The sequence below is a fragment of the Rhizobium sp. BT03 genome, assembly GCF_030053155.1.
Lineage (GTDB): Bacteria > Pseudomonadota > Alphaproteobacteria > Rhizobiales > Rhizobiaceae > Rhizobium.
Window position 1 is genome coordinate 57,672 of the sequence record NZ_CP125644.1, and the last position, 114,945, is coordinate 172,616.

General features: G+C 62.1%; 106 protein-coding genes and 2 pseudogenes (2 of these 108 running past the window's edge). 48 read left to right on the forward strand and 60 right to left on the reverse strand.

Annotated features, from left to right (window positions below):
- The 8 genes from QMO80_RS29805 to QMO80_RS29840 form a co-directional block, all read left to right on the forward strand.
- Positions 1-440 carry the 3' portion of a TadE/TadG family type IV pilus assembly protein gene (locus QMO80_RS29805; RefSeq protein WP_283201443.1) on the forward strand. The gene continues 187 nt to the left of window position 1, outside the view, so only the last 440 of its 627 coding nucleotides appear in the window; its start codon lies off the left edge, out of view; it ends in the stop codon at positions 438-440.
- A gap of 25 nt (positions 441-465) precedes the next feature.
- Positions 466-1,608 (forward strand): pilus assembly protein, encoded by a 1,143-nt coding sequence (locus QMO80_RS29810; RefSeq protein WP_283201444.1) that lies wholly within the window; start codon positions 466-468, stop codon positions 1,606-1,608.
- A complete protein-coding gene (locus QMO80_RS29815) occupies positions 1,605-2,177 on the forward strand; it encodes a L,D-transpeptidase (RefSeq protein WP_283201445.1) in 573 nt (190 codons plus the stop codon). The genes QMO80_RS29810 and QMO80_RS29815 overlap by 4 nt, the downstream gene beginning before the upstream one ends.
- Before the next feature lie 16 nt (positions 2,178-2,193).
- Complete coding sequence (locus QMO80_RS29820; RefSeq protein ID WP_283201446.1) at positions 2,194-3,642, forward strand: CpaF family protein; 1,449 nt, start codon at positions 2,194-2,196, stop codon at positions 3,640-3,642.
- Positions 3,639-4,592, forward strand: a complete 954-nt coding sequence (locus tag QMO80_RS29825; protein ID WP_283201447.1) for a type II secretion system F family protein — start codon at positions 3,639-3,641, stop codon at positions 4,590-4,592. The genes QMO80_RS29820 and QMO80_RS29825 overlap by 4 nt, the downstream gene beginning before the upstream one ends.
- A 7-nt stretch (positions 4,593-4,599) precedes the next feature.
- A complete protein-coding gene (locus tag QMO80_RS29830; RefSeq protein WP_283201448.1) occupies positions 4,600-5,544 on the forward strand; it encodes a type II secretion system F family protein in 945 nt (314 codons plus the stop codon).
- Between the two features lie 15 nt (positions 5,545-5,559).
- Positions 5,560-6,864 (forward strand): AAA family ATPase, encoded by a 1,305-nt coding sequence (locus QMO80_RS29835; RefSeq protein ID WP_283201449.1) that lies wholly within the window; start codon positions 5,560-5,562, stop codon positions 6,862-6,864.
- Between the two features lie 62 nt (positions 6,865-6,926).
- Positions 6,927-7,496, forward strand: coding sequence for a hypothetical protein (locus QMO80_RS29840; RefSeq protein ID WP_283201450.1), 570 nt, complete (start codon positions 6,927-6,929; stop codon positions 7,494-7,496).
- A gap of 109 nt (positions 7,497-7,605) precedes the next feature.
- Here QMO80_RS29840 and QMO80_RS29845 read toward each other — a convergent pair whose 3' ends face one another.
- A complete protein-coding gene (locus QMO80_RS29845; protein ID WP_283201451.1) occupies positions 7,606-8,127 on the reverse strand; it encodes a tetratricopeptide repeat protein in 522 nt (173 codons plus the stop codon).
- Positions 8,128-8,648: 521 nt separating this feature from the next.
- Here QMO80_RS29845 and QMO80_RS29850 point away from each other — a divergent pair.
- Positions 8,649-10,052 (forward strand): nodulation protein NfeD, encoded by a 1,404-nt coding sequence (locus tag QMO80_RS29850; RefSeq protein ID WP_283201452.1) that lies wholly within the window; start codon positions 8,649-8,651, stop codon positions 10,050-10,052.
- Between the two features lie 28 nt (positions 10,053-10,080).
- A complete protein-coding gene (locus QMO80_RS29855) occupies positions 10,081-10,842 on the forward strand; it encodes a slipin family protein (protein ID WP_283201453.1) in 762 nt (253 codons plus the stop codon).
- A gap of 49 nt (positions 10,843-10,891) precedes the next feature.
- Here the strand turns inward: QMO80_RS29855 and lpdA are convergent, their stop codons facing one another.
- The 7 genes from lpdA to QMO80_RS29890 form a co-directional block, all read right to left on the reverse strand.
- Complete coding sequence (lpdA, locus tag QMO80_RS29860) at positions 10,892-12,289, reverse strand: dihydrolipoyl dehydrogenase (RefSeq protein WP_283201454.1); 1,398 nt, start codon at positions 12,287-12,289, stop codon at positions 10,892-10,894.
- A gap of 3 nt (positions 12,290-12,292) precedes the next feature.
- Complete coding sequence (locus tag QMO80_RS29865) at positions 12,293-13,522, reverse strand: dihydrolipoamide acetyltransferase family protein (protein WP_283201455.1); 1,230 nt, start codon at positions 13,520-13,522, stop codon at positions 12,293-12,295.
- Between the two features lie 3 nt (positions 13,523-13,525).
- Positions 13,526-14,539 carry an alpha-ketoacid dehydrogenase subunit beta gene (locus QMO80_RS29870; RefSeq protein WP_283201456.1) on the reverse strand — a complete coding sequence of 338 codons (1,014 nt, stop codon included), beginning with the start codon at positions 14,537-14,539 and terminating at the stop codon, positions 13,526-13,528.
- Between the two features lies 1 nt (position 14,540).
- A complete protein-coding gene (locus QMO80_RS29875) occupies positions 14,541-15,773 on the reverse strand; it encodes a 3-methyl-2-oxobutanoate dehydrogenase (2-methylpropanoyl-transferring) subunit alpha (protein WP_283201457.1) in 1,233 nt (410 codons plus the stop codon).
- A gap of 63 nt (positions 15,774-15,836) precedes the next feature.
- Positions 15,837-16,964 (reverse strand): acyl-CoA dehydrogenase family protein, encoded by a 1,128-nt coding sequence (locus QMO80_RS29880; RefSeq protein WP_283201458.1) that lies wholly within the window; start codon positions 16,962-16,964, stop codon positions 15,837-15,839.
- Between the two features lie 14 nt (positions 16,965-16,978).
- Positions 16,979-18,166 carry an acetyl-CoA C-acyltransferase gene (locus QMO80_RS29885; protein ID WP_283201459.1) on the reverse strand — a complete coding sequence of 396 codons (1,188 nt, stop codon included), beginning with the start codon at positions 18,164-18,166 and terminating at the stop codon, positions 16,979-16,981.
- A gap of 20 nt (positions 18,167-18,186) precedes the next feature.
- Positions 18,187-18,954 (reverse strand): 3-hydroxyacyl-CoA dehydrogenase, encoded by a 768-nt coding sequence (locus QMO80_RS29890; protein ID WP_283201460.1) that lies wholly within the window; start codon positions 18,952-18,954, stop codon positions 18,187-18,189.
- A 135-nt stretch (positions 18,955-19,089) separates the two neighbouring features.
- Between QMO80_RS29890 and QMO80_RS29895 the strand changes: the two genes are divergently transcribed.
- The 3 genes from QMO80_RS29895 (at position 19,090) to QMO80_RS29905 (ending at position 20,894) form a co-directional block, all read left to right on the forward strand.
- Positions 19,090-20,115: an AraC family transcriptional regulator gene (locus QMO80_RS29895; RefSeq protein ID WP_283201461.1), complete on the forward strand. Its 1,026-nt coding sequence runs from the start codon at positions 19,090-19,092 to the stop codon at positions 20,113-20,115.
- A gap of 198 nt (positions 20,116-20,313) precedes the next feature.
- Positions 20,314-20,601, forward strand: coding sequence for a type II toxin-antitoxin system ParD family antitoxin (locus QMO80_RS29900; protein ID WP_283201462.1), 288 nt, complete (start codon positions 20,314-20,316; stop codon positions 20,599-20,601).
- On the forward strand, positions 20,598-20,894 hold the full coding sequence (locus tag QMO80_RS29905) for a type II toxin-antitoxin system RelE/ParE family toxin (RefSeq protein ID WP_283201463.1): 297 nt from the start codon (positions 20,598-20,600) through the stop codon (positions 20,892-20,894). Before QMO80_RS29900 ends, QMO80_RS29905 begins: the two co-directional genes overlap by 4 nt.
- Before the next feature lie 69 nt (positions 20,895-20,963).
- Here the strand turns inward: QMO80_RS29905 and QMO80_RS29910 are convergent, their stop codons facing one another.
- Complete coding sequence (locus QMO80_RS29910) at positions 20,964-21,224, reverse strand: type II toxin-antitoxin system Phd/YefM family antitoxin (RefSeq protein WP_283201464.1); 261 nt, start codon at positions 21,222-21,224, stop codon at positions 20,964-20,966.
- 145 nt (positions 21,225-21,369) lie between these two features.
- On the opposite strand from QMO80_RS29910, the gene QMO80_RS29915 reads away from it, so the two are divergent.
- Genes QMO80_RS29915 through QMO80_RS29935 form a run of 5 tightly spaced genes read left to right on the forward strand, consistent with a single transcriptional unit; the run spans position 21,370 to position 27,281 of the window.
- Positions 21,370-22,515: an isovaleryl-CoA dehydrogenase gene (locus QMO80_RS29915; protein ID WP_283201465.1), complete on the forward strand. Its 1,146-nt coding sequence runs from the start codon at positions 21,370-21,372 to the stop codon at positions 22,513-22,515.
- Positions 22,512-24,122 carry a carboxyl transferase domain-containing protein gene (locus tag QMO80_RS29920; protein ID WP_283201466.1) on the forward strand — a complete coding sequence of 537 codons (1,611 nt, stop codon included), beginning with the start codon at positions 22,512-22,514 and terminating at the stop codon, positions 24,120-24,122. The genes QMO80_RS29915 and QMO80_RS29920 overlap by 4 nt, the downstream gene beginning before the upstream one ends.
- An 8-nt stretch (positions 24,123-24,130) precedes the next feature.
- The gene (locus tag QMO80_RS29925; protein WP_283201467.1) at positions 24,131-25,996 is read left to right on the forward strand and encodes an acetyl/propionyl/methylcrotonyl-CoA carboxylase subunit alpha; all 1,866 of its coding nucleotides are present in this window, start codon (positions 24,131-24,133) and stop codon (positions 25,994-25,996) included.
- Positions 25,996-26,448 (forward strand): MaoC family dehydratase, encoded by a 453-nt coding sequence (locus QMO80_RS29930; protein WP_283201468.1) that lies wholly within the window; start codon positions 25,996-25,998, stop codon positions 26,446-26,448. Before QMO80_RS29925 ends, QMO80_RS29930 begins: the two co-directional genes overlap by 1 nt.
- A complete protein-coding gene (locus QMO80_RS29935; protein ID WP_283201469.1) occupies positions 26,445-27,281 on the forward strand; it encodes a CoA ester lyase in 837 nt (278 codons plus the stop codon). Before QMO80_RS29930 ends, QMO80_RS29935 begins: the two co-directional genes overlap by 4 nt.
- A gap of 18 nt (positions 27,282-27,299) precedes the next feature.
- Here the strand turns inward: QMO80_RS29935 and QMO80_RS29940 are convergent, their stop codons facing one another.
- The 3 genes from QMO80_RS29940 to QMO80_RS29950 form a co-directional block, all read right to left on the reverse strand.
- The gene (locus QMO80_RS29940) at positions 27,300-28,751 is read right to left on the reverse strand and encodes an efflux transporter outer membrane subunit (RefSeq protein WP_283201470.1); all 1,452 of its coding nucleotides are present in this window, start codon (positions 28,749-28,751) and stop codon (positions 27,300-27,302) included.
- A gap of 116 nt (positions 28,752-28,867) precedes the next feature.
- Entirely contained in the window at positions 28,868-30,157 is a 1,290-nt protein-coding gene (locus QMO80_RS29945; RefSeq protein WP_283201471.1) for an ATP-binding protein, read from the reverse strand.
- Positions 30,158-30,159: 2 nt separating this feature from the next.
- Positions 30,160-30,846 carry a response regulator gene (locus tag QMO80_RS29950; protein WP_283201472.1) on the reverse strand — a complete coding sequence of 229 codons (687 nt, stop codon included), beginning with the start codon at positions 30,844-30,846 and terminating at the stop codon, positions 30,160-30,162.
- Positions 30,847-31,162: 316 nt separating this feature from the next.
- On the opposite strand from QMO80_RS29950, the gene QMO80_RS29955 reads away from it, so the two are divergent.
- Both QMO80_RS29955 and QMO80_RS29960 read left to right on the forward strand, forming a co-directional pair.
- The gene (locus QMO80_RS29955) at positions 31,163-32,263 is read left to right on the forward strand and encodes an efflux RND transporter periplasmic adaptor subunit (RefSeq protein ID WP_283201473.1); all 1,101 of its coding nucleotides are present in this window, start codon (positions 31,163-31,165) and stop codon (positions 32,261-32,263) included.
- Entirely contained in the window at positions 32,263-35,415 is a 3,153-nt protein-coding gene (locus QMO80_RS29960; RefSeq protein ID WP_283201474.1) for an efflux RND transporter permease subunit, read from the forward strand. Before QMO80_RS29955 ends, QMO80_RS29960 begins: the two co-directional genes overlap by 1 nt.
- 286 nt (positions 35,416-35,701) lie before the next feature.
- Here the strand turns inward: QMO80_RS29960 and QMO80_RS29965 are convergent, their stop codons facing one another.
- The 10 genes from QMO80_RS29965 to QMO80_RS30010 all read right to left on the reverse strand — a co-directional run bounded on the left by QMO80_RS29965 (position 35,702) and on the right by QMO80_RS30010 (position 47,998).
- Positions 35,702-37,123, reverse strand: coding sequence for a mandelate racemase (locus tag QMO80_RS29965; protein WP_283201475.1), 1,422 nt, complete (start codon positions 37,121-37,123; stop codon positions 35,702-35,704).
- Positions 37,120-38,136: a hydroxyacid dehydrogenase gene (locus QMO80_RS29970; RefSeq protein WP_283201476.1), complete on the reverse strand. Its 1,017-nt coding sequence runs from the start codon at positions 38,134-38,136 to the stop codon at positions 37,120-37,122. Before QMO80_RS29970 ends, QMO80_RS29965 begins: the two co-directional genes overlap by 4 nt.
- 4 nt (positions 38,137-38,140) lie before the next feature.
- Positions 38,141-38,959 (reverse strand): sugar phosphate isomerase/epimerase, encoded by an 819-nt coding sequence (locus tag QMO80_RS29975; RefSeq protein WP_283201477.1) that lies wholly within the window; start codon positions 38,957-38,959, stop codon positions 38,141-38,143.
- 11 nt (positions 38,960-38,970) lie between these two features.
- Positions 38,971-40,839, reverse strand: a complete 1,869-nt coding sequence (locus QMO80_RS29980; RefSeq protein ID WP_283201478.1) for a glycosyl hydrolase — start codon at positions 40,837-40,839, stop codon at positions 38,971-38,973.
- A 69-nt stretch (positions 40,840-40,908) separates the two neighbouring features.
- Positions 40,909-41,742 carry a 5-deoxy-glucuronate isomerase gene (locus QMO80_RS29985; protein WP_283201479.1) on the reverse strand — a complete coding sequence of 278 codons (834 nt, stop codon included), beginning with the start codon at positions 41,740-41,742 and terminating at the stop codon, positions 40,909-40,911.
- Positions 41,742-42,800 carry an ABC transporter ATP-binding protein gene (locus QMO80_RS29990; RefSeq protein ID WP_283201480.1) on the reverse strand — a complete coding sequence of 353 codons (1,059 nt, stop codon included), beginning with the start codon at positions 42,798-42,800 and terminating at the stop codon, positions 41,742-41,744. The genes QMO80_RS29985 and QMO80_RS29990 overlap by 1 nt, the downstream gene beginning before the upstream one ends.
- Positions 42,800-43,849 (reverse strand): ABC transporter ATP-binding protein, encoded by a 1,050-nt coding sequence (locus tag QMO80_RS29995; protein ID WP_283201481.1) that lies wholly within the window; start codon positions 43,847-43,849, stop codon positions 42,800-42,802. The genes QMO80_RS29990 and QMO80_RS29995 overlap by 1 nt, the downstream gene beginning before the upstream one ends.
- Positions 43,839-44,972, reverse strand: coding sequence for an ABC transporter permease (locus QMO80_RS30000; RefSeq protein ID WP_283201482.1), 1,134 nt, complete (start codon positions 44,970-44,972; stop codon positions 43,839-43,841). The genes QMO80_RS29995 and QMO80_RS30000 overlap by 11 nt, the downstream gene beginning before the upstream one ends.
- Before the next feature lie 12 nt (positions 44,973-44,984).
- Entirely contained in the window at positions 44,985-45,971 is a 987-nt protein-coding gene (locus QMO80_RS30005; RefSeq protein WP_283201483.1) for an ABC transporter permease, read from the reverse strand.
- A 101-nt stretch (positions 45,972-46,072) separates the two neighbouring features.
- On the reverse strand, positions 46,073-47,998 hold the full coding sequence (locus QMO80_RS30010) for an ABC transporter substrate-binding protein (protein WP_283201484.1): 1,926 nt from the start codon (positions 47,996-47,998) through the stop codon (positions 46,073-46,075).
- Positions 47,999-48,258: 260 nt separating this feature from the next.
- Here QMO80_RS30010 and QMO80_RS30015 point away from each other — a divergent pair, with 260 nt between their 5' ends.
- Complete coding sequence (locus tag QMO80_RS30015; RefSeq protein WP_283201536.1) at positions 48,259-49,194, forward strand: LacI family DNA-binding transcriptional regulator; 936 nt, start codon at positions 48,259-48,261, stop codon at positions 49,192-49,194.
- Between the two features lie 26 nt (positions 49,195-49,220).
- Entirely contained in the window at positions 49,221-50,558 is a 1,338-nt protein-coding gene (locus QMO80_RS30020) for an alpha-L-fucosidase (RefSeq protein WP_283201485.1), read from the forward strand.
- 60 nt (positions 50,559-50,618) lie between these two features.
- On the opposite strand, the gene QMO80_RS30025 is transcribed toward QMO80_RS30020, so the two are convergent.
- Positions 50,619-51,677 (reverse strand): LacI family DNA-binding transcriptional regulator, encoded by a 1,059-nt coding sequence (locus QMO80_RS30025; protein ID WP_283201486.1) that lies wholly within the window; start codon positions 51,675-51,677, stop codon positions 50,619-50,621.
- Between the two features lie 144 nt (positions 51,678-51,821).
- On the opposite strand from QMO80_RS30025, the gene QMO80_RS30030 reads away from it, so the two are divergent.
- From QMO80_RS30030 to QMO80_RS30050, 5 genes are read left to right on the forward strand one after another with little or no spacing between them, the layout of a single operon-like run.
- Positions 51,822-54,143, forward strand: coding sequence for an alpha-L-rhamnosidase (locus QMO80_RS30030; protein ID WP_283201487.1), 2,322 nt, complete (start codon positions 51,822-51,824; stop codon positions 54,141-54,143).
- Positions 54,144-54,180: 37 nt separating this feature from the next.
- On the forward strand, positions 54,181-55,464 hold the full coding sequence (locus QMO80_RS30035; RefSeq protein WP_283201488.1) for an ABC transporter substrate-binding protein: 1,284 nt from the start codon (positions 54,181-54,183) through the stop codon (positions 55,462-55,464).
- 59 nt (positions 55,465-55,523) lie between these two features.
- Complete coding sequence (locus QMO80_RS30040; protein WP_283201489.1) at positions 55,524-56,402, forward strand: carbohydrate ABC transporter permease; 879 nt, start codon at positions 55,524-55,526, stop codon at positions 56,400-56,402.
- Complete coding sequence (locus QMO80_RS30045; RefSeq protein WP_283201490.1) at positions 56,399-57,226, forward strand: carbohydrate ABC transporter permease; 828 nt, start codon at positions 56,399-56,401, stop codon at positions 57,224-57,226. The genes QMO80_RS30040 and QMO80_RS30045 overlap by 4 nt, the downstream gene beginning before the upstream one ends.
- A 3-nt stretch (positions 57,227-57,229) precedes the next feature.
- A complete protein-coding gene (locus QMO80_RS30050) occupies positions 57,230-58,222 on the forward strand; it encodes an ABC transporter ATP-binding protein (RefSeq protein ID WP_283201491.1) in 993 nt (330 codons plus the stop codon).
- A gap of 9 nt (positions 58,223-58,231) precedes the next feature.
- Here the strand turns inward: QMO80_RS30050 and QMO80_RS30055 are convergent, their stop codons facing one another.
- Together QMO80_RS30055 and QMO80_RS30060 are read right to left on the reverse strand one after the other, a co-directional pair.
- Positions 58,232-58,582: a type II toxin-antitoxin system RelE/ParE family toxin gene (locus QMO80_RS30055; RefSeq protein WP_283201492.1), complete on the reverse strand. Its 351-nt coding sequence runs from the start codon at positions 58,580-58,582 to the stop codon at positions 58,232-58,234.
- A gap of 2 nt (positions 58,583-58,584) precedes the next feature.
- The gene (locus tag QMO80_RS30060; RefSeq protein ID WP_283201537.1) at positions 58,585-58,836 is read right to left on the reverse strand and encodes a transcriptional regulator; all 252 of its coding nucleotides are present in this window, start codon (positions 58,834-58,836) and stop codon (positions 58,585-58,587) included.
- Positions 58,837-59,093: 257 nt separating this feature from the next.
- Here QMO80_RS30060 and QMO80_RS30065 point away from each other — a divergent pair, with 257 nt between their 5' ends.
- The 9 genes from QMO80_RS30065 to QMO80_RS30105 are packed head-to-tail and all read left to right on the forward strand — an operon-like array spanning position 59,094 to position 70,565.
- Entirely contained in the window at positions 59,094-59,720 is a 627-nt protein-coding gene (locus QMO80_RS30065; RefSeq protein WP_283201493.1) for an SIS domain-containing protein, read from the forward strand.
- 16 nt (positions 59,721-59,736) lie between these two features.
- A complete protein-coding gene (locus QMO80_RS30070) occupies positions 59,737-60,975 on the forward strand; it encodes a glycosyltransferase family 2 protein (protein ID WP_283201494.1) in 1,239 nt (412 codons plus the stop codon).
- A 20-nt stretch (positions 60,976-60,995) separates the two neighbouring features.
- Positions 60,996-62,966 (forward strand): hypothetical protein, encoded by a 1,971-nt coding sequence (locus tag QMO80_RS30075; RefSeq protein ID WP_283201495.1) that lies wholly within the window; start codon positions 60,996-60,998, stop codon positions 62,964-62,966.
- A complete protein-coding gene (locus QMO80_RS30080; RefSeq protein ID WP_283201496.1) occupies positions 62,963-63,922 on the forward strand; it encodes a lysylphosphatidylglycerol synthase transmembrane domain-containing protein in 960 nt (319 codons plus the stop codon). Before QMO80_RS30075 ends, QMO80_RS30080 begins: the two co-directional genes overlap by 4 nt.
- Before the next feature lie 32 nt (positions 63,923-63,954).
- Positions 63,955-64,896, forward strand: a complete 942-nt coding sequence (locus QMO80_RS30085) for an NAD-dependent epimerase/dehydratase family protein (RefSeq protein WP_283201497.1) — start codon at positions 63,955-63,957, stop codon at positions 64,894-64,896.
- Positions 64,886-66,835: an HAD-IIIA family hydrolase gene (locus QMO80_RS30090; RefSeq protein WP_283201498.1), complete on the forward strand. Its 1,950-nt coding sequence runs from the start codon at positions 64,886-64,888 to the stop codon at positions 66,833-66,835. The genes QMO80_RS30085 and QMO80_RS30090 overlap by 11 nt, the downstream gene beginning before the upstream one ends.
- The gene (locus tag QMO80_RS30095; protein ID WP_283201499.1) at positions 66,832-67,812 is read left to right on the forward strand and encodes a GHMP kinase; all 981 of its coding nucleotides are present in this window, start codon (positions 66,832-66,834) and stop codon (positions 67,810-67,812) included. Before QMO80_RS30090 ends, QMO80_RS30095 begins: the two co-directional genes overlap by 4 nt.
- A gap of 9 nt (positions 67,813-67,821) precedes the next feature.
- The gene (locus QMO80_RS30100; protein WP_283201500.1) at positions 67,822-69,039 is read left to right on the forward strand and encodes an NAD(P)-dependent oxidoreductase; all 1,218 of its coding nucleotides are present in this window, start codon (positions 67,822-67,824) and stop codon (positions 69,037-69,039) included.
- Positions 69,036-70,565 (forward strand): FAD-dependent oxidoreductase, encoded by a 1,530-nt coding sequence (locus tag QMO80_RS30105; RefSeq protein ID WP_283201501.1) that lies wholly within the window; start codon positions 69,036-69,038, stop codon positions 70,563-70,565. The genes QMO80_RS30100 and QMO80_RS30105 overlap by 4 nt, the downstream gene beginning before the upstream one ends.
- Before the next feature lie 14 nt (positions 70,566-70,579).
- Here the strand turns inward: QMO80_RS30105 and QMO80_RS30110 are convergent, their stop codons facing one another.
- From QMO80_RS30110 to QMO80_RS30175, 14 genes are all read right to left on the reverse strand, one after another.
- Entirely contained in the window at positions 70,580-71,380 is an 801-nt protein-coding gene (locus tag QMO80_RS30110; RefSeq protein WP_283201502.1) for a phosphate/phosphite/phosphonate ABC transporter substrate-binding protein, read from the reverse strand.
- A 40-nt stretch (positions 71,381-71,420) separates the two neighbouring features.
- Positions 71,421-72,875 carry an NAD-dependent succinate-semialdehyde dehydrogenase gene (locus QMO80_RS30115; protein WP_283201503.1) on the reverse strand — a complete coding sequence of 485 codons (1,455 nt, stop codon included), beginning with the start codon at positions 72,873-72,875 and terminating at the stop codon, positions 71,421-71,423.
- A gap of 10 nt (positions 72,876-72,885) precedes the next feature.
- Positions 72,886-73,962 (reverse strand): ABC transporter ATP-binding protein, encoded by a 1,077-nt coding sequence (locus QMO80_RS30120; protein ID WP_283201504.1) that lies wholly within the window; start codon positions 73,960-73,962, stop codon positions 72,886-72,888.
- Positions 73,959-74,759 (reverse strand): ABC transporter permease, encoded by an 801-nt coding sequence (locus tag QMO80_RS30125; RefSeq protein ID WP_283201505.1) that lies wholly within the window; start codon positions 74,757-74,759, stop codon positions 73,959-73,961. Before QMO80_RS30125 ends, QMO80_RS30120 begins: the two co-directional genes overlap by 4 nt.
- A gap of 1 nt (position 74,760) precedes the next feature.
- Positions 74,761-75,633 (reverse strand): ABC transporter permease, encoded by an 873-nt coding sequence (locus QMO80_RS30130; protein WP_283201506.1) that lies wholly within the window; start codon positions 75,631-75,633, stop codon positions 74,761-74,763.
- 112 nt (positions 75,634-75,745) lie between these two features.
- Complete coding sequence (locus QMO80_RS30135; protein WP_283201507.1) at positions 75,746-76,756, reverse strand: ABC transporter substrate-binding protein; 1,011 nt, start codon at positions 76,754-76,756, stop codon at positions 75,746-75,748.
- Positions 76,757-76,804: 48 nt separating this feature from the next.
- Entirely contained in the window at positions 76,805-77,128 is a 324-nt protein-coding gene (locus QMO80_RS30140) for an NIPSNAP family protein (RefSeq protein ID WP_283201508.1), read from the reverse strand.
- A gap of 5 nt (positions 77,129-77,133) precedes the next feature.
- The gene (locus QMO80_RS30145; protein ID WP_283201509.1) at positions 77,134-78,597 is read right to left on the reverse strand and encodes an aldehyde dehydrogenase; all 1,464 of its coding nucleotides are present in this window, start codon (positions 78,595-78,597) and stop codon (positions 77,134-77,136) included.
- A gap of 4 nt (positions 78,598-78,601) precedes the next feature.
- On the reverse strand, positions 78,602-79,642 hold the full coding sequence (locus QMO80_RS30150) for an LLM class flavin-dependent oxidoreductase (RefSeq protein WP_283201510.1): 1,041 nt from the start codon (positions 79,640-79,642) through the stop codon (positions 78,602-78,604).
- Complete coding sequence (locus tag QMO80_RS30155; RefSeq protein WP_283201511.1) at positions 79,639-80,574, reverse strand: flavin reductase family protein; 936 nt, start codon at positions 80,572-80,574, stop codon at positions 79,639-79,641. Before QMO80_RS30155 ends, QMO80_RS30150 begins: the two co-directional genes overlap by 4 nt.
- Complete coding sequence (locus QMO80_RS30160; RefSeq protein ID WP_283201512.1) at positions 80,571-81,416, reverse strand: alpha/beta fold hydrolase; 846 nt, start codon at positions 81,414-81,416, stop codon at positions 80,571-80,573. The genes QMO80_RS30155 and QMO80_RS30160 overlap by 4 nt, the downstream gene beginning before the upstream one ends.
- A 16-nt stretch (positions 81,417-81,432) precedes the next feature.
- Positions 81,433-82,035: an amino acid synthesis family protein gene (locus QMO80_RS30165; protein ID WP_097666523.1), complete on the reverse strand. Its 603-nt coding sequence runs from the start codon at positions 82,033-82,035 to the stop codon at positions 81,433-81,435.
- A gap of 667 nt (positions 82,036-82,702) precedes the next feature.
- On the reverse strand, positions 82,703-83,398 hold the full coding sequence (locus tag QMO80_RS30170) for a GntR family transcriptional regulator (RefSeq protein WP_283201513.1): 696 nt from the start codon (positions 83,396-83,398) through the stop codon (positions 82,703-82,705).
- Between the two features lie 143 nt (positions 83,399-83,541).
- Positions 83,542-84,912: an FAD/NAD(P)-binding protein gene (locus QMO80_RS30175; RefSeq protein WP_283201514.1), complete on the reverse strand. Its 1,371-nt coding sequence runs from the start codon at positions 84,910-84,912 to the stop codon at positions 83,542-83,544.
- A 202-nt stretch (positions 84,913-85,114) separates the two neighbouring features.
- On the opposite strand from QMO80_RS30175, the gene tauA reads away from it, so the two are divergent.
- From tauA to QMO80_RS30190, 3 genes are read left to right on the forward strand one after another with little or no spacing between them, the layout of a single operon-like run.
- Positions 85,115-86,128, forward strand: a complete 1,014-nt coding sequence (gene tauA / locus QMO80_RS30180) for a taurine ABC transporter substrate-binding protein (RefSeq protein WP_283201515.1) — start codon at positions 85,115-85,117, stop codon at positions 86,126-86,128.
- Positions 86,129-86,185: 57 nt separating this feature from the next.
- Positions 86,186-86,974, forward strand: a complete 789-nt coding sequence (locus QMO80_RS30185) for a taurine ABC transporter ATP-binding protein (RefSeq protein WP_283201516.1) — start codon at positions 86,186-86,188, stop codon at positions 86,972-86,974.
- On the forward strand, positions 86,971-87,825 hold the full coding sequence (locus tag QMO80_RS30190) for an ABC transporter permease subunit (protein ID WP_283201517.1): 855 nt from the start codon (positions 86,971-86,973) through the stop codon (positions 87,823-87,825). Before QMO80_RS30185 ends, QMO80_RS30190 begins: the two co-directional genes overlap by 4 nt.
- A gap of 169 nt (positions 87,826-87,994) precedes the next feature.
- Here QMO80_RS30190 and QMO80_RS30195 read toward each other — a convergent pair whose 3' ends face one another.
- From QMO80_RS30195 to QMO80_RS30275, 17 genes and pseudogenes are all read right to left on the reverse strand, one after another.
- A complete protein-coding gene (locus QMO80_RS30195) occupies positions 87,995-88,303 on the reverse strand; it encodes a hypothetical protein (protein ID WP_283201518.1) in 309 nt (102 codons plus the stop codon).
- Positions 88,304-88,314: 11 nt separating this feature from the next.
- Positions 88,315-88,896: an alpha/beta hydrolase gene (locus tag QMO80_RS30200; RefSeq protein WP_283201519.1), complete on the reverse strand. Its 582-nt coding sequence runs from the start codon at positions 88,894-88,896 to the stop codon at positions 88,315-88,317.
- A complete protein-coding gene (locus QMO80_RS30205; protein ID WP_283201520.1) occupies positions 88,893-89,045 on the reverse strand; it encodes a hypothetical protein in 153 nt (50 codons plus the stop codon). Before QMO80_RS30205 ends, QMO80_RS30200 begins: the two co-directional genes overlap by 4 nt.
- Positions 89,046-89,058: 13 nt before the next feature.
- On the reverse strand, positions 89,059-89,235 hold the full coding sequence (locus QMO80_RS30210) for a hypothetical protein (protein ID WP_283201521.1): 177 nt from the start codon (positions 89,233-89,235) through the stop codon (positions 89,059-89,061).
- 26 nt (positions 89,236-89,261) lie between these two features.
- Positions 89,262-89,459: a hypothetical protein gene (locus QMO80_RS30215; protein WP_283201522.1), complete on the reverse strand. Its 198-nt coding sequence runs from the start codon at positions 89,457-89,459 to the stop codon at positions 89,262-89,264.
- A gap of 10 nt (positions 89,460-89,469) precedes the next feature.
- Positions 89,470-90,030 carry an FMN reductase gene (gene msuE, locus QMO80_RS30220; RefSeq protein WP_283201523.1) on the reverse strand — a complete coding sequence of 187 codons (561 nt, stop codon included), beginning with the start codon at positions 90,028-90,030 and terminating at the stop codon, positions 89,470-89,472.
- 115 nt (positions 90,031-90,145) lie between these two features.
- Positions 90,146-90,742, reverse strand: coding sequence for a 2-hydroxychromene-2-carboxylate isomerase (locus QMO80_RS30225; RefSeq protein ID WP_283201524.1), 597 nt, complete (start codon positions 90,740-90,742; stop codon positions 90,146-90,148).
- A gap of 65 nt (positions 90,743-90,807) precedes the next feature.
- The gene (locus tag QMO80_RS30230) at positions 90,808-91,842 is read right to left on the reverse strand and encodes an LLM class flavin-dependent oxidoreductase (RefSeq protein ID WP_283201538.1); all 1,035 of its coding nucleotides are present in this window, start codon (positions 91,840-91,842) and stop codon (positions 90,808-90,810) included.
- 30 nt (positions 91,843-91,872) lie between these two features.
- The gene (locus QMO80_RS30235) at positions 91,873-92,811 is read right to left on the reverse strand and encodes an ABC transporter substrate-binding protein (RefSeq protein WP_283201539.1); all 939 of its coding nucleotides are present in this window, start codon (positions 92,809-92,811) and stop codon (positions 91,873-91,875) included.
- Between the two features lie 80 nt (positions 92,812-92,891).
- Positions 92,892-93,836: an ABC transporter substrate-binding protein gene (locus QMO80_RS30240; protein WP_283201525.1), complete on the reverse strand. Its 945-nt coding sequence runs from the start codon at positions 93,834-93,836 to the stop codon at positions 92,892-92,894.
- A gap of 92 nt (positions 93,837-93,928) precedes the next feature.
- The gene (locus QMO80_RS30245) at positions 93,929-95,707 is read right to left on the reverse strand and encodes an amino acid ABC transporter permease/ATP-binding protein (RefSeq protein ID WP_283201526.1); all 1,779 of its coding nucleotides are present in this window, start codon (positions 95,705-95,707) and stop codon (positions 93,929-93,931) included.
- Positions 95,708-95,745: 38 nt separating this feature from the next.
- Complete coding sequence (locus QMO80_RS30250; RefSeq protein WP_283201527.1) at positions 95,746-96,297, reverse strand: GNAT family N-acetyltransferase; 552 nt, start codon at positions 96,295-96,297, stop codon at positions 95,746-95,748.
- Between the two features lie 8 nt (positions 96,298-96,305).
- Positions 96,306-97,289, reverse strand: a pseudogene (locus QMO80_RS30255) (M20 aminoacylase family protein); the annotation flags it as partial.
- Positions 97,290-97,425: 136 nt separating this feature from the next.
- Positions 97,426-98,757 carry an IS1182 family transposase gene (locus tag QMO80_RS30260; RefSeq protein WP_283196684.1) on the reverse strand — a complete coding sequence of 444 codons (1,332 nt, stop codon included), beginning with the start codon at positions 98,755-98,757 and terminating at the stop codon, positions 97,426-97,428.
- A 68-nt stretch (positions 98,758-98,825) separates the two neighbouring features.
- A pseudogene (locus QMO80_RS30265) lies at positions 98,826-99,047 on the reverse strand (amidohydrolase); the annotation flags it as partial.
- Positions 99,048-99,064: 17 nt separating this feature from the next.
- The gene (locus QMO80_RS30270) at positions 99,065-100,414 is read right to left on the reverse strand and encodes an LLM class flavin-dependent oxidoreductase (RefSeq protein WP_283201528.1); all 1,350 of its coding nucleotides are present in this window, start codon (positions 100,412-100,414) and stop codon (positions 99,065-99,067) included.
- A 23-nt stretch (positions 100,415-100,437) separates the two neighbouring features.
- A complete protein-coding gene (locus QMO80_RS30275; protein ID WP_283201529.1) occupies positions 100,438-101,430 on the reverse strand; it encodes an LLM class flavin-dependent oxidoreductase in 993 nt (330 codons plus the stop codon).
- 187 nt (positions 101,431-101,617) lie between these two features.
- Here QMO80_RS30275 and QMO80_RS30280 point away from each other — a divergent pair, with 187 nt between their 5' ends.
- Positions 101,618-101,899: a type II toxin-antitoxin system Phd/YefM family antitoxin gene (locus QMO80_RS30280; RefSeq protein ID WP_283201530.1), complete on the forward strand. Its 282-nt coding sequence runs from the start codon at positions 101,618-101,620 to the stop codon at positions 101,897-101,899.
- Entirely contained in the window at positions 101,899-102,222 is a 324-nt protein-coding gene (locus QMO80_RS30285) for a type II toxin-antitoxin system RelE/ParE family toxin (protein ID WP_283201531.1), read from the forward strand. The genes QMO80_RS30280 and QMO80_RS30285 overlap by 1 nt, the downstream gene beginning before the upstream one ends.
- A gap of 42 nt (positions 102,223-102,264) precedes the next feature.
- Here the strand turns inward: QMO80_RS30285 and repC are convergent, their stop codons facing one another.
- The 4 genes from repC to QMO80_RS30305 all read right to left on the reverse strand — a co-directional run bounded on the left by repC (position 102,265) and on the right by QMO80_RS30305 (position 108,031).
- Positions 102,265-103,569 (reverse strand): plasmid replication protein RepC, encoded by a 1,305-nt coding sequence (gene repC / locus QMO80_RS30290; RefSeq protein WP_283201532.1) that lies wholly within the window; start codon positions 103,567-103,569, stop codon positions 102,265-102,267.
- 199 nt (positions 103,570-103,768) lie between these two features.
- Positions 103,769-104,758 (reverse strand): plasmid partitioning protein RepB, encoded by a 990-nt coding sequence (gene repB / locus QMO80_RS30295; RefSeq protein WP_283201533.1) that lies wholly within the window; start codon positions 104,756-104,758, stop codon positions 103,769-103,771.
- On the reverse strand, positions 104,755-105,972 hold the full coding sequence (gene repA, locus QMO80_RS30300; RefSeq protein ID WP_283201534.1) for a plasmid partitioning protein RepA: 1,218 nt from the start codon (positions 105,970-105,972) through the stop codon (positions 104,755-104,757). Before repA ends, repB begins: the two co-directional genes overlap by 4 nt.
- A 973-nt stretch (positions 105,973-106,945) precedes the next feature.
- A complete protein-coding gene (locus tag QMO80_RS30305; RefSeq protein WP_283201540.1) occupies positions 106,946-108,031 on the reverse strand; it encodes an ROK family protein in 1,086 nt (361 codons plus the stop codon).
- A 122-nt stretch (positions 108,032-108,153) separates the two neighbouring features.
- Here QMO80_RS30305 and otsB point away from each other — a divergent pair, with 122 nt between their 5' ends.
- The 7 genes from otsB to QMO80_RS30340 form a co-directional block, all read left to right on the forward strand.
- Entirely contained in the window at positions 108,154-108,933 is a 780-nt protein-coding gene (gene otsB / locus QMO80_RS30310; RefSeq protein ID WP_283201257.1) for a trehalose-phosphatase, read from the forward strand.
- A 201-nt stretch (positions 108,934-109,134) separates the two neighbouring features.
- On the forward strand, positions 109,135-110,019 hold the full coding sequence (locus QMO80_RS30315; RefSeq protein ID WP_283201258.1) for an AraC family transcriptional regulator: 885 nt from the start codon (positions 109,135-109,137) through the stop codon (positions 110,017-110,019).
- A gap of 249 nt (positions 110,020-110,268) precedes the next feature.
- Positions 110,269-111,342, forward strand: a complete 1,074-nt coding sequence (locus QMO80_RS30320) for a sugar ABC transporter substrate-binding protein (protein ID WP_283201259.1) — start codon at positions 110,269-110,271, stop codon at positions 111,340-111,342.
- Between the two features lie 66 nt (positions 111,343-111,408).
- On the forward strand, positions 111,409-112,230 hold the full coding sequence (locus tag QMO80_RS30325; RefSeq protein WP_283201260.1) for an ATP-binding cassette domain-containing protein: 822 nt from the start codon (positions 111,409-111,411) through the stop codon (positions 112,228-112,230).
- The gene (locus QMO80_RS30330) at positions 112,227-113,486 is read left to right on the forward strand and encodes a sugar ABC transporter permease (protein WP_283201261.1); all 1,260 of its coding nucleotides are present in this window, start codon (positions 112,227-112,229) and stop codon (positions 113,484-113,486) included. Before QMO80_RS30325 ends, QMO80_RS30330 begins: the two co-directional genes overlap by 4 nt.
- Before the next feature lie 26 nt (positions 113,487-113,512).
- Positions 113,513-114,241 carry an SDR family oxidoreductase gene (locus tag QMO80_RS30335; protein WP_283201262.1) on the forward strand — a complete coding sequence of 243 codons (729 nt, stop codon included), beginning with the start codon at positions 113,513-113,515 and terminating at the stop codon, positions 114,239-114,241.
- Positions 114,242-114,281: 40 nt separating this feature from the next.
- Positions 114,282-114,945 carry the 5' portion of an SDR family NAD(P)-dependent oxidoreductase gene (locus tag QMO80_RS30340; RefSeq protein ID WP_283201263.1) on the forward strand. 101 nt of this gene lie beyond the right edge of the window, so only the first 664 of its 765 coding nucleotides appear in the window; the start codon lies at positions 114,282-114,284; its stop codon lies off the right edge, out of view.

Consider the following 114,945-nt stretch of genomic DNA (forward strand, 5'->3'; position numbering starts at 1 on the left):
CCGATCCGCTGACGACGAATTTCAATACCGTTTTCCCGATCGAAGCTGCCGATCCGCTCAACAACGGCAAAGCGGCGCCGAACGATGCCACGATATCCTCGACCTGCGGACCGGCTCTTGCGAATTGCAGCACGGCGGCATTGAACCGGATTGTCAAGGGAAGCGACAACCTTTGCCAACCAGGAACCGATCCTCACCCCGGTATTTGCGACCTCAATTGGCGCATCACGCCGGATAAGCTGATGGTCACCTATCAGCGATCGGGGCTCGGTTATTGGGGCCGGCCGGACGGGCCCGTGCTGACGATGCGGCTGGAGGTGCGCGACATCACCTTCGATCTGCCGATCCTCGGCGGGCTGTTGGGACTGAGCGACATCACCATCCCGGCCCATCCGGTGACGATCACGACCGAAGACCTGAAGACCTGCTCAACCTGCTGACCCTTATCACGCGTAGGAAAGCGAAATGACAGCTCACATGAACATTGCCGCATCCACCAAGATCCTGGTCCTCTCCGACGACGCGGCTGCAGCGAGCTTCATGCTCGATACGTTCGGGTCGCTTTCGCGCTACGATGTTCGCCATCTGGCACTGAAGACGCTCGGTGAAAAAGGCCGGTTCGATCCGACGCAGTTCAACCTGATCGTTCTCGACGTCGACAATGGTGAATTGCTGCAGCGTCAGGAACTCTTCGCGTTTCGCACCAAGTATCGGGACATCCCGCTCGTCGTCGTCTCCGAAGATCTGCCGGACGACACGCTGCGGCTGCTCTTCCGCCTGAACGGCAACGACTGGCTGAAGAAGCCGCTCGAGCGCCGCGCACTGATAGACATGATTTCGACCCATGCACCAGGCACCGGGGCGAGCGACAGCCGGGTGCATGCCGTGGTCTCAGCCGTCGGCGGCGCCGGCGCCAGCATGATCGCTTCATCGCTCGCGCATGTGCTGGCCCAGCCGACCAAGAATTACACACCGCGGGTTGACTTGTTCGACACGGATTTTTGCGCCGGGACGCTTGGCTATTATCTCAATCTCGTCAACGATTACGACTTGAAGCCGGTCATCGCCAATCCTTCCCGGGTCGATCTGGAATTCATCGATCTGGTCAGAAAGCGTCATTCGGGTGGCTTTTCACTGCTTTCCTTCAAGCAGCCATCCGTCCTTCTGGCGCCGAAGGGCGGCGAACTCGTGCTGCGTATGCTCGACGTGGCCGCCTTCGAGAGCGACCACACGATCATCGACATTCCCTATTATGACACGCCGTGGAAATACGATGTGCTCACTTCGGTCAACAGCATCTGCATCGTCACCGAGATGACGGTGCCTGCGCTTTCTCAAGCCAAGGATCTGTTTGCCAATCTGGTCCGGCTGCGGGGCAGTTCGGCGCAGATATTCATCGTCATCAACAAATACCGTGCCAAGCTTTTCGGCCTCGGCGTGCGCCGACAACAAACGGAGAAGATCTTCAAGGATATCCCGACGCAGGTCATTGCGGATGACTGGGATACTTTGAGCGAGGCGGCCAACCGCGGCGTGCTGCCATTTCAAGTGAATTCCCGGGCGCGCTTCTGCACCGCGGTCGGCAAACTTGGAGCGCTGGTGCGATGAAGGCGATCGACAGTGGGCGCATAAGATCCCGCGCCGCCGGTGCCGGCCTTGCCGTTCTGGCAATTCTGGCCGCCGCCGGAGATGCCGCGGCAGCCGGACTTGTGCCACGCAGCCTCGGGCCGACGACAAGCGCCGTGGTGACAATCGAAAAAAGCTACGTGGCCGGGACAATCGTCATCGTCACCGCGAACCGTACGCTGGATCTCGTTATCTCTGGCGGACGCGCGATCCGCTACAAAATCGGCGTCGGACGAGACGGATTTCGCTGGAGCGGGACCGTCAAGGTTGGACGCAAGGCTGAGTGGCCTGACTGGCGCCCGCCTGCCGAGATGAAGGCGCGTTCAGCCGGACTTCCGGACCTGGTGCCTGCCGGGCCGCTCAATCCATTGGGCGCTCGCGGGATCTATCTCTACAAGGACAGGACCGACACGCTCTACCGCATTCATGGAACGAACGAGCAGTCGACCGTCGGGGGTTTCGCGTCGTCGGGCTGTTTTCGCATGAGCAATGCCGACGTCATCGATCTCTATGAGAGGGTGAAGGTCGGTTCCACGGTGATTGTAAAATAGTTCAGGGGTGGGAAGCATGGCGAACGGCATCATGGGGCGTTTCTACAAGCAGCGGGAGCCTGAAAGCCGGGAACATCAGGAGGCGGCCGAACTGTCTTTGGTCGGCGCAGTCCGGGACTTGCCTGCCCAACCGGCCTCTGACAGCGCCACGGTGGTTGGCGAAGAGGCTTCGCTCGGGCCGGACATGGTTTCCGAGCGGGTCAATCTGCACCGCTACCTGCTCGATCGTATCAACCTCGGGATCCTCGACACGCTCGACAACGAGGAGATCGCCACCGAAATCCGACCGTTGGTCAAGGACTATATCCGGAGCAACAACTTTCCGCTGAATGCCAAGGAAATCAATGATCTGATCCGCGATATCACCGACGAGATGCTCGGGCTCGGACCGATCGAGCCGCTGCTGGCCGACGACACGATCGCGGATATTCTCATCAACGGCTATAACAGCGTCTATGTCGAGCGGAGCGGCAAGCTCGAGAGCACCGCCGTGCGTTTCAAAGACGAGGATCATCTCCTTCGGGTGATCAACAAGATCGTCTCGGCGGTGGGCCGCCGCGTCGACGAGTCGACGCCGATGGTTGACGCCCGCCTCAAGGATGGCTCACGTGTCAACGTCGCCATCAGGCCGATCTCGGTCGATGGTCCGCTCGTTTCCATTCGCAAATTCACCCGCAAGCCGCTGACATTGGAGCGCCTCGTGCAATATGGCGCCATGGCCGATGCGATGCGCATCCTTCTCAGCGCCGCGGTCAAGGGCAAGGTGTCCATGGTCATTTCAGGCGGCACCGGCTCCGGCAAGACCACCTTGCTCAACGCTCTCTCCTCGCAGATTTCTCCAAAGGAACGCCTGATCACCATCGAGGATGCGGCCGAGCTTCAACTGCAGCAGCCACATGTCGGGCGTTTGGAAACCCGGCCGCCGACGCTCGACGGGCGCAACGAGATCCGTCAACGCGAACTCTTGAAAAACGCCCTGCGCATGCGTCCCGACCGCATCATCGTCGGCGAAGTGCGCGGCGACGAGGCATTCGACATGCTGCAGGCGATGAATACCGGTCATGAGGGATCGATGACGACCATTCACGCCAACACGCCTCGCGACGCCGTCGGCCGGCTCGAGCAGATGGTCGGCATGGCCGGGATGCCGATGTCGCAGTTGAGCATTCGCTCGCAGATCTCGTCCGCCATCACCATCATCGTGCAGGTGCAGCGCCTGAGCGACGGCAGCCGCAAAGTTGTCTCGATTTCCGAGATCACCGGCATGGAGGGCGAAGTCGTGCAGATGCAGGAGATTATGAAATTCAAGAAAATCGGCACCGATGAAGGCGGGCGGATCCATGGCGAATTCCGCGCCACCGGCATCCGGCCGCGGTTCGTCGAGGAATTTGCCGAACTCGGGATCGAGATCCCTGTGGCGATTTTTGATCCGGGTAAACCGCTGCAAACGGGACCTGTTCAATGACCCTCACTCTGCTTTACGCGACCGTTTTCATAGCGGCCCTTGTTGCTGTCGAAGCGATCATGCGCGGCTACTTCAAGACATCCGAACGCCACCGCGCGGTGAACCACCGGCTGAGCTTGCTCGAGGTCAGCGATGATCATCGCAAGACCTATAGCGATATGCTCAAGGAGCGCGGTGCCGGCGACAGTTGGCGGCAAAGCCCCATGATGCAGCGGCTGCTGCAGTTCTACACCCAGTCGGGGATCAAGTTCGATGCCAGGCGGTTTGCTCTCTTCGCGATCGCTGGCGGACTTTTGACGTGGGTGGTCGTTCAGTTCCTCGTGCCGAGCACTTTGTTCAGAATACCGGTCTTTCTGTTGATCTGCCTCCTCATCCCTGCACTCTTCGTCTGGCGTGCCCGGGCGCGCCGCATGAAGAAATTCGAATTGAAGCTGCCTGAAGCGCTCGATGTCGCCAATCGCAGCTTGGCGGCCGGCCATCCGCTGCCGGCGGCGATTGCTTTGGTGGCGCGCGAGATGCCTGATCCGATCGGCACCGAGTTCGGCCTCCTCTCCGATGAACTCACCTACGGCGTGACACTGGACGATGCCCTCGTGAACTTGGGGGACCGGGTCGGCGTCGAGGATCTGAATTTGCTTGCGATATCGTTGAGCGTACAGGCGGGAACCGGCGGAAATCTCGTGGAGATCCTGCAGAACCTTTCGAAGACGCTGCGAGACCGGACGATGCTGAGAGCAAAGGTCAGGGCGATTTCCTCGGAAGGACGCATCACGGCGATCTTCATGTCGGTCTATCCGTTTCTGCTCTACGCGATGATCAAGGCGTTGTCGCCGACCTACTTCGATCCCGTCTGGGACAGCGGCCACGGAACCACCATCGTGTGCGCTTTGCTGGCCGTCATGGCGATCGGGAATGTCATTCTCTACAAGATGGTCAACTTCGAGTACTGAGGCGGTCATGTCGAGTGAGTATGGAATTTACCTCATCGTCTTCTTTGCAGTGCTGATATTTTCTGCGGCAGCCTCGGAATTGCTTTTTCGACAGCGCGAGGTCTCGGTTCGGGTGTCGAAGAGCTCGGCGGCTACAGGCGAGGAGGTCCACCTTGGCGACACGACGATTGCCGATCTCGGCGAGGCGGAAAACCGCCTGATCCGTCGCTATTTCGAGATTACGCGACGTGACACCAATGTGAACTCCACCCAGAACCGGCTGATACGGGCCGGGTATTTCGCTGCCGGCGCGGTGACCACCTTCCAGGTGGTTCGCGCGGTGATCTGTATCGGCGTGCTCGTCGCGGCGGTCTGGGCCCTGAACCAGCTCGCGCCGAACATGTCGCAGATCGCGACCCTGATCCTTGCCATGTTTGCTGCGGGCGCGACCTTTATTCTCGTCAACATCTATATCGACCGGCGTGGCGCCGCCAAGGAGAGGGAGTACCGCCGCCTCTTTCCCGATTTCATGGATATGCTGATCGTCTGCCTCGATGCGGGAATGAGCATCGAGGCGGCCGCAAACCGTGTTGCCCGGGAATTCGTCGACAAGCGGCAGGACTTCGGCCTGCATCTCTCGATCATGATGCTGGAAGTGCGGGGCGGCCGGCGATTGCGCGAAGCGCTCGCCAACCTTGCCACCCGCCTGAGGATCGACGAGGCCCGGGCCCTTTCCGTTCTGTTTCGCCAATCGGAGGAGCTCGGGACCAGCGTAACCCAGACGCTGCGGGTCTACAGCAAGGAAATGCGCGACGTCCGTATTATTCGCGCCGAGGAAAAGGCAAACGCCCTCCCCGTCAAGATGCTGCTGCCGCTCGGCGCGTTCCTTTTTCCGGTAAGCCTTTTCATCGTTCTTGTACCCGTTGTTATGCGTGTCGTCAGTCTTCTCATCGGCATGAAACCCGGCGGTTGAGCCAAGCGAGGTCGTATGCAGTATTCGCTCGAACAGAATCGTAACGATGCCATCGTTTCCCTCGATCCGCGAATGCCGATCGCACCGGCAAGCATGGAACAAGCCGGACTGGATCCGTCGTTCCTGCTTCGGCTGGCGTCAAAATGCGCGGCCGAGCAGGATACTATCACGGCCTCTCATCTGACTGAGCGGATGAAACTGCCGAAAGTGATCATCAACATCCTGATCAAGGAACTCGTAAAACTTGCATACCTCGAGGCGCGCGGCCTGGCTGGTGAGGATGTGAGGTCCGATGTTCGATATGCGCTGTCAATGAAGGGGTTCGAATATGCCCACGCGGCCTCGCGTCAATGCCAATATGTCGGGCCCGCGCCGGTGTCGCTGGACGCGTTCTGCCGACAAGTCGGTTTGCAATCCATCCATGACGAGCGCGTGACCCCGGAGCGGCTGACCGAGAGTCTTGACGGGCTGGTGCTCGCAGACGCCTTGGTCGAAAAACTCGGCCCGGCCCTGAACTCCGGTCGATCTATCCTGCTTTACGGGCCACCCGGAAACGGAAAGACGAGCATCGCCGAGCGGACGTCACAGCTGTTTCGCCAAACAATCTGGGTGCCTTATGCCATCGAGGTCGGCGGCCATGTCATCAGTTTCTATGACGAGGCAGTGCATCACCCGCCGTCGGAGTCCGATACAGACTCCTATCCGAAAGCGGATCAACGTTGGATCGAATGCCGCCGTCCGGTGATCAAGACGGGCGGGGAATTGACCCTCGATCAGCTCGATCTCACCTTCAACGACGGACCCAATGTCTATGAAGCGCCCATACACTTGAAGGCGTCCGGCGGCGTTTTCATCATCGACGACTTCGGGCGCCAACAAGTGGCGCCGCAGGCGCTCATCAATCGCTGGATCGTGCCGCTCGAGCGCGGCTATGACTTCCTGACGCTGCATACCGGCAAGAAATTCAAGGTTCCCTTTGACGAACTGGTCGTATTTTCGACGAATATCGCACCGAAGGACCTTTCCGATGAGGCAGGCTTACGGCGCCTCAAGTACAAGATCTTTGTCAACACGCCGTCGCGCGACGAATATATCAGAATTTTCAGATCCTATGCCGGCGGCACCGGATTGGTTGTCTGTGATCCGGACCTGAATCTGTTCTACGATCGCAAGTACAAAGGCGATGTGCTGGCCTCTTGCTATCATCCGAAATATCTTTTGGATTTCGTCGGCTCTTACTGCGATTTCAACGGCATAGCGAGAATCGCATCGCTCGATATGCTGGAGCGCGCGTGGGAAGGCGTATTCACATCGGAATAATGCGGCGCTGAGCCCGGCGTCCCTGAACCTATCCAATGAACGACTTACGGGGGAGTAAACGAATGACCAGCATCCCGAGCATCGACGGCGAAGTCGGCGGCCCGAGACCAAGCGATATGCGAGTAATTGAGCCGAGACCCTCAAAAAACCCGCTCCTCGTGGGTCTGCTTCTCATGCTCTTGCCCGTGAATGCTGGCGTTCTCATCTATACCGCCAAAAACTCGGCCGATGTTCGCGAGAGCCGCGAGACCATCGCCGCGCTTAAAAGGTCCATCGATGGCCTCAGAGGACAAATGGAAAAGCAGTCGGACAAGATCGCTGGCAATGCCAAGGCCGACGAACTCGCAGTTATCCGTCAGGAGATGGAAAGCCTGCAAAAGGCGATACTTTCGACGAATGAACGGATGCGCAACGACACAAGCGGCACACGCATGGGTTCGGCTTTGGTCCTGAGCGCGCCTGGCAAGGAACCAGCGCAATTTTTCGCACCCCGCGCCGTGCCGGCGGAAACTCAAACTTCGGATAGCACCCTTGCATCAATCGAAGCCGGGGGCATTGCCGTCAATAACCTGCCGCGTTACGAACGCACACTCTCGCCGGAAGGCCAGCTCATCCTTCGGAAGGCTCGGTAACCATCGACTTCGCCGAAATCTTTAAAGCAATCGGTGGACGCCGCCAGGCGACGCCGCGCGACCGGCGAGAGCGGTCTTATCTCGACGCAGTTGTCGATCGCTGTAGAGCCTATCCCCGCTGAGCGTAATTCACGCTGTTCTTCATCAATTCGAGATTGCGGGCAGTGACTTCGTTTCCGGGATCAAGCTCATAAGCTTTCAGGAAATACCGTCGGGCAGTGCGCAAGTCGCCGCGTAATAGGTGAGAATATCCGATATTGTTGTAGTAGACTGGGGTGTTGCCGATCATTCGCGAGAGTTGCTGGTAGGCGCGGTCGGAGGTGTCGAAGCGGGCAACCATGTCGGCGGAGGCTGCCAGGCCCAGCCAGGCGGCCGGATCTTGCGGAAAAACGTCAACCGCGCGCTTGTAGATGGCGTAGGATTTTCCGTAGTTCTTTTCCTGAAACTGCAGTTTGCCGTTGGTGATCAATTCGTCGTTCTTATAGAAGGCGACGGCTGAGTCATCCTCGAGGGTCTTTGCACTATCGCCATAGGCAGCGAGACCATCGCTGGATGATTGGCAACCAGCCAAGATCGCTCCCGCCGCCATCAAAAACGCGATGCATTTAGTCCCAGCTCTGATCTGCAACATTGGCAATTTGATCCCCCATCAGACATTCTTACCAAAGATCCGGATGCGTTCACCTGAGATCATCGTCAAAAAAAGCTAATAACTCGAGAATTTTAGCAAACAGTCACAAAAAGCGACAGATGCGGTCTTCGCGCGGAAGGCGCCAAGACGATAAACCCCTACCCACCCAGAGTTGGTATCATGTGTCCGGCGATTCTCAGAGTGGAAAATTAATCAACGTCGCCTACCCTGCTTTTCAGGCCAGGGGATGGAGCGTCGTATACGGACCGCTATTTTCACGCTGATGCGACTTGGCCCGTCACTGGCCTACGCGATCGCATCGATCTTTTTCATATCCGTGTTTTCGGCTTGCATCTGCGGCCATGTGAGAATCATCAAGCGCACAATATCGCCGTGATAAAAAGGGGCGGAACCGCCCCTGCTCGATAACGATCGGCAGAGTCTCGGCGTTCTTCGCATGTTCGTAAATCCCGAGACGCCTCTTTCTTTCTCTTTGTAATTTCCGCCATATATTAGACATTATGTACATTCCGCAGATTGTCACGCGGGGATTGAGATGTTGGCGATGGCAACCGCCAATCTTCACTTTGTTGTTTTTGCTGCTCTCAGCTTTGGCCTTCGTCGCACCGTCGGCGTCCGACCGCGCTTCTGTCGTCCTCAAGGTGAACGGCGCCATTGGACCCGCGATAGCTGACTACGTGGTACGAGGCATTCAGAGTGCCGGTGAACGTGGAGCGGTCTTGATCATCCTGCAAATGGACACGCCAGGTGGCCTTGACACTTCCATGCGGGAAATCATTCGCGCGATCCTTGCCTCGCCTGTGCCTGTCGCAAGCTTCGTCGCACCCAGCGGGGCACGGGCTGCCAGCGCCGGCACCTATATTCTCTACGCAAGCCACATTGCGGTCATGGCGCCTGGAACCAATCTGGGTGCGGCGACACCCATCGCGCTCGGCGTAAAGCCTTTCGGCGGTGATAAGGAACCCGAAAAGAAGCCGGGCGAACCGAGTGGCAAGCAGCCGGAAGCTCCAGGCAATGCCAGCGAGGCGAAAGCCATTAACGACGCAGTCGCTTACATTCGCGGGCTTGCGGAATTGCGCAATCGCAACGCCGACTGGGCAGAGCGTGCTGTCCGCGAAGCTGCGAGCCTTTCATCCACTGCGGCAGTGCGCGAACGCGCCATCGACTTCATCGCCGTTGACGTCAACGATCTTCTTGCAAAGGCACAAGGGCACATGGTGCGGGTCGGTCAAACGGACGTCCGGCTCGATACCGCCGGTTTGGCCGTGCAGGAATTCGAGCCTGACTGGCGCACGCGCCTGCTTTCCGTCATTACCGATCCGAACATCGCAATCATCCTGATGATGGTCGGCATCTATGGGCTGATCTTCGAATTTCTCGCACCTGGGACAATGCTTCCCGGCACGATCGGCGGCATCTGCCTCCTCCTTGGTCTCTATGCCCTGGCACTGCTGCCGGTGAGTTTTGCCGGCCTTGGGCTTATTTTCCTCGGTGTCGGATTGACTCTAGCCGAGGCGCATTCGGCAAGCTTCGGCGCTTTGGGCATTGGCGGCGGGGTAGCCGTGATCCTGGGAGCAACCATTTTGTTTGATACCGATATACCCGGCCTGAAAGTGTCGCGCCCCCTACTGGGCGCAATTGCGTTCGCCACTCTTGCCTTTAGCCTTGTCGTTGCTCGCCTGGCATTCACCTCGCGCTTGCGCCGGGTTGCCACCGGAGCAGAGGAGATGATCGGCATATCAGGTAAAGTTGAGAGTTGGACGGGGCTGACGGGGTACGTCATTGCGCATGGCGAACGCTGGAAGGCGGTTTCCGCCGAACCACTTGTTGCTGGTGACCTTGTCAGCGTGATCGGCCGCACTGGGCTGGCGCTCGAGGTCGCCAGCCATCCCAAGGACCCTTAACGGCACTCCGGAAGCAGGAGGAGAAGTCATGGATATGTTTGCAGATCTTGCCTTCTATTTGGTGATCATTGTTATTTTGGTCGCCATCCTCGCATCCGCGGTTAAGATCCTGAGGGAATATGAACGCGGCGTCGTGTTCACACTTGGCCGCTTTACCGGAGTCAAGGGACCCGGCTTGATTCTGCTCATCCCCTATGTCCAGCAGATGATCCGGGTCGACTTGCGCACGCGGGTCCTCGATGTCCCCAGCCAGGACGTCATCTCACATGACAATGTCTCGGTTCGTGTCAGCGCGGTGATCTATTTCAGGGTTATCGACCCCGAGAAGTCGACAATACAGGTCGAGGATTTCATGATGGCAACAAGCCAGCTTGCCCAGACGACGTTGCGCTCCGTGCTCGGCAAGCACGACCTCGATGAGATGCTGGCCGAACGTGACAGGCTCAACTCGGATATTCAGGAAATCCTCGACGCTCAGACGGACGCTTGGGGAATCAAAGTAGCCACTGTCGAGATCAAACATGTTGACATCAACGAGTCGATGGTTCGTGCAATTGCCCGCCAAGCGGAAGCCGAACGCGAACGCCGCGCAAAGGTCATCAATGCCGAGGGCGAACAGCAAGCGGCCGCGAAGCTGCTGGAGGCGGCAGAAATACTGGCCAAGCAGCCGGAGGCGATGCAACTTCGTTACTTGAGCACTTTGAACGTCATCGCCGGCGAGAAGACGTCGACGATCTTATTTCCCTTCCCGATGGAGCTCGGGAACCTGATGGCCAATAAGCCGAAATGATCGACCGAAGGGCATAGCCTGGCCGCCATCCCTTCTTGGCCAGCTCGGCTCAGATATGCAAAGCGTTCCCCAAAGCTTTTAGCGCTGCCTCCATGACCGCTTCACTGCGGGTCGGATGGGCGTGGATGGTCCCGGCGATGTCTTCCAGGCGCGCGCCCATCTCGATCGCCAGCGCAAAGACCGCCGAGAGTTCGGAGACACCGGCCCCCACCGCCTGCAGGCCGAGAACCAGATTGGTATCGGCGCGGGCGACAACGCGCACGAAACCCTCTTCGGACAGCATGGTCATCGCTCGTCCGTTGGCGCTGAACGGAAACTGGCCGGTGCGAATCTCATAGCCTTGCGCCCTCGCCTCCGCCGGCGAGAGGCCGGCGCTGACGATTTCGGGATCGGTGAAGCAGATGGCGGGAATGCAGCGCTTGTCCCAGGCCCGCTTCTTGCCGGCGATGATCTCCGCCACCATTTCGCCCTGCGCCATCGCTCGATGGGCCAGCATCGGCTCGCCGGTCACGTCGCCGATCGCATAGATCCCACGCATCGAGGTGCGGCAGCGGTCGTCGATCCTCAGATAAGGGCCGGCGCGATCGAGATCGAGTTCCTCGAGGCCGGAGCCTGCCGTTCGCGGGCGGCGGCCAACGGTAACGAGGATGCGCTCGGCCGGCAGGGTCTCCCGCCGGCCATCGGATGTTTCGACAAGCAATGCCTCCCCACTGTCGGCAAGACCCATGGCCTTCGCACTTGTGAGCACCCGGATCCCGCTTTCGGTCAGCTTGCGCAGGACCGGTCGCACCAGCTCGGCGTCATAGAGCGGCAGCACCTGTTGCGTCGCCTCGACGACCGTGACTTCCGATCCCATTTTGGCGAAAGCCGTGCCGAGTTCCAGCCCGATATATCCGCCGCCGACCACCAGGAGCTTCTTGGGCAGCTCCGTCAGTGACAGCGCCTCGGTCGAGGAAATGACGCGGCCGCCGAAAGGCAGGTTGGCAAGCTCCACCGGATCGGAGCCGGTGGCGATGACCACGGTCTCGGCGCGGATGATCTGCTGGCCGGTTTCCGTCTCGACCTCCACGGTCTTGCCGTCGCGAAAGTGGGCGCGGCCGTGGACGATCTTCACCCGTGCCTTCTGTAAGAGCGCCGAGACGCCGCCTGTCAGCCGGCCAACAATGCCGTCCTTCCAGGCGATCGTCCTGCCAAGATCGATCGCGGCGCCGTCGACGCGAATGCCCATCGGGTTCTTGCCGGCAAGCATTTTCCGCGTGGCGTCAAACTCCTCGGCGGCATGAATCAACGCCTTGGAGGGAATGCAGCCGACCGTCAGGCAGGTGCCGCCCGGCTTTCCGGCCTCGACGATGACGGTATCGATGCCGAGCTGGCCGGCGCGGATGGCGCAGACATAGCCGCCCGGGCCGGCGCCGATGACAAGGAGCTTGCAGATAATTTCTTTCATGGATCAGCCTTCGATGAAAATGAGCGCCGGTGTTTCGAGGAGCGTGCGGATGCGCTGGACGAAGGTCGCCGCATCCCAACCGTCTATGATGCGATGATCGAAGCTGGAGGAGAGGTTCATCATCTTGCGCGGCACGAACTGCGTGCCGTCCCAGACAGGCCGTGTGGCGATCTTGTTGACGCCGATGATCGCCACCTCGGGGTGGTTGATGACGGGCGTCGAGACGATGCCACCGAGCGCGCCCAGCGAACTGATGGTGATAGTGGAACCGGAAAGCTCGTCGCGCGTCGCCGTGCCCGAGCGGGCCGCTTCCGCCAGCCGGCCGATTTCGGCGGCGCAATCCCAAATGCCGCGGGCTTCCGCATGCCGCACGACAGGGACGGTCAAACCGGCCGGCGTCTGCGTGGCGATGCCGATATGGACGGCGCTATGACGGGTGATGATGCCGGCATCGTCATCGAAGGTAGCGTTGACCTCGGGCTGCCCGGAAATCGCCTTGACCAGCGCCCGCATCAGGAAGGGCAGAATCGTCAGCTTGGGATGACCCGGCCGGCGTTCGCCGTTCATGGTGGCGCGCAGCTCCTCGAGCGCCGTCATATCAACCTCCTCCACATAGGTGATGTGGGGAATGCGCGAGGTGGACAGCACCATCTTTTCGGCGATGCGGCGGCGCAGGCCGGTCAGCTTGATCTCCTCCGTCGCCCTCTTCTTAGCAAAGCCGGTCTTTGCCGCCGCCGGAGCCGCTCCCTGCGCGAGGAACTGCTCGATATCCTCACGCAGGATGCGTCCGGCCGGCCCCGTTGCCTGCACTTGCCTGAGATCGACGCCGCTTTCCCTGGCGAACAGCCGCACAGAGGGCGCGGCGAGTGGCTTTTCAGCCGGTGCGGCCGCAGGAGCCGGCGCGGCCGGGGCAGGCTTCGCAGTCTCGACTTTCGTCGTTTCCGCAACCGGCGCCTGCGAGATCTGCACAGGCGGAGCCTCACCGGCATCGCCCGCCGTCTCGATCCGCACCAGCGGCGCCTTGACCGCGATACGGTCTCCGATCTCGCCGGCGAGCCAGATGACGGTGCCGTTGACGGGAGAAGGAATTTCCACCGTCGCCTTGTCGGTCATGACGGCGGCGATCACCATGTCCTCGCGAACCGGATCTCCTGCCTTCACGTGCCATTCCACAAGCTCGGCCTCGGCGACCCCTTCCCCGACATCCGGCATCTTGATGATGAATTCGCCCACGGCTCAGGCCTCCATGACTTCGGCAAGCGCCCGCCCGACACGGCCGGGACCGGGGAAATAATCCCACTCCTGCGCATGCGGATAGGGCGTGTCCCAGCCGGCGACGCGCACGACAGGCGCTTCGAGATGATAGAAGCAATGTTCCTGCACCAGCGACACGACCTCGGCGCCGAAGCCCGATGTCAGGGTCGCCTCATGCACGACGACGCAGCGACCTGTTTTGGTGACCGATTTGACGATCGTATCGAGATCAAGCGGCAACAGGCTCCTCAGATCAATCACCTCGGCGTCGATGCCGGCATCTTCGGCGGCGGCAAGCGCCACATGCACCATGGTGCCATAGGCAACCACAGTCACCGCCGATCCCTCGCGCCGCACCTCGGCCTTGCCGATCGGGATGGTGTAATGGCCGTCGGGCACTTCGCCGAGATCGTGTTTCGACCAGGGCGTCACCGGCCGCTCGTGATGGCCGTCGAAGGGGCCGTTATAGAGCCGCTTCGGCTCCAGGAACATGACGGGATCAGGGTCCTCGATCGCCGCGATCAGCAGGCCTTTCGCGTCATAAGGATTGGACGGCACGATCACCTTCAGCCCGCAGACATGGGTGAAGAGCGCTTCCGGGCTCTGGCTGTGCGTCTGGCCGCCGAAAATGCCGCCGCCGGTCGGCATGCGCACGACGATCGGGCAGGTGAAATCGCCGTTGGAGCGGTAGCGGATGCGCGCCGCCTCCTGCGTCAGCTGGTCATAGGCGGGATACATGTAATCGGCGAACTGGATTTCGACGCAGGGCTTCAACCCGTAGGCGGCCATGCCGATCGCCGTGCCGACGATGCCGGATTCGCTGATCGGCGTATCGAAGCAGCGCGTCCTGCCGTATTTTGCCTGCAGGCCTTGCGTCGAGCGGAAGACGCCGCCGAAGTAGCCGACATCCTCGCCGAAGACCACCACATTGTCGTCCTTCGCCATCGACACATCCATGGCGCTGCGCACCGCCTCGATCATCGTCATCCTGGCCATGTCAGTATCCCGCCTTCTGCCGCTGGCGGCGGATATGCGCCGGCATCTCGGCATAGACGCCCTCGAAAATGTCGCGCACCGAGGGCCTGCCGCCGGCATGCAGGGTGCCATGCGCCTCGGCCTGCCGTTGCGCCTCGATGACCTCGTCCATAATTTCGGCTTCCGCCTGCACGTGCCGCTCCTCCGACCAGGCGCCCTTGACGATCAGATGTTTCTTCAGCCGCAGCACGGGATCGCCGAGCGGCCAGGCCTCCGATTCCGTCTTCGGCCGATAGGCGCTCGGATCGTCGGAGGTCGAATGGGCACCGACGCGATAGGTGACATATTCGATCAGCGTCGGGCCGAGATTGCGCCGCGCCCGCTCGGCCGCCCAGCGGGCGACGGCATGGACGGCGAGATAGTCGTTGCCGTCTACCCTGAGCGCCGGAATGCCGAAGCCGAGGCCGCGGGCGGCAAAGGTGCCGGAGCCGCCGCGGGCAATGCCCTGGAAGGTCGAGATCGCCCATTGATTGTTGACGATGTTGAGGATGACGGGGGCCTTGTAGGTCGAGGCAAAGACGAGCGCCGAGTGGAAGTCGGATTCCGCCGTCGATCCGTCACCGATCCAGGCGGCGGCGATGCGGCTGTCGTTCTTGATCGCCGAGGCCATCGCCCAGCCGACGGCCTGCACATATTGGGTGGCGAGATTGCCGGAGATGGTGAAGAAGCCGTGCTCCTTGGACGAATACATGATCGGCAGCTGCCGGCCGCGCAAGGGGTCGCTCTCGTTCGAGTAGATCTGGTTCATCATCTCGACCATCGGATAATCATCGGCGATCAGGAGGCCCGCCTGGCGATAAGTCGGGAAATTCATGTCCCCCTTGATGAGCGCCTTGCGGAAGGCGCAGCTGACGGCCTCTTCACCGAGATGCTGCATGTAGAAGGAGGTCTTGCCCTGGCGCTGCGCCATCAGCATGCGGGCGTCGAAGGCGCGCAGCTTCATCATGTTGCGAAGCCCGGTCAGCAATTCCTCATCGGAGAGCGACCCCGCCCAAGGTCCGACCGCCTCGCCGTCACGGTTCAGGACGCGGATGATCGAATAGGCGAGATCGCGGATATCCTCGGAGGCGACATCGACCTCCGGCCGCGACACCGAACCGGCCTTGGCGATCTTGACGTTGGAAAAATCGGGCTGGCCGCCCGGACGGACGGCGGGTTCGGGGACGTGCAGGCTCAACGGAGCGGAATCCACCATGTCTTTTCTTTCCTCCCTTTGCCGGCCAAGCTCCCCTCCCCGGAAGCAGGGCCAGTATGGTTCTTATAGATTGCGGGCGATCACCATGCGCTGCACGTCACTCGTTCCCTCATAGATCTGGCAGATGCGCACATCACGATAGATGCGCTCGACCGGATAGTCGGCCATGTAGCCGTAGCCTCCGTGGATCTGAATCGCGTCGGAGCAGACGCGCTCGGCCATTTCGGAGGCAAAGAGCTTCGCCATCGAGGCCTCCGACAGACAAGGCAATTCCGCCTCCCTCAAGGCGGCGGCATGGAAGACCAGTTGGCGCGCCGCCTCGATCCGCATCGCCATATCCGCAAGGCGGAAGGCGACGGCCTGATGCTCGAAAATCGGCTTGCCGAAGGCGGTACGCTCGCGGGCGTAGTCGCGCGCCGCCTCGAAGGCCGCCCGCGCCATGCCGACCGCCTGCGCCGCGATGCCGATCCGCCCGCCCTCGAGATTGGCGAGCGCTATGCGGTAACCTTCGCCTTCCGCCCCGAGCCTCAATTCTGCAGGGATGCGCATGGCGTTGAAGGCAATCTGGCAGGTATCGGTGGAATGCAGGCCGAGCTTTTCCTCGACGCGGATCACCTCGTAGCCCGGCGTCTCCGTCGGCACGATGAAGGCGGTGATGCCCTTCTTGCCGGCATCAGGATCGGTGACGGCAAAGACGATGATGACATTGCCGTTCTTTCCCGAGGTGATGAACTGCTTGGCGCCGTCGATCACATAGTGGTTACCGTCACGCCGCGCCCGGGTCTTCAGGTTCGAGGCGTCGGATCCCGCCTGCGGCTCGGTCAGCGCAAAACCGCCGATCCATTCGCCGCTCGCCAGTTTCGGCAGGAAGCGCTGCCGCTGCTCCTCGGTGCCGAATTTCAGGATCGGCACGCAGCCGACGGAGCTGTGCACGCTCATGATCGTCGAACAGGGCCCGTCGCCCGCGGCAATCTCCTCGAGGGCCGCGGCATAGGCGACGACACCGGTATCCGAGCCGCCATAGGCCTCCGGCACCAGCATGCCGAGCAGACCGAGTTCGCCCATCTCCTTCAGTTCCTCGCGCGGGAAAAGATGTTCCCGGTCGCGTTTGGCCGCCCCCGGCGCCAGCCGGTCGCGGGCAAAGTCGCGAGCAAGATCGGAGATCTGCTGTTGGAGGTCGGAAAGGATCATCTGCCGCCTCCCCGCTAGTGCCGCTCGATGGCGACAGCCGTCGCCTCGCCGCCGCCGATGCAGAGCGCCGCCATGCCGCGTTTCAGGCTGTAGCGCTCCAGCGCCGAAAGCAACGTCACCAGGATCCGGGCGCCCGACGCGCCGATCGGATGGCCGAGCGCGCAGGCGCCGCCATGGACGTTGACCTTTTCATGCGGCAAGTCGAGATCGCGCATCGCCGCCATGGCGACGACGGCGAAGGCCTCGTTGATCTCGAAAAGATCGACATCCGAGAGCGCCAGGCCGGTCCGGTCGGAAAGCTTCTGCAGCGCGCCGATCGGCGCGGTGGCGAAAAGATTAGGCGCCTGCGAATGGGTGGCGTGGCCGAGGATCGTGGCGAGCGGCGTCAGGCCGCGACGCTCGGCCTCGGAGCGGCGCATCAGTACCAGGGCTGCCGCGCCGTCGGAGATCGAGCTGGAATTCGCCGCGGTCACCGTACCGCCGTCGCGGAAAGCCGGTTTCAGCGTCGGGATCTTGTCGAGCCTCGCCTTCCCTGGCTGTTCGTCGCGGCTCGCCACCTGCTCGGCTTTCCCCAATGTCACCGTGACCGGCACGATCTCGCTCTCGAAACAGCCGTCGGAGATCGCCTTCTGAGCCCGCGTCAGAGAGGCGATGGCGTAGTTGTCCTGCGCCTCGCGCGTGAACTGATAGGCCTCGGCGCAATCCTCCGCGAAGCTGCCCATCAAGCGCCCCTTGTCATAAGCATCCTCCAGCCCGTCGAGGAACATGTGATCCACGACTCGCCCATGGCCGAGCCTGTAGCCGCCACGGGCCCTGTCAAGGAGATAGGGCGCATTGGTCATGCTTTCCATGCCGCCGGCGACAGCCACCGAGGCGCTGCCGGCGGCTATCAGATCGTGCGCCATCATGACCGCCTTCATGCCCGAGCCGCACATTTTATTGACGGTGCTGGCGCCGGTCGAAAACGGCAGGCCGGCATGGATGGCCGCCTGACGCGCCGGCGCCTGCCCTTGCCCTGCCGGCAGCACGCAGCCGAAGACCACTTCCTCGATCGCCTCGGGCTCGACGCGGCTGCGCTCAAGTGCCGCGCGGATCGCCGCTGCTCCAAGCTCGGGTGCGGCCGCCTCCTTCAGCTCTCCCTGAAAGCTGCCGATCGGGGTGCGCGCCGCGCCGGTGATGACGATAGGGTCCTGCAATGCCATCTTTCCTCCTCGGGGCGCTCTCAACGCGCGCCCATCCGCAATGCGCCGTCGAGGCGGATCACCTCGCCGTTCAGCATGTTGTTTTCAAAAATATGGCCCACCAGCCCGGCAAATTCCGCCGGCCGGCCGAGCCGCGGCGGAAAGGGCACGCTCCTGCCGAGCGCTTCCTGCACCTCTGCCGGCATATCAGCCATCATCGGCGTCTCGAAAATGCCGGGCGCAATCGACACGACCCGAATGCCGTAGCGGGCAAGCTCGCGGGCGATCGGCAGGGTCATCGCCGCCACCCCGCCCTTGGAGGCGGCATAGGCCGCCTGGCCGATCTGCCCGTCGAAGGCGGCAACTGAGGCCGTGTTGACGATGACGCCGCGTTCGCCTTCCGCGTCCGGCTCAGCATTCTGGATGGCGGCGGCCGCAAGCCGGATCATGTTGAACGTGCCGATGAGATTGATGCCGATAGCGCGGGCGAAATTCTCCAGCCGATGCGGTCCGTCGCGGCCGATCACCTTCTCGGCCGGCGCGACGCCGGCACAATTGACCAGACCGCGCAGACTGCCGAAGGCATCCACCGCCGCGGCAACGACCGCCGCGCCATCCTCGCCATCGGTCACGTCGGCCTTGACGAAGCGAGCATCGCTGCCAAATTCCCTAGCGATCCCCTCGCCCGCTTCCGCATTGAGATCGGCAATCGTCACGCGCCCGCCGGCCTCGATAAGCATGCGCGCGGTTGCGGCGCCGAGCCCGGAGACGCCGCCGGTCACGATGAAACTTGCTCCTGGGATCAGCATGGATCTCTTCTCCTCGCCGCCGGCCCATCTCCTCCAGATAGTACCGGCAACCGCGATTCTATTCGCTCCACCTATTGCAAGCGATGACAGAACTGCTCCATAATTTCGGCCAGTTTTGCCATAGTGAGGTTTGGCATGGCCGAGATCGAGCGACGCATGATTGCGCCGGGGTTCGTCGACGAAGCGCTCGACAGCCTGCGGCGGCTCGGCAAACCGACGGCGCCGATCCTTGCGCAGGTCGGCCTGCCATCTCAAGTCGAACATCCGGTTTCAGCCGAGACCTACGGCGCACTCTGGCTGGCGATTGCGGCCGAACTCGACGACGAGTTCTTCGGCATGGGCGCGCGTCCGATGCGCAGCGGCAGCTTCACGCTGCTTTGCCATTGCGTGCTGCACGCGCCGACGCTCGGTCATGCGCTACGCCGGGCGCTGCGCTTCCTCGATGTCGTGATCGACGATCCCAGAGGGCGGCTCGTCATTCGTGACAGTCTCGCCGAAGTCGAGCTCAGAGATGCCGGCGGCCCGCGTTCGGCCTTCGCCTATCGAACCTACTGGATCATCCTGCACGGCATCATCTGCTGGCTGGTCGGGCGGCGCATTCCGATCCGCCTCGTCGATTTTCGCTGCGCCGAACCCAAGCAAGGGGCCGACTACCGGCTGTTCTTCGGCGCGCCGGTGCGTTTCTCGCAGGCCATCAGCCGGCTCGGCTTCGACAGCGCCATGTTGGATTTACCAATTTCACGCAGCGAACAGGCGCTGAAGCAGTTCCTGCGCGGTGCACCCGCCAATATTCTGGTGCGCTACCGTTACGACGCCGGCATCGCCGCCGCCGTCCGCCGGCGCTTGACCCAGGCGACACCAACTGCCTGGACGAGTTTTGCATCCCTTGCCGCCGATATGCGCATGCCCTCCTCCACACTCCGCCACCGCCTGCACGACGAAGGGCAGAGCTATGCCGCCATCAAGGACGACATCCGCCGCGACCTCGCCGTCGAACTGCTGCTGAACACATCGAAGACCATCGGCGAGATCGCCGTGCAGCTCGGCTATTCCGAACCCAGCGCCTTCTTCCGCGCCTTCCGGAAATGGATGGGCAAGAGCCCGGAGGCGTTCCGGCGAGAGGAAGCGGAAAATCAGACCTACGTCAGTCGAACCGCTTGACGCGACCCGATTGTCTTCGCGCTTTCGCGAACATGCTGGCATCTTCGTCACGAAGGATTTGCTGAAGCGACCAGGAGCCCTGATGAGGAAAATTTGAAGCGTTGTTCCGCCCTGCCGCAGCAGATCTCAAATAGTGCAAAATAGTGTTAGTCACTAGATTTCACTATATGTTATAAGGATGCAAAGGAGACCGTAGCCATGAAACCATCCGGCCAGATGACCGTGAGCCTCACCGGCGAACTGGAGCAATTCGTCCGCGACCAGGTGCGCACCGGCGCCTTCGCATCGAGCAGCGAATACATCCGCAACCTGGTACGCGAGCGCTATAACCAGCAACGCGATCGCGCCGAAAAGCTGAAGGCGTTGGATGAGGCGCTGGCACGCGGCATCGCCGACGCTGAAGCGGGGCGCACCATGCCCTTGGATGCGGCATTCAAACGGCTTCGCGAGGAACTCGACCTGATGGACAAAAGCGCCGGGAAATGAAGGTCAGAATTACCGATGCGGCATGGGAAAACATGCTGCATATTGGCCGCTGTATCAAGGACGGCAATCCGGCTCGCGCCGAGACGTTCGTGAGGGAGCTTTACGAGCGGTGCGAATCACTGGGGCATATGCCCCGCTCCTTTCCCCTGCTGCCCGGCCGGGAAGAATCCGGCATCCGCCGGCGCCCCTATGGCGACTATCTGATTTTTTACCGGATTGCCGACGCGGTCGAAGTGCTGCATGTCCTCCACGGCGCGGTAGACTATGAACGATTGCTATTCCCGGACGAATAGGGCAACCGCCGATTACCCGCCCCGTAATTCTCGGCCGGCACGCATTGCAAGGATCGGGTAGTGCCAAACTCATGGCTCATTGTCGTAGCCTTCACCCTTCGCCAGCCGCGCGATCGCCTCGCCGAACAACTCGGCATGTTCGTCCGGCATCTCCGAAACGTAATGGGCGCGACGCGGATCGATGCCGCTGCGCATGCGCTCGTAATGTTCATAGCTCATCAGCACGAAACGCGACTTGTTATGCCGGGTGAGAACGATCGGTTCCCGGCTTGCAGCATCGGTAACGTCGCCGACCTGCTTGTTGAGATCCCCTGTCGTGAAATATCGCATGATATAATCTCCGGCTTTGTTTCCATATTTCCCATATTTTCAAGAAAACGGCACAGCTTCGATAGAAGGCTCTCACCCGCATCCAAATCAGAGACACTTTGAACCTTTCGCAACCCGCGCTACATATTTTAGCGGGAGGAGTGCCATGTTTGATTTTTCGCTCGGCGACACCGCGGACGCGATCCGTGAAACGACGGCGCGGTTTGCGGCCGATCATATTGCTCCGCTGGCTGCGGAGATCGACGAAAGCAACACGTTTCCGCGCCAGCTCTGGCCTGAAATGGGCGCGCTCGGCCTGCATGGGATTACCGTCGAGGAGGAATTCGGCGGCGCCGGTCTCGGTTATCTCGAACATGTCGTCGCCATGGAGGAAGTCTCCCGCGCCTCGGCCTCGGTCGGCTTGAGCTACGGCGCCCATTCCAATCTCTGCGTCAACCAGATCCGCCGCTGGGCCTCGCCGGAACAGAAACACCGCTACCTGCCGAAGCTGATCTCAGGCGAGCATGTCGGCTCGCTTGCCATGTCGGAGGCCGGCGCCGGGTCCGATGTCGTCTCCATGCGCTTGCGGGCCGAGAAAAAGGGCGACCGCTATATTCTGAACGGCACCAAGTTCTGGATCACCAATGCGCCGCATGCCGATGTGCTCGTCGTCTATGCCAAGACCGATCCCGCCGCCGGCGCGAAAGGTATTTCCGCGCTCATCATCGAGAAGGGAATGCCCGGCTTCAGCGTTTCCAAGAAGCTCTCCAAGCTCGGCATGCGCGGCAGCGATACGGCCGAGCTGGTCTTTGAAGATTGCGAGGTGCCGGCCGAGGCGCTGATGGGCCGGGAAGGCGAAGGCGTGAAGATCCTGATGTCCGGCCTCGATTATGAGCGCGCCGTGCTTGCCGCCGGCCCGCTCGGCATCATGCAAGCCTGCCTCGATGTCGTGCTGCCCTATGTGCGCGATCGCAAGCAGTTCGGCAAACCGATCGGCGATTTCCAGCTGATGCAGGCCAAGATTGCCGACATGTATGTCGCGCTGAACTCGGCGCGCGCCTATGTCTATTCCGTCGCCCGCGCCTGCGACGCCGGCCGCGCCACGCGCACGGACGCGGCCGCCGCGATCCTTTTTGCCAGCGAGAACGCCGTGAAGGTCTCGCTGGAAGCGATCCAGGCTCTCGGCGGCGCCGGCTATACCAAGGAATGGCCGGTCGAACGTTTCCTGCGCGATGCCAAGCTCTACGATATCGGCGCCGGCACCAACGAGATCCGCCGCTACCTGATCGGCCGGGAGCTCATTGCGTCATGACGGTGATTCCGACCGCGATCGATCGCGAGAGCGACAGCTTCAAGGCCAATGCCATCAAGAACGGAGCGCTGATCGAGGAGCTCCACACCCGCTCGGCGAAAACCCGCGAGGGCGGATCGCAAGCGGCGCGCGAGCGCCACACGGCCAAGGGCAAGCTCCTGCCGCGCGACCGCATCCAGCTGCTTCTCGATGCCGGCAGCCCTTTCCTTGAGATCGGCGCGCTGGCCGCCAACGGCATGTATGGCGACGAGGCGCCGGGCGCCGGCATCATTACTGGCATCGGCCGCGTGTCCGGCCGCGAGGTGATGATCGTCGCCAATGACGCGACGGTGAAGGGCGGCGCCTATTACCCCCTGACGGTGAAGAAACATCTGCGGGCGCAGGAAATCGCCCTGCAGAACCGGCTGCCTTGCCTCTATCTGGTCGACAGCGGCGGCGCCAATCTGCCGCATCAGGCCGAGGTCTTTCCCGACCGCGACCATTTCGGCGCGATCTTCTACAATCAGGCGCAGATGTCGGCCGAAGGAATCCCACAGATCGCCTGTGTGATGGGAAGCTGCACCGCCGGCGGCGCCTATGTGCCCGCCATGTCCGACGAAACGGTCATCGTGCGCAATCAGGGGACGATCTTTCTGGCCGGTCCGCCGCTGGTCAAAGCCGCCACCGGCGAAATCATTTCGGCCGAAGAGCTCGGCGGCGCCGAGACCCATGGCCGCCGCTCCGGTGTCGTCGATCATGTCGCCGAAAATGACGAACATGCGCTGCTGCTGGTGCGCGATATCGTCGCCAGCCTCAACAGCGTCAAATCGGTCGATATCGACATTCAGCCTCCGCGTCCCCCGAAGCTCGACGTCGAGGACCTTCACGGCATCATTCCTGAGGACGTGCGCTCGCCCTATGACGTGCGCGAGGTGATCGGCCGCATCGTCGACGGCTCGGAACTGCATGAGTTCAAGCCGCTCTACGGCACCACGCTCATCTGCGGCTTCGCCCGCATCTGGGGCATGCCCGTCGCCGTCATCGCCAATAACGGCGTGCTCTTTTCCGAAAGCGCGCTGAAGGGCGCGCATTTCATCGAGCTCGCCTGCCAGCGCCGCGTGCCGCTGCTCTTCCTGCAAAACATTTCCGGCTTCATGGTCGGCGGCCGCTACGAGGCCGGCGGCATCGCCAAGGATGGGGCGAAGCTGGTGACGGCGGTCGCCACCGCTACCGTGCCGAAAGTCACTGTCATCATCGGCGGCAGTTTCGGCGCCGGCAATTACGGCATGTGCGGGCGCGCCTATCGCCCGCGCTTCCTCTTCACCTGGCCGAACAGCCGCATCAGCGTCATGGGCGGAGAACAGGCGGCCTCCGTGCTCGCCACCATCCGGCGGGACGCGATGGAAGCGCGCGGTGAGGATTGGCCGGCCGCCGCGGAAGAAGCCTTCAAGGCGCCGATCCGCGCCGGCTACGAGGCGGAGGGCAACCCCTATTATGCCACCGCCCGCCTCTGGGACGACGGCATCATCGATCCGCGCCAGACACGCGACGTGCTGGGCCTTGCCTTTTCCGCCAGCCTGAATGCGCCAATCCCGAAAGGGCCGCGCTTCGGCCTGTTCAGGATGTGAGGCGCGCTATGATGGAAAGTCTTCTCATTGCCAACCGGGGCGAGATCGCCCGCCGCATCATCCGCACGGCAAAGACGCTCGGCATCCGCACCATCGCCGTCTATTCGGAAGCCGATGCCGGCCTGCCCTTCGTGAAAGAAGCGGACGACGCAGTCGCCATCGGTCCTCCGCCCGCCCGAGAGAGTTATCTCTCCGAGGCACGCATCCTGGAAGCCGCCCGCAAGTCAGGCGCTGCCGCCATCCATCCCGGCTACGGATTTCTGTCGGAAAATGCCGACTTTGCCGAAGCGGTGGAAAAGGCCGGCATGATCTGGGTCGGCGCGCCGCCGGCCGCCATCCGCGCCATGGGGCTCAAGGATGCCGCCAAGGAATTGATGCAAGCGGCGGGCGTGCCCGTCACCCCCGGTTATCTCGGGCCGGACCAGAGCGAGGCGAGGCTAGAGGCCGAGGCCGATACGATCGGCTACCCCGTGCTGATCAAGGCTGTTGCCGGCGGCGGCGGCAAGGGCATGCGCCGCGTCGACCGGCTTGAGGATTTCGCTGAACTTCTCGCCTCCTGCCGGCGTGAGGCGGCCGCCTCCTTCGGCGACGACCGCGTGCTGATCGAACGCTATATCGCCAACCCGCGCCATATCGAGGTCCAGGTCTTCGCCGACAAATCGGGCAACTGCGTTCATCTCTTCGAACGCGATTGTTCGCTGCAGCGCCGCCACCAGAAGGTCATCGAGGAGGCCCCCGCCCCCGGCCTCGATGCCGCCACCCGTGCTGCGATCTGCGATGCCGCAGTGAAGGCCGCGAAAGCGGTGAATTACGTCGGCGCCGGCACCATCGAATTCATCGCCGATGCCTCCTCCGGCCTCGATCCCGACCGCATCTGGTTCATGGAAATGAACACGCGCCTGCAGGTGGAACACCCGGTCACCGAAGCAATCACAGGCGAGGATCTGGTGCTCTGGCAGTTGAAGGTTGCCAGCGGCGAGCCGCTGCCGAAAAGCCAGGACGAGATCGTCATCAACGGCTGGGCTTTCGAAGCCCGGCTCTATGCCGAAAACCCCGCCGCCGGCTACCTGCCCTCAACCGGCCGGCTCGACCATCTCAGGCTTCCGGGGGCCGTCCGCGTCGACAGCGGCGTCGATGAGGGCAACGAGATCACCGCCTTCTACGACCCGATGATCGCCAAGATCATTGCGCATGGGCCGAACCGTGAGACCGCCCTTTCGAAGCTCGCCGCCGCCTGTGCCGGCATCGAGGTCTGGCCGGTCAAATCCAATGCCGGTCTTCTCGCCCGCATCGCCACTGATCCGGATTTTCGCACCGCGCAGATCGATACCGGCTTCCTCGACCGCCACGGCGAAAGCCTTGTGGCCAGCGGACCTGATGAAACCGTCATCGACAAGGCAGCGACGGCACTTTCGAAGGGCACGGTTGGCGATCCCTGGTCCGCACTGACCGGCTTCCGTATCGCCGGGCCCCGCGACAGCCGCGTGCGCGTGCGCATTGACGGTCACCTCCATTGGGGAAGGGCCCACGGCGACCTCGAAGCGAATGCCGTCGAGATGGACGGGGCGACGGTACTTTTCGATGCCGGCAATGCCTGGCCGATCGGCTTGCCCCATGCAGGCGAGGTCGAGGCAAATCACGGCGTGGGCGATGGCGCCATCCTGTCGCCAATGCCCGGCCTCGTCATTTCGGTCGACGTCGCCGAAGGCGATCCGGTCGCCAAGGGGGACCGTCTGCTGACGGTCGAAGCGATGAAGATGGAGCATACGCTGCGGGCGCCCTTCGACGGCATCGTCGGCAAACTGCAGGTCTCTCCCGGTGTCAGGGTCTCCGAAACCCAGCTGGTCGTCAGCGTCATCAAGGGAGAGGACTGATGGCCGGCCGCTATTTCGACGAATGGACGGTCGGCGACCGCATCGCCCATGACATCCGCCGGACGGTCACCGAGACCGACAACCTGCTCTTTACGACGCTCTCCCACAATCCGCAGCCGCTGCATCTCGATGCCGAATATGCGGCCCGCACTGAATTCGGCCGGATCGTCGTCAACGGCACCTTCACCTTCGCGCTCACCGTCGGCCTTTCGGTCGGCGACACCACGCTCGGCACACTGGTCGCCAATCTCGGCTATGACAAGGTGACGATGCCGAAGCCGGTCTTCATCGGCGATACCCTTAGGGTGGAAACCGAAGTGACGGAGCTGCGCCGCTCGAACTCCCGCCCCGATGCCGGCATCGTCACCTTCCGTCACATCACCCTGAACCAGCGCGACGAGATCGTCTGCCAGTGCCTGCGCACCGCAATGCTGAAGGTGAGGCCGTCATGAGGCTGCGCTCGCTGCTCTTCGTGCCCGGCGACCGGCCGGAGCGTTTCGAAAAAGCCCTCGCTTCCGGCGCCGATGCCGTCATTCTCGATCTGGAAGATTCGGTTGCGCCTGCCAACAAACCAAAGGCTCGCGACAGTGTGCGCACCTTCGTGCAGCGCCATGCCGGCGAGACCGCTCTCCTGATTCGCATTAATCCTCTCGCTTCGCCGGAATTCGAACACGACCTCGCCGCCCTGAGCGGTCTTCAGCCTTTCGCGCTCATGCTGCCGAAGGCCGAAGGCGCCGCTTCCGTGCGGAGGCTTGCAAGCGCTCTCGCATCGGCTCTTCCCATCCTGCCGATCGCGACCGAAACGCCATCGGCGATCTTCGAGATCGGCAGCTATCGTGATGTCTCGGACAGTCTCTGCGGGCTTACCTGGGGTGCCGAGGATCTGCCGGCTGCGATCGGGGCTTCGACCGCGCGCAGGACGGACGGCCGTTATACGCCGCCTTACGAGCTTGCCCGCTCGCTCACCCTATTCGCAGCCCATGCCGCAGCCGTTCCGGCGATCGATACCGTCTATCCCGATTTTCGCGATCTCAATGGTCTGCGGGCCTATGTCGGCCGCGCCCGGCGCGACGGCTTCACCGGCATGATGGCCATCCATCCGAGCCAGGTGGAAACAATCAACCACGCCTTCACGCCGGATCCATCCGAGATCGCCTGGGCGGAAAAGGTCGCCGCCGCCTTTGCCGGCCAGCCCGACGCCGGTGTCATCCAGCTTGACGGGCGCATGCTTGACCTGCCGCACCTCAAGCTCGCGCTCCGCCTTCTGGAGAATGCTGGTCGATAGGCAAAACCCTCCGGCCAATCAGCCCGACTTTGCGGTTGGCTTCGAGGCGACTTGCTTCGGCTCGAGGTAGCCGGCACCGATGGCGACATAAAGGTCGACATAGTCCTTGGCGACCTGCTGCACGGTGGCGGCAAGACTTGCCTGAGCATCGGAGACCGTACGCTGCGCGTCGAGGATATCAAGCAGCGACGAAGCGCCATCCTTATAACTTGTCGTCGAAAGCGCCAGCGATTCCTGCGCCGTCTGTACTTGCCTGCGCAACGGCTCCAGCGTCTGCGTGTCGCGGCGAACTGCCGTGAGTGCGTTTTCGACCTCTTCGACGCCGTTCAGCACCGCCGCTTTCCAGGCAAGATACTGCGTCCTGGCATCGGATTTCTCGATCTCGACATTCGCCCGCAACGTACCGCCATCGAAGATCGGCAGGCTGAGGGATGGGCCGAAGGACCAACTGGTCAGGCTTGCGCCGCTGGCGCCCGACGATTTGACCCAGCTTGGCGAGATCGAGCCGGAAAGCGAGATCGACGGATAGAGCTGGGCTTCGGCGGCGCCGATATCGGCGACGGCGGCCGCCAGTTCGCGTTCTGCCTTGCGGATATCGGGACGGTTGCGGATGAGATCGGCCGGAATGCCGGCGCGAAGATCGCCGCGGAAGACGGGTTGCCCTGCACTCTTCTGCAGCTCACCCATCAGCGAGGATGCCGGCATCCCGAGCAGCGTGGCGATGTGATGGGCTGATTCCGTGAAGCTCTTTTCCAGGCCGGGAATGTCGGACTTTGTCGATTGCACCAGGCCTTCAGCCTGCACGACGTCGAGGCGGGAGGCCGCACCGGCTTTCAGCTGCAGCTGCGTGAGCTCGTAAGTCTGCTGGCGGGATTTCAAACTCGCCCGGGAAAGCGCGATGCGCTCCTGAAAATAGCGGGCGTCGATATAGCTCTCGACGAGATCTTTGAGAAAAGTGAGTCTGGCATTGTCGGCCGTCGCATAGGCAGCCCCAAGCGAGGCGATCGCGCTCTCCCTGGAGCGGCGATACTGGCCGAAAAAGTCGAGCAGCCAGGAGAGGCTGGCCTCGCCGCCCGTCGTGTTCGTGGTGCCGACCGTCGTGCGAAGCCGACCCTTCTCGCCGGATAGTATGTGCGATGCGTCAACAGTCAGGCTCGGCAGGCCGCCGGCGCCGGCGACGGTGACATTGGCCGAGGCCGAGTTGATGCTTTCGAGCGCCTGCAGCACGTCGAGATTCTCGCTGAGGCCGTGAGCCACCAGGCCGTCGAGCCGCTTGTCACGATAGGCCGTCCACCACTCAGGCGTCGCAACATTGCCGTTGCTCTTGTTGCCGCCCTCTTCAAATTTGGCGGGGAGCGGCATTTGCGGGGGAACGTGATCAGGGCCGCTGACGCAGCCTGTCAGCAGAATTGTAATTAGCGATGCGGCGTAGCGGAGGGATGATAGTCTTGTGCGAAGCGACGTACTCACGGGGCGAGCCTTCTGAACCGGGATCGTGGGTTCAGGCATAGCGAGACCAGCGTTAATGGCGGTTAAGAAACTGTAAAGTTAGGTAAAACCCGGCACCGTCCTTGCAGAAGTCAGGATCAGGTTTCTCCACCGCCCGCACCATAGGGCATCGGCCGCCTCGGAAGCTCCAGCGTGATCGCCAGGCCGCCGGCATCCGGCAGCGAGGCATGCACGCGTCCGCCATGGCGTTCGATCGCCTGCCGGGTGATGGCAAGACCCAAGCCGTATCCGCCTCTCGTCACGGCGTCCTTGCCGCGGGAAAACGGCTGGAAGATGCGTTCGAGTTCCTCCCGCCCGACACCCGGCCCCTGATCCGCGACGCGGATCGTGAGCCGGTCGGGCCCTACCTCGCAAGACACCGATATGCGCGAATGCTCGGCCGTATATTTGACGGCGTTGCGGACGACGTTTTCGAGCGCCCTGTAAATGAGTTCGCCTTCGACCTCGGCCCGGAAGATGCCGTCGATACCAGTTGTGATCGCAACCTCGCGGGCCTGGGCTTCGAATGCCGCATCGCCGAGGATTTCATTCAGCAGCTCGATGACGTCGAGGGTCTGAGTCTTCAGCGGCCGGCCGGATCCCGCCGTCAGCCTGGCAAGGGTCAGGACCTCGCCCACCAGCGTATCGAGCCGTTCGACCTCCCGGTCCATCCGGTCCAGCATGGCGCCGAGTTTGGCCGGGCTCTGCCTGAGCACGCCGACGGCAGCCTGCAGGCGGGACAAAGGCGAACGCAATTCATGGGAGACGTCGTGAAACAGCCTCTGCTGCGCATCCTGGAGTTCCTGAAGCCGGGCGGCGCTCGCATCGAAATCATAGGCAAGTGCTGTGACTTCATCCTTTCGCCCGGCCATTTTATCGCCGATGCGGAAGTCGAAGCGGCCATGGGCAAGCGCGCTCAGGCCGTCACGCAGATGTACGACGGGACGAATGAGGTATCGGGCGAGCGCGCCCGCCGCGATCGTGCTCGCAACCAGGATGGTGAACCATGGTAGGAATGGGCCAAGATTGTCGAAGGTGGAACCGGCCGGAGCCGACACGGAAAACCGATAGCAGATCCCATCCTTCGACACGGACCGGGTGGTGATCGTGTTCTTCTCAGTGCAGGCATCGGCCTCCGCAGGCTGCGCCAGGGTGAGGCCGAGCGGCTGCGTCTTCTCGCTCGTCGTCACGAAACGCGCGGCGGCGGCTTCGCCGTCCGCGACCAGAATGTTTGCTGTCAGGTTCAACACGAGGGTGCGCCGCTCCTGCTCCAACTCGCTTGCGAAGGGAACCGCCTGAAGGAGTTTGACGATAAGGATAATGACGGCGAGGCTTGCCGCCAGCGTCAGCCAGATGATCCTGAAGAATTTCCAGAAAAGCCGGGGCATGATCAGTCCACGAGAAGTTGATAGCCCTGGCCGCGGACGGACTGGATCCAGGATTGCCCGTCCTCCCGCTGTCCGAGCTTCTGGCGAACGCTGCTGATATGGACGTCGATACGGCGGTCGAACGGCGTGAGCGGCTTGCCGAAGGCCCGCTTCGAAATCTCCTGCTTCGACACCAGCTGGCCGGCGCTGCGGGCGAGAACCTCGAGCAGGCTGAATTCGGTGCCGGTCAGCTCCAAGGTCTCGCCGCGCCATTCAGCACTTCTGCTGCCGGAGTGGATCACCAGCTGCCCTGCCCTGATCGTGTCCGTCGATACCCCAGCCGCCGGCTGACCCGCACGGCGCAGGATGGCGCGCAGCCTTGCCGCCAGTTCGCCCGGGGAGCAGGGTTTCGGCACATAGTCGTCGGCGCCGAGATTGAGGCCCGATATCCTGTCCACGTCATCGCCTCTTGCCGTCAGCATCAGAACGGGGACCTGGCTCAGCTTCCTGATCCGCTGCAGCACTTCGATGCCGTTCATCCGCGGCATCATGATGTCGAGCACGATGATATCGACGGTATTGCCGGCAGCCGCGGCAATGGCGGCGCGGCCATCCGTATCCGTTGCGACGTCATACCCTTCCTCGACCAGGTATTCCTGCAGAAGCGTCGTCAGCTCGGCATCGTCGTCGATGAGGAGAACCTTGTTCATTCGCGTTATCCGTCACTAGAACAGGATGATTTAGGCCGATCCGGCCTAAAATCTGAATCCTGTTCTACATTAAAGAGTTAGAGCATGATGTCGTCCGAAAACCGCTCACACTTTTCGGCATCATGCTCGAATCCCGGCGAGCCATACAGCACGAAAGCGTGCGGGCGACCAAGTTTTACCTAACTTAACACTAACTTGACCGCGCTTAACGTTCGCCCCGTTACTTATCCTGCCATGACATGGACGCGCCAGGACCGGCCGCCTCGACATGAGCGGCAGTCCTTCGTCGCGTTCGCGCGGATCGCAAAGGCCACCGATGCCTTTGACCACAAGGAATGCTTTGTTGAGAAAACCATCCAGAATACTTGCCGCTGCGCTTGTTGCGGCAGCGCTAGTTTCCCCCGCCAATTTTGCCATGGCGGAACAGGCCGCTGCAACCGCTCTGACAGTCTCTCTGACGGCGCCGGCACAGCGGAACTGGCCGGAGACCGTTCCCGCGAGCGGCTGGCTGAAGCCTTGGCAGGAAGCCGTCATCGCCTCCGAAACAAGCGGCCTGCGCATCACCGATGTCCTGGTCGATGTCGGATCCGTGGTCACGAAGGGACAGACGCTCGTTCGGCTTTCCCAGGAAAGCGTACTCGCCGATCTCCGCAAGCAGGAGGCGGCTGTCGAGAACGCCAAGGCAAGCGTTACGAAGGCCAAGGCCAATGCCGACCGGGCACGGCAGTTGCGTCCTTCCGGCGCGCTCTCTGACGAAAAGATCGTCGAATACCTGGCCGACGAGCAGACGGCGACGGCAAGCCTTGCATCCGAAGAGGCCGCACTCGACAGCGAAAAGATCAAGCTCGCGCAGACCACGATCACGGCCGTCGACGACGGCCTCATAACCTCCCGTTCCGCCGATCTCGGTGCCGTCGTCTCCGCCGGCACCGAGCTGTTCCGCATGGTCCGCCAGCAGCGTGTCGAATGGCAGGCCGAGATTTCGGCGCGCTATCTCCGGCGTATTTCTGAAGGCTTGAGCGTGAGGATCGACGGGCCGGACGGCCAGGTCATCGACGGCAAGGTGAGGCTTGTCGGGCCTTCGGTCAGCACCGATACCAGCCGGGCGATCGTCTATGTCGCGCTTCCCGCGGACGTGCGTCCGCGCACCGGTCTTTACGTCACCGGCAACATCGAACTGCAGACCTCTCCGGCGCTGACTGTTCCCGAGACGGCGATCGTGTTCCGGGACGGCATTAGCTACCTCTTCACTTCAGGCGACGATCATCGGGTGCAAAGGGTCAGGGTGGAAACGGGCCGCCGCAACAATGGCGAGGTGGAAATCGTCTCCGGCATCGACCGGTCGTCGAAGGTGGTGACCTCGGGCGGCGCATTCCTGTCGGACAACGACCTCGTGAAGATTGCGGAGAAAAACTGATGAACTTCTCAGCCTGGTCGATCCGCAATCCCGTACCGGCGATATTGCTGTTTGTGATGCTGACCGTCGGCGGCCTCCTGGCCTTCAAGCAACTGCCGATCCAGAACTTCCCCGATATGGACCTTCCGACGATCAACGTCACCGCTACGCTTGAGGGCGCTGCACCGGCACAGCTCGAAACCGAGGTCGCCCGCAAGATCGAGGATAGTCTTGCAGCACTCAGCTATCTCGACCATATCACCACGACGATCACGGACGGCTCAGTCTCGATCAAGGTGTCCTTCAAGCTGGAAAAAGACAGCGAAACGGCCCTGAACGAAGTCCGCAATGCCGTCGACAGCGTCAAGGGCGATCTGCCGGCGCAGATGGAAACCCCGAGCGTCAGCAAGGTCACCGTACAGAGTTCCCCGCTGGTCACCTATGCCGTCCGCTCGACCGCTCTCAACGAGACGGAACTTTCCTGGTTTGCCGACAATGACCTGACCAAGGCGCTGCTATCGGTGCCCGGCGTCGGGCAGGTCAACCGCATCGGCGGGATCGACCGCGAGGTTCATGTGGATCTCGATCCCGCGACGATGGCGTCGCTGGGCGTCACCGCGGCCATCGTGTCGTCGCAGCTGAAGGCGGTGCAAACGGATACGTCAGGCGGCCTCGGCGAAATCGGCGGTACCCGCCAGACCTTGCGCACGCTTGGCGCCCTGCCCTCGGTCGAGGCGCTGAAGGGGCTGAAAATCCCCCTGGCAAACGGCCAGCAGGTTCGCCTCGACGACGTCGCATCCATCACCGACAGCTTCGCCGAACGCTCTTCTATGGCCTATCTCGACGGCAAGCCGGTGATCGCGGTCGAGATCAAGCGCTCGAACGGCTTTTCCGACAGTGGTGTTGCCGCCGCCGTCGACCAGGCGGTCAAGGCCTTCGCAGCCAAGCACTCCAACGCTCAGATCGACGAGGCTTACAGCACGATCGGACCGATCATCGGCAATTACGATGGTTCGATGCATATGCTCTACGAAGGCGCGATCCTGGCGATCATCGTCGTCTGGCTTTTCCTCCGGGACTGGCGGGCGACGATCCTGTCGGCCGTGGCGCTGCCTCTGTCAGTCATACCGACCTTCCTTGTGATGTATTTCGCCGGCTTCAGCCTGAACATCGTCACGCTGCTTGCACTGTCGCTGGTGGTCGGCATCCTCGTCGACGATGCCATCGTCGAGCTCGAGAACATTGCCCGCCACCTGCAGATGGGCAAGCGGCCGCTCGACGCCGCTCTCGAAGCGGCCAACGAGATCGGACTTGCCGTCATCGCGACCACTTTCACCCTGGTCTCGGTCTTCCTGCCGACGGCGTTCATGAGCGGCATACCGGGCCTTATTTTCCGCCAGTTCGGCATCACCGCCGCCGTCGCCGTGCTTGCCTCGCTCGTGGTCGCGCGCCTGCTGACGCCGATGATGGCCGCCTATTTCATGAAAGCCCATCCGACCGAGGAGAAGGATGGCCGGATCATGCGTGCCTATATATCAATCGTGAAGACCGCCATGAACCGCAGGAAGACGACCGTGGCCGTCACCGCCGTCGTCGTGGCACTCTCGCTTTCGACCATCCCCCTGTTGAAATCGGGCTTCCTGCCCGCTTCCGACGATGCGCGGACCCAGGTCACGCTCACCATGCAGCCGGGCGCCACCATCGAGCAGACGGATGCCACGGCCAGGAAGGCCGCCGATATTATCGGCAAGCTTCCCGACGTCACGCATGTCTTCTCAGCCATCGGTTCGACCTCCTCGGGCGGCGGCCCCGACGCCAGCACCACGAGCGATGTCGGATCGGCGACGATCGTGGCTGTGCTGCCGCCCATCGACGAGCGCGACCGCAAGCAATCGGAAATCGAAAACGACATCCGGCAGGCGCTCTCCGTCCTCCCCGGCGTTCGCGTGGAGGTCGGTAGCGGCGGCAACGGCACGAAGCTCGAGATCACACTCGCAAGCGACGATGCGAACGTGCTCGACAGCGCAAGCACGGCGCTCGAAGAACAGCTCCGCTCGCTGCAGGGTATCGGAGCGGTGACGTCGACCGCGGCCCGGCAGGCGCCCGAGATCCAGATCACACCCGACTTTGCGCGCAGCGCCGCGCTCGGGGTCACGTCGAGCGCCATTGCCGAGGCCGTGCGCGTGGCGACGAACGGGGAATATTCCTCCGATCTGCCGAAGCTCAACCTGCCGCAGCGGCAGATTCCCATCGTCGTCCGCTTTTCGCCCGAGGCGCGCACCAATCTTGATGACATCAAGAACATGCGGGTGGCGGGAACGAACGGCAACGTCGATCTCGGATCGATCGCCGATGTCAGGATCGGCGGCAGCCCGTCGGAGATCGACCGCATCGACCGGATGCGCAACGTCACCCTGTCCGTCGAACTCAACGGCCGCATTCTGGGCGACGTCAACCGGGAGGCGCAGGCGCTGCCGGCGCTCCGGCATCTGCCGTCGGGCGTCACCCTGGTCAACCAGGGCGAACTTCAGCGCAGTTCGGAACTGTTTCAGAGCTTTGCGCTGGCAATGGCGATCGGCGTCTTCTGCATCTACGCGGTTCTCGTCGTGCTCTTCCACGATTTCCTGCAGCCGCTGACCCTTCTGATGGCTCTGCCGCTCTCGCTCGGCGGCGCGCTGGTGCCGCTCGTGCTGACGGGAACGAGCTTCTCCATGCCTGTTGTCATCGGCCTGCTCATGCTGATGGGCGTGGTGACGAAGAACTCCATCCTGCTCATCGAATATGCGATCATGTCGCGCCAGCGGGGCATGGCCAGGTTCGACGCCCTGGTGGATGCCTGCCACAAGCGCGCACGGCCGATCGTCATGACCACCATCGCCATGGCCTCAGGCATGCTGCCGGCCGCGCTCAGCCTGATGGGCGGCGATTCGAGCTTCCGCCAGCCGATGGCGATCGTCGTGATCGGCGGCGTGGTGATGTCGACGCTGCTGAGCCTCATCGTCATCCCCGTCATCTTCACCTTCGTCGACGATCTCGAACAACTCCTCATAGGGTTGCTGCGCCGGATCGGGCTGGCTGAGGAAACCGCTGGTGACAAGCCGCATGCGTCCAACGATCACGCGGCGATCGCCTTCCACCCCGAGCAATCACGGCGGGGGCACGGTCAGAGATGATCTTTGCTGCCCTCCCGCCAGCAGCCGGTGACGGCAACCTCTTCGGTCGCGCTCCCTCCCCCACGGGAACAAGACCGCGGGACGTGTTCCCCCGCAGGCGGCCTCAAGCCGCCTGCGCGTCCCGCACCCTAATCAGGAGGTACAGAAATGGTTCGGAAAGAGCCTGATACTCTGCCGGAAGACATTTCCATTGGTGGAACGGGGTGATCGACGCCATGCCTCGGTGATCAGATCGAACAGTTCAACCGAGCAACACTGCTATCTCTATGCGGAATGTTGCCAGGTCTCACGACAATGGCTTCATCGATCCGAAATCGGGCAAAGCCCCGCTCGCGTAGCCGACGGCCCCGAGCGAAGCGATGGCGATCCGGCCGTTGCGGATCGACAGGAGCGGCCCGTCCCGCCCCTGCTCGTAGAGATCGGGATGGGCGGCGGCAAAACGCGCTTTCTCCCCCTGCGGCGCGCCCTGCATGCCGGCCACATAGTGATGACCGTTGCGCTCGACATGGGAGAGGCCGAGAAGCGAGACCAGCGCCAGATCCTGCTGCACGGCAAGCCCGGCCTGGCAGGTCAGATCCTCGCCGGAGAGAAACAACCCCGGCATACCTCCCGTTCTGATGCGGATCGCCTTGAGGAGCGAGCGGTAAATGCCCTTGCAGGTTTTCGAGGAGACGCCGGTATAGCCGAGCTCGCGAGCGTCGGCGAAAGCCTCGTCGCCATCGTCGCTCTCATCGATCAGGAAGGGCAATTGCGCCGCCAGATCCCCGAGCGGCGTCTGCATGGTGATCGCGCGAGAGAACGGCTGTTCGACGAAGGCAATGGCCGCGCGTAGCCGCGCCAGCCGCGGCATCGCCGCGATCTGCGCCAGCAGGTCCGCAAGCTGTTCGGCGGCGGCGAATTGTTCGTTGCCATCAACCGTCACCCGGTAGTCGGGCAGGCGGTCCAGCACCGCGGCGATCCGCGCCAGCCGGTCGAGATCGGCATCGGCCGCGCCCGAGAGTTTGATCTTGAACCAGCGATTGCCATAGCGCGCGATCACTGCCTCGAGGCTTTCCGGCAGGCCGTCACTGAGCGGATCGACGATATCGCCCTCGGTGATCGGGTCGAGAAGCCCGATCGTATGCCGGGCTGCAATCGAGTCAGCAGGGCGAAGGCCGGCGAGCACAGCTGAAGCAGCATCCGCATTGATATCGCCAGGCAACATCTGGCCGCCGATGCCGACGAGGTTGCCACGCACCGCATCGAAGAAGGAAATTCCGGCGAGACGGCAATAGGCATCCAGCGCGGCACGGGCGATCAGCGAAGGGCCGAAACCGGCGGCCAACGGATTTCCGGGCAGGCGGCGGGCGGTTTCCATCTCGTTCAGGCGCGCGGCGGCAAACAATGTCGTCGGCGCGGACTCCTCGAGCAACGCGGCGGCCGCGGCTCGGATCGAGCCGCGCAATTGATCGACATTCTGCGCCGGCGTCAGGGCCGGATTTTTGTCGAACCATTTCGGCACCATCATTTCGGCGGCAGCACCGATAGCGGTTTTCCCCTCCTCGTCCTCGATGCGCACTCTGAGGAAGGCCTGCGGCGCCTTTTCGAGAGTTGCCACGCCGAAGCGGAATGGCAGACGCAGATTCATCTCGCGCTCGAAAGCGTCGATCTCGACAATTCTGATACGCGGCGCCGTCACGGAACCTCCGATGCTTCTGCCCATGCTCATGCCATCCGCTCCAGCATGGCGCGCGACACTTCGTGTTGGAGCGGTTCTTCGCGCAACAGCCGGCCGATCTCGTTCACCATGGCCTGCCCTTGGGCGAAATGCACCTCCTCGGTGTGGCCGGCGGCATGCGGCGAAATGGTGACATTGGCAAGTGCCGCGTCGCGGAAGGGGCTGTCCTGAGGCAGCGGTTCTTTGTCGAAGACATCGAGAGCCGCCTCGATACGGCCGGAGCGGAGCTCGGCAAGCAATGAGGCTTCGTCGACCAGCTCGGCCCGCGCGGTGTTGATGAACAATGCGCCCGAGCGCAACAGCGCCAGCTCGCGGGCGCCGATCATGCGGCGCGTTTCGGGCAGGACGGGCGCATGCAGGGAAATCACATCGCTTTGCGCCAGCGCATCGTCCAGTCCCGTTCTGACGACGCCGAGTGCCGCTGCCTCGCTGTCATTGAGATAGGGATCGACGACCAACACGCGGCAGCCGAATGGCACGAGCAGGCGCATGACCGCCCGGCCGACATAGCCGGCGCCGATGATGGCGACCGTTCTGGCACCGAGCAATTTTTGCGGCACGGCGGCGCGAACATCGAGCCATTCGCCGCCGCCACGCAATGCATGATGCAGCCGGTGAATGCCGCGCATGGCGAGCAGAGCTTCGGCGACGACGAACTCGGCAACCGAGGCGGCGATTTTCGAGGCGGCATGGCTGACACGAAGGCCGTCGTCGAACAGACGGGCGGGAACGAGCGTACGGACGCTGCCGGCCGAATGGGCGACGAGGGCAAACTGCGGATGGCGCTGGCGCGCGGCGGCATCGAAGGGCGGCGTGCCCCATCCGGTCAGGCAGGCCGTGGCGCCCTGCAGCAGCCGGTCGGCATCGGCGGCATCGATCGTGGCGCCGGCCGGCCAGCGCACGTCGCCGAGCGCATTCAACTCAGCGGTCGCCGCATCGTCGAGCATCATGCGGCGGGTCTTTTCGGTCAAAAGGACGGCGATGACGGGGGCTTGTCTGCTCATGGTTCTACTCTTTCGCTGCGGTGACGAGGCGCCTGAGATGGGTAAGATCGGCGCGGGCCTTGGCGAGCGCCTGATCCCGGGGAAGGCGGTATTGGGAATGCATCGAGAGCACGCCGGCAAAGCCGGTGGCAACCAGATGCGGGACGATGTCGTTCCAGGGCACCATGCCCTCGTCGAGCGCGTACCAGTCCGAATGCCAGGCGCGCTGACCTTGGGCGGCGTAAGCGCCGGGAAACCAACCGCAATTCTTGACACCCATGCAGCAGAACCAGGGATCGAGAAGATCGAGGGTCAGACGCCAGTCTTCGCTGCCCTCGCGAATGAGCTGATTGGCCGGGTCGGGATAGGCGCCGATCCTCATCGGATCGCGCCCGGCCAGCAGTTGCGCTGCCAGCGCGCCGGAGCTGTGCAGGGTTCCGCCGTGAAGCTGGATCGTCAGCTTGACGGCGAAGCGTTCGGCGAGGCGCTCGAAACCGTCGAGGTCACGCCGCGCCTCATCGACCTGCACCTTCCAGCGCCGGGACGGGTCATAACGCCAGAAGCCGAGCCGGACCTGGCCGATGCCGGCCTCGCTGCAGCAACCGAGAAGCCGCGATGCGGCATCGTCCGGCCGGATGGCGTCGATGGTCGCCATGGGCGTGCGTAGGCCGGCCGCGGCAAAGAGCTTGACCGCCCTGACGATCTCTTGTGGCTTGTCGGGGCAAACGGCGCGGCCGTCGCGGATGAGAAGATCGGCACAGTCGAAGCCCAAACCGGCGGTAATCTCTGCCGCCTTCTCCAGCGGCAGGCCTTCCAGGGTCTTCGTGAAATAAGCGATATCCATCGTTTCATTGCTCATCGACGAGTGGCACAAAGCTCGCTGCGGCGGCCGAACGCATCCCGGGCGCGCACCGCGTATTGCGCACCCGCCGGCGGTGACATGTGCAGGAATGCTGTCGAGATCAGTGGCACCGGACTGACCTTTTCAAAGGTCTTGCCGTCGGTGCTGGTGAGGACATCGTAGAAGATGGCGGGGCTGGCATCGCCGGCCGCCCAGAACAGCATGCGCTCCTCCCGGCCGCCGAGACCGCGGTACCGCTCGACGACGAGACCGGTGGGTGCTGCCGGCGGCGCACCGAGATCGGGAACGACAAGCACCTGCGTCAGCGACGGCAAGGGCACATCGAGATCGATACTGATCCGGCCCTCGTCGCATTCGACGACGCTGATCGGATGCAGCAGGGCAGGCTCCTGGGCGCGCCGCAATTCGGCAAACTGCGCTTCATCAGGCACCGGCGGCGCGCCGACCGGCTCGAAGGGTCCGCGCGGATTGCTTTCGTCGCGCTGGCCTTCCCAGACCTCCATCGGATTGGTGAATTCCTCGTCGATGCGCAGCAGGCAAAGCGCGTGACGGCCGGGAGCGAGCCCGCCGACTTCGAGGCGAACGGCGGTCCGGCCCGAGCGGTTGATAGCATCGACGCTGTGGATGAGGCTGATCGAAACACCGCCGCCCGGCAGCCGTGTCGGCAGGATCGCCAGGCCATCCTGATCGGGCGAGAGCGGCGGCTCGGCCGTCACCTTGCAGATGGTATCGCCGAGCGTTGCCAGCAGCTCCATCGATGTGAGGCCCGGCTTCTTGATGATGTCGAAGGGCGGCGCGCTGTCGATGTCGGTCATCAGCCTGTCCAGATCGGTCTTGTGCTCCCACTGCGCCTTGGTGAAATTGCGCGGGCCGAAATAGGCGAAGATCGTGCGCTGGCTCCAGCCGCCGATAAAAGCGTGGTCATTGCTGAGGAAGGTGAAATTCGCCGCTTTCGGCGCGATGATGCGCCTGTCGTGCTGCTCGATGATGCGGGCGATGATGCCGGCATAATAGGCCTTGCCGTGCCAGCTGTGATGATCGCTCCAGCCAAGCTGCGGATCGCATTCATCATTGACGATCGGCAGGCCGGCAAGCCGCGGATGGTGCTCCTTGAGATAATCGACGACGAGCAGCGTGCGGTCGACGATGGCATTCGTCTTCGGCGTCAGATCGTCCTTGCTGCCGTTGACGCCCTTTTCGTGGATGGAAATATAGTCGATGCGCGGCGGGCCGTCCCCACTCAGGCAGCTCGTACCGCTGTCGCAATGGGCCATAAGGGCGCGAAAGATCGGCGAGAGCGTGCGGGCGGTGCCGGGCCCGCCCATCGGCAGGCCGGGGTCGACGGCGTCGAGGCCGGCGACGCAGGCGTCGTAATAATTGGTGTAGCCCTTGATGCCATAGGTCCACCAGCCGGAGTCGGCCTCGTTCGTCGTTTCGAAGTACCATGTCCGCAACTCGTCCATGCCATAGCGCGCGCCGTAGCGGTCTGCCGTCGCCGTCACGAGATCCCGCCAGCGCCTGACCTGGTCCATGTCCTCGTAATCGGTGAAGAGATCAGACGGGTTGCCCATCAGCTCGAAGAACGGCTTCAGGCGGTGTTCGATCACCACATCGAGGGCGCGGTCGAGCAGCGACCAGTCGTAGCCGCCCGCGCCGCCGGTGGCGCGCAGCAGATTGTAGAGGTAGTGGACGCGCAAATAACGGATGCCCTCGTTCGGCAGGCCGCCGATATAGGCGAGCATCTGGCGCATCTCGGGTTCGAGCAGCAGCTCGGCAGGCGAAAAGCCGGTGCCGCGCCAGAACCGGTCGAAGGGGCGCACTGTTTGGTTGGCATCGACATTTATTCGCGTCCGTTCACGCATGGGATCGTCTCTCCTTGAGCGGAAATCTGGCGCTGCTCGCCAAGCCGGCACGGCAGGCCAAGAACCTGGTTATTTGAACTTGTCACGCATCGCATCGATGCCGGGGATGGTTTTGGTCAGATGCTGGTGCGCCGGATCGAAACGCTGGATCAGCCCGCGGCGATGTTTGCCGACCAGGATGGTGAAGATGTAGCCCCGATGGCCGGGCGAGGTGACGGTCGGGTGGTAACCGCGATCGACCAGGACGGTGTCGCCATCGCGGGTCATCAGGATCTTGACCGGACCGTCGTCGTCATAGGTGATCTGGCTGCCGAAGCCGGTCTCCGGCAGGAACCGGTAGTGATAAAGTTCTTCGTGCAGGGTTTCGGCATCGCCGTCTTCGGTGTCGTGCTTATGCGGAGGATAGCCCGACCAGCAGCCCTCGCCGGCATAGAGCTCACTCACCAGCAGATTGCCGCAGCGCCCGTTCTGCCCTTGGCCGAGCAGATGGACGATCCGCCGCTGGCTGTGGGTGTCGGGCGAGCCGACATTGACCGCGTCGACCTCCTCGGGCGTGACGCGGAACGGGGCGTAGCGCCTGTCGCAGATGCCGCCGGCAATCGCGACTTCGGCCGGGCCGCCACGAGCCGATACCCGGACGTTGGCGTTGACGGGCGCGTAAACCGAGTCCGCATCGCCTTCCCAGATATCGGCTCGCCGGCCCACCGCCCCGAAGCTGACGTCATCCACCTCGATATCCACCTGCCCCGACAGCACGACGTAGAGGCTTTCGTGCAAGGGCAGCCGCCGCGTCTCCTGGCCATCCAACGGAAGCGCGAGGAGATCGAAGTAGATGAGATCGAGCGTCCTGGAGGAGGTATCCACAATGGGACGCTGCTCGGAGCGTGGAATGAATTCGGGCATCAATTGAACTCCGGAACGATACGGTCGGCAAAGGGATTGAGCGACAGGGATTCGGCGTAGTGACAGGCGGCCGCGTGCCCATCGGCCGTCACGGCGCGCAGCACCGGCACCTCCTGCCTGCAAAGCTCGGTTGCGTAGCGGCAGCGCGGATGAAATGTGCAGCCGGGAGGCGGATGAGCGGGGTCGGCGACCTCGCCCGCCAGCCGGATGCGCTTGCCGTGGCGACGCAGCCTCGGATCGGCGATCGGCACGGCCGAGAGCAGCGCTTCGGTATAGGGATGGCGCGGGCGCGAAAAGATCTGCTCCGTCGGCGCCTTTTCGACCACCCGGCCGACATACATGACGGCGATATTGTCGGAGATGTGCCGGACAACCGAAAGGTCGTGGGCGACGAAGAGATAGGTCAGGCCGAACTGTTCCTGCAGGTCCTGCAACAGGTTGATGGTTTGCGCCTGCACGCTGACATCGAGCGCCGAAACGGCCTCGTCGGCGATGACAAGGCGCGGATTGGATGCCAGCGCCCGAGCAATGCCGATACGCTGGCGTTCGCCGCCGGAGAAAGCATGGGGATAGCGGCGCATATATTCGGGCCGCAGGCCGACACTCTGCATCAGCTCGGCAACCCTGTGCTCGAGCTCCCGGCCCTTGGCGATGCCGTTGACACCAAGCACCTCGCCGATGATGTCGATGACGGGAAGGCGCGGGTTGAGCGAGGATTGCGGATCCTGAAACACGATGCGCAGGTCGCGGTGGATTTCCTTGAGGGCGGGACCGGATAGGTCCGCGAGATCGACCGTGCCGCCGCTGCGGTCGCGATAGCGGATCGCGCCGCTGGTCGGCTGATAGATGCGCAGGATCGTGCGGGCGAGTGTCGACTTGCCGCAGCCGGATTCCCCGACAATGCCGAGCGTCTCGCCGTCCTCGACGCGCAGCGAGACGCCGTCGACCGCCTTGACATGCCCGACCACCCGTCGGAACGCACCCTTGCGGATGGGAAAGTGCATCTTGAGATCATTGAGTTCCAGCAGCGGGCTTGGCTGCATCACGGGATCGGCCATCACTGTCTCTCCTCGTAAAGCAGGCAGCTGGCGACGTGCCCGTCACCGATGACGACGGATCCGGGATCCCTCTGGTCGCAGAGACCTGCTCTCGCCTCTCTGCATCGGGGATGAAAGCTGCAGCCTTCCGGCCGGTCGAAACGCGAGGGCACCATGCCCTCGATGGTTGCGAGCCGTTCGCTCGGCTGCCCATGCATGCGCGGCACCGATTGCAGCAGGGCCTTGGTGTAGGGATGAACGGGCGCGTGGAAGATCGTGTCGACATCACCCGCTTCCACCACCCGGCCGACATACATGACGACGACCTCGTCGGCGATTTCGGCCACGACGCCGAGATCATGGGTGACGAACAGTACCGAGAGCCCGAATTCGGCCTGCAGCGAGGCGAGGAGATCGAGGATATTGGCCTGGGTGGTCACATCGAGCGCCGTGGTCGGTTCGTCGGCGATCAGCAGTTTCGGGCGACAGGCGAGCGCCAGCGCGACGCAGACGCGCTGGCGCATGCCGCCGGAAAACTGGAAGGCGTAACTTTCCATCCGCTCGGCCGGCCTGGGAATGCCGACGAGGGCCAGCGTCTCGATCGCATGTTCGCGCGCTTCCTTCTTGCCCATCTTCAGATGCAGGCGGATCACCTCCACCATCTGGTTGCCGATCGTATGGACGGGGGAAAGGGCTGCCATCGGCTCCTGGCTGATCAGGCCGATCTGGGCGCCGCGGATCGCCCGCATGTCGCGGCCGCGCGGATCGAGCGCCGCCAGATCGATGGCAGGTGCGTCTGGATCGGGCCGGTAGCGGATCGCCCCCGAGACGATCCGCCCGCCGCGCGGAACCTGGTTGAGGATCGAGCGGCCGGTGATGCTCTTGCCCGATCCGGATTCGCCGACGACGCAGACCGTCTTGCCGCGCGGAATGGAAAAGGAGACGCCGTCGACCGCCCTGATAGTCCCCGCGCCGCCGAAGAAATGGGTCCTGAGGTCATCGACCTCGATCAGCGCGTCGCGATGCGGGCTCCGGCCGCCGGCGGCGGCGAAATTGGCGTCAGTATTCATAGGGATCTGCAGCATCGCGTAATCCATCACCGAGGAAATTGAGGGCAAGCACCGTGACGATCACCGCCAGGCCCGGAAGAAACAGCCAGGGTGCGCTCGAGACCGCGAGAATGTTCTGCGCCTCCTGCAGCAGCACGCCCCAGCTGACCACCGGCGGCCGCAGACCGATGCCGAGGAAGGAGAGCGCGGTTTCGGCGAGAATCATCGTCGGAATGGCGAGCGTGACCGAGGCGATGATGTGGCTCATGAAGGACGGGACCATGTGCCGCCAGATGATGCGCATCCTGGAGCAGCCATCGAGATGGGCGGCGATGACGAAGTCCTCGGTCTTCAGCGACAGGAAGCGTCCGCGCACCACGCGCGCCAGATCGGTCCAGCCGATCAGCGACAGGATGATCGTGATCCAGAGATAGACGAGGATCGGATCGGCGCTGATCGGAACGGCAGCCGCAAGGCCCATCCATAGCGGGATGGTCGGGATCGAGTTGATGAGCTCGATGCAGCGCTGGATGACATCATCCACCCAGCCGCCGTAAAGACCGGAAATGCCGCCGAGGATGATGCCGAGGACGAGGCTGATCGCCACGCCGATCAGGCCCACGGACATCGAAACACGTGTGCCATGCACCGTCCGGCTGAAGACGTCGCGGCCCAGCCGATCGGCGCCGAACAGATAGAAGGGTTTACCCGCCTCGACCGGGCCGATCAGGTGACGGTCGAAATCGAACAGTCCCCAGAACCGATAGGGTTCGCCTTTGACGAAGAAACCGACGGGAATGACGACGGCCGGATCGGGCACGTAATTGCGGCTGAGCGCGATCGGGTCGACCTTCATCGAATAGCCGTTGACGTAGAGCGCATGAAACTGCCCCGCCGCGTCGTAACCGGCGACCTTGAGCCGCTGGGGCGGTGCATAGGTGTAGCGGGAATCATAGGTCTGCGATGAAACCGGGGCGATCACCTCGGCAAACAGGGCGACCAGGTAAATCAGCAGGATGACGACCCCTGCCCCAAGCGCCAGCCGGTGGCGGCGGAAGCGGCGCCAGATGAGTTTCCACTGGCCGGCGATCGCATCGGAATTGCGAACACGTTCAGGTATCAGTGCGATGGCTTGATCGGTCATTGGTATCGTTCCTCAGCCATTGCGAATGCGTGAATCGAGCCAGGCGAGCAGCAGGTCTGAGATCAGCGTGCCGATCAGCGTCAGCATGCTCATCAGCAGGATGAAGGTGCCGGCGAGATACATGTCCTGGGCAAACAGGGCGTTGAGCAGAAGCGGCCCCGTGATCGGCAGGCTGAGGACGATGGAGACCACCACCGAACCCGAAACGAGGTGCGGCAGCACCCAGCCGACCGTCGAGACGAAGGGGTTGAGCGCCACCCGCACCGGATATTTGAGCAGCAGCCGGATTTCGCTCAGGCCCCGGGCGCGCGCCATGTCGACATAGGGCTTGTTGAGCTCGTCGAGCAGGTTGGCGCGCATGATGCGGATCAGCGCCGCCGTCGCACCGGTGCCGAGCACGACGACCGGGATCCACATATGCGAGATGAGATCGCCGAGCTTGGCCCAGCTCCAGGCAGCGTTGATATAGAGGGGCGAAAACAGCCCGCCGACGCTTTGGCCGAAATACTGGGCCGAGACGAACATCAACACCAGCGCCAGCAGGAAATTCGGGATGGCAAGGCCGAGAAAGCCGAAGAAGGTGGCGAAATAATCGCCGAGCGAGTATTGCCGCACGGCCGAATAGATGCCGATCGGAAAGGCCACAGCCCAAACGAAGAGCAGTGTGGTGACCGAGACCACCATGGTCAGGCCCATGCGTGCCCAGATCAATTCGCTGACCGGCTTGTTCCAATCGAGGGACTGGCCGAAATCGCCATGCAGCAGGATGCCGCTGATCCATTTCCAATATTGCACCGTCCAGGGTTGATCGAGGCCATAGCGCTCGCGCAGGCCGGCGATGACGCCGGGATCGATGGTCTCGTTCTGCGAGGCAAGACGCGCGGTCATCGCGGTCAGGAAATCGCCCGGCGGCAGCTGGATGATGATGAAGGTCACGACCGAGATCGCGAACATCATCGGGATCATGTAAAGCAGACGTCTGATGATGAAGCCGGCCATATTCAAGCTCCTTCAACCGGCGATCGCCGCTCGGTCTGGGTGATGGGGCGGGGCTGCTGCCGGAATGGCGCCACGGACGCCATTCCGCCGATCGGATGTCTTTATTGCTGGTAGTAGAAGGTCTCAGGCTTTGCCGGACCCGGCGTCATATAGAAGGACGTGCTGGGAATGACCTTCGGAACGTTGTGCATATTGGTCTTGACAATACCGACGCGATCCGGCTCGAGATTGGTGCCGATGACGTAGAACTCGTCCCGGGTGATCGCCAGCAGTTCCTTCATGGCTTCAAGCTGCTTTTCGAGCGTCGGGGCTTCCTGCACCTGCCGGTAGAGATCCATCTGCTTCTTGGCGGCCGGGCTCGGTTCCTGAGCGTTCGGATCCTTGGGGTTCTGGTAATAGAGGCCCCAGGCGGTCGCGAAGCTCGACTCGTATTCGTGCGGGAAATACCATTTGGGATCGAGCAGGCCGAGGAAGTCGTAGCCTCCGCCGCCGACCCATCCGAGGCCGTCATTGTCGTTGTTCTGCAGGCGGGAGAAGATCAGCGAGCGTTCGGCCGGGCGCGGCTGCATGTCGATGCCGACGGCCCGCCAATAGCGCTGGATCAGCTCGAGAGCGTCGACCTGGATCGGGCTGCCGGTGAGGGCATCGATCGCAAAGGTGATGCGCTTGCCGTCCTGGCCGAGGCGATAGCCTTCGCCGTCTTTCTTGGTCAGGCCGGCCTTGTCGAGATACTGATTGGCGAGGTCGACGTTATATTCCAGGTATTGCGTCGCCATCTTCTCGTCGTAGAGCGCTGTGCCTTCGCGGGGCGCTGCCTGATAGGGCTTGGCCTGCCCGGCATAGATCAGCTGATTGAGCTCCTCGCGATTGATGGCGTAGCTGAGGCCGATGCGGAAATCCTTGTTGGAGAAGACGGCGCGCAAGGCCGGGTTCTTGTGGGTCTGGTTCAGCGTGATCAGCAGCGCGTTCGACCAGGCCGGCCGGGCGATGAACAGGCCGTAACCACCCTTCTGCTGGTTCTGCACGATGACCGTGCGGGCGTCCGTCGTCTCGATGAAGCGGTTCTGCATATCGATTTCGCCGCTGATCGCCTTCAGGATGATTGCCTGCGTATCCTGCATCACGTCGATGGTGATGCTGTCGAAGTAGGGCAGCTGGTTTCCTGATGTATCCACCTTGGCATAATAAGGGTTGCGCTCAGCGACGACCTGGGTCGTGCCATTATAGGGCGCGGTCAGCACCCAGGCATCGAGGGTCGGACGGCCGAGATCGCGCCAGCGGCCGGGGAATCCGATCTTGTTGTTGAAGAGCTGGACCCAGTCGGTCGCACCGGCCGCCTTCACCAGGGCGTCGATGCCATCGGGATTGAAATCCTTGTGGAACTGTTTGAGGTAATGCGCCGGTGCCGCCGCCAGGATATCGGAGCCGCGCACGGTCGCCATGTTCATCAGGAACAAGCCGTTCGGCGCGGCGAACTTGAAGACGACCTTGTTGTCGGCGAGCTTTTCGACCTTGACGGTCTCTCCGCCCGCGGTCAGCCAGTCGGGCGCAGCCGGCGTGATCTTGGTGTTGCGCAGCACATTCTCGTTCCACCACACCAGATCGTCGGCGGTGAAGGGCTCGCCGTCCGACCAGCGCGTGCCCTCCCGCAGGGTAAACGTATATTCGGTGGCGTTGTCGTTGACCTCGACACTCCTAGCGATGTCGGGGATCACCTCGGTCCACTCAGGGTTCCAGCGGACCAGTCTCGTATAGCCGATCGAACGCTCGATCTCGCTGTCGCCGCCGCCAAAGGTCGCCGTGCGCCAGGTGCCGCCATAGGTGCCGACCGATTCAAGCGGCGTCAGCACCAGCGGCTCTTTGGGCAGCCGCTTTTCCACCGGCGGCAGCTTGCCGGCATCGGTGAGCGCCTTCAATTCCGGCGCCTCCTGAAAACCGAACGCAGCCCCGGCCCAGCCGGCGCCCATGAGGATCGCCGCGGCAACGGTCGAAACAACCTGCCGCCGTAGAACTCTGACGTGTTGCATTCTGTCCTCCCTACATTCTGCTTAGGTTATCGTTAACGTATTCTCCTCAATTCCGAACGTTAACGTTATCGTTCTATCTTGTCAAAAAGATTCGCAACGACCCGATGAATGCCCATAAAGGCTTGGCTTTCACCTGATTTATGTTAGTTATCGTTATCGTAAATTTCTTACCCTCTCAGAGACAGCCCTTGAGCAGCCCCAAAGAACCGGACTCCAAAATAACCATCGCCGATGTCGCCCATGCCGCAGGCGTGTCGCCGATGACGGTATCGCGCGTGCTCAACGGCCGGGGCGGCGCCAGCGCCGAAACCAGTCAGCGCATTCTCTCAGCGGCAAACGAACTCAATTATCGCCCCAACCCCTTTGCGCGCGGGTTGCGGTCCGACCGGTCGAAAACCATCGGCCTTCTTGTTCCCGACATCACCAACCCGTTCTTTCCCGAGGTCATAAGGGGCGCCGAAGATGCGGCGAGTGCGGCCGGCTACAACCTGCTGCTGTCCAACGTCGTCGAAAACAGCAGACGGGAAGAGGAACTCATCGAAGCGCTGCTCAGGCATCGGGTCGACGGGATCATCGTCTGCAGCGCCCGGCTGCCCGATGCCGCGCTGCATAAGGCGCTCGCACCCCACCGCGCCGTCGTGCTCATCAACCGCGAGGCGCCTCCCGAAATCGCCGGAACCATCGTCACCGACTACGAGACCGGCGCGTCGCGGGCCATCGACCATCTGGTCGAGCGCGGGCGCCGCAAAATCGCAGTCGTCGCCGGGCCGCGCAGCTCCTTCGGCGGCAAGAGCCGTCTCGTCGGCTTCCGCAAGACGCTGGCCGCCCACGGGCTGAAGGCGCAGGGCATCGCCTATTGCGATCCGACGGCTGCCGGCGGAGAGGCGACGGCGGCGCAATTGCTGGCGGAAACGCCCGGCATCGATGCCCTTATCTGCTACAACGACCTCAATGCAATCGGCGCCATGAAGGCCTGCCGGGCGGCCGGCCTTGCGATCCCCGGGCAGATCGCCCTCATCGGTTTCGACGACATCCCGACGGCCGAACTTCTGTCTCCGGCGCTGACCACCCTGCGAGTGCAGAAACGGGAGATGGGAGAGGAAGCCGTACGCCTGCTGCTCAGCCGCATCGCCACCAAGAACCGTCAGCACGGCATCGTCATCGTTCCCGAGCTGATCGTCCGCGAAACGACCTGATCGACGTTAAACAGGAGGAGTATTCCATGGATGGCGACAATCTGCAGTCACTGGCCTTGGCCGAGGAGAAGAAGGCCTGGTTCGTCCATGACCGGTTCGGCATGTTCGTGCATTGGGGGCTCTATGCCCTGCCGGCACGCCATGAATGGGTGAAGAGCCGCGAAGAGCTAGATGACACCGACTATCAGAAATATTTCGATCATTTCGACCCCGATCTCTACGATCCCCGCGAATGGGCAAGGCGCGCCAAGGCCGCGGGCATGAAATATGTGGTGCTGACGACCAAGCACCACGAAGGCTTCTGCCTCTGGGACACCAAGGCCACCGACTTTAAGGTGACCAACACGCCCTATGGCAAGGATCTGCTGCGCCCCTTCGTCGACGCCTTCCGCGCCGAGGGGCTGAGGATCGGCTTCTATTATTCGCTGATCGACTGGCACCATCCCGATTTCACCGTCGATCCGCGCCATCCGCAGCGCAATCATCCCGATGCGTCGAAAATCAACGAAGGCCGAGAGATGCAGCGCTATGCCGCCTTCATGCGCGAGCAGGTGCGCGAGCTGCTGACCGAGTTCGGCCGGATCGACATCATGTGGTTCGATTTCAGCTATCCGCAGTGGAAGCTGGGCGGACTTGTCGGAAAGGGTCATCGGGACTGGGAAAGCGAGAAGCTCGTGCGCATGGTGCGCGAGCTTGCCCCGGACATCATCATCAACAACCGGCTCGATCTTGCGGGCCTGCAGCCCGACATCGTTACGCCGGAGCAATATATGCCGCGCGCCTGGCCGAAACGCGACGGCCGGCGCGTCGTCTGGGAAGCCTGCCAGACGCTCAGCGGCTCCTGGGGTTATCACCGCGACGAGGACACGTGGAAAAGCACGGAGCAGCTGGTGCAGATGCTGGTCGGCACCGTCGCCATCGGCGGCAATCTCTTGATGAATGTCGGGCCGACGGCACGCGGCACGCTCGACCATCGGGCGATATCGGCGCTCGCCGCCTATGAGGAGTGGATGGCGCTGCACGAGCGCAGCATCGTCGGCTGCACCCAGTCCGATTTCACCGCGCCGCCCGACTGCCGCCTGACCCAGAACGGCGACCGGCTCTACATCCACCTCTTCAACTGGCCCTACAAGCATCTGCATTTCGATGCCCTGGCCGGGAAGATCGAATACGCGCAATTCCTGCATGATGCCAGCGAAGTGACCTGGCTGCGCCCGTCCGCCAATACGCTATGGACGAACACCCAGTTCCCGGTCGCCGAGGACGAACTGACATTCGTCCTGCCGGTACGCCGCCCCAAGGTCGTCGTCCCGGTCATCGAGGTCAAGCTGAAGGCGGGAAGTGCGGCCGGCGTTCAGGATTAAGGCGCAGTGCCCTGAGCGGGCACGACATGGTGCCCGCTCAGGAGAAGGGCTCGGTCGGCATCAGTCCTGTCTCGTGTCGTCGGACCCGATCAGACTGCCGCGGCTGACGAGCGACGGTATCTGGAGAATATGCTCGGCGGCGGTGCGGCCTTCAATTCTGGAAATGAGAGCCCGGGTCGCGATCTGACCGAGCTCCCTGCCCGATTGATCGATACTTGCGAGATTGACGAGGCCGAGGGCTGCGGTGGACGAGTTGTCATAGCCGACGACGGCGAGATCTTCGGGCACGCGCACGCCCATTTCCATCGCCAGGCTCAGCAGCGTGATGGCATCGAGATCGCTCCAGCAAAACACGGCGCGCGGCCTGTCCTTCCTCGATAGGAATTTCCGCATCGCGGCTTCCCGCTTCGGCGGAGCGATCGGAATTTTGCCGATTGGCGCGGAGGCGCCGAGCCCGCCGCGCTGCATCGCCCGTCGGAAGCCGATCTCGCGCTGGCGCACGACGGACACCGCGTGCCCTTCGCGCTCGCCGAGACTGAGCATTTCGATGTCGCGATAGCCGCGGGCCAGCAGTGCCTCCACCGCAATCTCCGCGCCGCGCTGATCGTCGGCATTGACTGTATCGAAGGCCGTGGCGCCGGCATCGTGGTAGCCGACCGCGACGATCGGGATCTGGGCCGCGAACTTGGCGAGAATTTCCGAGGGCAGGCGCGGCGCCACGAGAACGAGGCCATCCATCTTGTAGTCGATCATCGACTCGATCAGCGACGTCTCCAGCTGCACGCGCGCATCGCTGACGCCGATCATCGCCTGATAATGCGACGGCGCCAGCACGCCGTTGACGCCGGCGATCACCTCGGGAAGGAAGGGATTGCGGATGTCGATCAACAATACGCCGATGGTGAAGCTGCGGCCGCGCAGGCCCCGCGCCGCCCGCGAGGGGCGGTATCCGAGCGCATCGATGGCATCGGTCACCCTGGCGCGCAGCGCGTCGCTGACGCCGTAGGCGTTTCGCATCACCTTGGAAACCGCCGCGACCGATACGCCTGCATGCGTTGCCACTGTCCGGATCGTCACACGATCGTTTCGCTGCGGCTTCTGTTTGTCTTCGACTGACATGGACTCTCTGGCTTGCGGCTGCGGGCCGCCGACAATCGCCCGCGGAATCACCATGGCAGACTGGCGATGAAATTTCTATTGCGCTTCGCAAGAAAATGTAGAACGTTATATGGAGAACGTTCTACAATTCATCGGGAGGATGTGATGAACTTTCAGCCGGCAGCCATCCGCGGCAATCTCGTTTCGCGCGCCTGGTCGGGGGAGATGATCGCACCGCTGTCGGATGGCGGTCAGGGAACGCCGGCAAGCTTCGTCTCGCAGACCTTCGAACATGACGGCGCCGGGCTTCCGGTCGAGCTGTTCATCTCCGCGCTCGGCCTTTACCGCTGCTTCATCAACGGCGCGCGCGTCGGCGACGAGCTGCTGACGCCGGGCTGGACGAATTACGACGATCGCATCGCCTACCAGCGATATGATGTCTCGAACCTGCTCAAGCCCGGCCTCAACCGCATCGAGATCTGGCTTGCCGACGGATGGTACCGGTCGCCCCTGATGTGGGGCGCCAAGCCGATCCCAAACTGCTGGGGCGACAGGATCGGCGCCATCGCCGATCTGGTCGGGCCGGGCGGCCCCCTGCTCTCCACCGACACGACATGGCGCAGCGGTCCGCTGCCGATCCTGCAGTCGGGGATCTATTTCGGCGAGGTCTACGATGCTCGCGCGGAAAACCGCGTCGAGACGCATGGCACGGAGAGATTGCCTTTCGACAGGGCGCTGCTCGTCGCGCATGAAACCGCCGCCGTGCGGGAATTGCCCCCGCTTGCTCCCGTCGAAAGCTGGATCGACGATGACGGCAGGACCGTCTACGATTTCGGCCAGAATGCCGGCGGCTATGTCAGATATACGGTCCGTGGGGCGGCCGGCGCCGAAGTGCGGGTGGAGCATTCGGAAGTGCTCGGCCCCGACCGCCATTTCGACAATCGCAATTATCGCACCGCCGCGGCCCATACGCTCTACACGCTGCGCGGAGACGGTGACGAGACCTACGCGCCGCATTTCACTTTCCACGGCTTTCGTTATGCCAGGGTGACGATCAAGGGCGAGGCCGGGATTCTTGCGATCGCCTCCATCCCGATCTCGTCGGTGCCCGAGCCGGCCGGCGGCTTCACCTGCCGCAACCCCCTCGTCAATCGCCTCGTCGAGAATACCATCTGGTCGCAGCGCGCCAATTTCGTCGAAGTGCCCACCGATTGCCCGCAACGCGACGAACGCCTGGGCTGGACCGGCGACGCGCAGGTGTTTGCCGCAACCGCCTGCTGGCTGAGCGACAGCCAGTCCTTCCTCAGGAAATATCTGCGCGATGTGATGGCCGACCAGCGCGAGGATGGCGCCGTCTCGCATTTTTCACCGGACCCGACCCGTCTGCACCCGGCCAACTTCCCGGGTTATGCCGGCTCGACCGGCTGGGGCGATGCGATCGTCGTCATCCCCTGGGTGCTCTATACCCATTACGGCGACCGGGCGATTCTGGCGGAATGCCTGGCCTCGATGGTGCGCTGGGTGGATTTCGTCTGGTCGATCTCGGATGGCCCGATCGTGCATCCGCCGTCGCATTGGGGGGCGCGCGGCTTTACCTTCGGCGACTGGCTGCAGCCGGTCGGCGACAATCGCAAGCCGCGCCCCACGATCGCCGACGACTGCGCGGCCACACTCTACCACTTCATCTCGACCGACCTTCTCGCAAGGATTGCCGCCATTCTCGGCGAAGATGCGCTCGAAGCCGAGATGCAGCGGCGCGCCGGCGAGATCCGGCGGGCTTTCGCCGACGAGTTTATCACGCCGGCGGGGCGGCTCGCGCATAACGACCAGACATCCTATGCGCTGGCCTTCCTGCACGAGCTGATACCGGCGGAACATCATGAGGCTGCCCGGCGGCATTTCCGGCAGGTGGTCGTCGACGCCGACTACAGGATCGGCACCGGCTTCATCGGTACGCCTGCCCTGCTGCCGGCGCTGACGAAGCTCGGGATGGACGACCTCGCCGAAAAGGTCTTCCTGCAGGAGGATGTGCCGGGCTGGCTTTATCAGGTTTCGAAGGGGGCGACGACGATCTGGGAGCGCTGGGATTCCATGGCGCCGGATGGCACCATCTACGAACCCGACATGAACAGCTACAACCACTACGCCTATGGCGCCGTCTGCCAGTGGCTGTTCGAATGCGTCGCCGGAATTTCGCCGAACCCGAGCGCGCCCGGCTTTGCCGAGGTGATCATCGATCCCGCGCCGATCGCCAGCCTCTCGCCGGTTGCGGCCCATCATGACGTCAGCCAGGGCCGCATCGAGGCCGGCTGGCATTGCACCGGCAGCGAGGTCACCTATGTGCTGACGCTTCCGGAAGGCTGCATCGGCCGCTTCCGGCCCGGACGCCGGCACCAGAACCCGTCGCTCGACGGGCAGCCTGTCGTCGAGGAAGCCGTTCTGCCGCCGGGAACGCACCGGCTGGTCTTTTCTCTACCCGATAGTTGAGGAGCATACACGTCACACCGTTCAGAGGAGGAACGTCATGACACATCGGATAAAGCGCATTCTCGCCGGCGCATCCACGCTTCTGGCCCTGGTCGCGGCCGGCCCGTCGCAGGCAGAAACCACCCTGTCTTTCCTGATCGACAACAACCCCGATACGGTCGCCGCGGCCGAGGCCCTGGTCGCCGCCTATCAGACCAAGGCGCCCGACGTGACGATCGAAATCGAGCAGCGGCCGGGCGGCGGCGAAGGCGACAACATCATCAAGACGCGCCTGGCGACCGGAGAAATGTCCGATGTGTTCCTCTATAATTCCGGCTCGCTGTTACAGGCGCTGAAGCCCGCGCAGACGCTGGTCGATCTCACCGGCCTGCCGTCGCAAGCGAAGGTGGATAAGAGCTTCAAGGCGGTCGTCAGCGCCGACAGCAAGCTCTACGGCGTTCCCTTCGGCACGGCGATGGCCGGCGGCATCCTTTACAACAGAAAGATCTACCAGGACCTCGGCCTCTCCGTTCCGAAGACATGGGCGGATTTCATGGCGAACAATGCCAAGGTCAAGGCGTCAGGCAAGGTCGCCGTGGCGCAGACCTATCGCGACACCTGGACCTCGCAGCTGTTCGTTCTGGCCGATTATTACAATCTGCACGCCGCCGTGCCGAACTTCGCCGCCGACTATACCGCCAACAAGGCGAAATATGCCGAGACGCCGGCGGCGATGAAGGGCTTCGAGCGGCTGAAGGACGTTCACGACGCCGGCCTGATGAACGAAGATTTCGGCGCCGCAAGCTATGATGACGGCCTGAAAATGGTGGCGACCGGCGAGGCCGCGCATTACCCGATGCTGAGCTTTGCCGTCGGCGCGCTCAAACAGAATTATCCGGAGAATCTTGGCGATGTCGGCTTTTTCGCTCAGCCGAGCGACGATGCGGCCACGAACGGCCTGACGGTCTGGATGCCGCCGGGCCTTTATGTTCCCTTGACCAGCCAGCATGCCGAGGAAGCGCGGAAATTCGTCGATTTCGCCGGAAGCGTCGAGGGCTGCAAGATCATGGTGGACACCAACGCCGTTCAAGGGCCTTCCCTGGTCGACGGCTGCGATCTGCCGGCCGACGTCCCGCCCGCGATCAAGGACATGCTTCCCTATTTCGAGGCCGAGGGAAAGACGACTCCCGCCTTGGAATTCGTGTCGCCCGTCAAGGGGCCGGCGCTCGAGCAGATCACCGTCGAGGTCGGCTCCGGCATTCGCCAGCCCGCCGAGGCGGCGAAACTCTATGACGAGGATGTGCGCAAGCAGGCCAAGCAGCTCGGCCTGCCCAACTGGTAGCGGTCTTTCGGCAACCTCGCTCGCGAAGGGGCGAGGTTGCACAGATCGAAGAGATTGATATGACCGAGACACGCCCCCGCTCGCGCAAATCGCCCTACCCGCTGTGGTTTTTCATTCCCGCCGCAATCATCTACGGCGTGCTGTTCCTGGTCCCCACCGTATCGTCTCTGTGGTTCAGCCTGACGCGCTGGGATCTTTCGACGGCCGAATTCATCGGGTTCGAAAATTTTCAGCAGTTCTTTTCCGAACCCTTCCTGGTCAAGGGACTTGTCAACACGCTGATCTACGCGGTGGCGACGTCGGGCCTGAAGACGGTCTGCGGGCTGCTGCTCGCCGTCCTTCTGACCGGCAATATCTTTGCCCGCGGCTTCCTGCGCACGCTGGTCTTCTTTCCCGTGCTGGTCTCGACGATCGGCATCGGCATCACCTTCACGGTGATGATGCACCCGACCAGGGGCATCATCAATGTCACGCTCGAGGCGCTCGGCATTCCCGGGCCGGGATGGCTCACCAATCCGGCGCTGGCGCTTTTTTCCGTCGCCCTGGTCGATGTCTGGAAAGGTGTCGGCCTCGCCACTCTGATCTTCATCGCCGGTCTTGCCGCTATCAGCCCCGATTATTACGAGGCGGCGAGAATCGACGGAGCCACGCGCCTTCAGCAATTTTTCCGCATCACCCTGCCGCTCGTGCGTCCCGCCACCCTCGTCGTGGTGACCTTGTCGCTGATCGGCGGGCTTCGGTCGTTCGACCTGATATGGGCGATGACCCGCGGCGGGCCGGGTTTCTCCTCGGATGTGATCGCCTCGGTCATCTACAAGCAGTACCAGGCCGGCTTTTATGGCCTGTCGACGGCCGGAAACGTCATCCTGTTCGCGCTGATCGCCGTGATCATCCTGCCCATCACCTTATGGTTCAACCGGCGCGAGGTCGAAGAATGAGAAGCGTCCGCCCTTACGTGACCGGCGCGATCGCCCTTGCCGTGGCGGCCATGATCTTCGTGATGCCCTTCGTTTTCGTCGCTCTTCAGGCAGTCAAATCGAAGTCCGAAGCCTCCCGCCTCGATTTCGAATTGCCCGGGCAATGGCTGTTCTGGGACAATCTGACCGCCGTCTTCAAGGCCCGCGACTACCAGCTCGTGCTTGCCTATTTCAACTCCACCCTGATCACCGTCGTCTCCGTCACCATCCTCCTCCTGCTCTCGGCGATGGTCGGCTATGTGATGCAGCGGCGCAGGACGGTCTGGAACAAGGTGGCTTCCGTTGCGCTTTTCATGGGCCTGATGATGCCGCCGGCCGTGGTGCCGACCATCGGCCTCCTGCAGGAGATCGGTCTCTTCAAGACCATGACCGGAATGATCCTGATCCAGGTCGCCTATAATCTCTCCTTTTCGATCTTGCTCTATCGGTCGTTCATCTCGACCATACCGCGCGATCTCGACGAAGCGGCGCTGATCGACGGCGCCAAGCCGCGGCAAATCTTCTTCAGGGTCATCCTGCCGCTTTTGAAACCGGTAACGGTGACCAATATCGTCGTGCAGTCGATCGCGATCTTCAACGATTTCACCAACCCGCTTTATTACCTTCCCGGCAAGGAGAACGTGACGGTGCAGCTGACGCTCTATAATTTCCAGAGCATGTATACGAGCCAGTACAATCTGCTCTTCATGAATATCCTGCTGGTGACGATCCCGCCGCTCATCGTCTTCATCTTCTTCAACCGGCAGATCGTCGCGGGCATGACATCAGGCGCAGTCAAAGGGTAGCAAATGGCCGAGCTGACACTGCAACAGGTCCGCAAGAGCTTCGGCGCGCTTGAGGTGATCAAGGGCATCGATCTGGAGGTTGCCTCCGGCGAGTTCGTCGTTTTCGTCGGCCCGTCGGGCTGCGGGAAATCGACGCTGCTGCGCATCATCGCCGGTCTGGAGGAGACGACGTCGGGAACGCTGACGATCGGCGGCAAGGACGTCACCCATGCCGAACCCTCCGAGCGCGGCATCGCCATGGTGTTTCAGAGCTATGCGCTCTACCCGCATATGACGGTTGCCGAGAATATCGGTTTCGGACTTTCGCTTGCCCGCCGCCCGAAGGCGGAAATCGCAGCCAAGGTGAGCGCGGCCGCCGAAACGCTGCAGCTCACCCATCTCTTGCAGAGAAAGCCGAAAGCGCTCTCCGGCGGCCAGAGGCAACGCGTCGCCATCGGCCGCGCGATCGTGCGCGATCCCAAGGTCTTCCTGTTCGACGAGCCGCTCTCCAATCTCGACGCGTCGCTCAGAGCCCAGATGCGCCTTGAGATCGCCGATCTCCACGCCCGGCTGAAGTCGACGATGATCTACGTCACCCACGACCAGGTCGAGGCCATGACCATGGCCGACAAGATCGTCGTCCTCAACGGCGGGGCCGTCGAGCAGATCGGCAGCCCGATGGAGCTCTACCGCAATCCCGCCACCCCCTTCGTCGCCGGCTTCATCGGCAGCCCGAAAATGAACCTCTATGGGGGCGAGACGGCGCGGCGATTGAATTGCACGACCTACGGCATAAGGCCGGAACATATCCGGCTTTCGACGGATGGCGGGCAGTGGCAGGGCAGGATCCGGCACGTGGAGCGGCTGGGCGCCGACGCAATCCTCTATCTCGACGTTCCCGATTTAGGAGAGATGGTCGTGCGCGCCGAAGGCGAGACGCGGTTTGCGCCTGGCATGACGGTCTGGGCAAACCCGGTCGAGGGCGCGGAACATCGGTTTCGAGGGCGCAGCCGATGATAGCCCGCGTCACGGCTGCTTGCGTGAGAGAGCCGCCAAGTCCTCTTTGAGCCGGACAGGAAGATTCATCCGTTCGTGAAGAATGCTCATGACGCCGAGATCACCATTCTCAAGCTCCCGAAAGAACACATAGTGGTGCTCGTAGCGACCGAAATAGGCCGAACGCTGGATGTCTGCCGGAACCGCCAGACGTTGCGGGAGATGTCGCCAGATCAGCCGATCCCCGCACAGGCGCTGCAAATAAGCATGCAGCCCGAGAATGTAGGTGTCCGCCTGCGTTTCTCCCCAAGCTTCGCGGGTATCACGCCAAATCCCGTCCTGCGCGGCGTCGGCGCGCGGATAAAATCCATAAGCCGGCATCGCTATCGGCGCTTGTTGCAGCGGATGACGTCTTCAGCCGAAACGGCTACAAACTCGCTGTCGTCGGCCCGCATCGCCGGCGCAAGCTCCTTCTGCAGCATATCCCACGCCTCATCACGGGTCTGCAAGTCGCGGCGAATGAGGGCGCGAATATATTCGCTGGCATTTTCATAGAGGCCGTCGTCGCCGATCTGCTGCTGAATATGATCCTGCAACTGCCCGCTGACCTTCACATGAATGCTGCCCGATGGCATCGGCATATCCTTCTCATTTCGTCACATCGTGTAGCATATATTGTCAATATTCATCACGCAGACCTTCACTCCTTTCATACGAGCGCGAAAGGCAACCGTCTCAGGATCATTCTCGCTTGGACGCTTGATGAATGACCGTTAGTTGCAAAGCCGTGACACTCGCCAACAACCCTCGAAAGGGGCTGCGGGCAACTTGCCTTTGCACCATTTAGTCTATAAGGACGCCCCAATTTCCAAGGCGCAGGGACTGAACCAGCATGTCGCATAACGAGACCATATCTTCGGAGCTTGGCGTGACGGCCGGCGATCTCGATCGCTATTTTACATTTCTCCGCCATGTTCTTGTGAATGCAACGGCGTCGCGGCCAGGTGCCGAAAGCCTGGATTACGCAACTGCGATGAGCGAGGCAATGCAACTTGCCCGCGCTACCCATGACGCCGGCCGGAAGATCATCTTCATCGGCAACGGCGGCAGTGCGGCCATTGCCAGCCATATGGCGACCGACTACTCCAAAAATGGCGGCCTCCGCGCCATGGCGATGAACGATGGCGCAACGTTGACCTGCCTGTCGAACGATCTCGGCTATGAGAACGTATTCGCAAAGCAGATCGAAATGCATGCGAATGAAGGCGATCTGCTGGTAGCGATCAGCAGTTCGGGCAGGTCGGAAAGCATTACCAAGGCCGTCCGCACCACCCGCGAAAAAGGCGGCGCCGTCATCACCTTGAGCGGCTTTGCTCCGGGCAATCCGTTGCGCGCCCTCGGTGATCTGAATTTCTACGTCGCTTCCGATCAATATGGTTATGTGGAGATCGCCCATCTCGCGATCTGCCACGCCATACTGGATTTTTCCTGCGGCCTCGTCCCGCCCAGCCTCTCCTAAGAGCTTTATCACGCGCATGAATTTTCCCCGCATCCACGATCCGGAATTGACGCTTCTGACGCCGGACGATGACGTCGCCAACCCTGAAGTGACGATCCTCGTTCCCTCTCTCAACGAGGAATTGACGATCGGAACCTTCGTCGACTGGTGCCGCGAGGGTATTGCGGCAAGCGGTGCGGCGGTCGAGATCCTGATCGTCGACAGTTCGACCGATCGCACACCCGAAATCGCGCGCGACAGGGGTGCGCGCGTGTTACGGACACCGAAGCGCGGGCTGGGCAGAGCTTACATCGATGCCATTCCGTTCGTGCGCGGCAAGTTCATCATCATGGGTGATGCGGACTGCACCTATGACTTTCGCCAGATTGCACCGTTCATCGAAGCCTTTCGGAAGGGCGCCGACTTCGTGATGGGCTCGCGGTTCAAGGGCTCGATCGAAGACAAAGCGATGCCGCCGCTGCATCGCTATTTCGGAACGCCGCTGACCACGTGGATCCTCAATCGGATGTTCAGCAGCCGCTTTTCCGACATCCATTGCGGCATGCGCGGCATCAGCGTCGATGCCTTGCTGCGCATGGATCTTCGGTCGCAAGGGTGGGAATATGCGTCGGAGATGGTACTGAAATCCGTGCATATGGAGCTTCCGACCACGGAAGTGCCGATCCACTTTCTGAAGGATCCGGAAGGCCGGCTCAGCCACATGAAGCGGCGGGGCTGGATGGAGCCGTGGCGCGCAGGCTGGCGTAATCTTCAGGCAATGTTCGTCTACGGGTTTGATTTCTTTCTCATCTGGCCGGGATTCCTGCTTCTGGCACTCGGACTCATAACCATGCTGCCGCTGCTCGCCGGGCCGATGTCCATTGCCGGTGTGCGGTTCTCGTCCAATGCCATGCTGTTTGCCATGGCCCTGGCCGTCCTTGGTCAATCAATGTTGGTTTCGGCGGCAATCGGTCGCGTGATTTTCGACTATTCGGGACATGTGCAGACCCGTTTCGAGCGGCTTCTGCCTTACAATGCAACGATCTGGGGATCGGTTGTCGCCGTTCTGGCAGGCGTTCTTCTGGCGGTTCCGCTCTTTGATTCCTATGTCGGGAACGGCTACGTGCTGCCCGAGATCGGCGTCGAGACCAACTGGGCCGTCTTCGGGCTCTGGCTCATCATCACAGCGTTTCAGATCTTTATATCAGGGCTGATGATACGAGCGCTTGGGGTCATGCTGCCCGTCAAAAAGCCTGCACCTCCTCTGGCGGGATAGGAGCCACGGAAGGGGCGATCATGATCGTAGGCTGGTGCACGGTTCTCTCCATAATATTATGGGGCCTCGTGATCGACAGAGGCATCGTCGCCCGGCTCAATCGACGTTGCGATCAGCCCTTTCGAGACGGCACCGACTTTCTGTTCAGCGGCATTCTGCCGGCTTTGGCGATCGCCGGCGGCGCGGCTACCGTGCTTGGGGCGGTTCATGGGCTGCGATGGGAGATCGTTCTCCCGATCGTGGCTGCCTCGATGATCTGGCGGTGGCGCGATCTCGTCGCCGTTCTCTACGAGTTCGGCTCACTGTTTGGCAAAATTGCCGCTGACACGAAATCCGGAAACCCGGTTCCGGTGCTGGCGGCGCTCACATGCATCGTACTTTGCTATGTATGGAGCGTTCTGGCCCTGTTTCCATCGGGCATTGCCGACGTCTGGGTTTTCCACATCCCGCTCGCAAACAGCATCATCGAGCACGCGGGATTTGTGTCGCCGCAGATCGACCATCCCTTTTACGGCAACATCCCCCTCTTCTTCAATCTGCTGTTTTCGCTCGTCATGATGGTCAGCGGTCACTGGACCGGCGCGGCGATCATGAATATCGCCATTTTCTTCGGATTTCTGTTGCTGCTTTCAAGCTGCGCCAGCCGTTGGCGGGCATGCGGTTTTTTCCTGGTGGCCGCTCTGATCCTCAGCACTCCCTTCTTCAGCGGAAGTGTCGGCGAACCGATGACGGATCTGGCGCGGTCGTGTTTCTCGGTCGCCGCCGTACTTTTCCTGTGGCGTTATCTGGAAACCCGGCGTCCGGCAGAGCTTTTTCATTGTGCGCTGGTGTTGGGGGGAGCGGTCGGAGGAAAATACACGGAACTGCAAATGGTTGGCCTGATAGGGCTGGCATTGATGCCGACGCTTCTCAAGGGACGGGTATCGCTGCCGCTCTTTTTGTCATGCCTCTGCGCCTTCCTTGCAGTCGCGGGCTACTGGTATGCGAAAAACCTGATCGTTCTCGGCAATCCGATTTATCCTTTCATGTTCGGTCATCCGGGCCTCACCGACGCCTGGATGGCGGATTACATGCTCGAATTGGGCCGGGCCTTCGATCCCGCCAACCGGCATTTCGTGACGAACCTCGCAACGCTGCAAGGCTGGCGCGACTTCCTCCATATTCTCTACAACTGGTTCCTCGCCGGCAAGCCGAACGCTTTCGTCGCTCTAGCTTTGATCCTGACCGGTCTTGCCATGGCCTTTCGGCGCATCGCATTTCTCGCAGCGATTACCGCTGCCATGTTTGTGATATGGTACACCGTTATGTTCAATCACATCCGGTGGGCGACGCCAGCCTATCTGCTGTTCTTTTCGACCGGGTTTATCGGCGCCTCCCTGGTTCGGGAACGGCTGGATCAATGGCTCGACCGGCAGGTCCTGCCGCGGATGGCCCCACTGACGAAAATTGCCTCTTCGCCGGCATGCATGATCGCCAGCCCGGTGATCATCGGTGTCCTGGCCGGGGGACTCTGGATCTCCCAATGGTATCGCGTCGGCGGCAGCGACATGGATCCCGTCAAGGCGAAAGAGTTCGATGTCGTGCTCGGAATGATCAGTGTCGACAAATATATGGAGAGCCACCGCGAAGCCTATTTCATGTACCGCTATATCGCGGAGCATGACCTGCGGACCGTTTTTCAGCCTTTCGACACCGCCAACACATTATTGTCCACGGCTTACAACGACGGTCGCGATGGCGGTTGGCAATTGCCGCGATACGTGCTGCCCGCACCGGGGTCGGATATAGATGCTTTCATCAGGGACAACCGCATAGGTTATTTCATCCTTCCCCCCGATGCCGATAGCGCGTTCCTCGCCGAACGCGTTGGAGAAGACAAAATAGTGGTGGCCAACAGCGTCATAGCCCACATGATGCCCCGCGCCTCACTGATCTTGACGGATCGGTTCGGCTGGAAGCTTTACCGTTTTGACGCGGATCGGGCATCGTGACGACTCCATCCTCCCGAGCATTGCTTCGCACCGGCATACCGGTTCTGAAAGTGGCTGTGGCGCTTGGCCTCGTCATATGGATCGCTCGCAAGGTCGATTTCGCAGAAGGCTGGGCTGCGGTCCGGACCCTGTCGGCGACGACCATCTGGGTCAGCGTCTTCCTCCTGCTCCTGCAGGCCCTGCTTTCGGCGTGGCGGTGGTGCCTTCTGTCGGAAATGATTGGGCAGAGACTGAAGATGACAGGCGCCACGAAACTCTTCATGCAAAGCCTGTTCTATAATCAAGCTCTTCCCAGCCCCATTCCGGGTGATGCCGCTCGCATATTTGGCGCGGTGAAATACGGCCTGACGGTCGGCGAAGCCACGCTCGGCGTCGTCATGGACCGTATCCTCACTCTGTTCGGACTGGCGGTCGTTGCGCTGATCGGACTGATCGTCATGCGCGCCGTTTACGGGCACGACTTCCCAATCCCCTATCTCGCCGAACTCACGGCCCTTGGCGTTGCGGGAACTGTCGCATCGGCCCTGGTGTTCAGCTGGCGTCGCCATTTCTTCGTTCGGTTTCTTCCGGCCAAGCTGCACGCGCTGAGCGAAGCGCTGAGAGCTTTTCTCACCCACCGAAGAATGCTCGGAATATTTCTGCTGACCCTCCTCATTCACGGATTGAGTGTCGTCTCGCTTGAGATCCTCGTTCTCGGCCTTGGCTTGCCGCTCGGTTGGGGTCAGGCGGCAGCCGCTTTCCCGCCTGTGCTTCTGATCGCGATGGTTCCGATTTCCGTCGGAGGATGGGGCCTGCGGGAAGGCGGCATGATCATTTCGCTTGCCGTGTTCGGCATCGGCACGACTGATGCCGCAACGCTGTCGGTGGTTTTCGGCCTGTTGCAGCTTGTGGTCGGCTTGGCCGGTGGTGTATTCGTCCTTTCGCGTCCCCACTCGGGAAAGATCAAAGCGCTCTGATGAGCCTCAACAGATCATATGGAGCTGCCGACATGCATGCCTTGGTAACGGGAGGAGCCGGATTTATCGGCAGCCATCTCTGCGATCGTCTTTTGGACTCGGGTTATCGGGTAACCGCGATCGACAACCTTCACCTTGGCCGGATGCGCAACATAGACCATCTGATGGGGCGATCGGATTTCCGCTTCCAGAAGCTGGATATGCTTGATCGGGAGGGCATGGACCAGCTCGTTGCGGCGGATCGTCCCGACGCCGTTTTCCATCTCGCCGCCAATTCCGATATCGCCGCGGGCAATGCCAATGCGGAACTGGATCTGCAGCTGAACCAGCTGACGACGACGACGCTGCTTGCCATCATGCGCAAGTATGAGATCGGCAGGCTTTTTTTCGCCAGCACCTCCGCGGTGTTCGGCGAAGCCGAAGGAAATATTCACGAGAACCACGGCCCGCTTCGGCCGATCTCGCTTTATGGCGCCAGCAAGCTTGCCGCCGAAGCCTATTTGTCGGTCTACGCGCTGTCGTTCGGCATCAAGACGCTCGTGCTGCGTTTTCCCAACGTCGTTGGGGAACGTTCCACGCATGGCGCAATCTATGACTTTATCAACAGGTTGAAGGCCGATCCGACGAGGCTTCAGGTACTCGGCAACGGAAGGCAGACCAAGCCTTATCTCTATGTCGGCGACCTCGTAGACGCCATTCTGCTCGCATGGGACAAGGCGCCCAGCGCCTATGAGGTATTTCACGCCAGCGGCATCGGCGAGACGTCCGTCCGGGATATCGCCGAAATCGTGGTCTCGAAGGTCGCGGCCGGAGCTGCCATCGAATATGGAAGCGAGGACCGCGGCTGGCTGGGCGACGTGCCGCGCTTCAGCTACGACATAAGCCGGCTGGTAACGCTGGGCTGGTCTCCGAAGCGGAAATCGACAGAAGCCGTTGAACTTGCCGTCGAACGGATTCTGGCGAATGGCTTCTGAGGACACGATCCGCCAGGCGATCATTATTGCCGGTGGCCTTGGAACGCGCGCGCGCAGCATGACGGGCGATGCTATCCCGAAGGCGCTTCTGCCGCTTGCCGGCGTGCCGATCATTTTGCGGCAGATCCGCATCCTGGCCCGCGAAGGTATTCAGCATGTGCGCGTGCTCGGCGGTCACCTCGGCAGCCAGCTCGAGCCCGCCCTTGGTCCGGAAGGCGAAAAACTCGGCATCAGGATCGAGGTCTTCGTCGAGAAATCTCCGCTCGGCACGGCGGGCTGCCTGACGACTTTGGACATGACGGCCGGCGACGTCCTGATTGTCTACGGCGATATGCTTTTCGATATCGATCTGTCGGCGCTGACGCGTCATCGTCAGCAATTTCCCGCCGCTCTGACCATCATCGCCCATCCCAACGATCATCCCCGCACATCCGATCTCGTCGTCCAGAAGAGCGGTTATCTCCAGCGCCTCTTGCCCCGCAAAACACCGCGCGATGCGGATTGGCGCAATCTGGTGCCGGCCGGTTTGTATGTTGCCTCCGAGCAGTTTTTCCAAGCGCTCGTGCCGGCGCAAACGGCGGATATGATCCACGACGTCATTCCCGGTCTCCTCGAACGGTCGGTTCCGATCGCGATTTATGACACGCCGGAATATATGAAGGATACCGGGTCGCCGAACCGGCATGCTGCCGCAGAAGCGGACCTCCGGCAGGAACGGGTTCATGCGGCACATCTGTCGGTGCGAAGGCCCGCGGTTTTCTTCGATTGCGACGGCGTGCTCAACGAAGATGTCGGTGGCCATGGCGTTATCCATCCCGACCAGGTGACGCTGATCGACCGGGCCGGCGAAGCCGTGCGGCTCGCCCGTGACGCAGGCTTCCTGACGGTTGCGGTCACCAACAGGCCGCAGGTCGCCAAGGGCTTTCTGGATGAGCCCGGCCTGGATCATGTTCTCGGTCGCCTGGAAGCCGAGCTTGCCGAGGAAGGCGGCGTCCTCGACCGGATTTATTTTTGTCCGCATCATCCGGACAAAGGATTTCCCAATGAAGTCGCAGCGCTCAAGATCAATTGTGCCTGCCGCAAACCGGGCGATCTGATGATCCGCCAGGCCATGACGGAATTGCCGATCGAAAAACAGAAATCCGTCATCATCGGCGACAGCCTGCGCGACATCGGTGCAGGCCGCAAGGCAGGCATCTGGTCCTACGGCGTTCGGACAGGCTATGGCCTGCGGGACGCAAAGAGCTATCCCGCGGCGGCGGCCGATCTTCCACGTGCGGATCTCATCTTCGATACGGTTTATGACGCCGTTCGCTTTCAATGCAGTTATCGGGATATCGGCCAGGAGCTGTCCGGAGCCATTCACCAGCGTCTTTCAAATGACGCCGGCCCGCTGCTCGTCAGCATGTGCGGCCGTTCCCGCTCCGGGAAAAGCACGCTTGCGCATGCGGTCGAGCGTCTGCTCTCGGAAGCGGGGCGCCGGGTAGCGAGGCTGGAGCTCGATCGCTGGATATTGCCGCTCGAACATCGCCACCCTGATATGGGCGCGGAAGAACGCAGCCGGGTCGAACTCTATCCCGAGATCGTCAGCATGCTGCGCCAATCCGGGCGGATCGAAGCGCCCGGTTACGAAGCGGCAAGCCGCAGTCAGCGTATAGGCACCACCATCTATGACCTGCGCGACGCCGAAGTCATTCTTCTGGACGGCATCTTTGCCGGACATGCGTCGATCCGCGAAGATGTCGATGTGGCCGTCTTCGTCGACGCGTCGCAGCAGACGCTGACGAACCGCTTTCATAATTTTTACGCCTGGAAAGGCCTCACGCCAGCTGCCGCCGAAGAACTCTTGGTATCGCGCATTCAGGAAGAGTGGCCGAGAATCGATCTGCAGCGGGCATCGGCCGATATCGTCATCAATCTCGAGGAGGCAATCCTTTGATCGTTTCATCCGCACCTTTTCGGGTCAGCTTCGCCGGCGGCGGCTCGGACATAGCATCCTACTACCGCCGTCAGGCGGGCGCGGTGTTGTCCTGCGCGATCGCCAAATACAGCTTCGTGATCGTGCACAACTATTTCAATGAAAACAAATATCATCTGAAATATACACGCACCGAACTTGCCGAAACGCTTGAGGAGATTGCGCATCCGCTGCTGCGCGAGGCACTTCGGATGCACCGGGTCGAGCCCGGCATCGAAGTCGCTTCCGTCGCCGATATTCCCTCCGGAACGGGGTTGGGATCATCCAGCTCCTTTTCCGTGGCGCTGATCAATGCCCTCTATGCTCACAGGTCGCGCTTTGCCTCAAAGGATCTGCTGGCGGAAGAAGCCTGCAGGCTCGAAATCGATATCCTGAAGGAGCCGATCGGCAAACAGGACCAATATGCGGCCGCCCATGGCGGCTTGAACTTCATCGAATTCAATTCCAACGGCAGCGTGAATGTTCAGCCCGTCGTCCTCAGCTCCGAAAAAATGGCAGAGCTCGAGAGCAACATCCTGTTGTTTTTCACCGGAAGCCAGCGCGATACGCGCTCTGTGCTGTCGACGCAGGTGCAGGCCATGGAGGCGGACGAGGAAAAATTCCGGACCGTCGAGCGCATGGTGCAACTGGCTTACGAAATGCGCGACATCCTGATGAGCGGGGATCTCGGCGCTTTCGGCGAGGCGCTGCATCGCGGATGGATGATGAAAAGATCGCTGACGTCGAAGATCACCAACAGCGCGATCGACGAGTTTTACGATGCGGCGCGCGCTGCCGGCGCCATCGGCGGCAAGCTCGCGGGTGCGGGCGGAGGAGGATTTCTCGTCCTTTACTGCCCGAAAGACTGCCAGGAAAAAGTGCGCCAGGCGCTGTCGCAGCTCAAGGAAATCGAGTTTCGTTTCGACTGGAGCGGCGCGCGCATCGCCTTTGCGCAGTAGAGGCTGTGAATGGCACCGCGTCTCATCATCACGGGATCGACCGGCTATATCGGCGCAAGACTGGCAGCGATGGCGCGCGAGCGCGGCTTCGAGGTGGTTGAACTCGGGCGGCGGTCCGGAGCGAAGTGGCGCATCGGTGACGAGCCCGCTGCCTCCGACCTCGAAGGGGCGGTTGGAATCGTCCATCTCGCGCATTCCTGGGCCACCGAGCCGCAGGCTGCCGAAGAAGACAACATCAATATATCAGGCACGGTGAGATTGGCGGAAGCGGCAAAGGCAGCCGGCGTGCCGCGCTTCGTCTTTTCCTCCTCCACCTCGTCCCGGCGGGAGGCGCTCAATGTTTACGGCCGCACCAAATTCAGGATCGAGCAGCATTTGGCTGCCAGCCCTGCTGCGCCGACCGTTCGTGTTGCGCGAATAGGGCTCGTCTATGGCGGACCACGCACCGCCATGTACGGACTGATGGCCAAGTTAGCGGCTTTAAGTCCACTTCTGCCGATGATCGGGCTCAGCCGCGAGGTCCAGCCCATTCATCTCGACGAAGTCGCGGAAGGCCTGTTGGCGCTGGCGACCGAGGCGAACCAGCCGCCGCAGACATTCGTGCTTGCGCAGGAAAAGCCGATAAGCTTTGCCGCCTGGCTCAGAATGCTTCGCCGCAGCCAGGGCAAGGGCAATCTCCATTTCATACCGATTCCTTTGGCGGCCGCCCTGTTTGCCTGCCACATGACGAAGCTCGTGCCGTTGATCCCGACGGTCGATCCGGAGCGCGTCCTGGGGCTTGCGGGTGCCGCGCCCATGGAAAGCGGCGAGAGCCTCAGACTGCTGAAATTGAACCTGGCTGACCCGATGACTGCGCTTGCTGGCGAATTCAGCCAAACAGGTAAGGATCAATCGCGCAGCGAGGCGCAGGCTCTGCTGCGATATCTCGGCATCGCGCCGACCGAAATGCAGCTCCAGCGGCTCTGCGAAGGGCTTCGGCGTGAAGGGCTGTCGCCGCTCGGCCTTTCCACAACGGTGATCAGGCATCCGCGCCTGCTGGCGTTCTTCGAGCCGCCGGCCAGTCGGACGCAGCATCGTCTCGCGCGAGCCCTCTATCTGGCCGACCTCGCGAGCGAACCGGAAAGGCATGCAGGCCCAAAGGCCGGGTTTTTCGGCGCGGGATTGATCATCGCGGGCGATGTCCTGCTGTTTCCGCTCCGCGCGCTTTTGGCCGGGACATATCGATGAATGCGCCCGATGCCGACTTCATCATCATCGGCAGCGGCCCTGCAGGCGTCTCCGCTGCGTTTCCGCTGATAGCGGCCGGCCGTCGCGTTCTGATGCTTGATGCCGGCGATGACTTGGGATTGAAGGAGGAAAACCGCAGCGTCCGTGTCCTGGGAAGCGATCTGGAATCGCTGCGCGTCGACGACGGCAGCTCGCCGAAACTGCAGACCCCTGTATCACGCGGGATTCTCGAACGGTTCCAACGCGACGCCGGAATATCGGGCGATGGCTTCAAACCGATCGGCAGCCTCGCGCGCGGCGGGCTCTCCAATATCTGGGGTGCGCAAATCAGCTATCTCGACGCTGGGGATATCGACGATTGGCCGATCGACCTCGCGTCCCTGCAGAGCTCTTACGAGCGGGTCGCCCAGCGCATCGGGATCAGCACCAACGCCGATCTCACGACCGGCGCCGATGGCGAGGCCGTCCTGCCGCTTGGCGCGACCGCCACCCATGTTCTTCGTCGGCACAAGGCTGCAAAACCGGCGGATGGATCGTTTCGGCTATTTGCCGCCGTCAATGCGATACTCTCCGAGGCGAGGCCCGGACGGGCGGCGTGCGATCTGCGCGGCGACTGTCTCTATGGCTGCCCCAGCGGCGCGATCTATAACAGCAGGCAGGATCTGCTTGCGTTACGAAAGTCGCCGCATTTTCGGTTGCTCGACAACAGGCGGGCTGTCTCGTTGACACGGGACTTGGGCTGGACGGTCAAAACGGCCGATGGGTCGTCATTTTCCGCACCGCGGATCATTCTTGCCGCAGGAGTTCTCGGAACGGCCGCCCTGCTCACCGATCTTCTGCCGATCGGCCAGCAGGGACTGCGTCTCCTGAACAGCCCCACACTGGCCATCCCTCTGCTCTCTCCCGCGAGATTGCTGCGTTCGACGACGCCGACGCACAGTCTTGCGCAACTCGGATTGTCACTGCGCTATGGTGACGGCGCATCCGATTACGTGACGGGCGCGATCTATGAAGTCGGTTCCCTGCCGGTGCAGAGTTTCGTCAACAGGATGCCGCTCGGCCGAAAGGCCGGGCGAGCCGCCTTCGAACTGATCGCCGGCAGCCTTCTCGTCGCGACGATCTACTATCCCGGCGATCAAAGCCGCAGTTCCATCCATCGAGATGCAACAGCGAAAAAGAGGCTGACCGTCCGCGGCGGTTTCGCGGAAGGTTTCGAGATCCGCGCCGAGGCTTTGAAAAAAGCGCTGCGCCATGAATGGAAACGCTTGGGGCTTATTCCGCTCCCGGGCGCATCGCTGGCGGAGCCTGGTATCGACGCCCATTTCGCCGGCACTCTGCCTATGGGCGAAGCCGGCCCGTTCGGAAGCTCCTCGGACGGCGAGTTGAATCTTCACCCGGGTCTTCACGTCGTCGACGGCTCCATTCTTCCCGATCTATCCTCGAAATACATCACCATGACGATCATGGCCAATGCCGATCGCATCGCCCATCGGCTTGCCGCAATGGAAGCAGCCTCGGCGTCCTGAAATCGGTTGCCTCTTCAAACTCTCAATGGCGGCAATGCCTCGCCCGCCAATGATAAAAGCGGCTCGTACTCGGCTTCGGAAAGCACCGCGAAACCAGCGAGGCCGAGTGTGGCCCGCGTCGCCGCCAGCGATGGCTCGCTGATGGCGGCGCCGAGTGCATTTCGCAGCAGAAGGACCCTGCCGTCCGAAGCATCGCCCGAGGTGATGAATGGCAGGCCAGGACCCTTGGGCGTTTCGGCGATGATGCGGATCCCCTGGATATGCTGGGGATCGAAGCGGCGAATATTGGCATAGGTGACGCAATCGATGGCCGCACTGTCCGCCCTGCCCTCCGCGACGGCGGCGATGCTGCCGCCATGGCTGCCGGTCTCGATGATCCGGCCGAAGAAACGGCCGTCCCGAGCGAGCGGCGCGACGGCCGCGCGAAAGAGATTGCTGCCGGAATTGCTGTCGGGGCTATTGATTGCAGCCGTGGTGCCGCGCAGATCCTCCAGCGAGCGAAGGGAAGAACCCGTGCGGACGATGATGAAGCTGCGCATCAGCGGACCGTCGCAGCCGGGATGATCATAAACCGGCGTCGCAACCAGGCGAACTTTGCCGCGCAGGCGGCTGGCAAAGGGATAGCCGCAGGTCTGCGAGAGGAGAAGATCCGATCTCAGCCAGGCCTCGTCATAGGGCAGCGTCCGATCGAGCGTTTCGGGCAGGTCCGTCAGGCCGGCCTGCGAGAGATAATGCCGGAGGAACGACCAGAGCTTGGCCGTCGCATCTGCAAGCGGCTGGGGTGTGAGATACATTTCTATACTAGCGAATTGCATGCTGGTCTTTCTTTTGCGGCATGCGCAAATGTCGACCAAGTCAGGCAATGCCGCCCAGGCATACATACTTGAGTTCGGTATACTCGTCCAACCCGTGCCTGGAGCCTTCGCGGCCGAGACCCGACATTTTGACACCGCCGAACGGAGCCTCGGCGGTGGAGACCAGACCGGTATTGACGCCGACCATCCCATATTCGAGCGCTTCAGCGACACGGAAGACCCGCGACAGATCGCGCGCGTAAAAATAGGAGGCAAGGCCGAATTCGGTGTCGTTTGCCTGTGCGATGACGTCCTCTTCGTCGCGGAAACGGAAGAGCGGCGCAAGAGGCCCGAAGGTTTCCTCACGGGCGACCTGCATGCCGGCATCGACATCGCGCAGAATGGTCGGTTCGAAGAAAAGCCCGCCGAGTGCGTGGCGTTTGCCGCCTGAAACGATCGCCGCACCCCTTGCGACGGCATCGTCGATATGGGCTTCGACTTTGGCGACGGCGTTGTCGTCGATGAGCGGGCCAAGCACGACATCCCTGTCGAGGCCGTTGCCGACCTTCAGGACCGCAACGGCGGTTGCGAGCTTGGCGGCAAAGGCCTCGTAGACGCCGTCCTGGACATAGAGCCGGTTGGCACAGACGCAGGTCTGGCCATTGTTGCGGAATTTGGCGATGATCGCGCCTTCGACCGCAGCGTCCAGGTCGGCATCGTCGAAGACGATGAAGGGTGCATTGCCGCCAAGCTCGAGCCCGAGCTTTTTGATCGTCGGTGCGCATTGCCGGTAAAGCAGCTCGCCCGTCCGGGTGGAGCCGGTGAAGGTCAGGACCCGGATGTCACGGCTTGCCGTCAGCGTCCCGCCAATAGCGGTAGCGTCACCGGTGACGATGTTGAGCAGGCCAGCCGGCAGGCCGGCGCGCTCGGCGAGAACGGCGATGGCGATTGCCGAGAACGGCGTCTGCGGCGCCGGCTTCAGAACGACGGCGCAGCCGGCGGCCAGTGCGGGGCCGACCTTGCGGGTGATCATCGCATTCGGAAAGTTCCAGGGCGTGATCGCCGCCACCACGCCGGCCGGCTGGCGCAGCACGAGGATGCGCTTGTCCGGTTGATGCCCCGGTATGGTCTCGCCGTTGATGCGTCTTGCCTCTTCGGCAAACCATTCGATGAAGCTCGCGCCATAGGTGATCTCTCCCTTGGCTTCAGCGAGCGGTTTTCCCTGCTCCAGCGTCAGGATCATCGCCAGATCGTCGCGGTTTTCGATCATCAGGCGGTGCCATGCCTTGAGAACGGCAGCGCGTTCGCCGGCGGTCTTCTTCGCCCAAAGCTTCTGGGCGATGACGGCGGCACGGATGGCGTCCTCGGTTTCGGCGGAACCGAGATCGGGGACGGCGCCGAGCGGCTCGCCGGTCGCCGGATTGCGCACCATCGTCGCCTCGCGGCCTTCCGCCTCGATCCAGCGACCGGCGACCGGGCATGCCTGACGGAACAGCGAGGGATCACTGAGTTTCATAGGACGACTTTCAACAGAAGACATGGGCCGCACCCGGATCGAAATCCAGATGCACCGTGTCACCGCGGCTGAGCCCGGTGATCGCCTCATGACCGAACGGCAGGCGAACCGCCAGCGCCTCGCCCTTCGCCGTTTCGGTGGAAACGTGGATATTGTTGCCGAGGAAAGTAATGTCGCTGACGGTGGCGGCGAGCCCCGCGCCCGCCTGGGCGCGCGACAGCCGAATGCGCTCCGGCCTCAGCATCAGGGCTGCTCTCGTGCCGGCGGCCGCTTTTCCATGCACCGGAATGCTGTTGAAGACAGTGCCGCCGCCGAGCGAAATGGTGGCCTGTCCGTCTGATGACGACAGCAGATCACAGGAAATGAAGTCGCTGTCGCCGATGAATTCGGCAACGAAGCGGGTCTTCGGATTGGCGTAGAGTTCGGGGCCTGTACCGATCTGGTCGATGACGCCCTTGGAAAAGACGGCGATCCGATCGGACAGACGCAGCGCCTCTTCCTGGTCGTGGGTGACGTAGAGGATCGTCACTTCGGTCTGCTGATGGATGCGGCGGATCTCGTGCTGGATTTCCTCGCGCAGTTTCTTGTCGAGCGCCGACAGCGGCTCGTCCATCAAAAGCACCGGCGGATCATAGGCGAGAGCCCTGGCAAGGGCGACGCGCTGCTGCTGACCGCCCGACATTTGCGCCGGCTTGCGGTCCTCGAAGCCTTCGAGCCGGACGAGGCGCAGCATCTCCTTCACCTTGCTGTCGATCTCGGCCTTGGACTTGCGCCTGACCTTCAGCGGAAAGGCGATATTCTCGCCGACCGTCAGATGCGGAAACAGGGTGTAGCGCTGGAACACCATGCCGATATTGCGTTTGTGCGACGGCGTCGCGAGCAGGGTCTTGCCCTCCAGCGTAATGTCGCCTTTCGTCGGATTGTCAAATCCGGCCAGGATGTAGAGAGTCGTGCTCTTACCGGATCCCGATGGCCCGAGAAAGGTCAGGAACTCCCCGCGCCGAACGTCGAGGGTCACATCATGCACGGCGACCACAGGGCCGTATTCCTTGCGTATGCCGCGGATCTGAAGGAATGGTTCGTTCATTGTTTCAGTACCTTACGCACGACGGCAACCAGGGCCATCAAGATGATCGTCAAAAGGATGAGAAGGGTCGACGCGGCTGCGACAACAGGCGTCAGGTCTTGCCGCAGCGTCGCCCATACCTTCACGGGCAGCGTCTGCAGGGTCGGGCTGGACATGAAGATCGCCACCACCACCTCGTCCCAGGACGTCAGGAACGAGAAGACGGCCGCCGAAAACAGCCCATGGCTGATCGCGGGAAGCGTGACCCTGATCTTGGCTTCCAGGGGAGTGGCGCCGCAGAGCACCGCCGCATCCTCGATCGACTTGTCGAAACCTTCAAGCGCGCTCGATATCGACAGGATCGAGAAGGGCAGCGCCAGCACCAGATGCGAAATGACAAAGCCCGTCAGGGTGCCGCCAAGGCCGATCCTGAGGAAGAAGGCGTAGAGCGCAACCGCCAGAACCACGACCGGCAGGATCATCGGCGTCAGGAACAGCGCTTTCAGCGCATCGCGGAACATGAACGAACCGCGCACCAGCCCGAAGGACGTCACAAGCCCGAGCAACACCGAGAGGATCGTCACGATGACCGCGATCTTGAAGCTCGTCAAAGCCGATTCCAGCCAGCGCGGGTCGGCGAAGAGCTCGCCGTACCACTGAAACGTCCAGCCTGGGGGCGGAAAGATCAGCCACTGCGAGGAGCCGAAGGACAGCGCCGCGATGAAGACGATCGGCAGCAGCAGGAAGGCTGCGGTCAGAAGCGTTATGCCGAGAAGGATGTATTTCCACCAGCCGAGACGGTCGAAATTGAGCAGCATATCAACGTCCTCCCGGGTTCTGATTGCCGAAGAAACGCAGCTGCACGGCATAAAGCGAGAGCGTCACGACCAGGAGCACCAACGCTGCCGCGCCGCCCATTCCCCAGTTGACCAGCGACTGCACGAACTGCGCGATCAGCTCCGCGAGCATCATGTTGGCGGTGCCGCCGAGAAGCGAGGGCGTGACGAAATAGCCGAGCGACATGACGAAGACCATCAGGGCGCCGGCCGCCATGCCGGGCATCGCCAGCGGCAGCAGGACCCGCGTCAGGCACTGCCAGCGATTGGCGCCGCAAAGGGCGGCCGCCTGCAGGGTCGACGGGTCGATCTTCTTGATCACGCCGTAGAGCGGCAGGATGATGAACGGCAGCATGATATAGGTCATGCCGATCGTCACGCCGGTCAGATTGTTGACGAGCGCCAGCGGCTGGTCGATCAGACCCATCCCCATCAGCATCTTGTTGATGAGCCCGGTGCGCTGCAGGAGCACCATCCAGGCATAGGTGCGGGCCAAGAGGTTGGTCCACATCGACAGGAGCAGGATCGCGAAGATCACCGAGGTCAGCCGGCCGGGCATGATCGCCAGCGCCCAGGCGACGGGAAAGCCGATCGCGAGCGAAATCACCGTGACGAGACCGGAGACGATGAAGGTGTTGGCGAAAATCTTGAGATAGGTCGAAGAGCCGATCAGCTGCGCATAGTTTCCCAGACCCGGCACGGGTTCCAATACGCTTCGCAGCAGCAGGATCGCCACCGGCACGACGAAAAAAATCCCGACGAAGGCAAGAGCCGGAACGACCCCGCTGAAACCTGTTGGCCTGCGTATCTTCGGCAAGGGCGCAACTACGCCGGAGGCATCGCTAAACGTCGACATGACAGTCCTTCCCACCCGTCAATTTCCGCGGGCGCATAGGTGCAACCGATTTCGCACTGGCGCTGCGGGGGCACGGCGCCCTTCGCCGTGCCCGTTGATCTCAAATTTCGGCTTATTTGGCCTGCCAAGCGTACCACTTCTCGCCGATGGCATCGCGATTATCGGCCCAGTAGCCCATATCGGCATTGACCTGGCTTGCGGTCTGCTGGTCCGGCAGGGTCTTGGCCGTTTCCGGGTCCATCAGCTTGGCCGAGTCGACATTGATCGGCGCATATCCGGTGGTCTTTGCCAGGGCGGCCTGCGGTTCGGCCGAGGTCGCCAGTGCAATGAACTTCATCGCAGCTTCGACATTCGGCGAGCCCTTCGGCACGACGAGCGCATCGGCAGCGGTGATGTTCTGTTCCCAGGAGGTTTCCACCTTGATGCCGGTCGCGGCAAGCGCCGTCATGCGGCCGTTCCAGACGCTGCCGAAGGGTGCCTCGGCGGATGCGAGCAGCTGCTGCGACTGGGCGCCGCCTGACCACCAGATGATGTCCGATTTGATCGTATCGAGCTTCTTGAAGGCGCGGTCGAGGTCCAGCGGATAGAGCTTGTCGGCAGGCACGCCGTCGGCGAGCAGCGCGGCTTCGATCACGCCGGGAGCCGACCACTTGTAGAATGTGCGTTTGCCGGGGAACTTCGCGGTGTCGAACAGGTCTGCCCATGTCTTCGGGCAGGCCTTGACGGCGTCGGCATTGCAGCCGATGACGAAGGAATAATAGAAGCTGCCGACCGAATAGTCGGTGACGAAGCGCGGATCGAGCTTGGATTTGTCGATGACGGAGAAGTCGAGCTTTTCGAGCTGGCCGTTCTTGCCGGCTTGGGCGGCATAATCGCCTTCGACGTCGACGACGTCCCACGTGACTTCACCGGCCTCGACCATGGCCTTGAGCTTGCCGTAGTCGGTCGGACCGTCCTGAACGACGGTGATGCCGGTCTTTTCGGTGAACGGGCTTGCCCATGCTGCCTTCTGCGCATCCTGGGTCGTTCCGCCCCAGCTCGAGAAGACCATGTTATCGGCGTGCGCCGGCGCGGAGACCGCCACGAATGCGGCAACCGCCGCGAAAGCAAATGTCGTTTTCATGTTCCCTTATCCCTGTTCTGGTTTGTCCTACGGGTATTCCTTATGTCGTCAGTGCGCCTCGCTCCGGGGAGAAAAGCTTGCCGGCTTCATAATCTTGTTTTCCGCCACCTCGATGAGGTCGCGAATCTTGGGCAGGAAGGCCTGCCACCGGGGATCGGCCATCAGCCGCTGGCGTCTCGCCTCCCTGTCATCCAGGCTGGTAAAGGCCCAGATGTGGACGATCTCGTTGATGGTGCCGATCTCCGAGAAGAAATAGCCGACGAGCGTGCCGAGGTGGCTCTTCTGGATCTCGATGCCCTCTTCCTCGACGACCTTGAGATATTGCGGGATCGTTCCGTTCTTCAGCCGGTAGGTGCGGATTTCGTAAAACATCGGCGTCACCTCATCACGAAAGGATCGGGGATCGGATCATCCGAGGTCCGCAGCCAGATCGTCTTGGTGCGGGTGTAATCGAGCGCCGCGGCCATGCCGCCCTCCCTGCCGTGGCCCGACAGGCCGAAGCCGCCGAAGGGCGCGATCGGCGATACGGCGCGGTAGGTGTTGACCCAGACGATGCCGGCGCGGATGCCCTTCATCAGCCGGTGCGCGCGGGTGAGGTTCTGCGTGAAGATGCCGGAGGCCAGGCCATAACGGGTGTCGTTGGCAAGCCGCAGCGCCTCGGCCTCCGTCTCGAAGGAGACGACGGAAAGGACCGGCCCGAAGAATTCCTCGACCAGCGAGGGTGACGCGACATCGTCACAATCGAGGATCGTCGGCGGGAAATAATAGCCTTCGCCATCGATCTTGCGTCCGCCGGTGACGAGGCGGGCGCCGCTTTCGATCGATCTCTCGACGAGGGCGCCGATATTGTCCTGCTGGCGCTTGGTGGCAAGCGGGCCGACTTCGGTCGCCATATCGAGCGGCGCGCCGATGCGGATCGCCTGCGCCTTCTCACGCAGCAGCGCAACGAACCTGTCCTTGACGCTGCGTTCGACGATCAGGCGCGAGCCGGCGACGCAGCTCTGCCCGGTCGCCGCGAAAATGCCCGCGACCTGGGCGTTGGCGGCGCTTTCGAGGTCGGCGTCGGCAAAGACGATGAAGGGCGACTTGCCGCCGAGTTCGAGCGATGTCGAAGCGAGGTTTTCGGCCGAGTTGCGCACGACGTGCCGGGCGGTCTCGGGACCGCCGGTGAAGGCGACGTGGGCGACCTTCGGATGACGGCCGAGTGCCGCGCCGCAGGAGGCGCCGAAACCGGTGATGATGTTGACGACGCCGGCGGGAAAGCCAGCTTCGTGCACGAGACGCGCGAATTCGAGAAGCGGCGCCGGTCCGTCTTCCGAGGCCTTGACAACCATGGTGCAGCCGGCGGCGAGCGCCGGGCCGATCTTGACCGCCGACAGGAAGAGCTGGCTGTTCCACGGCACGACCATCGCGACGACGCCGATCGGCTCGCGGCGAAGCCAGACATCCATGTCGGGCTTGTCGATCGGCAGGTAAGAGCCTTCGATCTTGTCAGCGATACCGGCATAGTAGCGATAATATTCGGCGACATAGGCGATCTGCGCTGAGGTTTCGCGGATGATCTTGCCGGTGTCGCGCGTCTCCAGTTCCGCCAGGACTGGGGCGTTGGCGGCAACCAGATCGGCGAGCTTGTAAAGCAGCTTGCCGCGTTGGGTGGCAGTCATCTTCGCCCACGGGCCCTCATAAAGCGCCCTTTCGGCAGCGTCGACAGCCCGATCGACATCACTCTCGCGCGCTTCGGGCATCTCTGCCCAGACCGCGCCGGTCGCCGGATCGATGCTCGGATAGGAAGCCTCGCCATCCGAGAATTCGCCGTCGATATAGTGCTGGAAACGCCGCATGGTCCTACTCCTGAAATGCCGGCATGACCTCGGCGATGAAGCGCTCGAGCGACGCCTTCTTGCGCTCGAAACTCATGCCGGTGTCGATCCAGAAGGAATATTCGTCGTAGCCGAGGGCCTCATAGGCCTTGAGCCGGTCGATGACGGTCCGGGCATCTCCAACGACATTGTTGGTGCGCATGACCTGATCCGACAGCATCGCATTCGCGCGGATCTGCTCGTCGGGAATCCGCTCGATCAGACCTTGGGTGATCGGCTTCTCATTCTTGAACCAGGCGAAGAAGTAGTTGTAGTAGACGCTGAGTTCATGGGCCGCCTGGGCGACGTCTTCTTCCGACGAGCCGACATAGGTATGGCGCAGCAGCATGATCTTCGGCCGCTCGATATCGGGATTCTTGGCGCAGGCGTCGTTGAAGCGGTCCATCAGCGACTGGACCTCATCATCGCCCTGCCAGAGCGGCGTCACCTGAACATTGCAGCCATTGGCAACGGCAAATTCATGCGAGTTCGGATCGCGCGCGGCGACCCAGATCGGCGGGTTCGGCTGCTGCAGCGGCTTCGGCGCCGAGGTGGTCGCGGGAAACTTGAAGAACTCGCCGTCATGGGCGTAGTCGCCGTTCCAGATGCCCTTGACCGCCGGGATGAGCTCGCGCATGCGCTGGCCGGCGCCCCAGGCGTCGAGGCCGGGCAGCAGGCGCTCGTATTCGAAGGAATAGGCGCCGCGGGCAATGCCGATGTCGAGCCTTCCGTCGCAGATGATGTCGGTCATCGCCGCTTCGCCGGCAAGCTTGATCGGATGCCAGAAGGGAGCGATCACCGTCCCCGTCCCGAGCCTTGCCCGCGATGTGCGGCGCGCCAGATCGGCAATGGTCACGAAGGGGTTGGGGGCAATGGTGAAATCCATGCCGTGATGCTCGCCCGTCCAGATCGCATGCATGCCGCCCTTGTCGGCGATCTCGCAGAGCGCGACGAATTCCTCATAGAGGCTCTTATGGCTCTGGCCTGCGTCGAGCCGTTCCATATGGACGAAGAGGGAGAACTTCATGCTTTTGCGCCCTTGGCTGGAATGGGATGAATTTTGCCGCCGGTCTCGTCACCGAAATAGACGCCGAAATTGCCGATCGAGCTTTCCATCGCGAAGCGGTTGACGATGTCGGCGGTCGAACTGGTCTTGAACTTTGCCGCGGCCAGGGCGTCGGGCTTTACGAACCAGCCGCCGGCAGGCTCACCGTCCCCGGCAACGGCGTGATAGACGATGTGCTGCTTGCCATCGCTCTTGCCCTCATAGACCGAATAGAGGAAGCCGATGCTGACCGTCAGCCCGGTGAGCGTCTCCAGATATTTTTGCAGCGCTTCGGTCGGGTTGCCGTCATGGGCGTCGATGCTCGGCAGGGAAAGCACATCCTCGCCCAGCAGCAGAACCTCGCCGCGGCGTTCGACGACGGCCGCAAGCTCGATATTGCCTTCGGCCGCGGCGGAAACCGCCTTGCTTGCAAGCGTCGGCGTGAAATAGCCGCCGCGCGCATAACCGAGACCATTGCGGCCGCTATTATCGAAGGATTCGATGCGGCCCATCAGGATGACATGGTCGCCGGCCTCGACGACCTGTTCCATGGCGCATTCGAACCAGGCGGCCACGTTCGAGAAGATCGGGCAGCCGGCCGATCCCTTGGCCCATTCGACCGCCGCAAACCTGTCTTCGACCGGCCGCGCAAACGTGTTCGACACGTCCTTCTGCGTTTCCGACAGCACGTTGATCGCGAAATGCGGCGTACCGGTCATGGTGGCGAAGTTGCGCGACGTCTTGGCAAGGCAAACGAGGAGCAAGGGTGGATTGAGCGAGACCGATGTGAAGGAATTCGCGGTGAAGCCGATCGGATTTCCTTCCCCGTCGCAGGCGGTGACAACGGTCACGCCGGTCGGAAAAGCTCCGAATGCATCTCGCAATGCTCTTGGATCGACAGTCTGGATTGTCATCGTTCATCCTCCCCGAACGACAGCCACTCGGCGAGCAGCGAATTGACGATATCAGGCGCGGTCAGGTTCACCATGTGACGATGGCCTTCGACGATGCGGACCCAGCCCTTGGGCGCAAGCGCCGCCATCTGCTCCGCCATCAGGGGCGTGGAATTCGGATCATCGGACCCCGTCAGGAACAGGGCCGGACCAGCCACGTCTTTCCAGCGATCGGCATAGGTCTCGTCTCCACCGGCAAAGGCGGCGTAAGCGACCGCATAGCCTTCCGGATCGACGAGGCTCAGCCATTTCCGTGTCAGTTCCCGCGCAACGACGCTATCGGAATCATCGCCGAACCAGCGCGCCAGGGGACCTTCCTTGTCCACGCCCGTCACCGGGATGGCCGCGGCCCGTGCGAGCACGGCAGCCTTTGCATCAGGGTCACGCCTGTAGACGCCGTTGAGGTAGGCGACACGGCTGATCCGTTCGCCGAACGTTGCCGCCGCTCCTCCCGATACCAGCGCACCCATGGAGTGGCCGGCAACATTGACAGTCTCGATCGCCATCTCGTCGAGAAAGCGCCCGAACCAGGCGACGAACTCCTCGAGGCGGCTGCCCGCCGGCAGTTTTGCGCTCTCGCCATGTCCCGGCATGTCGACGGCGATGACGCGGTGGCCGGCCGACAGAAAGGCGATCTGCGGCGCCCAGGCCTCGAGCCGCATGCCGACGCCGTGAATGAGAACCAGCGGCTCGCCGCTGCCGGCCTCGTGATAGGCCGTTCCGCTTGCCGTCTTCCTTCGGGGCAAGCCACCGGCGGCGCTCTTTGCTGCAGCGGCGCCCGAGATCGATCCAGCTGTCAGCATCTCAGCGCCCACCCTTTCAAACGCCCGCAGGATTGGCGACGTCCTGCCCAAGATCTTTCAGATCCTGATAGCGGTCGCCGATGCGGTGATGAGGACGCCCTCCCACCGAAGCGCCAAGAGCCACGACGATCTCGTCGGCGGCAGGCGCGTCGGGGATCGAGGTCTGGATGGTCAGGTAGTGCGAACGGCGGCCTTCGTCGTTCTTGTCCATCAGCGGGATCATGATTGGCGCATTGGCGGGGCCGCGGGTGTTGCAGAAGGCAAGATAGGACTTGGCGCCGACGGCATGGCGATAAAAATTGCCGAAGCGCAGCGTGTGAATGAGCGCCGACGCATGCTCGATCTCGCCGTCCAGGCCGACGACGGCAGCCTTGCCATAGGCTTCGACGGCATCGCCGGAACCGACCGCATCGATGATCATCTTGGTCAGCAGCTCACCGAGAACCGGAGCGCCCGCATGAATTTCCGGCTTGAGATCTTCGACGAAGCCGCGGCCCGCCCATGGGTTCTTCACGACCGCGAAAGCGGTAAACAGTTTCAGCGGCACCGCCGCGGCCTTACCGCCTTCGATCAGCGTCGTTTCGATCTGCAGTCCCGTCTTGCGAATTTGAATGGCCATGGAACACCCTCACCTCTCTATTCTGTATTATGGTATACCATAATATATAGGTGTCAAGTTGGTTTCTGCGAACACGCAGTTGAAGGTCTTGGTGTCTCCGAATTCGGCGCGTGTACGCTCCCGAATGGCCCGGAAGCGTTTCTTCATTCAGTTCGTTGTCAGGAGCCGGACGGCGTGACGCCCGCCCACAGCGACGCGACATGTCAGGAGGTCAAAATTATCCGAGTCCATATGATACCGCCATATATATTATTGATTATGGCATACCATCACATCGAGCAAAGTTGAGTGTCAAGCTTGGAGTTTGGATTCGTCTCGTTGGCCCTGAACATTGAAGGGGCACAGATATACGGCAGCAGACAGTTTGCTGCTGTTCCGGAGAGGAGCTGTTCTCAGGTTTGGATATGCAGCAACGGGTTCGGTTGCCGGTCAACGAACTCTTTCTTGATATGCTCAAGAGTGGCCCGCTGTCCGGCAAACGGCAGCAAGGCGACCGCCTGATCTAAAGATAGCCAGCGGAAATCATCGTGTTCGTCGTTGAGCCGTAATGTTCAGGGAATCGTCCGCGGAGCGCGATTGCGAATACCGGACAGGCATCGACAACTATCGATGCGGCAGACGGCATTGCTACCGTCGTCTGCGAAGACCGCAGCGATCGACGCCCTGACTATTCGGCTGGCTTCTGGGCGGACAGCACCGCCTCGGCAATGGCACTCGCCGCCGCGACGTGATCCATCGCCGCCCGTTGGGCGCCCTCGCCGTCGCCGCGGCGGATGGCGTCGATGATCTTCGACATCTGCAGCGGCCCCTCGGTGCCGCGCCCTTCCGTCTTGATCGTCATCGAGCGCAGATGGTTGATGCGCACGGTGAGGAGGTTGACGACGCCCCAGGCGACATGCCGGTCGACCATGGTGAACAGCGTTTGATAGAAGGAAGAGGTATTGGCCAGAACGCCGGCCATATCGCTGTCGCGATAGCTGTTGCGGATGGCGGTCAGGGATTCCTCGAGCGCGGCGACGATCTCGGGGCTGCCGCGCTCCGCGCAGAGCCGTGCCGCCATGCCTTCGAGCGCACCGCGGATCTCATAGATCTGTTTGGCTTCCTCGATATCCAGCAGGGCGACGATCGGTCCCTTGTTCGGCAGATTGGCGACGAGCCCTTCCGATTCCAGATGTCTCAGAACCTCGCGCACCACCGTCCGGCTGACGCCGAGCTGGGCACAGAGGTCGCGCTCGACAAGCCGGTCTCCCGGACGGAAGTATCCATTGACGATGGCCTCGCGGACCTTGTCGAGCGCCAATTCCCGCAATGTCTTTGCAGGACGCTCTACCCTGATTGCTGCGTCCTTCAGAGCACCGCTCATGCTGTACCTCAGTGTTGGATTGACTTCGCGGGCTCAAGTTCGCCGCGGCAGCCGAATTCGGGAATCGTATTATGGCCTACCAAATACTGTAGCTGTCGGCGGCCGGCAATTCAACAGCACCGTAGAGATCCGAGATTGCCAGCTTATGCGTCGGACTTCAGCCCCGCCCTGACGATCTCTTCGGCCACGGCCTTCGCCTGCAGCCGGATGTCGGGGACGGCGGTGATCTCCCAGAATTGCCCCGCCGTCAAGGCGCCGACGGCAAACAGCCGGACGGGCGAGCTCCGGGATGGGGCCGTCACCTCGGAAGCCGCATCCACCTGAATGCCGAGGCCAAGCGGATCGGGGACGATCAGCTGAAACCGGCTCATTTCCTTCAACAGCGGTGAATGGCTGATCCCGGCGCGCTCCATACCGGTGCAATTGACCAGCCAGTCCGCCTCGATCTCGGCGATCTCACGCTTGGCTCTGACCCTGTATCCGGCGACGAGCCCGCCTTCCCTGACCTCGAGCGATTTCAGGAAGCCCGCGTGAAAGCGAACGGTTCCGTCTAAGACCAGTTTCTCGAAGCCGGCGAACACGTCGGGCGCGACCCGGTGGCGGTGGATATTCCACCAGGGAAGCGCATGCCGCAGGAAACGCGCCCGCTCCTCGTTCGAAAGCCGTTGCCAGAGAGCCTGCGTGACCGGCCTTAGGCCGTCCATCACGCTCCGCCAGTCGGCGACCGATCTGCTCTTTTCCCGCAAGGTCTTCAAGATCCCGCTGATCGTGCCGGGAAGTGTGTGAACGTCGATCGGCAGCGGCGCCGGCGGCGTCTTCGCATGGCCGAGCGGCGCCAGGCCGCGCCGCGAAAGCACGTCGATCCTCCCTCTATGGCCGTGGGCGCGAAGTGCCAGAACCTGATCGATCATCGTCAGGCCGGAGCCGAGAATACAGACCGCATCGGACGGCGCGACACGCCTCAGCCAGGAGAGCCGCCACGGGTTCTCGACGATCCGCGATCGCAAAAAGGGCGGGAGGCCGGCCGGATCGACGCGTAGGTTCGCGTTGCCGACGCCAAGACAGAGCACCACATTCTTCCCGGCGATCTCGTCGCCATTGCCGAGGTGGAAGGCGAGCGTGCTGGTGTAACGCTCCACACAACCCGCCGCCTTGGCCTTGATGAAATCGACCCGGCAGCGGCCATCCCGCTTCCGAAGCAGCCGCGCAAGCGTATCCCTGACATAAAGACCGTAATCGCTGCGCGAGGCGAAATCGCCCGCCTGCAACTGACGCCCATGGCTTTTCAGCCAGTCGACGAAGTCGTCGGGATGATGGGGCAGCAGGCTCATGCGGCCGGCGGGAACGTTGAGGCGATGGAGATAGAGCTCTGTCCGGTATGCCGTCCCGCGTCCGAAACCGGGATCGTCGCCGACGACGGCGATCTTCGCCGAAGCGGGAAGCTGCTCGATGAGATTGCAGGTCACAGCGATCGCTGAAAAACCGGAACCGACGACGATCACATCGTATATCAACGCACTCTCCCTGAAGCCCCGTAACGCCGGTTCTTGTCGCTCACCCGCCCCAGAATCACCCAAGCGGCAGAATCACGAAAACAATTATCTCTATAGTCTATAAATATAGTTTGTTATTCCTCCCGCCAGCCCCTTCTCGACGATTACCCTTTGAAAGTGAGATCAAGGGGGCCGGGTGGCCCTGGAAACAAAGGGGCTCAAGATGAATTTCAAAAAATTGGTTGCCGCAATCACTATCGGCGTCGGCATGCTCGCAACGGCTGTTGTCGCCGAGGCGGCGGACAAGAAGGTCGTCGTCGGCTATCAAACCGATGCCTTGCCGTCGTCTGTGGCGATCGCCAACGGCGAATTCGCCAAGGAGACGGGATATGAGATCGACTTCCGCAGGTTCAATTCCGGCGCCGAAATCTTTGCCGCCATTGCCTCGGGCGACGTTCAGGTCGGCTATGTCGGCTCCAGCCCGTTTGCAGCTGCGGTATCGCGCGGGCTCGAGGTCAAGGCCTTCTACCTCGCCTCCATCTCGGGCATCGACGAGGCCCTGGTGGTCCGCAACGGCTCGGGCATCGAAAGCCTGAACGATCTGAAGGGCAAGAAGCTTGCCGCTGCGCCCGTCTCCACGGATCACTATCAGCTTCTGGCGCTAATCAAATCGCTGGGGCTGACCGAGAAGGACGTCCAGGTCTTCGCAATCCCGCAGCCGGAGATCGTTGCGAGTTATAACCGCGGCGATATCGACGGCGGCTTCGTCTGGGATCCGGCGCTCACCGAACTCAAGAAGAACGGAAAGGTTCTGGTGACCTCCAAGGACGTCGCGGACAAGGGTGCGCCGACATTCTCCGCCTGGGTTGCCACCTCGACGTTCTCGACCGACAACCCGAAATTCCTGAAGGGCTTCGCCTCGGTCATCAACAAATACTACGCCTCCTTCGCATCGGATAAGGCCGCCTGGGGGCCCGACAGCGACAACGCCAAGTCGCTCGCCAAGCTTCTCGGCGGAACGGCCGAGCAGCAGGCCGCGGCCCTGAAGAACCTGACGCTGCTCGCCCCCGAGGTCCAGGCATCGGACGCCTGGCTCGGCGGCGGTGAAAAGGCGGGTGCTGCCAAGATCCTCAAGGATACGGCCTCGTTCCTGAAAGAACAGGGCAAGGTGTCCGACGTGCTGGCAAATTACGGCGCCTTTGTCACCGCAGACGCGCTTACCAGCGTCAGCAACTGATCCTCCCCGATGCCGGCGCGGCTTTCGTCGCGCCGGCATCGAACTTGCGAGCGCACCATGCTTAAAGTCGATCACGCCAGCGTTTTCTTTGCAGCCCGGGACGGGCGGACCGTCCACGCGCTCGATCGCGTTTCCTTCGATATCCCCGAAAAGGGTTTCGTCGTCGCGCTCGGCGCCTCGGGATGCGGCAAATCAACCCTTCTCAACGCGATTGCCGGTTTCCTTCCACTGTCGGATGGCCGGATCACGCTTGATGGCCGCGCGGTCGAACGGCCGGGCGCCGATCGCGGCGTCGTCTTTCAGAAAGATTCGCTGCTGCCCTGGAAATCGGTGACCGACAATGTCGCTCTCGGCCTGAAATTTGCCGGCGTCAACCGCAAGGAGCGGCAAGCGCGCGCGCACGAACTGCTCCGGCTCGTCGGCCTTGACGAATTCGCCAATGCCTTTCCCTACGAGCTGTCGGGCGGCATGCGCCAGCGCGTCGGCATCGCCCGGGCTCTCGCGGCCAATCCTGATATCCTGCTCATGGACGAGCCGTTCGGCGCGCTCGACAGCCTGACACGCGAGCAGATGCAGGAACTGCTGGTTTCGGTCTGGAACAAGACGGCAAAGAAGATTTTCTTCATCACCCATTCGATCGAAGAGGCGCTGTTTCTCGGCACCCAGGTTCTGGTCATGTCGCCTCGGCCGGGGCGCGTCGTCGCCCGCTTCGATCTCGATTTCATCAACCGCTTCGCCGAAACCGGCGACGCACGATCGATCAAGGCGTCGCCGCAATTTGCCGGGCTGCGCGAGGAGATCCGCGCCATTCTCCATAGCAGCGACGATTTGAGGAGTGCGGCATGAGCGATATCGTCCAGTCTGCGCCGATTGCGGCGCATAGAGAGGACCGTCAGGTCAAGCTGGTGAAGATGGCAAGCTTCGGCGCCGGCGAGAAATCCACGGTGGCGATCAGCGTTGCCACCGCCCTGGCGGTCCTGCTGCTGTGGTGGCTCGTCTCCGCGCTCGGCCTCGTGCCGCATCTTTTCCTGCCGCGTCCGGACGAGGTGCTGAGGCAGATCGGCCTCGTCTATCGCGACGGTTATGCCGGCGCATCGCTTTCCGAACATATCCTTGCGAGCCTGTTCCGCATCGTCGTCGCAGCGCTGATCGCCATCTCCGCCGGCATTCCGCTCGGACTGCTCATGGGCCTGAACCGCTGGGCCAAAGGAGTGCTCGATGCGCCGATCGAGTTCTACTGGCCGCTTCCGCCGCTCTCCTACCTGCCGCTGATGATCATCTGGCTCGGGATCGGAGAAACGTCGAAGATCACGCTGCTGGTGCTGGCAATGTTCGCGCCGATCTGCCTCTCTGCCCAGGCAGGCGTTCGTTCGCTGCCGATCGAGCGCGTCAATGCCGCCCGTTCGCTGGGTGCGAGCCGGCTGCAGCTGTTCATCGATATCGTCCTGCCCTCCGCCCTGCCTGAGATTCTCACCGGCATCCGCATTGCCCTTGGCGTCGGCTGGGGCACGCTGGTCGCGGCCGAATTGATCGCCTCGACGCGCGGGATCGGCTTCATGATCATGTCGGCATCGCAATTCCTGGCAACCGACGTCGTCTTCGTCGGCATCGGCATCATCGCCATTTGCGCCTTCACCTTTTCGGCCGCCATCCGTTTCCTGGAGGCTTACCTTGTGCCCTGGAAAGGCAAGCTCTGAGGGAATGAGCCAGTGCAAAACGTCAAAGCGCCGCGGGCCTTAAAAAGACGCGCGGCGCTTAACGGCTTTGCGTGACCCCGTTGAAGCCGTGTATCGACAGGAGTTCGGCTGCATCCGAACCTCGCTTCGCCCCATCCCGGTCTGCTTATGCTCGGAGATGTCCCTCACCTCAATGCACCGTAAATCTGGCCGCGTCGGCCCGGCGCCGCTGCAGGCTGCGGATCAGCATCGCAGCCTCCCTGACGATCGCCGCAAATGTCGTATCGTCGGCCTCCGCGATCCTGCCTGTCATATCGCGGATGATCGTCGTCAAATGGATGATCGAATGGCGATGTCGCGCCTCTTCAGGCCCGATTTCGGCATCCGCCATGGCGAGCAGCGTCTGCACCAATCGTTCCATGGTTTGCCGGCGCCTGCTTCGCGGGTTGGCATTCGGATCTTCGCTGAGGCGCAGGAGATCGTCGATGATATCGGACATTCCGCTTCCATTCACATCGCGAGGGCCGGCCGCGCGGAAACGTTGCGCCTTCGATCGCCGGCGCGCATCTTCAGGGCATCCAGCAGCCGGTAGCCGGTTCGCCAACGGCCAAAACCGCTGGCGATATTGATGTGGCCGGCAAGGCCGATATTCCTGGTCTCGGCCCCCCACAGGCGACCGAACAGGCTCAACCGATCGACCGTCATGTAAGCGTCGTTCATGCTGCCGACGACGATGCTCGGAAATGGCAGAGGCGCCGTCGGCATGCCGCCGAACGAGATCTGCCCGGGATGCAGAGTTTCCGTGGCCGGCAGATCGCAGGGAGCAATGAGCAATGCCCCTTTCACCCGACGGGCGGCGCTTCGCCCAGCCAGCCGGGCGGCGAGCAGACATCCGAGACTATGGGCAACCAGATAGGCCTCGCCGGCCTCTTCGAGAGCGCCCTCCAATCGCGGCAGCCAGCTGTCGAGGTCCGGATGGCTCCAATCGTCCTGAGCGACATAGCGGCTGCCCGGCTGATCCTGCAGCCAGTGCTGCTGCCAATGCCCCTCTCCCGAGCCGAACAATCCGGGAAGGATGAGGACTTCGCTCATCGGATCAGCCCGATCACCAACGCGAACAGGAAGGCGAAGGAACCGACGATCGTGCAGATCCCGGCGGCATGCCTGAACTGCGACATGACGCTTCCCGTTGTTCTACCCGTTCCCTGCCGACGGAAGCCGGTCTCGACGACGATCGCCATCCCGCACCCCTCCTCAATACCAAAGTCCGGGCATCGCGCCCCAATAATGGAGTTCGTATTCGCGCGCCGACCGGTCCTGCTCTTCGTCGCGGGCAAGCAGTCCGTTGACAGGCTGCCGCCCAGCCGGGCTTTTCGGATCGAAAAAACGGCCGATCGCGCGTTTCAGCCGGAAATAGAAATCAAGCTTCATGCGAACCTCCTGTCGGGGAGCGATGGTTAGGAAATCAGTGAGTGACGTCGGGCATTGGCAAGGAGATCGCGAAGCGATGCCGTCGGGCCGTAGAGCATCAGCAAGCGGTTCTCTTCCCGTTTGGCGAGGCGATATCGCCGAGCGAATTCGAAGACGCTCCACAATTGCTCGCCTGGCGCCGATCCTTCCGCGCCGTCCATCGCTGTCTCCTGAGATCGAACCATCGCGATGCTCCTATTCGGCCGCGGCTATTGCCGGGCCTGCTCCCGGAAAGAAGGCCGCCAACTCGCCGATCACTTCGCTGATGCGGTTCGAAAGCTGATCGGATGAAACCGCGTAGTCCGCAAAATCGCGATCGGAGGCATAAACGGCCGTCGGCAGCGTATGGGCCATGAAAAAGCCGAACAGCGGCCGAAGCTGATGCTCGACCATCAGCGCATGCCGGTCGCCGCCGCCCGTCGCCGTAATGATGACGGGTTTGGCCCGCAGTTCCTGCGGGTCGATCAGATCGATGAGATGCTTGAAATGACCGGGATAGGATCCCTTGTAGGTCGGCGAGCCGACGACCAGCACGTCGGCGCTCACGATCTCGTCGACGACCCGCCGGGCCTGATCGTCGAGGTCCTTGCGCCACAGGGCGCTGCCCAGCGACGGACCGACATCGTGCAGATCATAGGTCTTGCTCGCAAAGCCGTATCGAATGCTTGCACGTTCGGCGACGTGGCGGACCAGCGCCAATGTCTTCGATGGACGGTTGAAGCTGCCAGCTATGCCGACGAGTTTGAAACCTGACATGGTTTTTCCTCTCTGTAGTTGCTTCAAATATTGTCTATAAAATTACTGGATTAAAGAAATGTGCGTCTCTCCTTCCGCGCTCGGTTGAAAAAACATTCGCCTGGATGATCCAGCCTCAAGGCCTGTCGCCGCCAAGATGGCGTTCCAGGAAAGGCAGATTGTCCTGTCCCCAGTAGATCTCGCTGTCATGGACATAGGTGGGGAAGCCGAAGACGCCGCTGTCGCGCGCATGCGTGCGGTCAGCCGACCATTTGTTCTGGACATCGTCATCGGCTTGCCGCCGGAGAAGGGCTGCGCCATCGAAACCGGCCGATGTGACGATCGCCTCGCGTATATCGGGCTTGCCGATGTCCCTCGCCTCGGCCCAGAAGGCATGCTGCAGGGTCCTGCTGACACCGATCCAGTCCTGTCCGTCGAGATAGGCGGCAATCACGAAGAGGGATGCCGGCGTCGGATCGCTGAGCTCAGGGCGATGTTCGAGCCGCAATTCCTTGCCCCGCACGCGCGCCCAGCGTTTAAGGTCCCGCGTCCAGTAAGCACGCCGGATTTCGGGCCGGTTGCGCGAGAAGATCCCGCCATTTTCCTCGACCACCGTCGTCAGATAGGGCGTGATGGCGACATCGTTTTTTGCCGCCAGGTCGATAAAGGTGTCGAAGCCGATGTAGGACCAGGGCGATCCGATCGAAAAGAAGTATTCTACCGTTCTCGTCACTGATGATTGTTCCTTGTGAATGATTGCCTGGAGTCGAATGAGAGAGGCTTCAGCGCGGCGATCTTTCAGGAAGCGGCCCGAATTTCGGGCTGTGCTTTCCATCCGAGCTGCGGCGCGATCCTCGTCACGAAGTCGTGCAGGATCTGACGATATTCCTCGTGCTCGAACTCGTAAGGAAGCTCCAGCCGCAGCTCGCCGATCTCTGGCAGGATAGGGTCGGAAAAAAGCTGCTCCAATATCTCCTCCGACGTGCCGACGATATCGCGGGCAAACAGGGTGCGCCGCTCGCCCTGGGGCGACAGCGTCCGCTGATGGCGGCGGTCGGCATAGTCGCGATAACGGCGGCGCGTCGCCGCGTCAGCGCTGTCGAAAGGCACGATGACGCGGCCGAGCGCGACGCGACGCTGGGATCCGGCGGCACGGTAGGTTTCGATCAACCTGGATTGGGCGACGAAGAAGTCGTCGGTCCCCTCCCCCGTTATGACATTGCCGGTCAGGAGATTGAAGCCGTTGTACCCGGCCCATTCGGCCGAGCGCTGAGACCCGCCGCCATACCAGATCCGATCGATCAGGCCTTTGGCATAGGGTTGCAGCCGCGGCCGCTGCAGGCCGAAGGGTGTCTTGATGAAGGTCTCATCGTTGCCGAGATAGGCGCCGCGCAGATTGTCGGCGAAGCGCAGCACGCGCTCATGCGAAAAATCGTAGCGCGTCCAGTCGCCGTCGAAGGCGAGCGGGGCAATCAATTCGGCATGCAGCGGCCGGCCGGCGCTGACGCCGATATTCAGCCGCCCGCGTGAGAGGACATCGACCGTGGCGAGGTCTTCGGCCAGCCGGTAGGGGCTTTCATAGCCGATCGGAATGACCGCCGTTCCGAGCTCGATCCGGCTGGTTCGCTGGGTGGCCGCCGCCAGAAAGGCGCTGGCGGAAGAAATCCCCGGCTCCAGGTGCCGCTGCCGGACCCAGGCGCTGTCGAAACCCAGCTCTTCGCCATATTGCAATTGCTGAAGCGTCTGCTCCAATCCCGACAGGGGATCGTTGTCGGGATAATTGCCGGGGGTGAGGAAACCGATATGGCTGATGGATAGGCTGCGGCCGGTCATGTCGTCACGTCCATTCATGCTTTCCGGCAATCAGTATTTCGGCAAGCCGGGCGGATTGGTCTCGGATGCCGGCAAGGCTTCCTGCGAAAGATGCCAGTGGTCGAGGATTTTGCCATAGGTGCCATCCTTGATCAGGCCATTTGTGGCGACGGTCAGCGCATCGGCCAGACCGCTTCCCTTGCGGGTGGCGATGGCGACATCCGAGCGCTCCGGCCAGCCGGCGCTGAGCGTGCCGACGCGCTTGATGTTCTTGTCGCGCGCGGCGATGAAGACGAGCTGGGCGTGCGGCTGGACGATGACGTCGGCGCGACCCGAACGCAGCGCCAGGAGACTTGCCGCCTCGTCATCGTAGTATTGCAGCTCGATCGGCTTCAGGCCGGCGGCGACGTCCTCATCGCTCCACTTCAGCAGGATGCGCTCCTGGTTGGTGCCGGCGCCGACGATGATCCTCAGGCCGGCAGCATCCTTTGGCTCCTTAATCGAGGTGATTGGACTGTCGGATTTGACGAAGAAACCGTGCAGGCCCTGGCGGTAAGTGGAGAAATCGAATTTTTCCTTGCGCTGCTCGGTCACCCCGACATTGGAGATGACGGCATCATATTTGCCCGAGGTCAGGCCGAGCGGCCAGTCGATCCAGGCGACCGGCACGATCTCCAGCGTCAGGCCGAGGCTGTCGGCAATGGCGGAGGCATAATCGGGATCGGCTCCGACCACGGTCTTGGCGTCCGTGGCATAGGTGGCAAGCGGCGGACTGCCGGGGCTGACGGCGATGGTGAACTTGCCCGGGGTGACGAACTTGAAGTCCTTCGCAATCGCAGCAATCGCCGCATCGTTCTTGGCGGCATGAAGCCGGCCCGGCTGCTGCGGGCTGAGATCGAAATCGTCGGCCGCACGGGTGGCACCGAAACCAGTCAATGCCGAGAGCAGGACTGCGAACAGCAGGGTGCGAGATATCGGATGGATCGTCACGTTCAATATACCTCCATTTGCGTCGAGAAGCGGCAACGGACCGGCGCGTTTCCCTATAACGCCGGTCCGCTGGACCAGCGTTACGAGCCGCTCTTCGGCAGGCCGGGCGGGTTGGTCTGCGCCTTGTCGATCGCCTCAGGACCGAGATTCCAGCTATCGAGGATCTTCTTGTAGGCGCCGCTGGCGATCAGATCGTTGACGACGTCGGTCAAGGGCGCCGCCAGGCCGCTGCCTTTGCGGGTGGTAACGGCAATCTCGGCGGTGATCGGCCACCCACCGCTGACGGTGCCGACGAGCTTGGTCTTGCCATTGATTCCCGCCGCATAGGCCTGCGTCGCGTTGACGCTGAAGACGGCATCGGCCCGCCCGGACTGGACGGCGAGATCCTTGACCGCGTCGTCGTCATAATATTGCACCTCGATCGGCTTGAGGCCGGCCGCGACATTCTGCCGGTCCCATTCCAGCAGAATTTTCTCCTGGTTGGTGCCGGCATCGGTGATGACCTTCAGGCCGGCAATATCCTTCGGCTGCCTGAGCGCCGTAATCGGGCTGTCGGCCTTGACGTAGAAACCAAGCTCATCCTTGCGGTAGGTCGAGAAGTCGAATTTCTCCTTGCGCTCTTCCGTGACAGTCACATTGGAGATCACCGCGTCGAATTTGCCGGAGGTCAGCCCGAGCGGCCAATCGGCCCAGGCAACGGAAACGAGATTGAGCTTCAGGCCCAGGCTGTCGGCAATCGCCTGCGCCAGATCGACGTCATAGCCGATGACCGTCTTTGAATCGGAAGCATAGTCGTGCAGCGGCAGATTGCCGCTCGAGCTGATGCCGACGGTGAAGACACCGCTTTCGACGAACTTGAAGTCCTTGATTTCGGCGATCCGCTTCTCGTTCTTTTCCACCCGCAGCCGGTTCGGCTGTTCGGGGCTGAGATCGAATTTCTGCTGCGCCTGAGCGGAACCGAAACCGATCGCGGCAATGGTGACGGCTCCCGCTATCAGAAGCCTTGCCCTATCTGTAAACGTCATGCCCCTTCTCCATTTCATCTTTAGGTTGTGGTTATTGTTATTCGGCCGGAGCAGCCCGTCGCGGCCCGGCATTTCGCCAGCGCTCTTAGGCGCTAGAGAACCTTGGCGAGGAATTCCCGCGTACGGGGATGTTCCGCTTGTGCGAAGATGCGGGCCGGCGGGCCGGCCTCCAGGATGCGGCCGCTTTCCATGAAGACGACCGTGTCGGCGACTTCGCGGGCAAAACCGACCTCATGGGTGACGATGACGAGCGTCGTGCCGGTGCGGGCAAGTTCCTTGATGAGGTCGAGCACTTCGCCGACGAGCTCCGGATCGAGTGCGGAGGTCGGCTCGTCGAAGAGCAGCACCTTGGGATGGAGCGCGAGCGCCCGGGCGATCGCCACACGCTGCTGCTGGCCGCCGGAGAGCTGGCGCGGATAGGCGTTGACCTTGTCGCTGAGGCCGATGCGGGCAAGCAGTTCCTGCGCCAGCTGCACGGCCTCCTCGCGGCCGAGCCCGCGAACCTGGATGGGCGCCTCTATGAGATTTTCGAGCACGGTCAGATGCGGGAAGAGATTGAAGCTCTGGAAGACCATGCCGATATCGGCGCGGCGTTTGAGGATCTCCTTCTCCTTGAGCTCGTAGAGCGTGTCGCCCTTACTGCTGTAGCCGACGAAATCGCCGTCGACGGAGATGAAACCCTCATCGACACGCTCCAGATGATTGATGGCGCGCAGAAGCGTCGATTTGCCGGAGCCGGAAGGGCCAAGGATGGCGGTCACGCTGCCGGCCGGCAGGCTGAGCTCGACCTGGTCGAGCACCTTCAGAGAGCCGAAACTCTTCGAGATCGTTTGAACGCGCACCGCCCCGCCCGCGGCCCTCAGGGCGGCCGCATCCCGGAAGCCGATCTTGCGCGCGAGCCCCGCCGCCGTATCGAAGGCAGGAAGCGGACGGCGGAAACGTTCGAAAAATGCCTGAAAGGGCTGCGGCGTCGGATTGCGCACGGCGCCCTTGGAGAAATAACGCTCGATATAGTGCTGGGCGACCGACAGCACCGTCATGATGATCAGATACCAGACGGTAGCGACCATCAGCAGCGGAATGACTTCGAGATTGCGGCGATAGATCACCTGCACCGTGTAGAAGAGTTCCGGCAGCGCCAGCACATAGACCACGGACGTGCTTTTCGCCAATCCGATGAGTTCGTTGAAACCGGTCGGCAGGATGGCGCGCATGGCCTGCGGCAGCACGATGCGGAAAGCCTGGCGCCGGCGCGGCAGCCCGAGGGCGGCCGCCGCTTCCAGCTGCCCATGATCCACCGAAAGAATACCGCCACGGACGATCTCAGCGAAGAAGGCCGACTGGTTGAGTGTCAAGCCGAGGAAGGCGGCGGCAAAGGGCGTCAGCAGCTGCACCGTGGGATAATCGATGAAGATCGTGTTGGTGAAGGGGATGCCGATCCTGATCGTTTCGTAGAGATAGCCGAGATTGTTCAGGATCAGCAGCAGCACGATCATGGGGATCGAGCGCAATAGCCAGATATAGCCCCAGGAAAGGCCTGATAGCAGCGGCGACTTGGAGACCCGGGCGAGCGCCAGGGCCGTACCGAGAATGGAACCGGAAACGGCGGCAAGCGCGGTCAGGAGCAATGTCCTGCCGAGGCCGACGAGCACCGGCTCGGCAAAAAACCATTCGGCAAAGACGTTCCAACCCCAGCGCGGATTGGTGAAGGTGGAATAGAGCACGGCGACGATGACGACGGCGGCAAAGATCGTGCCTGCCAGCCGCTCCGGATGACGCGCCGGCACGATGCGATACCGGGAATGATCCTGCTTTGGTTCTGCCGTCCTGCTGTCGGGCGCAATGCCCGCGAAATCCGTCGTCAGTGCCATTCTTGTTTCCCTTTATCGATTGTCGGTCTTTGCCGCTTTCAGAGATGTGCGCCTGCCGCACGCAGACGCGGCTCAACCGCTTCATTTTCGAAAGCCGGCGGAACGAGATGGCTGATGTCCTTTTCGAAGGGCAGGCTCTTATAGATCTCGGGATCGGCCGATGTATCGAAGAGAGCGGTGTAACCATAGTCGAGATAGAGACCGACGGCCTCGGGCTGGCGGAAGCCGGTCGTGAGGTAGATCCGGCTGTAGCCCTGGCGGCCGGCCTGAGCCTCCAGCTCCACCAATACCTTGCGGGCAAGGCCCTGGCGGCGCAGGTCGGAACGGGTCCAGATGCGTTTGAACTCGGCCGTGCGCTGGTTATAATGCTTGAAGGCGCCGCCGCCGATGGTTTCGCCGCCCCGGATCAGCAGGAGAAAACTGCCCTGTGGCGGCGCGAAGGCCTCGGGAGGATAGCGGTTCAGCTCGGCCGCCGCGCCCTCGGCATTGAAATAGTTGCCGTAGCGGCTGTCATATTCGTGGATCAACTCGTCGATCAGCGGTTTGGCGCGGGGGTCGAGAGGGCTCGTATAGAGAAACGTATCGCTCATATCGTTCGTCACCCGTGGTCGTCAGTGAGGAAGGTTTCGGCAAGCCGCACCCAATAGCGGGCGGCGGGCGCAATGATCGCGTCGTTGAAATTGTAGTGGGCGCTGTGGAGAGGTGCGCTGTCGCCATTGCCGACGAAGAGGTAGCTGCCGGGATTGGCCTGCAGCATGAAGGCAAAATCCTCGCTCGCGGTTCGCGGGCGGAAGTCCTTCTCGATCGCGGCCAGACCGAGCGCGTCATAGGCGACATCCCGGGCAAAGGCCGTCTCCTTGGCGTGGTTGACCAGCGCCGGAAAGCCGAGCCGGTAGTTCACCTCCGCCACCGCGCCGAAGCTTTCGGCCTGAGCCCGGGCAAGGGCTGGAATACGCTCCTGCAGCAGCTGGCGCACCGTCTCGCTGAAGGCCCGCATCGTCAGCTTCATCTCCACGCTCTCGGGGATGACATTGGAGGCGGAGCCGGCATGGATCGAACCGACGGTGGCGACCGCCATGTCCTGCGGATCGACATTGCGCGAGACGACGCTTTGCAGGGCGGTGATGAAGGAGGCCGAGGCCAGCACCGGATCGACTGCGCGGTGCGGCTCGGCGCCGTGACCGCCTTTTCCGACGATCTTGACGACCGCCTGATCGACCGAGGCCATGGCCGGACCGGCGACAAAACCGAACTGGCCCGCCGGCACCCCCGGCCAGTTGTGCAGCCCGAAGACCGCATCGACCGGAAACCGCTCGAACAGGCCTTCCGAGATCATCTTGCGGGCGCCGGCGCCGATTTCCTCGGCGGGCTGGAAGATCAGCCTGAGCGTGCCGCTGAAATTGCCGCTCTCGGAGAGATAGCGGGCAGCCGCCAGCAGGATCGCGGTATGACCGTCATGGCCGCAGGCGTGCATGACGCCGGGATTGCTGCTGGCATAGGCAAGACCGGTCGCCTCCTCGATCGGCAGCGCATCCATGTCGGCGCGAATGCCGATGCGTTTCTTACCTTTGCCGCGCCTGAGAGCTTGTGAAGCTTTTGAATCTTGTGCGTTTCAGGCCAGTGTTGGCTGGTCTTGGCTGGCTGATGCCATCGAGCGTTAGCCGATTACGCGGTGCGTTTTGATGGTCGCGTGTTGGCGTCAGGGTGATTGCCCTGGTTTAGCCATTGGCAAGCCGATGGCCTTGCAGGATATTGTTGGTGAGTGCGTAGCAGAGCACGACGGCCTGGACCTTTTCGATGCCGCGCACCGTCAATTGTCGCAGATTCCAGTTGCGCCAGCGGGCATGGATGCATTCGCAGATCGAGCGGGGTTTGTACTGAGCCTTGCCCGTCTCGCTTCCCATGCGGGTCCGCCAGGTTGACACACCCGCACCGTCGCCGCGCCGCGGCAAGAAGGGATCGGTTCCGTGTTTGGACTGCGTGGGCGGACAAAAGACCTCGACCCCTTCGCCGTGCGCCCACTCGATATCTTCAGCGCTGCAAAAGCCGCCATCGGCGAGATAGCGGCGCGGCAGATGGCCGCTCAGCGCGCGCAACCGCTCCAGCATCGGCCGCATGAGGCCGCGATCGGAGCCGGCATTGGTCACCTCGAGCCCGACCACGAACTGCTCGCCGGCGGTGCTCGCAACCTGCACATTATAAGCCGGACGGAAGCCGCCGTCGGCCATCTTCATCACCCGCGCCTGCGCATCCGTGCTGGAGGCGCGCGGCTCCTTCGGCTTTTTGCCATTGCCGCGCTTTTCTTCGCGCGCTTGGCGATGGCGCTGAATCTCGTCAAGAGCGGCCTTGGCTGCTCTGAGCCGCTCGCCGCGCTCACGCGCCGCTCGTTGCCTGGCAGCCTCGATGCGCCGAGTGCTGGCATCCGAACGCGCATCGACCTCGCGCTTGAGCTGATCCACAACCGCCTCGGCAATGGAAAGATGCCGATCAAGCGTCGCCTTGCGGCCGAACGAGGCGGCACCCGCGCTCGCCCGGACCCGCACGCCATCCTGCGCCAAATTATCGAAAGCGACGAGGCCGGCATCGGCAAGCGCCGCCAGATGCTCGGCCAGCAGCCGGTCGAGCAGATCGGCGCAACCAACCCGAAAATCCGACAGCGTGTGATAGTTCACCGAGACGCCGCCGCACAGCCAGCGATAGACGTCGTGGCTCCCGCACAGCCGTTCCAGCGCCCGCGCACTGCCGACGCCATCGCTGCTGGCATAGAGCCACAGCGCCAGCAAAAGCCGTGGCGAAATCGGCGGATGGCCCGGCCGCTGCTCACGCGCTTTGATCCGATCTTCAAGCGCGCTCAGATCCAGTCCCTCGACATAGCTCCAAATCACGCGCACCGCGTGATCCTGGCCGATCAAGCTGTCGATATCCACGGCACGCAACTCGATCTGATCGCGCACCGGCTCGCGCATGCGCGCCGCCCCGCGCCCCGCCTGAGCACTGCGCTGCGATCCATGCACCGGCAATCCTTCGAACAGCTCGTCGCTCACCATCATCCCCCAAGCAAATCAACCACCCAACAGAATCACAATCCCATCGACACCGCCACAAAACATTCACAGGCTCTGAGGGTGGCAACGATGCCGGTGCCGGCTATGCCCGTCGCCACCTCATAGCCCCAGGAGGAAAGGCGGGAGGCAACGAGCTTGCTCGTCCTGAGTTCCTGGAAGGCAAGCTCCGGATATTGATGCAGATCGTGGCGCAGCGCGATGATCTCGTCGAGATAGGCGGCAATACCCTTCTCGACCGGATCGTTGCTGCGCGGGTTCCGAGCGATGACGTCCATGGCGGTTCGCCGGCGCCTCAGGCGCCGACAGCCCTTCCCTGCTCGAGCTGATCGGCACCGGCCGCATAGCGGCTTTCCCGGAAGGGCAGACCCAGATGATCGCGCAGCGTCTCGCCCTTCAGGACCGGATCGAAATAACCGCGTGCCGTGAGGATCGGCAGGACATGTTCGGCGAAGTCGGCGAAGCCTTCGGCGATAATGGGGAAGCCGAGGATAAAGCCATCGGCAGCGCCATGGTCCACCCAGCGGATGATCTCGTTGGCGATATGTTCCGCCGTCCCAATGAAGGCCGTGCGGGGCGTCGCGGAATCGAGCGCGACCTGGCGGAGCGTCAGGCCTTTTTCCCGCGCCGTTCTTTTGATCCGGTCGGTGGTGGCACGGAAATTATTCCTGCCGATATCGCCGAGTTCAGGGAAAGCCTCATCGAGCGGGTAGACGCTGAAATCATGGTGATCGAAGAAGCGGCCGAGATAGAGGAGCGCCTCTTCGATCGTGACGAGATTGCGGATCGCCTGATATTTGGCTTCCGCTTCCTCGGTCGTCTTCCCGACGATCGGGCCGATGCCGGGATAGATGCCGACTTCGGCTGCCGGGCGCCCATGGGCGATGACGCTGTCCTTCAGCTGCCGATAGAAGCCTCGAGCCTCTTCGAACGGGCCGCCATTGGTAAAGACGGCATCGGCATGCTTGCCGGCGAGCCTAATGCCGGAGTCCGAAGCCCCCGCCTGGAAGACGACCGGTTGACCCTGCTTCGAACGGCCGATGTTGAGCGGCCCCTCGATGCGGAAGAAGCGGCCCTTGTGGTTGAGACGATGCATCTTGGTCTTGTCGGCATAGACGCCGAGTTCGCGATTGCGGACGAAGGCATCGTCATCCCAGGAATCCCACAGGCCTTTGATCGCATCGATATAATCCTCGGCGATCTCGTAGCGCAGTTCGTGCTCGGGATGTTCGCGGCTGTAATTGCGCCCCGAGCCCTCGAGCGGCGAGGTCACCGCATTCCACCCTGCCCGGCCGCCGCTGATGAGATCGATCGAAGCGAACTGGCGGGCGATGGTGAAGGGATCGCTATAGGAGGTCGAGACTGTGCCGACGAGGCCGATTTTCGAAGTCGAGGCCGCAAGCGCCGATAGAATGGCGATCGGCTCGAACCGATTGAGGAAATGCGGGATCGACTGCTCGTTGATATAGAGCCCGTCGGCGACGAAGGCGAAGGCGAGGCCGGCCGCCTCCGCCTTGCGCGCCGTCTTGACGAAGAAGTCGAAATTGACGCTGGCATCGGCCGGCCCGCTTGGATGCTTCCAGGCATTCATGTGACCGCCGGGACCCTGCAGCATGATGCCGAACGTGACGTGTTTCTGAGCCATGGGATCGATCTCCTTGAAAAGGGTCAGGCGACGAGGGAAAGCCGCTCCTCGGCGAGCAGCTCGATGGAGGCCAGGCGCTCGGCGACCGAAAGCGCCGGCGTGTCGAGCACGAATTCCTTGACGCCGTAGCGGCGGTGAAGCTCGTCCAATTCCTTGCGGATCTGCTTTGCCGTGCCGTGCAACACGCTCGGCACCTTCTCCTCGATGCGGTAATCGGTGACGCCGGCCTGGCGGGCAAATTCGGCCGCCTGCTCCTCGCTGCCGACATTGACGGTCTGGCCGTCCGGCAGGAATACCTTGACGATGCGCAGATGGCCGATCCGCTCGCGGGCATATTCCTCGCTTTCGGCGGCAAAGGCTGCGAGCGCCAGGATCGGCCGCTTGCCGCCGGACGCCCGCTCATAGGTCTCGAAGGTCCTACGCAGATTGTCGGGATCGCCGTTCAGATGGCCGGCAAAGACCAGTTCCCAGCCCTTCTCGGCGGCCAGTTCGGCGCTTTCGACGCTGGCGCCGAGCAGGAAACGATCGGGCGCCGTCGGCGGGAAAGGGGTCGCCTGCGCACCGTCATAATTCGGATCGGCAGCGAGATAGGTATTGAGATCGGAAAGCTGGCTCGCAAAATCCGGCTTTCTCGCCGGATCGACGGCAAGCTGCAGGGCGCGCGTCGACAGCGGAAAACCGCCCGGCGCCTTGCCGACACCGAGATCGACGCGGCCGGGTGCAAGCGATGCCAGAAGATTGAACGTCTCGGCAACCTTGTAGGCGCTGTAATGCTGCAGCATGACGCCGCCGGAGCCGACACGGATCTTCGAGGTCCTGGCAAGAAGGTAGGCGATCAGCGCCTCCGGCGCGGAGCTTGCCAGATTGGACATGTTATGATGCTCCGCCACCCAGAAACGGTGATAACCGAGTTCCTCGGCGCGCGCGGCAATCTTGACCGTCGCCCGCAACGCATCCGCGGCGGTGAAACCCTGTTCGATCGGGCTTTTGTCGAGAAGGCTGAGGAGATAGGTCATGAGATCGCGATCCGATCGCTGGTTGCAATATTTAATCTATAAAATCAGTAGACAAACTTCATTATAAGAAATGGCATTCTCTTTCGCGGAGGTTGCGTGAAAAAAAGCGGCCGCGGCTGAAATGGGAGAAGGCTTCTTTCAATCGACCATTTGATGATCTATATTCTGGTCAAAATGGAGTAATCGCATGAAGCTGTCAGAACAGGTCAAGCCGATCAGCTATCTCAAGGCCCATGCACCTGAGATCATCCGGACACTCAAGGACAATCCGCAGCCTGTCGTCATTACTCTTCACGGCGAGGCGAAAGCCATTCTGCAGGATGTCGGCCAATATGAGGAAACGCAGGAGACCTTGGCGCTGCTCAAGGTGCTGGCGCTGACCAACCGGCAAGTGGAGGAAGGCAAGCTGCGCCCTGCTGCCGACACCTTCGCGCGCATCCGCAAGCGTTTGTCCGACAGCCAAACCTGATGCCTTATCGTGTTCTTTTCGCCGAGGAAGCGGAACGCGACATCGAGGATCTCTATCGTTTCATCGCCGGCCGCGACGGCTCAGAGACGGCTGAGCGCATCCTGACGGAAATCGAAAGTGCCTGCGCCGATCTCGAAGAATTCCCTGCCCGAGGAAATATCCCGAAAGAACTCACCGGTATCGGCCTCACCGAATATCGGAAGCGGCACCATAAGCCTTGGCGCATGATCTATCGCATCATGGGCGATGATGTCGTCGTCTATTGTGTCGTCGACGGTCGCCGCGACATGCAGGCTTTCCTGGAGCGAAGGCTGATCCGCTGATCCCCGGCGTATCCAGTTCATCGGTCTCACAACCCTCGCGCCTTATCCAGCTTTTCGGCCGGCCGGCGCATTTGCCCGCAGGAGCGCCATAAGCATCGGGCCGATCGCGAATTCTCCCTTTTCGCTTCGCCGCGTCAGGTCGCGGAGATAGCCACCGGCCGAATTGATATGGCCGCCGCGCTCCAGGATGCACGCCATCACCGTCGCGGCATTTTCCGGTCCCATTGCATTTGCCGCTTCCTCGTAGGCTGACGGGCTGACGCCGAGCATCGATCGCACGGTCACCGCCGCGGCCATCAAGTCACGCCAGTTGCGGATTTCGCCATTCGGCCCGTAGGCAAGGATTTCAGGGCAGGCCTGCAGAACCAGGCCGAGCGGGAAGGATTTCAGCCCGCCAGCATCATCGCGCGCGCCCGGCCGTCGACTCAGCCCCTCCCCCTCCCTGCTCGGATGAGCAATCTCAGCCCTACCCTCTTCCATCGTCACGGCCTCCCGCCCATTGCCTTGCTCCGGCATCGCGCCCTGCTTCGTTTCGAAGCTTGGTTCAAGTTCAGAGCTAGATTCGGGGTTTGAATTCTGTATGTGACGCTCGTTATAATCGGCATTGCCGCGCTCTTTTGTCGATTTAACTCGAATTTCCAGCCGGTTAAGAATGTCCGCCCGGAGCATCGTCAATTCGTCCAGCAATTGTTCGAGCTGTGCCGTCGTCGGCGACCGGGGCAGGCCTTCGATCAGATCCCGAAATTCCTGGTACAGGCCCTGCCAATCCCCTTGAACGTCTTCTTCGACGGCCGCTTCGATCAGCTTGGCGATATCACGGCGGCAAAGCGTGATGCGTTCGCGCAGGCGCTGGACATGCAACCGCTCGGCCATCACTTCGGCGGCCAGCTGTTCGATCTCCTCGGCGCGGGCAAGCAGCGGTGCCAGCGAGAAGCCGAAGGCCTCGTTGACCTCCCCTGCCCTGTCCCTGCGGACATAACGCTTGCCGTTGGGGCTGTCCTTGCGCAACAGGAGCCCCGCCTCGACGAGTGCTGCAAGATGGCGCCGCACCGTCTGCTCGGCCATGCCATGCGTTCTGAGCGAAAGCTGGATATTCGATGGAAAGACGATCAGCCCGTTTTCCTGCGCCAGCTCGTTCTTGGGGTAAAAGCTTAAGAGCGCGTTGAGCACGGCAAGCGCCCGATCGCTGATGCCGAGCAGCGGCTTTGCTTCGCACAGCGCCCGAAACAGCTTCCATTTGTCGACTGACTGATCAGGCTTGATTTCGCCTGCCATCACCTGGCTGGCGAGCATGCCAAGCGTCATCGGCCGCCGCCCGAAGGGCGTCGTTACACTTCCGGTTTCCATCTCTTCCACCTCAACAAGGCAAAAGAAATCCGCTCGCCAAAACGGCGCCAAAAACTCTTGACAGCGATTCTCGGAAGTGCGATTCTCGGAGGTGTTCAAGACTACGAGGAAAGCTTCCGTGACGGTGACGTTCGGGGGCTTTTTTCTTTTGCGCGCTATCTCCTATCCGAATTGTCAGTTGACAATCGGTCTAACTGCCTCATTTTTCGTCATTTTCCTCTTCGAACTCGGCGGCGAGGCCTGCCAACCGCCGAGCCAGGAATTCCGAAAACGCCGCCGATTTGACGGTGATGCGAAAGGTTTTTCCGGAGTGGACCACCGAAGCAAGCGCCCCCCCGCTTTGGGTGCGAAGCGTCTGCTCGGCCCGCTGCGGCGCGCTCTTTTCCTCCAGCGCCTTCCAGATGACATCGAAGCGGCCATTGCTCTCCAACGTCTGGAAAGCTGCGGCAGCGATTGCCGCCTGCGCCTTCTTCTGCCCGCCCGCCTCCCTGAATTTCTCGGCAAAGGCAAGCCAACGCGGCCGTCCGACCTTGGGCGCCGGTCCGATGGCGAGAATGACCTCGGGATCGATCGTCTGTGCCACCTGCAGCAGCCTCGACGTCTCCGGCTTATCCGTCGCCAGCGCCTGGGCAATCATATCGCGGCTGAAGCCGTGTTCATCCATGCGTCGTGCAAACAGCGCCCGTTCGATGAAGCTCAAGTCGACGCGCGGGCCGTTTTCCTGACCCTGCGCGAGGATCAATTCCTCATCCGTCAGCTTGCGCACCACAGCCTTGACGGGAACCCCGATCTCCGCTGCCGCACGCAGACGCCTGTGGCCGTAGGCGGCCTGATAGTGCCCAGCCTTTGCGGGATCCGGCCGCACCAGGATCGGAACCTGCTGCCCGCTTTCCTGGATCGACTGCTTCAGCCGCTCGAACTCGGGATCCTTGTCGACCGGAATGCGGTCGCGGATGAAGGACATTTCGACGGCAGCCGGATCGATCTCCAGCACCTTGTCGCCGGAGGCAAGCGATTCGCGCAGCGCCTTGGCGGCCGCCGCTTCCTCTCCCAGCCGTCCAAGCGACAGGTTCATCGCCTTGACCGCGCCCGATGGCCGATGCGGCGGCGGCGCGCTCGGCGCATCCGGCCGTACCGGCTCGACGGCGCCAACCATGCTCTTCAGGATATCGCGACCTTTTGGGCTCATGTCCTGCTCCATGCACTGCGAATGAGTTGTTCCACCTCGGCATTGACGTTGTCGACCGATTCGACGCCGCGGTCATAGGTCTGGCGATGCATCGTCTCGCGTCCCGCCTCATAGATCGTCTGCTTGGACAGGCCCGCATCCGAGACCGCCGTCGACTTGACCATCATCGAGGTCAGCACACGCTCCCCGAACAGGCTGCGCAGGAAGGCGACGATCTGCGCCTGTGGGCCATCGTTGGCCTCATAGCGGGTAACCAGATAGCGCATCCAGTCGTAATCGAGATTGCCGCCGGCCTCCTTGACCACGGACAGGAGGTCGGAGGTCATCGTCAGGAACTGGTTCATCGACGCGACGTCGAGCATCTGCGGATGAACGGTGATCAGCACGGCAGTGGCGGCGCAGAGAGCAGACAGCGTCAGGAAGCCGAGGGTAGGCGGGCAATCGATGATGACGACGTCGTAGCTCTCTTCCAGCGAATGCAGCGCATTGCCGACCCGCATGAAGAACATGTCTTTATCGTCACGGTTGGTGTCGGCCAGGGCCTTTGGCGTATCGTGCTCGAACTCGTGCAGTTCGAGATTGCCGGGGATGAGATCGAGACCGGGGAAATAGGTCTGGCGGACGATGTCGCCAACGTCGCGGCGCGTCTCGTCATATTTGATGGCGCCGTAGAGCGTCTCGTTTTCACCGACGTCGAATTCGGGCTGATATCCGAGCATCGCCGACATCGACGCCTGCGGATCGAGATCGACGGCCAGCACACGATAGCCGCGAAGCGCCAGGAACTGCGCCAGATGGATGGATGTCGTCGTCTTGCCGGACCCGCCCTTGAAATTGGTGACGGCGATTACCTGGAGATGGTCGCCCTGCCGGCGCATCGGCAGGTAGGAGGGTTTGGTGCGCCCGAGATGCTGGCGCATCGCATGGATTTCCTCAAGCGAGAACACCCGGCGGCCGGACGCCGTCTTTTCAGGATTGATGGTTTCCACCTGAGCGGCGAGGTGGCGAACATAGCTGTCGGTGACGCCGAGCAGCTTGGCGGTCTCTGTGCTGCTGAAGCGTCGCAGCGATTTGCGGGCATCGGGCGAAAACAACCGCTCGAACAGCACCTGGAGCTGGCTGCTGAGCATTGTCGAGTCCTGCGCAATCGTCTCGTCGATCGAGACTTGACTCGCTCTCTTGGCTTTCTCAACAATCGCGGCCCTGGTCGGCATTCACGCAAATCCTGATAAATCGGGTAATTTTGCGCAAATGATCGTGAGTCTGGCAATGACGTCAAGCGGTTTCTTGGTTAGCGAATGGATAACAAACCGGATTCAACGAAAAAATCATGTGCAATTCCGGAATCTTAGCTCTGTTGTCAGCTGACAATGGCGGCCGTCTCCACATTCGCCGACGTCAGCCTTCAAAATATCGCAGAACATTCGATGCGACTCAGCATTGGTGCCGACTCGGCCAAGATCGATTTCCGCCGCTGAGCGTAAACCGGATTGGGTAATCCACCTCTCATTTATAGGCGGACGAATGGTACGGGTTTTCGGCTTCCGATCCGCGGACGGGGCCATTGCCTGAGGACTTGCCGTTAGCGTCCTGGGTTTCAGGATCACGGCGCGACGGGGCAAGGCCGAGCATTTGTTCGAGACGGCCGGCATTGAGCGGAGCGCTTATTCCCTTGAAGTTCATAATCCATCTTTCGTCTGCGCATGGCTTGTGTAACGCTGCAGAGATAAGCGCAATTTGAAGCCGCCGAGAACAACCCGTCGGCGTTATCACCATCTTTTCCGACGAGAAGCAGGAAAGGGGAGGGGCCTCCATCTTTTTTGCCGCCGCCCCGCATGCGGGATCCGAAGGTGACGTTGAAGGTAGCGGATCAGCTTTCTGCCCATGCCGGCGAGGCGACATCCGGGGCAGGGGCCGTCATGATCACATGTAGATCACAACTCGCACGGCTAGGCGAATCAGGTTTCGGTCAGTATGCTCGGCGACGTTCGCATTGATTGCGTTGCCACAGAGCGGCCACCAGCCCGATCCGATCTCATCTCCTTAGTCGAACCAGCACCTTTCTAACGGAACTTATTGGCGGATTCGCTTCCGTCTACGGAATTCCTTGTTGTTTACCTGCTATTTACCATAACAGTTCGCAGCACAGCCGAGCCTGTGGTTTGTGGGCGTGGCGTGAGGGGGAGCCTATCGCGCCTTCGTTGTCTCGCGATTGGTAAAATGCGCATTGCCCAAACCCGTACCGATCGTCAGCACTGCCCATCGCGACACGTCGGTCATAAATGGGACCTGCGACAATCCCTGGACGACAGCGTCGTTGTGCATCATCACGAAGGTGCTGTCGTCGCCGATCTCGGGAATGGCCTTCATCAGCGCGGCGGGGAGGTTGAAGCTGTCGCTCTCCCAGTTTCCCCCCGGCAGGTTCTGCCCGCCGCGTTCGATGGAGCCATCGGCTTTGATGATGCCGGGGCAGGCGATCCCGATGATCGGCGCGGGTTTGAGGTTGGCCTTTTCGGCCTTGCCGATCAGTTCATGCAGCATCGCGGCCAAGCGCTCGATGGTTGCGGTGCGACTCGGCTCGTCGTCGGCATGGCGCCAGATCGTTGATTCCCAGACGCTCGCATCCCCAAAGTTCGGCACGTCGTCCTTTCCGAATTTAACGACGCCGGCACGAACATTGGTGCCGCCGATATCGACGGCCAGGATTGCCTCGTGACCTTTGAACATCCAGCGCGGCATCAGATGGACCGCACCGATCAGCCCGGCCTCATCAGGATGGTGAACGATCGGTACGACTTCGACGTCGATGCCGGCCGCCTTGAGAATAACCATGGTCCTGGCAATCGTCAGCTCGCCAAAGCGGCTCTGCCGGAAACCGCCGCCGACGACGATGCGTTCCGTCTTCACCCAGCGTTTGTCCTTTAGAAACTTTCCGATCACATCGGCAAAGTCCTGAGCGAAGTCCTCCACCGCCCCCATGACCAGTGCCGCGGCCTCCATATCGTCACCCTTCAGAAAGGCATCGATCTTTTTCTTGGAAAGCTTCGCCGTCGCGGTCTTGCCGATCGGGTCGTCTCCGACCTTGCGGACACGTTTTCTCCAATCGTCGAGCTTCATCTGAAACGTCTTCTTATTGGCGTTGTCGCCAACGAAACCATCCTTGTCACGCAGTTCGTTGTTGTAGTCGTCGATCGTCACCAATGGCAGGTTCAACGCGCCATGTGCCAACGGGGCATTGACCTCATCACGGGGCTCGGAACTGCTTTTGGCCATCAAACTACCTTCTGCGGCGCGAGTGCTCGAACGGGCGGCGAGATAAAACGCAGACTGGCTCCGGATGTTCCGGCGTCTGAAAGCCACCTTGCCGTCGTCGGCCGGTGACCTAGCTTCCATGATTGCAGAGTTTGGAGAATCCCGTGCAGGACGATACCGCGACCCAGGAAATGCTTTCACTGGTCCTGGAAGAGCCGGACCACTGGGCGATGTTCCTCGACATCGACGGAACGCTGCTCAATCTCGCGCCTACGCCTGATGCGATCGAGGTTCCAGAGGCTCTTCCCGGACAACTTCATCGCCTGTCGAACAAGCTCGGCGGCGCCTTGGCGCTGGTCACCGGGCGATCGCTTGCCTATGCGGACGCGCTGTTCAAACCCTTTGCATTTCCGACGGCAGGCCTTCACGGCGCGGAAATCAGGAGCGCCGCCGGAATGCACACGCTCGAGGCCACACCGGAATTTCAGGCGTTGAAACATGCCCTGACAGCCGAAGCCGAGCACTATCCCGGCGTCCTGATCGAGGACAAGGGCGCCGCCGTTGCCGCCCATTACCGGCTGGCGCCGGAATATGAAAAGGTGCTCGAAGAGCGCATGCATCATTATGCCGAGGTCGCCGGGCCGAACTGGGCGTTGCAGCTAGGCAAGATGGTCTTCGAGCTGCGACCGGCACGATCGAGCAAGGGCGATGCGCTGGAGCGGTTTTTCCAGGCCGACCCTTTCAAGAACCGCTGCCCGATCACCATCGGCGATGACCTGACCGACGAGTCGATGTTTGCGATCGCCAATGCGCGCGGCGGCGTTTCGGTGCGTGTCGGTGCGATCGGCACCCCGAGCTGCGCCACGAGCCGGCTGTCCTCCTCTGCGCTGGTGAGAAACGTCATTGCCGCTTTGGCCGCCTGAAGCAGATCCTTGGATGATGTGCGTGCGGATTGCTGCCGCCTTTTACCCGGCCTCGCAGCGTCAATCGTCAAAAAAGTATCGGTTTTGACCGGGAATCGTGGTGGCGGGCGTGAAACGAGCCCACTACACTCCCCTTCAACAATAAAGCCAAAAAGGCAATTTGGCGGGTGGGATTGGAACCCGTCCTCGGAGGAGGAAACGATGGAACCCGACTTGGAAGTCATTCAGATCAGGCCGGGCGAATCCTTCGCAACGAAGGCGCACGGCTATCCCTATCATACGGTTCGCTGGCATTTTCATCCGGAATACGAACTGCATCTCGTCGTGGCGACAACCGGACGCTATTTCGTCGGCGACTTCATCGGCGAGTTCGAGCCGGGCAATCTCGTGCTTGCCGGCCCCAATCTTCCCCATAACTGGATCAGCGATGTTCCGAAGGGATCGAGCATTCCGCTTCGATGCCAGCTCATCCAGTTCAGCGAGAATTTCATCAGCGACACGATGAAGGTGCTGGCGGAGCTCGGCCCCTTCGAGCCGGTGCTCGAAGCTTCCCGCCGCGGCGTGCTCTTCGGCACGGATACCAGCCGGCAGGTCGCGCCGCTGATGGACGAGGTGCAGCAGGCGCAGGGCGTGCGCCGCATCGAGCTCTTCATGATGATCGTCGGTCTGCTCAGCCGGGCGCAGGATGCCCAGCTTCTCGCCAGCCCGAGCTATCTGCCGGATCCGTCCGGCTACATGTCGGCCGGCATCAACAAGGCGCTCGCCTATATCCGGGAGAACCTGACGAAATCCTTCGACGAAGCCGATCTCGCCAGGATCGCCGAACAGTCCACCGGCGCCTTTTCCCGCGCCTTCCGCCGCCATACCGGCATGTCGCTCGTGCAATATGTCAAACGCCTGCGCATCAACCTCGCCTGCCAGATCCTGATGAGCGACGACCACGCATCGATCACCGACATCTGCTTCGAAGTCGGCTTCAACAATCTGTCCAATTTCAACCGGCAATTTCTCGCGGAAAAGGGCATGACGCCTTCGCGCTTCCGGCGGCTATTGGGTGACAATATCAACGTGGCGAAGGCGGCTTAAGCAAGCCGGACGAGCACCGTTGTCGGGAATATGATCATGGTCCGCCGAAGACGGCGATAGGGAGGACGAGGAGGAGGAGGCAAAACCGACATCGATTTGGACGCGAGCGCGCAACGAGCGGTTCGCGACAGGAGACGCTTGTCCTCAGAAAACTGCAAACCGCCGGGACAGGCGTGGCGGTCGTTCAGCCGAACGGCGGCAGCAGAACACTGCAACGACGAAGTTACACAATTTTTCCAACGGGAGGAGATGGAAATGATGAAATTCTCGACGAAAGCGGCAGGCGCCGCCGCACTTATCCTGTCCTTGCTCGGCGGGACTTCCGCCTTTGCGCAAAACGCCGTTGCCGATGCGACGGTCGCGTTCCTCATGCCCGACCAGGGCTCGACCCGCTACGAAGAACACGACCATCCGGGCTTCGTCGCGGAAATGAAGAAGCTCTGCGCCTCCTGCAAGGTCCTTTATCAGAATGCTGATGCCGATATCGCCAAACAGCAGCAGCAGTTCAATTCGGCCATCACCCAGGGCGCCAAGGTTATCGTGCTCGATCCGGTGGATTCGGCAGCGGCCGCCTCCCTCGTCCAGCTCGCCCAAAGCCAGGGCGTCAAGGTCATCGCCTATGACCGTCCGATCCCGAAGGGCAAGGCCGATTTCTACGTCTCCTTCGACAACAAGGCGATCGGCAAGGCAATCGCGGAATCGCTCGTCCAGCATCTCAAGGCGAAGAATGTGCCGACCGATGGCGGCGGCATCCTGCAGATCAACGGTTCGCCCACGGATGCGGCCGCCGGGCTGATCAAGGACGGCATTCACGAGGGTCTCGCCAACGGCGGCTACAAGACGCTTGCCGAATTCGACACGCCGAACTGGCAGCCGGCGAATGCCCAGCAATGGGCGGCCGGCCAGATCACCCGTTTCGGCAAACAGATCGTCGGCGTCGTCGCCGCCAATGACGGCACCGGCGGCGGCGCCATCGCCGCCTTCAAGGCAGCCGGCGTCGATCCCGTGCCGCCGGTCACCGGCAATGATGCGACGATCGCCGCGCTGCAGCTGATCATATCGGGGGATCAGTACAACACGATCTCCAAGCCGAGCGAAATCGTCGCCGCGGCTGCGGCCGACGTCGCCGTCAAGCTCTTGGCCGGAGAAACGATCAAGGCCGAGATGACGCTTTACGACACGCCGGCGCAGCTCTTCGTCCCTGCCGTCGTCACCGCCGAAAACCTCAAGGCCGAGATCATCGACAAGAAGATCAACACCGCCGAGGAATTGTGCACCGGCCGTTATGCCGACGGCTGCAAGAAGCTCGGCATCACCAAGTAATCGCGCCAAGGGAAGCGCGGCCGGCCGCCGGTCACGCTTCCGCTCTCGTTTCGGAAAGGCCAGGCGATGTCTGACACCTCTCATATTCTTGACGGCGCCCGCCAGCCTGTTCTCAGCCTGCGCGGAATATCGAAGAACTTCGGGGCGGTCTCGGCGCTCACCGATATCGAACTCGACGTGCATGCCGGAGAGGTCGTGGCGCTCGTCGGCGACAATGGCGCCGGCAAATCGACGCTGGTCAAGATCCTGGCCGGCGTACACCAGCCGAGCTCGGGCACGATCCTGTTCGAGGGCAAACAGGCAAATCTGTCGAGCCCGAGTGCCGCCCTCGACCTCGGCATTGCGACCGTCTTCCAGGATTTGGCCCTGTGCGAAAATCTCGATGTGGTCGCCAATATCTTTCTCGGCAAGGAGCTCAATCCCTTCCAGCTCGACGAGGTCGCCATGGAGATCCGCGCCTGGAAGCTCTTAAACGAGCTTTCGGCCCGAATCCCAAGCGTTCGCGAGCCCGTCGCCTCGCTGTCCGGCGGACAGCGCCAGACCGTGGCGATCGCCCGGTCGCTGCTGCTCGAGCCGAAACTGATCATGCTCGACGAACCGACGGCAGCGCTCGGTGTCGCCCAGACCGCCGAGGTACTGGATCTGATCGAGCGCGTGCGTGAACGCGGCCTCGCCGTCATCATGATCAGCCACAATATGGAGGATGTGCGTGCGGTCGCCGACCGCATCGTCGTGCTTCGGCTTGGACGCAACAACGGCACCTTCATGCCGGATGCCTCCAATGAAGAGCTGGTCAGCGCGATCACCGGCGCTTCCAACAATTCCGTCTCCCGCCGCGCCACGCGCCGCAAGGCGCAAAGCCGAGAGAACGAGGAGGGCAGGGCATGATGAAGACCTTGCAGAATGAACCGGCGGCCTCCCCACTCCTCGACCGGCGCGACGAAAGGGTGCGCCACGACGACAGCCTTGCCGGCTCGATCCGCGCCTTCTGGGATCGCATCCGCTCCGGCGACCTCGGCTCGCTGCCGGTCATTATCGGCCTGGCGATCATCTGGACGGTGTTCCAGGCGCTCAATCCGGTGTTTCTCTCCAGCACCAATCTCGTCAACATGCTGTTCGACTGCTCGACGGTCGGCGTCATCTCGCTCGGTATCGTCTGCATCCTGATGGTGGGTGAGATCGATCTTTCCGTCGGCTCGGTCAGCGGCTTCGCCTCGGCGCTGGTTGGCGTCTTCTGGGTCAATCAAGGCTGGCCGGTGGTGCTCGCGGTCCTCGCCGCGATGATCGTCGGCGCCCTGATCGGCTCGCTCTACGCCTTCCTGTTCAACCGCTTCGGCATGCCGAGCTTCGTCTCCACCCTGTCGGGGCTGCTCGCGGTTCTCGGCCTGCAGCTCTATATCCTCGGAGCCACCGGCTCGATCAATCTCCCCTATGGCTCTTGGCTGGTGAATTTCGGGCAGATCATGGTCATGCCGGATCCGGTCGCCTATCTGCTGGTGGCGCTTGCCGGCATTGCCTTCTTCCTCGCGAGCTACCGCACATCGGCGCGACGGCGGGCAGCCGGCCTGTCGGCGAAATCGACCGGCGGACTGTGTTTCCGCGCCGTCGTCATCACGGTCGCCCTGGAAGCGGTTGCCTTCTATCTCAACCAGTCGCGCGGTATTCCCTGGATGTTCGGCCTCTTCGTCGGGCTCGTCGCCGCCATGAATTATGCGCTGACGCGCACGAAATGGGGACGATCCATGCAAGCCGTCGGCGGCAACAGGGAGGCCGCCCGCCGCTCGGGCATCAATGTGTCGCGCATCTATGCGAGCGCCTTCGTCGCCTGTGCCCTGCTTGCCGCGACCGGCGGCGTGCTTTCGGCGGCGCGTCTGGCGACCGCAAGCCAGCAGGCCGGCACCGGCGACGTCAACCTCAACGCCATCGCTGCGGCGGTCATCGGCGGCACAAGCCTGTTCGGCGGACGCGGCAGCGCCTATTCGGCCCTTCTCGGCATCATCGTCATCCAGTCGATCGCCAGCGGGCTGACGCTCCTCGATCTGTCGTCGTCGCTTCGATACATGATCACCGGCGCCGTTCTTGCCGTCGCCGTCGTCGTCGACTCGCTGGCACGCCGATCGCGGATTTCGCACGGCCGCGCCTAAACCACTTGAGAAAACAGAGGAAGAAAATGGGACAGGATCTGTCTGGAAAAGTCGCGGCCGTCACCGGAGCGGCATCGGGTATCGGCCTGGAATGCGCCAAGGCCTTGCTTGCCGCCGGCGTTCGGGTAGTGCTGGTCGACCGCAATGAGGAGGCCTTGAAGGAAATCTGCTCGGCCCTCGGCGCCAATGCCATTCCGCTGGTCATCGATCTCACCGATCCGAAAAGTGTGGCAGGAATGATGCCGCAGATTCTGGAGAAGGCAGGGCAGCTGGATATTTTCCACGCCAATGCCGGCTCCTATATCGGCGGCGAGGTGCTTGGCGGCGACCCCGACGCCTGGGACCGAATGCTCAACCTGAACGTCAACGCCGCCTTCCGTTCGGTGCATGCCGTCCTGCCGCATATGGTCGAGCGCAAGACCGGGGATATCATCCTGACGAGCTCCGTCGCCGGTTTGGTTCCCGTCGTCTGGGAGCCGATTTACACAGCCTCCAAACATGCGGTCCAGGCATTCGTCCATACGCTGCGACGGCAAGTGGCTAAACACGGCCTGCGCGTCGGTGCCGTCGCGCCTGGCCCCGTCGTCACGGCTCTCCTCAGCGATTGGCCGCAGGAAAAGCTGGATGAGGCGCTCGCCGCCGGCGGCCTGATGGAACCGAAGGAAGTGGCCGAAGCAGTGCTCTTCATGCTGACGCGCCCGCGCAACATCACCATCCGCGATCTCGTCATCCTGCCGCAGAGCACCGACATCTGATCAGCGCTTGCCGCTTTCGCAAAACCAGAAAGGAAGCGCCATGATCTTCGACAGATTTCGCCTGGACGGGCAGGTGGCGCTGATAACCGGCGGCACACGCGGCATCGGGCTTGCAATCGCCGAGGCGCTCGGCGAGGCCGGCGCCACAGTTGTCATCACCGGACGGACCCGCAATACGGCGGCGGAAGCCCGACTCGTCAAAGCCGGTGTCGATTGCGATTTCATCGCCGCCGACCTAATGAAAGACGATGCCGCCGACGCGCTCGTCACCGAGACCCTCTCGCGGACCGGCCGGCTCGACATTCTGGTCAACAATGCCGGCATCGCCATTCATGGCGACAGCGGCGAATTCTCCGATGCGATCTGGCGTGAGATCATGACCATCAATGTCGACGCCGTCTTCCGCGCCTGCCGCGCCGCACTCGCCCCCATGCGGCGCCAGGGCAGGGGTGTTATCCTCAATATCGGCTCGATGTCGGGCATCGTCTCCAACATTCCGCAGAACCAGGTCGCCTACAACACCTCCAAGGCGGCGGTCCATATGATGACGAAGAGCCTGGCGAGCGAAGTCGCCGCCGAGAATATCCGCGTCAACGCCATCGCGCCGGGCTATATCGACACCGATCTGTCGCGCGGCGGCATCGACAATCCCGACTGGTTCCCGACCTGGCGCAGCATGACCCCGATGGGACGCGTCGGGCAGC

Coding starts and splice junctions, on each gene's coding strand:
- QMO80_RS29810 (WP_283201444.1), top strand. CDS start 466: ATGACAGCTCACATGAACATTGCCGCATCCACCAAGATCCTGGTCCTC.
- QMO80_RS29815 (WP_283201445.1), top strand. CDS start 1,605: ATGAAGGCGATCGACAGTGGGCGCATAAGATCCCGCGCCGCCGGTGCC.
- QMO80_RS29820 (WP_283201446.1), top strand. CDS start 2,194: ATGGCGAACGGCATCATGGGGCGTTTCTACAAGCAGCGGGAGCCTGAA.
- QMO80_RS29825 (WP_283201447.1), top strand. CDS start 3,639: ATGACCCTCACTCTGCTTTACGCGACCGTTTTCATAGCGGCCCTTGTT.
- QMO80_RS29830 (WP_283201448.1), top strand. CDS start 4,600: ATGTCGAGTGAGTATGGAATTTACCTCATCGTCTTCTTTGCAGTGCTG.
- QMO80_RS29835 (WP_283201449.1), top strand. CDS start 5,560: ATGCAGTATTCGCTCGAACAGAATCGTAACGATGCCATCGTTTCCCTC.
- QMO80_RS29840 (WP_283201450.1), top strand. CDS start 6,927: ATGACCAGCATCCCGAGCATCGACGGCGAAGTCGGCGGCCCGAGACCA.
- QMO80_RS29845 (WP_283201451.1), bottom strand. CDS start 8,127: ATGTTGCAGATCAGAGCTGGGACTAAATGCATCGCGTTTTTGATGGCG.
- QMO80_RS29850 (WP_283201452.1), top strand. CDS start 8,649: ATGTACATTCCGCAGATTGTCACGCGGGGATTGAGATGTTGGCGATGG.
- QMO80_RS29855 (WP_283201453.1), top strand. CDS start 10,081: ATGGATATGTTTGCAGATCTTGCCTTCTATTTGGTGATCATTGTTATT.
- lpdA (WP_283201454.1), bottom strand. CDS start 12,289: ATGAAAGAAATTATCTGCAAGCTCCTTGTCATCGGCGCCGGCCCGGGC.
- QMO80_RS29870 (WP_283201456.1), bottom strand. CDS start 14,539: ATGGCCAGGATGACGATGATCGAGGCGGTGCGCAGCGCCATGGATGTG.
- QMO80_RS29875 (WP_283201457.1), bottom strand. CDS start 15,773: ATGGTGGATTCCGCTCCGTTGAGCCTGCACGTCCCCGAACCCGCCGTC.
- QMO80_RS29880 (WP_283201458.1), bottom strand. CDS start 16,964: ATGATCCTTTCCGACCTCCAACAGCAGATCTCCGATCTTGCTCGCGAC.
- QMO80_RS29885 (WP_283201459.1), bottom strand. CDS start 18,166: ATGGCATTGCAGGACCCTATCGTCATCACCGGCGCGGCGCGCACCCCG.
- QMO80_RS29890 (WP_283201460.1), bottom strand. CDS start 18,954: ATGCTGATCCCAGGAGCAAGTTTCATCGTGACCGGCGGCGTCTCCGGG.
- QMO80_RS29895 (WP_283201461.1), top strand. CDS start 19,090: ATGGCCGAGATCGAGCGACGCATGATTGCGCCGGGGTTCGTCGACGAA.
- QMO80_RS29900 (WP_283201462.1), top strand. CDS start 20,314: ATGAAACCATCCGGCCAGATGACCGTGAGCCTCACCGGCGAACTGGAG.
- QMO80_RS29905 (WP_283201463.1), top strand. CDS start 20,598: ATGAAGGTCAGAATTACCGATGCGGCATGGGAAAACATGCTGCATATT.
- QMO80_RS29910 (WP_283201464.1), bottom strand. CDS start 21,224: ATGCGATATTTCACGACAGGGGATCTCAACAAGCAGGTCGGCGACGTT.
- QMO80_RS29915 (WP_283201465.1), top strand. CDS start 21,370: ATGTTTGATTTTTCGCTCGGCGACACCGCGGACGCGATCCGTGAAACG.
- QMO80_RS29920 (WP_283201466.1), top strand. CDS start 22,512: ATGACGGTGATTCCGACCGCGATCGATCGCGAGAGCGACAGCTTCAAG.
- QMO80_RS29925 (WP_283201467.1), top strand. CDS start 24,131: ATGATGGAAAGTCTTCTCATTGCCAACCGGGGCGAGATCGCCCGCCGC.
- QMO80_RS29930 (WP_283201468.1), top strand. CDS start 25,996: ATGGCCGGCCGCTATTTCGACGAATGGACGGTCGGCGACCGCATCGCC.
- QMO80_RS29935 (WP_283201469.1), top strand. CDS start 26,445: ATGAGGCTGCGCTCGCTGCTCTTCGTGCCCGGCGACCGGCCGGAGCGT.
- QMO80_RS29945 (WP_283201471.1), bottom strand. CDS start 30,157: ATGCCCCGGCTTTTCTGGAAATTCTTCAGGATCATCTGGCTGACGCTG.
- QMO80_RS29950 (WP_283201472.1), bottom strand. CDS start 30,846: ATGAACAAGGTTCTCCTCATCGACGACGATGCCGAGCTGACGACGCTT.
- QMO80_RS29955 (WP_283201473.1), top strand. CDS start 31,163: ATGCCTTTGACCACAAGGAATGCTTTGTTGAGAAAACCATCCAGAATA.
- QMO80_RS29960 (WP_283201474.1), top strand. CDS start 32,263: ATGAACTTCTCAGCCTGGTCGATCCGCAATCCCGTACCGGCGATATTG.
- QMO80_RS29965 (WP_283201475.1), bottom strand. CDS start 37,123: ATGAGCATGGGCAGAAGCATCGGAGGTTCCGTGACGGCGCCGCGTATC.
- QMO80_RS29970 (WP_283201476.1), bottom strand. CDS start 38,136: ATGAGCAGACAAGCCCCCGTCATCGCCGTCCTTTTGACCGAAAAGACC.
- QMO80_RS29975 (WP_283201477.1), bottom strand. CDS start 38,959: ATGGATATCGCTTATTTCACGAAGACCCTGGAAGGCCTGCCGCTGGAG.
- QMO80_RS29980 (WP_283201478.1), bottom strand. CDS start 40,839: ATGCGTGAACGGACGCGAATAAATGTCGATGCCAACCAAACAGTGCGC.
- QMO80_RS29985 (WP_283201479.1), bottom strand. CDS start 41,742: ATGCCCGAATTCATTCCACGCTCCGAGCAGCGTCCCATTGTGGATACC.
- QMO80_RS29990 (WP_283201480.1), bottom strand. CDS start 42,800: ATGGCCGATCCCGTGATGCAGCCAAGCCCGCTGCTGGAACTCAATGAT.
- QMO80_RS29995 (WP_283201481.1), bottom strand. CDS start 43,849: ATGAATACTGACGCCAATTTCGCCGCCGCCGGCGGCCGGAGCCCGCAT.
- QMO80_RS30000 (WP_283201482.1), bottom strand. CDS start 44,972: ATGACCGATCAAGCCATCGCACTGATACCTGAACGTGTTCGCAATTCC.
- QMO80_RS30005 (WP_283201483.1), bottom strand. CDS start 45,971: ATGGCCGGCTTCATCATCAGACGTCTGCTTTACATGATCCCGATGATG.
- QMO80_RS30010 (WP_283201484.1), bottom strand. CDS start 47,998: ATGCAACACGTCAGAGTTCTACGGCGGCAGGTTGTTTCGACCGTTGCC.
- QMO80_RS30015 (WP_283201536.1), top strand. CDS start 48,259: ATGACGGTATCGCGCGTGCTCAACGGCCGGGGCGGCGCCAGCGCCGAA.
- QMO80_RS30020 (WP_283201485.1), top strand. CDS start 49,221: ATGGATGGCGACAATCTGCAGTCACTGGCCTTGGCCGAGGAGAAGAAG.
- QMO80_RS30025 (WP_283201486.1), bottom strand. CDS start 51,677: ATGTCAGTCGAAGACAAACAGAAGCCGCAGCGAAACGATCGTGTGACG.
- QMO80_RS30030 (WP_283201487.1), top strand. CDS start 51,822: ATGAACTTTCAGCCGGCAGCCATCCGCGGCAATCTCGTTTCGCGCGCC.
- QMO80_RS30035 (WP_283201488.1), top strand. CDS start 54,181: ATGACACATCGGATAAAGCGCATTCTCGCCGGCGCATCCACGCTTCTG.
- QMO80_RS30040 (WP_283201489.1), top strand. CDS start 55,524: ATGACCGAGACACGCCCCCGCTCGCGCAAATCGCCCTACCCGCTGTGG.
- QMO80_RS30045 (WP_283201490.1), top strand. CDS start 56,399: ATGAGAAGCGTCCGCCCTTACGTGACCGGCGCGATCGCCCTTGCCGTG.
- QMO80_RS30050 (WP_283201491.1), top strand. CDS start 57,230: ATGGCCGAGCTGACACTGCAACAGGTCCGCAAGAGCTTCGGCGCGCTT.
- QMO80_RS30055 (WP_283201492.1), bottom strand. CDS start 58,582: ATGCCGGCTTATGGATTTTATCCGCGCGCCGACGCCGCGCAGGACGGG.
- QMO80_RS30060 (WP_283201537.1), bottom strand. CDS start 58,836: ATGCCATCGGGCAGCATTCATGTGAAGGTCAGCGGGCAGTTGCAGGAT.
- QMO80_RS30065 (WP_283201493.1), top strand. CDS start 59,094: ATGTCGCATAACGAGACCATATCTTCGGAGCTTGGCGTGACGGCCGGC.
- QMO80_RS30070 (WP_283201494.1), top strand. CDS start 59,737: ATGAATTTTCCCCGCATCCACGATCCGGAATTGACGCTTCTGACGCCG.
- QMO80_RS30075 (WP_283201495.1), top strand. CDS start 60,996: ATGATCGTAGGCTGGTGCACGGTTCTCTCCATAATATTATGGGGCCTC.
- QMO80_RS30085 (WP_283201497.1), top strand. CDS start 63,955: ATGCATGCCTTGGTAACGGGAGGAGCCGGATTTATCGGCAGCCATCTC.
- QMO80_RS30090 (WP_283201498.1), top strand. CDS start 64,886: ATGGCTTCTGAGGACACGATCCGCCAGGCGATCATTATTGCCGGTGGC.
- QMO80_RS30100 (WP_283201500.1), top strand. CDS start 67,822: ATGGCACCGCGTCTCATCATCACGGGATCGACCGGCTATATCGGCGCA.
- QMO80_RS30105 (WP_283201501.1), top strand. CDS start 69,036: ATGAATGCGCCCGATGCCGACTTCATCATCATCGGCAGCGGCCCTGCA.
- QMO80_RS30110 (WP_283201502.1), bottom strand. CDS start 71,380: ATGCAATTCGCTAGTATAGAAATGTATCTCACACCCCAGCCGCTTGCA.
- QMO80_RS30115 (WP_283201503.1), bottom strand. CDS start 72,875: ATGAAACTCAGTGATCCCTCGCTGTTCCGTCAGGCATGCCCGGTCGCC.
- QMO80_RS30120 (WP_283201504.1), bottom strand. CDS start 73,962: ATGAACGAACCATTCCTTCAGATCCGCGGCATACGCAAGGAATACGGC.
- QMO80_RS30125 (WP_283201505.1), bottom strand. CDS start 74,759: ATGCTGCTCAATTTCGACCGTCTCGGCTGGTGGAAATACATCCTTCTC.
- QMO80_RS30130 (WP_283201506.1), bottom strand. CDS start 75,633: ATGTCGACGTTTAGCGATGCCTCCGGCGTAGTTGCGCCCTTGCCGAAG.
- QMO80_RS30135 (WP_283201507.1), bottom strand. CDS start 76,756: ATGAAAACGACATTTGCTTTCGCGGCGGTTGCCGCATTCGTGGCGGTC.
- QMO80_RS30140 (WP_283201508.1), bottom strand. CDS start 77,128: ATGTTTTACGAAATCCGCACCTACCGGCTGAAGAACGGAACGATCCCG.
- QMO80_RS30145 (WP_283201509.1), bottom strand. CDS start 78,597: ATGCGGCGTTTCCAGCACTATATCGACGGCGAATTCTCGGATGGCGAG.
- QMO80_RS30150 (WP_283201510.1), bottom strand. CDS start 79,642: ATGAAGTTCTCCCTCTTCGTCCATATGGAACGGCTCGACGCAGGCCAG.
- QMO80_RS30155 (WP_283201511.1), bottom strand. CDS start 80,574: ATGACAATCCAGACTGTCGATCCAAGAGCATTGCGAGATGCATTCGGA.
- QMO80_RS30160 (WP_283201512.1), bottom strand. CDS start 81,416: ATGCTGACAGCTGGATCGATCTCGGGCGCCGCTGCAGCAAAGAGCGCC.
- QMO80_RS30165 (WP_097666523.1), bottom strand. CDS start 82,035: ATGGCCATTCAAATTCGCAAGACGGGACTGCAGATCGAAACGACGCTG.
- QMO80_RS30170 (WP_283201513.1), bottom strand. CDS start 83,398: ATGAGCGGTGCTCTGAAGGACGCAGCAATCAGGGTAGAGCGTCCTGCA.
- tauA (WP_283201515.1), top strand. CDS start 85,115: ATGAATTTCAAAAAATTGGTTGCCGCAATCACTATCGGCGTCGGCATG.
- QMO80_RS30185 (WP_283201516.1), top strand. CDS start 86,186: ATGCTTAAAGTCGATCACGCCAGCGTTTTCTTTGCAGCCCGGGACGGG.
- QMO80_RS30190 (WP_283201517.1), top strand. CDS start 86,971: ATGAGCGATATCGTCCAGTCTGCGCCGATTGCGGCGCATAGAGAGGAC.
- QMO80_RS30195 (WP_283201518.1), bottom strand. CDS start 88,303: ATGTCCGATATCATCGACGATCTCCTGCGCCTCAGCGAAGATCCGAAT.
- QMO80_RS30200 (WP_283201519.1), bottom strand. CDS start 88,896: ATGAGCGAAGTCCTCATCCTTCCCGGATTGTTCGGCTCGGGAGAGGGG.
- QMO80_RS30205 (WP_283201520.1), bottom strand. CDS start 89,045: ATGGCGATCGTCGTCGAGACCGGCTTCCGTCGGCAGGGAACGGGTAGA.
- QMO80_RS30210 (WP_283201521.1), bottom strand. CDS start 89,235: ATGAAGCTTGATTTCTATTTCCGGCTGAAACGCGCGATCGGCCGTTTT.
- QMO80_RS30215 (WP_283201522.1), bottom strand. CDS start 89,459: ATGGTTCGATCTCAGGAGACAGCGATGGACGGCGCGGAAGGATCGGCG.
- msuE (WP_283201523.1), bottom strand. CDS start 90,030: ATGTCAGGTTTCAAACTCGTCGGCATAGCTGGCAGCTTCAACCGTCCA.
- QMO80_RS30230 (WP_283201538.1), bottom strand. CDS start 91,842: ATGACCGGCCGCAGCCTATCCATCAGCCATATCGGTTTCCTCACCCCC.
- QMO80_RS30240 (WP_283201525.1), bottom strand. CDS start 93,836: ATGACGTTTACAGATAGGGCAAGGCTTCTGATAGCGGGAGCCGTCACC.
- QMO80_RS30245 (WP_283201526.1), bottom strand. CDS start 95,707: ATGGCACTGACGACGGATTTCGCGGGCATTGCGCCCGACAGCAGGACG.
- QMO80_RS30250 (WP_283201527.1), bottom strand. CDS start 96,297: ATGAGCGATACGTTTCTCTATACGAGCCCTCTCGACCCCCGCGCCAAA.
- QMO80_RS30260 (WP_283196684.1), bottom strand. CDS start 98,757: ATGATGGTGAGCGACGAGCTGTTCGAAGGATTGCCGGTGCATGGATCG.
- QMO80_RS30270 (WP_283201528.1), bottom strand. CDS start 100,414: ATGGCTCAGAAACACGTCACGTTCGGCATCATGCTGCAGGGTCCCGGC.
- QMO80_RS30275 (WP_283201529.1), bottom strand. CDS start 101,430: ATGACCTATCTCCTCAGCCTTCTCGACAAAAGCCCGATCGAACAGGGT.
- QMO80_RS30280 (WP_283201530.1), top strand. CDS start 101,618: ATGAAGCTGTCAGAACAGGTCAAGCCGATCAGCTATCTCAAGGCCCAT.
- QMO80_RS30285 (WP_283201531.1), top strand. CDS start 101,899: ATGCCTTATCGTGTTCTTTTCGCCGAGGAAGCGGAACGCGACATCGAG.
- repC (WP_283201532.1), bottom strand. CDS start 103,569: ATGGAAACCGGAAGTGTAACGACGCCCTTCGGGCGGCGGCCGATGACG.
- repB (WP_283201533.1), bottom strand. CDS start 104,758: ATGAGCCCAAAAGGTCGCGATATCCTGAAGAGCATGGTTGGCGCCGTC.
- repA (WP_283201534.1), bottom strand. CDS start 105,972: ATGCCGACCAGGGCCGCGATTGTTGAGAAAGCCAAGAGAGCGAGTCAA.
- QMO80_RS30305 (WP_283201540.1), bottom strand. CDS start 108,031: ATGGCCAAAAGCAGTTCCGAGCCCCGTGATGAGGTCAATGCCCCGTTG.
- QMO80_RS30315 (WP_283201258.1), top strand. CDS start 109,135: ATGGAACCCGACTTGGAAGTCATTCAGATCAGGCCGGGCGAATCCTTC.
- QMO80_RS30320 (WP_283201259.1), top strand. CDS start 110,269: ATGGAAATGATGAAATTCTCGACGAAAGCGGCAGGCGCCGCCGCACTT.
- QMO80_RS30325 (WP_283201260.1), top strand. CDS start 111,409: ATGTCTGACACCTCTCATATTCTTGACGGCGCCCGCCAGCCTGTTCTC.
- QMO80_RS30330 (WP_283201261.1), top strand. CDS start 112,227: ATGATGAAGACCTTGCAGAATGAACCGGCGGCCTCCCCACTCCTCGAC.
- QMO80_RS30335 (WP_283201262.1), top strand. CDS start 113,513: ATGGGACAGGATCTGTCTGGAAAAGTCGCGGCCGTCACCGGAGCGGCA.